Raw genomic sequence first — 107,416 nt, forward strand, 5'->3', positions numbered from 1 at the left:
TACTCCGTAAACGGAATTATTAGCGTTACCTTCATCAAGTTCACAGTCACTGCCTCCCCCCCTCCGACAGCTGCACCTCTCTTACGTGAGGTAGCATCTTCTGCTGCAGGATTTGCACCATCCTCTGCAGCGTCTTTAAGAGTCTTAAGTCTCTTACCTACTTCTTGAGTACCGGTGTTTGTATTATCATGTGCAGCATTAAAGCCGTCATTCGCGTTAGAACGACTTATTCCGCTACCTGAATTTACACCGCTACCTGTACCTGAAGAATTATCTCGGCTACTACCTATAGCAGGCATACCGCTATCGGAACTGCCTCCCCCATACCGTTACTATTATTAGCAGGAGAAACACCTGTTGCTGTAGGATTACCGCTATTACCGTATGGACTGCTTCCACCATTGGTAGCACCACCGTTAGAGCCTGTACCACCATAGCTTGAGCCACCTGTGCCTACACTACCGCCTGATGCCGGACCATTATAGCTTGTGCCGCCTGTACCGATATTGCCTTCTGTAGTGCTACCCGTGCCGGGACCGTTAGGATCAAAGCCACCTCCGCCTGTAATCGGAGTAGTCGGAGTATTATATCCTGCCGGATTGCTAGGCGTTACGTCGTAGCCGCCCGGAATGGTAGGCGGAACATATATATTGTTAACTACACTACCGCTAGTTGGTGGCAGCTGTAGAGGGCTAAAACCTCCAACACTTGGACCGACGAAGGGACCCATAGGAGTGATAAGCGGGGTAGTTATTCTATGCGTTCCAATTGAAGGACGCTCGATTATAGGTAATAAGTGTTTAATTACTTCACCCCTTTGATCTATCGGCGTATTTACTAAAACATTTGCAACTTTTGCCGCATCACTGCCCGGAGGAGCTTTTATTATCTTACCTATAATATTATCAACAACATTATCTCCGGTTAGCTCTATAGGTAGAGGTAGAAGTATAAACGAACCGTTCGTAATTTGCCATCTGACAAAACCACCTTCGTTAGCAGTAACGTTAAACGGTAAGCTTGCAGCATTACCGACTATTATACTCTCCTGCTCCGCTAATGATAGGATAAGCACTACCCTGCCCAATAGCAGACGGATTATTTTGTGCAGTTAAAAATACTTTAATTGAAGAAACATTTGATAAATCAAAGGTACTACCGCTTGCTAATACTATATACCGCTATTTGTATTACCTGTTTGATCGGCATTTATAGTATCATAGCAAACATTAATAATAAGCTCACCGGTAGGAGTAGCTGATCCCGTATAAGTAACTTTATTATGACCAAGGTCAAAAGTTATATTACTTCCTGAGATATTACCACTGACATTTACGTTAGTATTATCACCGGTAAACATCATTGTCGCCTGATCGGCAACTATGGTACTTGCTCCTAAATCCGACGCAATGAAAGCGGTTTTCTTCGGTACGAAAGTAATAGTATTAGTTCCTGTTATCGGTTTTTGTAGCCATACATCATCATCGAATTTATGGCTACCTCCGTTAATCGGTGCTTGTACTAACACGGCATTAGTGTATTCCGCTGAAGAGTTGTTACTGCTACCTTTGAAATTCTCTGAAACGATTTTTGTTTTGTAATTAAATTTTGTGGTTGCTCTTGGAACTGTAACCCCGCCGACGGTTGCTGACGGAATGTCTAAACTTCTGCTGTTATTACCGGTAAATACAGCTGATTTACCGGCATCAATAGTAATATTTTTAGCATAGGTATCCCCTTTTACCGTGCCTTTATTACTACTGAACTAGTTTAAGGTTTAAATTCTCGCACCTAAATCATCCGTAAAGCCGTTATCGGCATTAAATATTGCCGTACCTTCATTATTAGTTTTAGTTGTGACACTAGAGTAAACATCTTGGCTATCAATGGTGAATTTACCGTCATCATTAAGCTGAATGGTTTTAAGGTGATTTGAGTCTGACCCAAACGGCGAAGTACCTGTTGTCAAATCACCCGTTATTGCTAGAGTATGGATTTTATTGTCGGTAGTCGTCCCCACCAACCATACTTGTACTAGCAAAAGTTAACGTAGCAGATTTGTGTAGTGGTGAAATTAACATTCTTAACATATGCCGGGGTTGTAAGTGTTACATCTCCACCGTTTATTTGCATTATTCCTAAAGGACTAGCTGCCGTACCACGCCCATTAAGAGTATTATCTATTACAGGATCAGCATCATCAAATTTTATCCCGCCTTTTATATTAATAGGAGCAGGATTGATAGGACCGGGAGGGGTATAATTGAACACTCCCGTAAATGATATATTACTTGAATCATAATGAATTATTGCATTTGGACCTAGGTAAATGTTGCCGCCTTTAATAACACTATCAGGATTGCTATTAGGTACACCAACGCTTAAAGTTCCATCTAGAATCGTAATATCACCGGCTGCCGTATTATTACCTATGTTACCTCGGATACTACCGCCTTGATTATAAACACGTTAAATTAGCAGCTTTACCGCCTATTTGGTTAATATTACTGGTTAAATTAGTTGCTTGAGTAAACACTATATCACCCGTGCCGGTTCCTTGGATTTCAGTAATAGACATATTACCGCCGGCGTTAATCGTGACGGTGCTGTTGTTAGCTCCTGCTTGTAGCATTGCAAGGTTTGTAATTGTATTCGTTGAGTTTCCGTTACCGTCAACCGTACCTATAAGTACCGTTATCCATAAACACTACAGTACCTTTAGATCCGCCAGTGCTTGTTATGTTACCGGTAATACTTGGGACTGTATTATTTGCTGTTTTAAAAATTGCTGTACCTGCAATATTTTTGAAATCCATATTCCCATTAACTGTTGTAGTACCGAATTGAGTAGGTCCCCCAGTTCCGGTAGGAGGAGCAAATAAGACATTAGCATCAACTGTCACAATCCCAAGTACTGGAACAGATATGTTAATAGCAGCTGTAGCAATAGCCGTTACTCCTATCTCCCCGTCTCCTGAAAAAGTTATTTGTTTTAGCGGATGATTAGCAGTACCAAGTGAAAGAGTAGGATTAATTCCCTTATTTTTATCACCGTTTATTATTAATTTAGTATCGACATTTTTAGCATTTAACTCAACTATACCGAAATTTGCAGCACCGGGATCTATATTACCGGTTAGATATATGGTACTTGTTGTACCGCGGCATCTGCCACAGTAGTCATTAATTTTAAAACAGATGAATCGTTTTTAAATGTAACACCCGGTACATCTAAGTCAAAATCAATATTTATTGCATCAAGTGCATAAACGGCTGGTCAGTATACATCACCGATATTAATTTTGGCAATCTTAGTCGAGGTAAGTGATGCATCGGCAAAAACCCCCCGCCAGCAGCAATATTAAGCACTGCAGTATTACTCACATCAAGTCCATTTGTACCTAACTTAGCATTAGTACCAACAACTCCGGCAAAACCATCGACACTATTCGTAAAGATAACTTATTGATTTTTGCTAGTAGTTAAACCAAATATGGAGTCAGTATTGTTCAAATTAATAGCACTTCCTAGAGTTAAAGCCTTGTTAGATACATCTACCGTAAATATTGCAGCTGCATTTCCCTGCCCGATCTTAATTGTTTGTACCGTGCCTATACTTGAATCAGTAGCCGTTAAAGTAGTGCCAGATAGTATAAACTTTTATGTTCCTGTGTTCCCGTTTGTGATTGGGATGTTAAGTAAATAACCTGCAGAGTTTGTACTTGAAAACTCTAAAATACCTCCGCCTCCGAAATCTACATTAACGGCATTAGTGAGTGACCCAAGCGATCCTTGTAAATTCGCCGTACCACCGTTACTGAAAGTTAAACTCGTTGCTAATACATTTTGTGTGAAGTTTACCGTTTGACCTGCTGCTCCCTTAATATTTATAGCATTAATATTAGTTACGGTTGCAACGTTACCGCCTCCTAAAAATACTAAATTACCGTTAGCTGCTGCACTACTTGTCACTGCTGCTAAATTACCGCCGTCATTAACGTTAACCGTACCCCCATTACCGGCAAAATCAGTCTGTCCAGTAATAGTTGTTGTGTTAATAGTTCCGACACCGCCAAATGCTGCATTATCGGTAATATTACTGGTAAATGTTCCCGCATTTACTACAACCTTTCCTGTAACACCATTAGGTGCATTAACAATTGCTGCATTATTAACATTAAAAGTATTGGCATAAGAAGCTACGGGTAAATCACCATTCGCATTAAAAGTTACCATACTTAATGCTGCTCCCGGAGTCCCTGCAGCACCCGTTATGCTACCGCCGTTAAATATGAGTATACCGCTATTATTATTGCTTGAAGTATTTGTGATAGCCCCATTAACGTTAGTACCGTTATTAAGAGTTAGAGAAGATGCAGAATTAGTTAAAGCAACCGCACCCGCATAAATATTCCCGTCAAGGCTTGTAGACCCCGCACCTATGTTAACTGCAGCAATAGCAGCGGCATTAGTACCTATATCACCGGCAACGCTACTATTCGGAGCTAAATTTAATACACCATTATTAGGGTTAGCAGTTGTAATTGCACTTGTTAAAATAACATTGCTGCCAACAGTTAAAGAAGAGGCATTATTAGTAAGAGTCACGGTAGTTGAATTTACATTTTCACCGAAAGTAACAGGGTTAGGACCTATATTTACTAAAGCAACTCCATTGATAGTACCGGTAACATTACAGTCATTGATAGTTACCGTTCCGGTATTTACAACATCTGTAGTAATTGCTCCATCAAGACCGTTTTGTAGTACTAACGTACCTGCACCGGCAGCAAAATTTACGGCACCCGTCATTAAATTACCGGCAATCACGTTAGTATTATTACCGATACTGAAATCTGTAGCGTCAGAAGTAGAATCTAACGTAACATCCGCCGCCGGCATTAAAATTCACGAGCGTAATAGCATTATTAGCCCCAACTGCACCCGTAACCTCCCCCCCGGCGCCCCCCCGCCGTGGCCTGCACCAAAATTTATCGTACCGGAACCGTCTATAGTACCGTTAATTATTGAGTTTTTAGCAACGTTTAACTTTCCAGCATTATTCACAAAATTTATAGCTCCCGTAACATCACTTACCGTAAGATTGGTGGTGTTTGTAAAATTAATTGGTGCATTATAACGTTATTAAGTATTAGATCACCTGCTATATCGGTGAGAATAGCATTCTTCGTATTAATCGTCGGGACCACGGTAATATTCCCTGCTCCTGAAAAAGTCATACTATTTAAAGTATTACCACCTGCTATACCTAAATTAAAACCTACTCCATCTAATATTCAAAGTGTTGCCGCCGGTTGCACTTAATGCTATTATGCCGCTAGCCACTGCACCGGGATTTAAATCCCCGTTCATAGCCGCCGTTACATTTCCGTTACCGTTACTTGTAATATTTAATATTGAACCGGCATTTTTGAATTTCATATTAGCAGTACTAATATTAAAATCCGCATTAGGCGTTAAAATATACGTCCTGACTCCACTTCCATCGCCGATATTTATATTAGTAGCACTTGCTGAGGTAACGGTTTGATCGGTAAAGTTACTATTTCCTGTAACATTAAGAGTAGTAATACCACTAAGTTAATTCCTCCATTTGCCGTAACAGTCCCTATAGTACTAAACCGAAGCTAGTTTATTAACAGCACCGAATGACCCTCCCTGAATGGTTAAAGCATTAGTACCGTTTAAAGTTACATTACCGCCACACCGCCTGCAGTGCCGTCTAAATTACCGTTAAATGTTACGACTTGAGCTTGACCAGATTGTAATATTAACATAGAATTTGAATCACTAAAATTAATTTTATTCCCTCCTGCAAGTAAACCTAAAGCAGCTTGATTTACTGCTATAGTTAAATCTTGAGGAAGTTCCGAGTGTACCTATATTAATCGTTTTAATTGTACCTATAGTTTGATTGGTTACCGTCAGATCCGTATCAACATTTAAGATTGCACTGCCTGCATTAGCTACCGAACTTGCAAAAGTATAAGGTCTACCTGTACCATTAAATGTAAGCATTGATGCAAAACCGCCACAATTTACTCCTGTCGTTGCAGTTAATGTTCCCCCTACAGTGGTATAATACCGGTGCTATTATAATTAAGCTCATTAACCGTAACATTTCCCTGTAAATTAACCTGGGTAGTATTATCGCCCTGAACATTTAATATATTAACCGGATTTGTAGCTCCTACATCTCCGGTAACCGTACTATTACCGACAAAATGTAATACATTCGCACCTCCAGCTACTTTATTATCTATATTCCCGCCGGTATCTCCACCGACATTCGCACCGCTAGCTATTGTTACTTGTGCGGCAGTACCGTTAAAATCTATCTATGTTAGAAATTACGTTCTGTTGAAATCGTGTTAAAGAGTTGTGCGTAAATTGTACTAACCCCCCATTACCTGTATCAATTGCCGTTACCCAATCCACCCCATAATCCGGATCTATTCCTTTATTAACAATCTGATACTGGTTTCCTATCAAAATAGTTTGGGCATAGATATTTCCTTTAATTGTAACCGGATTTTGATTTAGAGGAGCTCCTATCCCATCTGTAGTAAATGTGTTAAGTCTTATTGTCCCTCCTGTTCCGTTACCGCTACACCTGCATTTAACGAAATAATTCGGCTACAGTAGCCACGTGTACTCCTAATTTACCATCTAAATCATTTGCCAGAACTAACTTGAAGCTAGCCGTAAATTTTGCTGGATTTGGAGATTCATTACTTACGTCATAAGTAGCATTTGGGCCGCCGAAATTGATACTATTTTCTACAGGTTGTGTATATCCATAACTTCATCAGGGTAAAGAAGTGCAGGTGGTGAAGTATCAGTAGCAAAATTAAGTAGCTGAGTATCTGCAATATTAAAAGTTTTTACCTCAGCCCAGCTTGGATGTTTAAATTGGAAGCTAGTTTTAAGCTGTAATGTAAGATTTGTCTGGCCCTGAACAGAAGTTACTATATATACCTGAGGTAAAGGCAATTCTATTATCACCAGTAGCAGGAAAAAGTGATGTAGCATCAAAAATCAAGGTACTAGCTTGGTTGTTAAAATTAAAGCTGTTAAAATAGTAAGTATTCCCCGGTGCTTCTCCTGGCCCTGGAGCAAAAGGAGGAAACGCTGCAGCTGCAGCTGCTTCTGCTGGTGTAACCGGAGTACCTGTTAAAGTGATTTGTGAAACGTTAGGAACATTCACGACTAGTCCGACATTTGCTTTAGTAAGATCAACAGGTATAACTGGTCCAAGGATTAGGTTATTTGGCACAGTCATTACCACGCCCCCAAAATTATCTAAATATATAGCAAGAACGTCTCTGTCGGCAGTAAAATTAAATGGTCCATCAAGAGTTAGAAGATCACCGGATGTAAACGGCGCACTAAGACCTGCCCCCGTGGATAAAACTGCATTATTTGCTATTACGCTTGGGTTAGCAGTACCAAGTGTGCTAGTGCTAGCAAGCATCACTGCGGCAGTTGATGCGAACATACCTTTTTTTATTAAATTTTTTAGAGTATTTTTTCGTTGACTTGACATAACATCTCCTAAATTTGGACTTAATTTTCTAAATTATAAATTCGAGACTGGTATTCATTAACAAATATAAATTTTATGTATTTTTGGAAGATTTTTAAAAATCTTTAGTAAAATGAGATTAAGATAAAAATTCTTAATATTTTCGTTATGTTGTACTTTTAAAAAAAGTTAATAATAAAATTAAATTTTTATTCAGGTCTTTAATTAATATTAAATACTAAAATATCTATAAAAATACTTATAAAATAAAGGGTTTTCTACATATAAAAAGTGATCATAAGTTACTTTTTCTTGTTTAAAATAAATTAAACTTTATGTATTTTTTATAGAAATTCGGTAAATCGTATATAAAACTTAAGGAATACAAAGGTAAAACCTATCTATTTTAGCTCCTTAATGAAAACAGCAAAACTTTATTAATTTTTGTATAGAAAGGAATACCTAAACCGTCATTGCGAGGAGGCACTGTTGCGTGGATACTGAAGGTCGTCATTGCGAGAAAATTACGAAGTAATTGACGAAGCAATCTCAGGATATTTGATGAGATTGCCACGCAGTCTACGACTGCTCGCAATGACGATATCTTTCTTTATTGAGCAAAATCTATAAATTTTTGCATAAACAAATTGATTTGCTACGAATAATAGAGTATATAGTATAGGCATAATTAATTCTCGGGGCGTAGCGCAGCCTGGTAGCGCATCTGGTTTGGGACCAGAGGGTCGGGAGTTCGAATCTCTCCGCCCCGACCATAAAAACATAAATTACAATGTCAAAAGACGACCTCATTCAGTTTACAGGTACAGTACTTGAACTTTTACCTAATGCTACTTTCAGAGTAAAGCTTGAGAATGATCATGTAATTATTGCTCATACTTCCGGTAGGATGCGTAAAAATCGTATCAGAATATTACTGGGAGATAAAGTTACGGTAGAAATGACTCCTTATGATTTAACTAAGGGGCGTGTGATTCATCGTCACTAGTCTTTAAGTATGAAGCGGAATCAAAAAACCTTACCGATTATATTAGCCTCCGGCTCCCCTGCAAGAATTGAGTTACTAAACAGAATCAAAATTATCCCTTCACAAATTATTCCAGCAGATATAGACGAAACACCTAATTTGCGTGAATTACCCGCTCCCTTAGCCATAAGACTTGCTTACGAAAAAGCTATAAGAGTTGCATCTCAAATAGAGGAATCAGCTATAATTATAGCTGCCGATACCGTAGCGGCAGTAGGTAGAAGAATATTGCCGAAAGCTACTACTTACGAAGAAGTCAAGAATTGTATTAAGATGTTATCCGGGCGTCGTCATCGTGTCTATACTGGTTTATGTATTATCAAAAAAGAGAATGACGAGCTTACAGTTAGACAAAAAATAGTTCATACTATTGTTAAGTTCAAAAAATTAAGTGATGAAGAGATTAATTTTTATTGTTCTTTGGATGAGGGAATAGATAAAGCCGGCGGATGTAAAATTTCCGGTTATGCAGAAGCTTTTATCTCATTTATTTCCGGCTCATATTCAAATGTTATGGGATTACCTTTATTTGAAACGGTAAATGCTCTAACTTCTTTAGGTTTTAAGGTACATAATACTCCTAAGTAAAACGAAGAACAGTATACGAAGATCAACTTCAAAAAGAGCAAGGAATCCACAAGGTGAGGAGCAGAGCAATAATACGTGAGCACCGCAGCTCTTGTAGGATGACGCAGCCAATTTTTGAAGTTGTGATCGAGTATACTTAGTTTCCAGGCTCATCCAAATGACTTCTCTCATAATTTTCATGACGCTCTTGAGCTTCAATACATAATGCAGCAATAGGTCGTGCTTCTAATCTTTTTATACCTATTGGGTTGCCTGTTTCTTCACAATAACCGTATTCCCCGTTTTTAATACGTGATAATGCTTCTTCTATTTTACTCATTAATTTACAATATCTACTTCTACTACGAAGCTCAAAAGCTCTTTCTGTTTCATGAGTAGCACAATCGTTAAGATCGGATTCTTGTAAATTTTCTTCTTTTAAATGATTTAAAGTCTCTTGAGACTCCTTTAATAAATCCTCTTTCCATCTTAAAAGTTTTTGTCTAAAATATTCTAGGTGATTAGGACACATATATTCTTCATCTTTAGAAGGTTTATATCCCATAGGTAATTTAGGTGTTTCTAGCATATTAATATCTCAATATTAGCTTTAATATATCATATTTATAAGGTTTTTAAAATAATATAATATATAACTTAAAATTAATGCAAGAAGATTATGAATATTAATATATTTTATTTTTTAATTGGATATGCGGTAGTATATACAGCTTCTAAATGCTTTATACTTGTTTTAGTATAGTTTTGTGTAGTAGATAGACTTTTATGACCTAATAGCTCTTGAATAGAGCGTAAATCTGCACCATGCTCAAGCAAATGTGAAGCAAAACTATGTCTAAATGAATGAGCAGTTAAATGCTGCGGTAAACCATAAAAATGCTTTAATTTAATTAATTCACGATTAAATACCGGTGGCTGCAATTGCTTACCTTGCTTTCCTCTAAATATCGGTTCATTATCATCTAACTTATACGGCAATATTTCTAAATATTGGGTAATTAAATTTTTAGCAATCGGTAACCATGGAATTATTCTTTCTTTACTACCTTTACCTATTATTCTTATAAATTCTAGATTTTGTAGATGAAGTTTCGTAATTGATAATGCTTCCGATATACGTAGACCTGAAGCATATATAAGAACAAGTAGGGCTTTATTTCTAAGTTCTATCCACTTAACATTCCCGTATTCTTCAATATGTTCAAGTGATATTACTACATCATCTTCCGATAAAGCTTTTAGTAACAATTTAGTTTTTTTAGGAGATTTTATAGAAAAAATTATATGACTATTTAATTGTGTTGTTTTCTCTAAAAACCTATAAAAATTTTTTACTGCAGATAAACCACGTGAAATTGAAGAAGTGGTAAAATTATTACAGTTACGTTTCGCAAGCCAACTTCGGATTAATCTTATATCTGCGGTTTTAATATGATTTATCGTTACAAGCTCTGAATTATAATAATTCATAAACTCAAGGAAATGCTTAAGGTCATTATTATAAGCAATTACTGTATGATTAGAGTAATTTCTTTGCAAAACGAGGTATTGTTGCCACTTATTTATTAATTCTTGAATTGATATATCTAACATTTATAAAAACTTAACTATTTTTAATATTATTCTTAATGCTAACAATTATTGACTCATAATTTTATAAATGTTAGCATGAATTGAGGATTTATGTTTATATATACGTAACCTATAAAATACAAAAGTAAAACAATTTCTTAAGTAAAAATATTTACAAAATTTAATTTATTTTAGGAGAATGAATAATGTTAAATAATACACAATTTTTAGATTTAATGAAATCCTATATGAATCCGGAATTTTATATGAGTTCTATGAAAAATATCCCTAGTGTAGATCTTTCATCTATTACAAATACAATGCAAAGAGCTATGAATATTCTTTATAATAACTAACCAAATTGCTACAGAAAGCATGCAATCTTTGCTTAAGAAAAATTCCGAGATTATACAAAATAATGTTAATACTATTTTGAATACTACTAAAGAAGCAGCAAATTCTAAAGATTTCAAACAAACTAGTGAATGCCATCAAAAATGTTTAAAATCTATTTATGAAACATCTATGGATAATGCTAAGGAATTAGCAAGTATTGCTTATGAGTCTTCAACCAAAATATTAGAAGCCGCAAATAAGCATATTGCCGAGAATGTTCATCATGCTTCTAATAATATGCAGAATATGGCAGAACAAGTACAAAAAAACTTCAATAAGAAATCTGCTTAAAAAATAACTAAAACTGTCATACCGCGACTTGATCGCGGTATCTTGTAAAGCAGTTAGTATACCTCAAAAGATATCGTGGTCAAGCCACGGGATGACATGGTAGCAATTCCCCTCAATTATTTGCTTTTCTGTTTAACCAATTTTGTAAATAAGACTCTGCTAGTTCCTGATCTTCTATAATAATTACATTTTCAGCATTACGTTTATCAGCAGCAGCTGTGAAATTAAACGAACCGGTTATTACTTTCTTTTTATCAATAATTATAACTTTATTATGAGCGATTCCAGGTACTTTATCTATGCCCACATCAATTTTTGCTCGTTGTAATTCGTGTAATTTAGAAAATTTCTGCTTTAAATTACTACGATCGAGCAATATTCTAACTTTTACTCCTCGCATCTGTGCATTAATAAGTGCAGTAGTAATTAACGCATCGCTCATACCGTATGCCTGCATATAAATAGATTCTTCAGCTTTATCTATCTGATTGGCTATAAACTTAGTACAGCCGGCAGGCGGAGTAAAACATGTACTAACTTTACTTCTTGAAAGCTCTGAAATATTGTAATGCTGTATTTGTGGAGCAGATGAAGCTAATGATTTTTGATTTATTAGATTAGTAAAATAATCCGGATTCTGTCCATAAATACCTAAAGCAACTCCCAAGATAAAGGCAATACTTATTTCTATAAATTTATTATTTTTTCTCTTCATGACTTAATTTATATTTTAGGCCCTGTCTGCATGGTTTGCATTCTGCTCTGTCATACCGTGGCTTGACCACGGTATCCATAAAAAAATAAAGAAGAAGACTGGATCCCGCGATCAAGTCGCGGGATGACAATAAAAAGATCCAACACCTATTTCCTTACATAACTTCCCGGTGCTTCTTCAAGAGCCTTTAGATTGTGATAATCTAAAGAATCTTACTAGCTTATTATCATTATTTTTTATAAGCCAATCAAGCCAATAATTCCACCATGAGCCTTCATATTCCGTAGCTTTCATAAGCCACTCATGACTACTTAAACTTAAGTCGTCATTTAAAGCTGATAATTATATTTAGCACTAGCGGGAGGGTTAACTACACCTGCTACATGCCCTGAATCCGTGAGACAAAAATCTTATGTCCGTTTAATAATTTTACTCCATCATATATTGAATGCCATGGAACTATATGATCTTCTTTTGCTGCTATGAAAAAAGAATTACAATCAACTTTTCCAAGATCTATTTTTGTTCCGAGTACCTCTAAATTATTAGACTCTTTTAGCAAATTATTGCAATATGTATTTTGCAAATATTCCTCATACATTTTTGCCGGCAAGTTAGTAGAATCCGCATTCCAATATAGCAAATCAAAAGGCATCGTTTTTTACCGAGTAAATAATTATTGACAAAAAATGTCCAAATTAAATCATTAGCCCTTAGCAAACTAAAACTATTTGATAAATATTGCCCATCAAAATAACCTTTTAGTTTTATATCTTCCTTAATGTAGTTAATCGTAGCTTCATTAAAAAATACTCCAAGCTCACCGGGATGAGTATAATCAAGCAAAGTAGTAAAGAAAGTAACACTATGAACAGAATCTATTTTTTTGCTTTGAAGTATGCGATAATTATAGCAAGGAATGTACCGCCCATGCAATATCCGACAAAATCAATTTTTTTAAAACCAAGATTTCTCACATACTCAAAAGGTGCTAAAATACCGTCTTTTAAGTAATCCTCGAAGCCTTTTTCCGATAGAGAGATGTCAGGATTAACCCATGAAATAAGAAAAACTTGAAAATTATTTTCTACTAAGAAAGATACTAAAGAATTATGCGGAGATAAATCGAGTATATAATATTTATTTATACATGGCGGAATAATAAATATCGGAATCTTATGAACTTTTTCTTTCGGTTCATAACATATTAATTGCATTAAATCATTTTGAAATATGACTTCTCCTTTTGTTGCCGCAATATTTTTACCGAGTTTAAAGGCGGATTTATCGGTAGTTTTAATATTTAATATATCACCTGAACTTTTTATATCTCTTAAGAAATTTTCTAATCCCTGTACTAGATTTTGACCGCCGCTTTCTAATGTCTCACGTAAAACTTTTGGATTACAAAAAGCAAAATTTGAAGGTGAAAAAGCATCAATAAAATGTTTAGTTACAAACTCTAAATGTTGCCTAAGATCATTTGATAGCTCATACTGTTCTATATTCTTCTTAAGCCACTCGCTAGATAGTAAATAATATTGTTCAACAAAGTCAAAATAAGCATTATCCTCCCATGAAGAATCTTTAAATCTTTTATCTCGATTATCCGGAGAAAATACAGCTTTTGCCGGACTACCGACAAATTTTGCAAAGCTATTCGCTGTAAGCTCTCTTAACTTATCAATATATTCAACATTAAGCTTACAGAACTTTTCAGGATTTGCCTAAAACTGTTCTACCATTAAGAGGCTATAATTCTGTTTTTATCACTATCAATTAGGCTCCTAGGGATCATACTCCCCCTACCTTGCATGAAATGCAAAATAAGCTCTTGATATTTATCGGCAATTTCTTTGAAATTATTAATTATAGTCTCGTGCGGTGATGTTATACATGTTTAGTTCTAATAATGTTATGCTACTGTTTTAAAGTCATTGCGAGGAGAGGCAAGGCCTCGACGTGGCAATCTTAGGAATGGTGTATTATTTTATGAGATTGCCACTCTCCTTGCAGTTGCTCGCAATGACGTCTTAAGAGTCAAAGCTTATGTCTTTAAACCATCCCACATCTTATCAACTTTGTCGATAACTTCCTGACTCATTTCTATTTTTTTACCCCATTTTCTATTTGTCTCAGGGTATATTTTATCGGTTGCATCTATTCCCATTTTACTACCAAGCCCTGAATCAGGTGATGCAAAATCCAAATAATCTATCGGGGAATTATCTATAAAGCTCGTATCACGCCTTGGATCGCTTCTTGTTGCTATTGCCCAAATTACTTCTTGCCAATTACGAACATCAATATCATCATCTACAACGATAATAAACTTACTATACATAAATTGCCGTAAGTAAGACCAAATCCCAAGCATTATTCTTTTAGCATGACCAGGATAGGATTTTTTAATCGATACTACCACAACTCTATATGAACAACCTTCAGGTGGAAGCCAAAAATCGACTATTTCCGGAAATTGCTGCTGCAAGATAGGAATAAAAATTTCATTTAATGCTTCACCTAAGATTGACGGCTCATCAGGCGGTTTTCCCGTATAGGTACTTAAATATACTGGATTTTTCTTCATCGTTATCGCAGTGACCGTAAATACAGGAAATTCCTCAACATCATTATAATATCCAGTATGATCTCCAAAAGGACCTTCAGGCAAATACTCTTCTAAACTTACATAACCTTCCAGCACTATTTCACTATGTGCAGGTACTTTGAGGTCAATAGTTTTGCATTGTACCAACTCTACTTTTTCATTACCGAGTAAACCGGCAAAATTATACTCCGAGACATTCTCAGGTATCGGCGTAACCGCTGCTAAAGTTACCGCCGGATTTGCCCCTATAACGATAGCAGCAGGAAACGGTTCTTTTTTTGCTTCTTTCCAACGTTTATGATGCTCTGCTCCGCCCCGTAACTTTAACCAACGCATCAATAGCTTATTAGGAGCTATTGTTTGCATCCTATATATACCAAGGTTGTAATTATCTATTTTATCATTACTAGGTCCTTTAGTAACTACTATCCCCCAAGTAATTAAAGGCGAAATATCATCAGGCCAACATTTTTGAATCGGTAATATATTGATATTCGGTTTGTCAACGACGACTTCATGACAAGCTGCTTTTGATACGGTTTTAGGAGACATAGCAAATATACGCTTAGCAAGCGGTAACATTGATAATGTTTCTTTAAAAGATGCGGGAGGTTGCGGCTGTTTAAGGAATGCTAGTAAAACGCCAAGCTCTCTTAATTCCCCGACATTCTGAAGCTTAAGTCCCATGCAAATACGATTTATACTAGCATAAAGGTTAGTTAGAACAGGTATAGTAGATTTACTACCGTCGGCTTTTATAACATTTTCAAAAAGTAATACAGGGCCACCTTGCTCCAATACTCTTCTACTAATCTCCGTAATTTCTAGGTCAGTTTTAACCTCAAGAGAAATACGCTTTAATTCACCGTTTTTTTCTAAAAATTTTAAAAACTCCGGTAAATCTTTAAAGCTCATATTTTTATTTTTTTGTTTATAATGCTTACTCTGTTTTCGTCATAAGCTACGGAAATTACTGTGTTGTTGCATGGATACCTAGAGTCGTCATTGCGAGGAGCCGTAGGCTGCGTGATAATCTCATGAAATAATAACAAACTCCTGAGATTGCTTCATCAATTACTTCGTAATGTCCTCACAATGACGATACGGTATGACATAGTTGGTTTCCCTACTTACTAAAATTAGCTTTTACCTGCATATCATTCTGAATAATTGTGTAGTTAATTAGCTCGTCAATTACAGAATTTTTAATATTATATATTATATTTTTTTCTGAATTGACATGAATATTTTGAGCCGTTAATTCATCTATACTTCTAGATTTAATATGTGCAAAATATACTTCATCACCTACTTGGAATACAGGCGTATTACTTCCTATTTTAGTATTAAAAATTGATAATAATATCTCAGGAGTTAATGTTAGATCATTTTCCATTTCGGATCTAATATAATTTTTTTTACTTATTTTTATTCCAGTAGCTTTAAGCTCTTTTATATTCTCTTGATCTGAATTATATTCCTTTGCTAAATCCTTGATAATCTTTAAGTTTACATCTGCGATATTCTGCTTTGTCCAAACTTTATTTACCTGCTCTTTAATAGCATCAAATTCAGGTATTTTTGCCGGCTGAATAGATTTTAATTCTACTAATATAAGATAGCTTTTATCTTCTGCTTCTATAGGATAAGATAATTCTCCTTCCGAAAACTCAAAAATACTATCGGCACTTTCGGCAATTATTTTATCTTCAATAAGATCTGCATAACTGACATAGTTAACGTTTTGTATCGGTAGCTTATATTTTTCAGCAATTTCAACTAAGCTAGACCCTGCTGCCGTCTCATCTTCCAGCTTTTTAGCAAACTCCATATTAAGTATGTCGATTTTTTGAGCCTTTAATAAATCATGTAATTGTTTTTGTACCGATTCAAAACTTTGATTCCCAAACTCATCTTTATTTTCATCATAAAATTCTAACAATTCATCTTGAGTAACTGAGACTTTTAAATCCTTAATATTAGCTTTAATATAAGAAAAGCTGCGTTTCTCAGGTACTTCAAACGAGATTTTATTATCTTGGTAAAAATCCTTTAATTGCTGATCGGTAGGAGTAGGGATTTGTAAATCTTTCGGTTTATTTTGTAAATCTATTTGTATTAATTCTACCTCTCTTTTTTCAGCCATATAATCTACTATATTGTCAGTCATAACTTTAGGAACATAGAAACTTTCTACAAAAGTACCGACAAAAATATTTTTTAGAGCTTGTTCTTTGAAGTTTAATAAATATTTTTCTTCATCCATATAAGAATTTCTAAAATAAGTTTTAAAAATTTTTATATCGAAAACGCCTTGCTCATTTTTAAAAACCGGTGATTCTTTAACTAAAATTTTAACTGTATCATCACTTAGATCTAAGTCATAATAGCTAACTAAATAATCTAAGACATTATCGTAAACAAGCCTTTTTAGGATTCGGTTATCAATATTTAACTGTGCTATTTCTTCATCGGTTAAACTTGTTCCTGTTTGCTTACTTATAGCATTAATTTCTAAAGATTTTGCTCTCAAAAAATCTTCCTGGGAGATATTTTTCACATGAGAAAAAGTAACAATATCGCCGCTTCTTCTTCCATTTAATACATCTTTAATACCAAAGCCGACAAAAGCAAAAGCGATCATTGCGAATAAAACCCGCATTATAAAACTATCGGCAGTTTTTCTAATATTATCTAACATAATTTTTTATTAAATTTTATCGTCATTGCAAACGGGCATTAGTGCGTGGATATCCAGTCGTCATTGCGAGCAGTCGTAGGCTGCGTGGCAATCTAGAAAAATAATAAAAAAAAATTTACTGGATTGCTTCGTTAATTGCTATGCAATTTCCTCGCAATGATGACTCTTAAGACTACATTATAAAGCAAAAAAACCTATATAGTCAAACTATATAGGTTTTTTCTTATATTTGTAGACATTCGATGCCATTCCGTGATTTATTCACGGAATCCAGGAACAATATCAAAAAATTGTACATTTTAAGTTATTTTCTGGATCCCGTGGCTTGACCACGGGATGACACCGAGCATATTAGAAGTTCACACGAACTTTTACACTACCTTGCTGTGCGAAATACTTAGTTCCGATATTGGTATCGTAGTTAATACCGTATTCCATCATTTTGTGCTTAGCAGTAACACCGACGCCGACATCAAAGCTTGTTTTGCTTTGCTTGAAGCTGTTGGTTGGGAAAGGAGCAGTCATACCTTGTAATCTTGCATCAATCGCCGGAACTTTATTCTTGAATGCATAATCAACCATTGCGTAAAACTCAGGTGTTAGCACTACTTCATTGACATTGATATTACTTGATACTTTAGCACCGAGTAAACCGTCGAAATTATTATAGTTCTTGCCTTTAACGATAAGATTTTGGTAAGTAGTACCGGTTTCTTTATAGCCTTTATCTTTGATAGTCGAATACCTAAGCCCGGCTAGCGGTGTTAGATTAATGTTCTCAGGCATCATATAGGTATAACCAGCCATTAACTGACCTGTATAGCTTTCGGATTTATACTTACCGTTTGCAGTTTGATAAGCAGTAGTCGCTAGTGCCGTTGCAATAACACGTCTTGATTTGCTTCTTATCTTATTATCCGAGTAAGATGTTATACCCTCAACAAAGAAATTTTCATAAGGTAAGTTATATAAACCGTATACGGAATAGATGTTACTCTGTACTTTATTCTTGTCGCCGGTTTTATTATTTTTTAGCTTAATGTCAGTATCGGCTCTTGTATATGCAAGTCCGAGTGCTAGATCATCGCTAACTAAGCCGTCAAAACCTATAGTGCCACCGGTTGTATCAGACTTATAACCGCTTATATTGTTACACATCTTCTGCGTTACATTACCGACAAATGGGCTTATCCACGCACCAAACTTAGCATCTCTGTCCTCATCACCGGCAGCTACGGCAGCCGGCTGTATTGCATTCATTCTAGCATTTAGATTAATTAAGCTACTTGAGATATTACTTAGTATAACTTGATTATTAATAGCAGCTATAGTATCGCTAGGTTTTACAACGTCTTGTATAAGGTAAGTTGTAGCATCTGCTTCCTGTAGCGGTATCATTAGACCAAAGTTATTGAAAGCTTGACGTGCATCTGAACCATTGGGAGCATCCTTCATTAACTCAAGCGATTTCTTTATATTTGCAGCATTTGGGATATTTGCAAGCGGTCCACCCGGTTCAAAATCTTCGTCTATAACATCTTCAGCTATATCCTCTGCAAATAACGTTAAAGTTGATGCATCAAAAGTAAAGTCAACAAAACGGTTGTCATTATTAACGGTTATTTTAACATTCTCTTCGGGAGTAGGCTTTAAACCGCTTGCTGTTTCTGTAGATATTACCGTATATTTTGTATCTGGACTTATATTATTAATGTCGAAATTAGTAGCAGTAACAACAAGTGCTAAAGTTGAAACCCCTGATAAATCAAGAGTACTACCTGATTTAATTAAGATATTACCGTCTGACTTAGCTGCTCCATTGAAAGTAGTATTTAAGGTTAATGTATCGGTAAAGCTACCAGTGCCGGTATATGTTACTTGATTTGCTCCTAAGTTAATAGTAGTACCGCTACCTGTTATATTACTATTAAAGGCTAGGCTATTGCCGAAATTAATAGTAGCACCATTAGTTGCAAAGCTGGTAGCCGTTACATTTTTAGCAAAATTAGTGATAGAACCTTTGGCTAAAGTAACTGCACCAGTATTAGTAAACGTATCGGCAAAACTTATAGTGCCGCCGAGCGTCACCGTACCTTTTGCATTAACACTGCTTGCAAAACTTGTAGCACCTGCTGTGGTGATATCACCAACTGAATTAGCCGCAGTCCCTACAACACCGCTAACACTACCGCCATTCGTGAAGTTTAGCTTCAAAGCCTGACCGCCAGTTTTATTTATGCTGCCTGTTAAGTTAAAGTTTGCAGGTAATGTTAAGAGTGCAGTACCGTTACCTTGGATTTCGGTGATGCTAGTATTACTGCCTTTGGTTATACTTACAGCCCCGGCACCTACTTTTAACATAGCGAGATTTGTAATAGGTCCATTAATAGTGCTAGCCCCCTTAGCGACGATTATACCGTTAACTCCGTTGCTGCTTGTAACACTACCGGTAATATTATTACCATCAGCAAGCGTTATCTCTGCTGCTTGATTATTGAAATCTACATCACCGTTAATATTACCGTTTAGATTTAATTTAGTAGCAGCACCGAATGATAAATTTGAATTGATATTTTTATTATAATCAATTGCCGCTACTGATAATTCTAAGTCATTTATAAATATATCGGTATCTATTTGGAATATTCCGTTTCCTCTAAATTCTAATTCTTTTAACTTATTTACTGCAGTACCATAAGTAGCATTTCCGACACTTGCAAGTATTATTTTTCCACCCGCAGCTCCTGAATCTACAGCAAGCTTACCTTTATTCTGACCTAATGGATCAAGTACCGCATTTAATGTGATCGTACCATTTCCTGCTGCACTATTTTGTAATACTAAAGTTGCATCTTCATGTGCAAAATTAATAGTCTGACCATTGGCTAAAATGCCTACATTACCACCATTCGCATCAATTGTATAAGAACCGGCACCGACAGGAATCGCTGTGCCTGTATGTCCTACGCCTGCAGCACCGATATTTATTACATTAATTTGGTTAGTAATACCGCCTACATCAACAAAATTTGTAGTACCTAGGATATTAAATACAAGAACATTTGCAGCATCTATATTATTCAGTGCTACACTACCTAAAACATTTAATGATGCTAATTCATTTCCTCCCATACCTATTGCTTTAGCTCCGGCGTCACCTTGTAAGGTTATAAGTTTTGTTGTACCAATAAGAGTTAACACACCGCCACCGGTTGCAAACGCAGGTAAATCATTTTTAAGAGTTATAGTTTTATTATCTGTAGTACTATCGTTAAGTAAGAAAAGACCTGAATTTGCACCTTTAAAATTAATCGCTTGAGCGTTTAATATATCAACATTAGCGTTCTTAGCATTTATTGCAAAATTCTTACCATTTTGAATGTCAATTTGTGCAACCGTGCCTATACTAGCATCATTTGCAATCACTGTATCACCAGCATTAATATTAAGTATACCGGTAGCACCGTTTGCTATAGTTCCGCTTAAGTTATAACTCTTACCAGCAGGACCGTTAAACTCTAACGTACTGCCGGCTCCAAAATCTATATTATTCGCAATCAAGTTTCCACCGACTTTTATAGTACCTGCTGCTCCACCACCGGCAACATTATCAAAATTTACGGTTTGAGCATAAATATCACTACCAAATACAAGATCCGCAGCACCATTATCAACTTTAGCATTAAGGACTTTTAGAGATGCTCCATTTGCACCTACTGCTCCGGTAACCCCTACTCCTAGTGTCGTTAATGTACCATTACCCCCTGCTGCAGTTACTGCTCCAGTAATACCGTTATTTGCTGTTAACGCACCATCAGCTGCAAAGTTCACTGCTGCTGTGATTGCTCCTGCTGCCGTTACATCCGCTGCTCCATTATTAATGGTCACGTTTGTTGCATCAATAGTTGTTACGTTACTCGCTCCATTAAAAGTGACTTGCTTTAGTATATTTGCTGTACCGTTAGCACCTATTGCTGCACCAATATCCCCCCCATTAACTATAAGTGTTCCGTTATTTCCAACAGATGTTACAGCCCCGGTAATACCGTTACCTAAAGTTAACATCCCATCTGCATTAAACACTGCTACACCTGTAACTAACCCACCGGCCATTAATTTACCAGCAGCTGTAAAATTAATCGCTCCATTTACTGTCCCTGTTGTTACCTCAGTTCCAGCATTACCAACCTTTACGTTAGTCACAAATATATTACCTGCATTACTTGCTGCTGCGTTATTAAATATTAATTGCTTTAGTGAACTACCACCGGTACCAGCATTTGCTATATCACCTGCTGTTACTATAACTGTACCGTTACCCCCAACAGATGTTATATCCCCTGTAATACCGGCTCCTAAAGTTAATTGACCATCTGTAGTTAATACTGCTGTACCAGTTACTAACCCACCGGCAATTAACTTACCGGCAGCTGCAAAATTAATCGCTCCATTTACTGTTCCTGTTGTTACCTCAGTTCCAGCATTACCAACCGTTACACCCGCTGCAAATATATTACCTGCATTACTTGCCCCAGCGTTATTAAATGTTACTGCTGCTAAGGCAGCACCATTTGCACCGGCATTTGCTATATCTCCTGCTGTTACTATAACTGTACCATCACCACCATTAGTCGTTGTTATATCCCCGGTAATACCGTTACCTAAAGTTAACGTCCCATCTGCATTAAACACTGCTGCACCTGTAACTAACCCACCGGCAGTTAATTTACCGGCAGCTGTAAAATTAATCGCTCCATTTACTGTCCCTGTTGTTACCTCAGTTCCAGCATTACCAACCTTTACGTTAGTCGCAAATATATTACCTGCATTACTTGCTACTACGTTATTAAATGTTAATTGCTTTAGTGCACTACCACCGGTACCGGCATTTGCTATATCACCTGCCGTTACAATAACCGTACCGTTATTCCCGGCAGATGTTATATCCCCGGTAATACCGTTACCTAAAGTTAATGTACCATCGGTAGTTAATACTGCCGTACCTGTAACTTTTCCGTTTGCTGTTAGCTTACCAGCATTTGCAAATTCTATTGCTCCTTCTATTTGCCCGGTAGTCACTATCGATGCGTTATTTCCGATATCTTCTCCTATTGTTATTGTTGTTGCAACTACATTACCAGCCGCTATTCCATTACCGGCATTATTATTACCGTTATTAAAAGTTACTAATTTTAGCCCTTCATTAGCTATAATACCTATATTTCCTATATTATTACCGCCTGTAATAATAAGTGTACCTTGATCATCTACAGTTGTTGTTATATTTCCCGTTATTCCATTTCCTAATGTTAATTTACCATTATCATTAAATACTGCAGTACCCGTGACTAAACCGCCTGCTACAAATTTTGCTCCAGCTCCAGCTAAATTTATAGCTCCACTGACTGTACCTGTTACATTAACTGAACCATTCGTAATAATATTTGTTGCTGCAAGCGAAATAGCATCTACGCCTACACCACCATCAACAGTTATTGAAGCTAACTTATGGGTTGTACCTATTGCAGCAGTAAAAGTGGTATCTGTACTAACTTTTAATACACCCTCATCGTCATTTGCACCGTCTAGTGCCCCATCAAGTGTTATCGGATCCATAGAAGCCGAGTTAATAGTTAAGCCTGCAGTGGCACCGCCTAAGGTAATAGCTCCTAAACCATTATAAACATCGGCACCCTGTCCTAATCCATCTGTACCGGTTAAAGTTAACGTAAAGGTATCACTAATGCTAACAGGAAATGTCGTACCGCCATTGATATTAACAGAACCTAAAGAAATATTTTTATTTACCGTAAATAAAGCAGGTGCTTTACTGTTTACATCTATTGCCGTAATATTTACTGCTTCATCAGCATCAACCGTAAAATCGTCATCTGTATATTGTAAAGTACCGCCTGCAAATTTTACAGTAGGATTTAACCCCACACCTGTACTAAATGTTGCATTTGCATCTATTGTAGCAGCACCCAACGCTCCGCTACTGGTTAGCATTAATGCTGCAGTTGAGGTGGTGAATAAAGCGGTTTTAAGACCTTTTTGAATTGCTTTTTGAAATAATTTTGGAGAAATATTCGCCATAATGTAAACCTTAATAAAAATCAAATAACTTAGAAAGTGTTGTAATTTTAATACAACTTTTTAAATATGTCTATTATAATTAATAATATAGATGATATTTTTACAAATTTAGTATGAATATGTGGCATTTGTATAGATTATATGTCATTTCGTAACGGCGTTGTTGCGTGGATACCTAAGTCGTCATTGTGAGCGGGTGTCACGTAGTTCGGTTTTCCCGTCATTGCGAGTAAACGTAGAGAGCGTGGCAATCCAGTTAAAAAATGCTAATTTATAGCATTTTTTAACTGGATTGCTTCGTCACAACTTACAGTTTTTCCTCGCAATGACGACCTAGGTATCCACGCAACAACACCTACTCGCAAAGACGACCTCGGTAATCCATACGGGCAATACCCTCTTGCAATGACGATTTAGTATCCATATTCTCCTAACACTTTAGTAACATCATCATACATATAATATTCAGAAGCATTAGCTTTGAGCAATAATTCTATAGCCGGGACACAATGATTACTCTTCGCCATGGCCAGCGGTGTTAGACCTGATTTATCACGATAATTAATATCCGTAGTGTGTTCAATTAAAAACTGTATAATTCTTCACCGCAATTAGCTTTTATAGCATGATGCAGAGCTAGACGCCTTAATTGGTCTTTGTACTGGGTATCAACACCTTTACTATATAAAGTTTCTACTAACTCTAAATCACCGGCATATATTGCTTTTTGTAAAAGCTTTTGTCCTAAAGCTTTATCAAATTCGGCGTAATCTTTAATCAAAATTTTTACTAGTTTTGAGGTGTGTATGATTTACTAGATATTCTATTAATCTCAAATCTTCAGAATCAATAGCAAGTTCAAAAATCTTATAACCGAGTTCGCTTTTAATATCAAATTTAGCACCTTTGCTAATTAATGCTTTTACTGATGAGATATTTTTCGATTCTACAGCTAACTCTAAAGGAGTTTTATTATTATTATGATTTTTATCATGAAAAAATTGTACTATTTTACCATTACCCATTGCTCTTGCCCAATCATGTAAAGTATATCCATATTTATCATACTTTTGAAATTCCATATTTTCATATAAATATTTTACCATTTCTATATTACCGATTTTTATTGCTAAGTGAATAGCAGACCAACCATACATGTTAGGAGCAATTTTTCCTCCCATATGAACTAAAAATTTTACTGTTTCTAAATCATGACCAAGTATTGCTAACTCCAAAGGAGTTCTACATTTAGCATCTGTAGCATTAATATTTTTTTCATTACATAAAGCTTTTACTAACTTTATTTCTTTAGATCCTACTGCTATATGTAAATCCGACCATTTATTATCTCTTATAGCCATCGGGTTTACTTTCGCTATCTTAGTTTTTAAAGCTTTAAGACGTGATATTATATAATCTTTAGGGGTAATGCATATGAGGTATAGTAACTTGGGTGTCTGGTTCCAGTGTTAGAGGTAGTCAATTGAATTATTTCCATTATTAATATATTGCGGCGGCAATTATTAAAATATATTAATAATTAATGTTAATGATAATATGTATTTATGTCATTCCCGCGTAGGCGGGAGAACCGACTTTGTCATCCCGCGACTTGATCGCGGGATCCAGTCTTCTTCTTTATTTTTTTATGGATACCGTGGTCAAGCCACGGTATGACAGAGGTGGAATTGGGCCATGCAACCACTCCTACCTCTCAGGCAATAATATCTCTCTCTTACCTGTATGATTCGGTGGTGAGACTATTCCCTCTTTCTCCATCTTCTCAACTAAGTTGGCAGCTTTGTTATAGCCGATTCTAAGCGACCTTTGGATATAGCTAATGGAAGATTTTCGCTCGTCACGTACTATCTGCACAGCTTTTTTGTAAAGCAATTCATCAGATGTGCCGTCGCCGATATCAATGCTACTATCGTCTTCTTCAGGTTGCTCGGTAACGGCAGAGATATATTCAGGCGTACCGGTTTCTTTTAAATATTCCGTAATTTTCTCAATTTCGGCTTCATTAACAAATGGTCCGTGTACCCTACTTATCTTTGAAGTATTCCCCATAAATAGCATATCACCCATGCCGAGTAACTGCTCGGAGCCTTGCTCTCCTAGGATCGTTCGACTATCGATTTTAGAGGTAACTTTAAAGCTAATACGACTTGGAAAATTGGCTTTAATGACGCCGGTAATAACATCTACCGATGGTCTTTGCGTTGCCATGATAATATGGATGCCAGCAGCTCTTGCCATTTGAGCAAGCCTTTGAATTAGCATTTCGATATCCTTACCGGCAACTAGCATTAAATCAGCCATCTCATCAACAATAACCACTATGTAAGGTAGTTTTTCCATATTCATCGTAACGGTTTCGTAAATAGGCTTACCGGTTTCAGGATCAAAGCCCGTTTGAATCGAACGCTCAATTACTCTATTCTCTTTAACTGCTTCTAAGATTTTTGCATTATAACCTGCGATATTCTTAACACCGATATTGCTCATCATTCTATAACGGTTTTCCATTTCCTTAACTGCCCATTTAAGTGCAACTACCGCCTTAGATGGCTCGGTTACCACGGGAGTTAGCAAATGCGGTATTCCGTCATAAGCCGATAATTCAAGCATTTTCGGGTCAATCATGATAAAGCGGCATTCTTCGGGAGTATAGCGGTATAAGAGCGACACAATCATCGCATTAATACCGACGGATTTACCTGAGCCAGTGGTTCCTGCTACTAATAAATGAGGCATTTTAGCAAGATCGGCAATCAGCGGCTTACCTGCTAAATCTTTACCCAAGACTAACGGCAATAAAGTTGATTTGTCTTGGTATTCGGGAGTTTCTATCAGTTCTTTTAAACAAAAAAATTCACGTTGCTTATTAGGAAGCTCAATACCAAGTACGTTTTTGCCAGGTATTACTGCTATCCTTGTTGATAAAGCAGATAATGAGCGTGCTATATCATCAGATAACCCTACTACCCTTGATGTTTTCGTGCCTGCTGCCGGCTCAAATTCATATTGAGTTACCACCGGTCCTTGATTGATATTAATTATCTGCCCTTTAACTCCAAAATCATTCAACACGGTTAATAACTCTTCAGCCTTTTGTTTAAGCTCTGAAGAAGAAACTCCTTTTACATGATGGTTTTCAGGATCACGTAATAAAGAAATAGGCGGCAATTCTGCTATTTCGCTTTGAGATATTTTAGGGCTAACCGGTTTGCTAAAGAATTTTATAGGATTTGCAGGTACGGGTCTCGCTTCTTCAGTGAATTTTACTTTTTCACTCACGGGCCTTTGGTAAGAAGAAGTTATATTTATCTTATCATTGTTTTTAGTAGGGAATAATCTTATCGACGACAATCGTGAAAATACATTATGTAAAAAAGATTGTATCCAATAGGTTAAAAATTTACCTAGTTTAATAATAAAATTATTTAAAGAAGTAAATTTAATTTCAAGTAAAACAACTAATATAATAAAGGTAAAAAATATTAATAATAAGTATAGTTGATTTGTAAATCGCTCAAAAAAATTAGAAGCTATTATTCCAATAGCTCCGCCTGCATTTGTCGGTATGAATTCTAGCTTAAACTTAGATAATAATGTGCTACTGCTAACAAGAGCAAGAAACATTACAAACATACGGATAAATGAGCCGCGATATCTTCCATACCAACAATTTCTCCCCCAAACAAAGCAAGCAAGCGGTATAATAAAAGCAGCCAACCCAAAACATTGATATAAACAATCCGATAAATAAGAACCAAAAATTCCGACTAAATTACTAGAGTACTCTGTTGTGACTGAGTTAAAAGAAGGATCGTCTATATTATACGATGTGAGAACAGTAACAATACCAAGCCCGATTATCCCTAAGATAACAGCTTGCACCTTATTGTTTAAAAGAATTTTGTTTATGTAATATAGCATAGTTTTAAATATTAAGCTAAATTATGAGTTTTATATCTTTTTCTATAATACTCTATAGGCTTTTCAATAAAGAAATAAATTAAAAAAGAAATAATTATTACTGTTATAAAAGTAACCAACGTATTAAGAAATTTCCCATTATCAGCCCAATATGAAATAGCAGGTAATATATTATACAAGACAATTAAATGACAACAATATATTGGGTAAGAGAGTAAAGCAATTAATTTGTCTCACTTATTATCTTTGGTTAAGTCAAATATTTTTCCTAAAGATAAAGCAAATAAACAATAAAAAAGTAATTTTTTTAATTGAAGCTCTATTGGGATAAACGGAAAAGTAATAATTATTAATATAATATATAAATAGAGTAATTGACTAAGCCAAGACTTTTTTTCGTTTATTTCTTGATTAGTATAAATATAAAATGCTTGACTACCAATTAAGAAAATTGCAAGTTCAGAAGGAAAGAATCTATAAGATCAAGGATCTCCTATAAATCCGTTAAATTGAAGAATAATTCTAGTAATTAAAGATATACAAATTATGGATAAAATATAGATATTTTTCTTTTTTAGAATCCAAGGTGCTATTAAATAAAAAGAAATTTCTAACCCAATTGACCAACCAGGAGGTATCAACAAAAATTGATAAAGAGGAGGCGTAGAGTCAATAAAGTATTTTGTAAAATGTACTGTATTATTATTAATTCCAATAAACATTGTTAGGTTTGTAAAAATTAAAAAAAACCAGCCGGAAATGGAAGATTACACAATTGCCTTAAAAAAGAAAATTTTTGCTGCAAGAAGAAAGTAGCTACAATACAAAAGATATCAAGTAGGATAAAGCCTTAAATATCTACTTTTCCAAAATTTTATTTTGCTTGTATAATTGCTCTGAATCATAGCCATATAAAAGCCGAAAATCATAAAAAAAGATTGTACTGCGATTTCTGCACCTACAAATTTAAGAAATGGATGAGAATTTGAATGTGCAGCCACAACAGAAAGAGCAAATAATAACTTAACTACACCCATTATGTTAAATAATAATTATATTAGCAATTATATAATATCCAAAACCTAAATCAAGTAACATAGTAGCACTTCTCAATAATAGGATAAGTTATTTACATTAAAAGAACCATTTTGTATTATGAAAAATATATTTTTTTACTTGAGTGAAAGGTAACCAAAATTCATGACCATAAAAATCCACATGGAAAAAGATTTCGTAAAGATGCGGGCAGCAGGAAAATTGGCTGCAGAGACGCTCGATTTTATTACTGATCACGTAAAACCAAATGTCACTACTAATAGTTTAAATGACCTTTGTCATAATTTTATTACTTCTCATAATGCCATTCCTGCACCGTTAAATTACAAAGGCTTTCCAAAATCGATTTGTACTTCTATAAATCATGTGGTTTGTCACGGCATTCCAAACGATAAACCATTAAAAAACGGTGATATAGTAAATATTGATGTTACGGTAATTTTAGACGGTTGGTACGGTGATACTAGCCGTATGTATTATGTCGGTGACATAGCAATTAAGCCAAAGCGTCTTATTCAAGTAACTTATGATGCAATGATGAAAGGGATTGAAGTAGTAAGACCCGGTGCTAAACTCGGTGATATTGGGCATGCTATTCAAAGCTATGCCGAGAAGCATAATTATTCGGTGGTCAGAGATTATACAGGTCACGGTATCGGAAGAGTTTTTCATGACGAACCGTCAATATTAAATTACGGTCGCAGCGGCACGGGTCTAACATTAGAAGAAGGGATGTTTTTCACCGTTGAACCTATGATAAATGCCGGTAATTACGACACTATATTAAGTAAACTAGATGGATGGACGGTTACTACACGTGATAAATCATTATCGGCTCAATTTGAGCATACTATAGGCGTGACTAAAGACGGTTTTGAAATATTTACGTTATCGCCTAAAAAATTAAAATACCCTCCATATTAAACTGTAGGATAAAAATTGATTTTGTTGTATGGTTTGGAACAAGTACTCGATGTCATACCGTGGCTTGACCACGGTATTCAGTTTTTATTTTATTTTTTTATGGACCCCGTGGTCAAGCCACGGGGTGACAAACATTTATAATTTGAGTAAACATAAAGAATATTAGAAAATAATTTGATAGAATTCGGTAATGATGAAATAGGTATGCCTCATTATATAGGTCACCGTAAAAGAGTAAAAGAACGCTTCGTTGCCGCTGGAGCAGAACATTTATCCGGTTATGAATTACTTGAAGTAATGTTATTTTCGGCTATCCCTAGTAAAGCCGTAAAACCTCTTGCTAAAAAATTACTTGATCATTTTGATATTACGGATTTAATTAACCTTGATAAGGAAAGGCTACTTAGTATTAAAGGCACCAATGAAAATTTATATATCAATTTTGCTCTAATACGTGAGCTGATAAATAGAGTATTGAAACAAAAAATAATAAATAAAAATATTATTCTTCTTGGAGTTCTTTGATTGATTATTTAAAAGTTAATATGGGCAATATGCGACTCGAGCAATTTCGTATATTATTTTTGAATAAGAAAAATATTTTAATTGCCGATGAGGTTTTAAGTCAAGGAACTATAGACCAAGCTGCGGTATATCCACGTGAATAATTAAACGAGCTTTATTTAATATGAAGTAAGCAGCCTTATACTTGTGCATAATCCAAGCGGGGGAGTCCTGAACCTTCAAAAGCCGATATTCATATGAGACAAATAAGATAGTAGAGACATGCCAAACCGTAAATATTATAGTTTTAAATCTAATATGTTACTATGAACGATGTAATAATCTTTATAAATGTTGTTTTATTTATATTTTCTTTTATAGCTACAACACTATTAACACGTATATTAATTACGTGTCTTTCCTACTTAGGAGTAGTTGATATACCAGATAAAAGGCGTTCTCATAACAAAATAGTACCGCGCGGTGGAGGGCTTGCTATTGTACTCGTTGCAATAATTTCCCTTTATATTTTTGAATTATGGACTACTGGAACAACATTTATTTCTGAAAAACTTGTTCCTTTATTGTTTGCAATTTCTGCAATTTCTTTTTTAGATGATTTAAGATCGTTACCGATCGTAATTAGATTACTCGTACATTTAATTTGCTCTAGTTTAGCCGTATATTTCTTCTTACCGTTTACTTCATTTGGTGATCACGGTTTGAGCTTATACCTTATTTTTGCTTTATTTACTGTAGCTTTAACTGGATTTATCAATATATATAATTTTATGGACGGTATAGACGGCATGAGTTGTATAGAATCTATTCATCTTGCTAGCACTATGCTTATATTATGTTTTTTACAATTTTCGGCTATTAATAACCCATATTTTATAGCTAGTGTAAATGTTATTATTCTTGGTTGTTCTTGTGGTTTTTTAATATTTAATTGGCATCCGGCAAAAATATTTTTAGGAGATGTGGGAAGTATTAGTCTTGGATTCTTAACGGGTCTTTGCTTACTCTTACTTGCTCTTACAAGCACTAACTTATTTATAGCTTGTGCTATTGCTAGCTTATATTACATTACCGATGCCGTGCTAACCATATTAATTCGGCTGCTCAATAAAGAAAAAATTTGGCAACCCCATCTAAAGCATTTTTTTCAAAAAGCAGTACAAAAAGGTAAGTCTCATAAACAAGTAGTATCGATTATAGCAGTTTGTAATATATTTTTAATGATCATTTCGGTTACATCTTTACATTTTCCCGTAATATCTATAATGCTTGCAATAGCCGTGATAACTTTAACCGTGCAGAGTTTATTAAAATGAAGCTAATTAAAGAGGATATTGATAAAATAGTTAGACGTATATTTGCCAAACAACATCCGTTGCTGCCTGAAATCATGATTAACTGGAATAAAATAGTCGGGTTTAACTTCAGCACTAAAGCATTACCTTTAAAAATCACCACCTATACTTATAAAAAACAAAAGATTAATACACTGTTTATACAAGCAGAAGATAATGCTACTGCAGCAGAATTACCTTATTATCAAGATATTATTCTAGAACGTATTAAAATTTATTTAGGCTTTGAAGCAATACATCAAATGAACGTAACGTTTTATAAAGGAAAACCTAAGATATGACGACTCTTTATGTCATTCCTGCAAGGCTTTTGCCTGCGTGGATCGAAAAGCGCGTCTTACGTCATCCTGCGGCTCGACCGCGGTATCCAAAAAACAATTAAAAAAGACTGGATCCCGCGATCAAGTCGCGGGATGACAGGGGGGGTGGAATCAATCCATGCAGACAATACACAAACGAAAAAGGAGCCTTTATTAAAGACTCCTTTTTCGTGTTAATAGCTTGTAAAAAGATTTGAGAAATTACATATTAAATCTTAATCCTGCCATTAAGTTATTACCTTTATAACGGGTTCCGCCAAATTTAACTTTATTTCCTGCAACATTTTTAGTATTAGTTTTGGATTTACCGTAATCTGTCCAGCTATAAACGAGTTCTGCTTTCACACCTTGTGCTACTTCAAATGAAGTTCCTAAAGATAATTGATAAGCAAAGTTGGTTTTGTTTTTAGTAGTTCCTGAAAAATTAGAACTACTAATAACATTATTATTAGCAACAGTCTTAGTTAAAATATTTACTTTTTCCTTTACTAACACAGCACCGACACCTGCTCCTGCAAAAACTTTAAACATACTTAAATCAATAAAATCTACATAACCATTAAGTAATGCACTTACAATAGTAGGTTTATGTTTGACTGATACTGTAGTAGCAGTGCCGCCAGGACCACTTGTAAGCACATCTCCTGGAATCACAACACCATTAATAATAAGTTGTCCACCTGCTGAAATAACCGATGGTACAGTAGTAACAGTAGAACTAGAGATTAAAACATTTGTAGACTTTTTCATGTGGTTATTTGTTACCATTCCAATTGTAAAATCAGTTCTTAAATTATCCATGATATAATAACCTGCTCCAATATTACCGGTAAAACCTGTATTGGATTTTAACTTAACACTGCTATTTGAAGGTTTTGCTTTATCAAAAATCACACCGCCGGCATTAAGTTTTAAATACCATTGATTTTCCATAGATGACGACATCGATGAATTAGTAGATGAATCTACAGAAGAATTCATATCGCAATCAGCGAATGAAAGACCGGAAGTTAAAAGTGCTGTGCTTGCAGCTGCTATTAAAAGTAATTTTTTCATATTGTTAAATTTTTCCTTTAAATTTTATTAGTTGTTAGTAAAAACGATATTAGATAATAATTTTTACCTAAATTCGATAAAAAATAGTTTTAAGTGACATCCTGACTAAATATATAATCTACATCATTGCGAGGAAATTACGTATGTAACTGACTAGGCAATACAGTAAATTTTTTCTAGATTGCTACACTCCTTACAGTCGCTCGCAATGACGACTACCTAAAACTATTAATATATTCTTGTAATTATATATCAAATCTTATACCAGCTGTTAGGTTATGGCTTTGATAACGCATGCCACCGGTTGGTACACTTGTTCCTTGGTAAATTATATTCTTACTTTTCATTCTACCTTCGTCTATCCAGCTATAAGCTAGTTCTGCTTTAACACCGTCAGCAATTTGTGCAGAAGTACCTAAAGTTAGCTTGTAAGAGATATTAGTTCTGTTTTTAGTGTTAGATGAAAGACCGGTTATCCCATTATATGTAATTTTCTCTTTAACTAATGCAGGACCAATACCGGCACCAGCAAAAACATCGAACATATCAAAATTAGTTAAATCTACATAACCGTTAATAAGTAAACGTGTAATAGTAGGTTTATGGCTTGCTGAAATGTTAGTACCAGTAAAAGGTGCATTAGTTGCAGTTCTGGATTTCTCTAGCTTTCCGCCGATTATAGTACCTAAAGTTAAATCGGCTCTAAAATTTTTGGAAATATAATAACCGATACCTAAATCAACTGGAACAGTCATATTAGATTTTAATTTAACACCGGTTGCCTTATCTTTTTCTTTATTAAACATTGCTGCACCGGCATCTATTCTTAAATACCAGTCATTATCCATGCCCTCGGCAAATGATACGCTAGAAGATAAAATTGTTGCACTTGTAGCAGCTATTAAAAGTAACTTTTGCATGATTAGCACCTCAAATCAAATAATTAAACATTATCTCAATAGCATAATAACATATTATATTTTTTAGTTCTATATTTAATCGGTAATTAGATTCATATAATAAAGCTTTTATGAAGTTTTGTGACAAAATAAACACATCTATACTCGTTGAACTTAAAAAATTGGCTACGTCATCCTACAAGAGCTGCGGTACTCACGTATTAAGTATATGCTCTGCTCCTCGCCTTGTGGATTCTTTGCTCTTTTTCAAGTTGAACTTTGTATAATTACTTTCATTTTTCTTCAGAATATACTTCAGCAAACATATATTTATTAAACTTATCTTTCTCATCTTTAAATTTATCGGCATCAGGCAAAGCAGGTTTTTTTTTTGTAATATTTTTCCATCCTTTATTTTCTATAAAATCTTTTGCACGTTCTACCCATTCTATTAACTCCGGTGATTCGGGTTTGATGGCATCTATAGGACAATCAGGAACACATACGCCACAATCTATACATTCATCAGGATTGATAACTAGCATAAATTCACCTTCATAGAAACAATCTACGGGACATACTTCAACGCAATCGGTATATTTACATTTTACGCATTCATCGGTTATAACATAGGTCATTTGGTTATCGGTTTTTGATTTTGTCGATTAATATAGAAGTTCGTATAGTCAGTATTAAGAGAAAGTATAAAATAAAACTAATAAACATAATAATTAAAGGCTTTAGCATTGAAGAGTGAATAGTTGGACTCCCTAGCCTTAAAACACTAGCAGGCTGATGCAGGCTATACCAAATATTTACTGAGAATTTTACTATCGGTATATTAATCAGTCCGATAATAGCAATAATCGAAGCAGGATTTTGTGCCTTTCTTATATTATCCGCACTATTTACTATGATAATATAGCTTAAATATAATAAAAATAATATGAGCATAGAGGTAAGTCTTGCATCCCAAACCCACCATGTTCCCCATATAGGCTTCCCCCATAAAGAGCCTGTTACTAAGCTAATCAAAGTAAAAGTAGTTCCAACGTAACTAGAAGCTACAGCTAGCAAATACGACATAGTAGTTTTCCATACTAAATAGCTAAAGCTGCATGCTGCCATGAAAACATAAATACCAAGGGCCATCCAAGAAGCAGGAACATGAACATACATAATGCGTACAAACTCACCTTGTTGATAATCTATCGGCGAAACTATGAGGGCTAAATAAAGACCTATAATCATCATTACAAAAGTAGCTATAGCTAATATAGGTATTATAACTTTTGATAATTTATTAAAATAATAGGGGGTTAATAGTTTTAACATATTTTTTTGTTCCCAATGTCATTCTTGCACAAGTATTGTTGCGTGGGTCGATTCCACTCCTGTCATCCCGCGCTCAAGTCGCGGGATCCAAATTAAAAATACTAAAATTTGTTAGTATTATAAGTTATTTTTTATGGATACCGTGGTCAAGCCACGGTATGACACCGAGCATACTTTATGATCCACGCAACAATGCTCTACCATGATTATCGTATCCTTTTAAAAAACTCTTTCATTAATAGCCCCGAATCTTCAGCAAGAATTCCGCTATATATTTCCGGTCTATGAAAACAAGCACTACTGTTAAAATATCGCAAATTACTTTCAACTGCTCCATGTTTAGGATCAGAAGCCCCGTAAAATAAACGTTTTAATCTGCTATGAGCTATAGCTGCCGCACACATAGCACAAGGTTCTAAAGTAACGTAAATATCATAATCATTTAAATTTTTAGAAGATATAAGATTACATGCTTCATTAATAGCAATAATTTCAGCATGATAAAGAGCATTGTTTTTTTCTTCCGTATTGTTATGGGTACTAACAATGATTTTTTGATTTAACCTATCTACAATCACCGCTCCGACCGGAACTTCATTTTTATCAAAAGCGAGCCGTGCTTGTTTTAAAGCTTGCTCCATGAAAAAATTATTAAAATTAGTTTCTTTATCTAATAATATATTCACGGTAATTTACGTGTTCTTCGACTCCAAAAGGATCTTGGTGGATAATGATTTCAGCCTCCGGAAATTCCTGCAATATTTCAAAAGCAATCTCATCGCTAATTTTATGAGCATTATAAAGCGACATATTGCCGTCCATTTCCAAATGGCACTGGATAAAAGCTTTTTGACCGGCATATCTAGTTTTCATTTCGTGCATACCTTTTACGCCTAAATGGTTATTAACTATCGAGATAATTTTTTGTCTATCTTGTTCAGGTAATTCATGATCAACTAAATTTTTAAATGCCTTTTTAAATAAAGAATAAGAAGAGTGGAATATATATAACGAAATAACTACACCAAATAATGGGTCAACAAACCAAAAATGATCACTTAAATTTATAGAGATAATTACTATAACATTAGTTAGTAAGTCCGTGAAATAATGAAGCTTATCGGCTTTTACTATTTCCGATCCCGTTTTCTTAATTACATAAGTTTGATAAAATACTAAAATAATTGTTAAGAATATACATACATACATTACAGTAGTACCGTCGCTAATATTCTCTGGTTTTGTTTTTTCAAATAAAGATTTAACCGAAGAAAAGCCTATAAAAAAAGCCGAAGCAAAGAAAAATATCGATTGAGAAAAAATTGTTAAATCCTGCATTTTTTCATACCCGAACCTGTGATGATGATCAGGTGGTTGCAAGGCAAACCTTAAAGCTATTAAATTAATAAAGGAAGAAGTTATATCAAGCATTGAATCAATTAAAGAAGCAAGGATTGATTGCGAATCAGTAACAACCCAAGCGTATAATTTTATACTTAAAATAATTAATGCCATAGTAATAGATAAATAAGACGCCGATTTTATTAACCGATTACGGCTATTAGTATCCATGACAAATCTTTCCAATTTATTTTTTGTAGTTTAACAAAGAAAATATAAAATTCAATTATAATTAGGTTCTGTGAACAAAATTAAAAATAATATTTTAAAATACAAATAATTTTAATTTTGTTTACAGAATCTAGTTTTAACTTTACAAAATTCTAAAAACCATATACTTATTAAATAATATATTATATTTAGAGAGAATTTATATGAAACTATTATCTAAAATTATGATTATAGCTCTTGCAGCTTCTATGTTACAAGCCTGTAACGGTCCGGGTAGTATGAATAAACAAGGTACAGGAACACTTCTTGGCGGTGCCGGCGGTGCATTACTTGGTTCTCAATTTGGTAAAGGTAAGGGGCAACTTGTCGGAGTAGGTGTAGGTGCATTACTTGGAGCAGTTCTTGGTGGGCAAATCGGTGCAGGTATGGATGAGCAGGATAGAAGACTTGCAGAGCTTACCTCACAGAGAGCTTTAGAAGCAGCTCCTAGCGGTAGTAACGTAGAATGGCGTAATCCGGATAACGGCAATTACGGTTACGTAACACCTAATAAAACTTATAGAAATAGCACTGGTCAATATTGCCGTGAGTACACTCAAACAGTTGTAATAGGTGGAAAACAACAAAAAGCATATGGTAATGCATGCCGCCAACCTGACGGACAATGGCAAGTTGTGAATTGATGTATGTATCAAACGTCATTGCGAGCGACTGATAAGGAGCGTGGCAATCTCATGAAACAGTGCAAAATGCCTTAGATTATCACGTCGAGGCTTTGCCTCTCCTCGCAATGACGAATAAAAGGAGCAACCTATGACTTTCATAATAACAAGTACGGCGTTTAAACATAATGACCGCATTCCTGATAAATTTACTTGTAAAGGACAAAATGTTTCACCGCATCTAGAATGGAATAATGCTCCTGCAGATACTAAATCTTTTGCACTTATCATGGATGATCCGGATGCACCGGTAGAAATAGCACCGCCGCACGGTATATGGGATCATTGGATAATCTATAATATTCCTGCTTCTGTTACTAAGCTTTCAGAAGGGCAAATAGATAGCAATATTAAAATTTTAAATAATAGCTGGAAAGAAAAAAAGTACAGTGGTCCTTGTCCACCTGCCGGCAAACCTCATCGTTATTTTTTTAAACTATATGCTCTAAATGATTATCTTGAGCTTGATGAGAATGCTAATAAACAAGATTTAGTATTGGCTTTACAAAAACATTTACTTGCCGAGGCAGAACTAATAGGCATTTATTCTACATAATACAGCCCCGATGTCATACCATGGCTCCGCCCCACGGTATCTAAAAAAATACACAAAGACTGGATCCCGCTACAAGAGCTCGCGGGATGACAATAAAGCCGTAAATATAAAGTATCGCTTTGGAAAAACCTATCATCGAGTTTCGTAACGTATCTAAAAAATTTGGTAATAAATTGCCGATAAATAACGTTAGTTTCACTGTCAAAAAAAATAATATAACTACTTTAATTGGACCTAACGGTGCAGGCAAAACCACCATAGTGCGATTAATGCTTGGGCTTGAACAACCAACAAGCGGCAAGATTATAATTGATCCCAAATTAAAAATTGGATATGTACCGCAGAAGTTCGGATTAACCCCTGACCTACCTATTACAGTAAAAAAATTTTTAGATTTGTTAGCACCGAGTAATTTTAATAACAATATTAAAGAGATTAACTCATTTATTGATTTGGAACATATAAAAGATCAAGAAATTTCTAAGCTCTCAGGAGGGCAGTTTCAAAAGGTAGTTCTTGCATGTTCAATAGTTAATAATCCCGACTTAATTATTTTAGATGAACCGTTACAGTCTTTAGACGTAACAAGCCAACAAGAATTTTATCAGCTTATTAATTTGATTCGTAAAAAGCTAAATATTACGGTTTTTATGATCTCTCACGATTTATTTACCGTAATAAAAAACTCCGATCAAGTGATATGCTTAAACGGTCATATATGTTGTAGCGGAATACCAAATGAAATAACTCCTAACTCCGAATTTTCCAATGCCCTTTCTTCTCTAGGCTTCTATACCCACCACCATGATCATAAGCATTAATAAAAATCTCTTTAGGTTTTTCAACTTATAATAAAAAACTTGTTTATATAAAAAATAAATATATTTACTTTAATAGTAATAATCAATAACTTATGAGAAATAAAAAGTTTTTACAAAAGGTCGAGGATATTTTTAATTTAATGTATTGTACACCAAAAAAACTTTACGAATTAAAGAATCTGATTAATGAGACTACTCAAAATATGTTTACTGATGTTTTTAAACGATTAGAAGAAGAAAAATCTGAAATCACAAATTGTCTCAATAATCAGCGTAAGTTATTGTTAGATAATCGTATAGACTCCTCTGAATATCAAAAAGAGCATATAAAACTTTTAAGAGAGCACAAAATAGAATAAATGAGGAGTTAGAAGAATATAATGCAAAATGCAATATTATAATTGAATTTATGCCTACTTTAAATTTAGTACTATCTGATCCTTGTAAATACAAAGAATTAAACTTAAAACAACAAAACCTCATTATAGATCTACTATTTCTAAAATTAGGGTTTAAAGATCAAAAGATACAATATCAATTTAAAAGCCCTTTTGATGAATTTTTACAATTACCTTCCAATAAATTATTTATATAATAATTTTATTAGACCATTTTAATAAGATAATTACCTTAAAATGTAAATATAATTAATGGGGCATGGCGTTAAGGTATCTCTTGAGTTAGGTTTTTTATTATTATTTTAGATAAGGATTTTAAGTAGCTACTTCAAATATTGCTTTAAATATCTACCGGTATGGCTTTCCTCACAGGCAGCGATATCGGCAGGAGTACCACATATAACTATCTTACCGCCTTTGTCACCGCCTTCAGGACCGATATCAATAATATAATCTGCTGTTTTTATAACATCTAGATTATGCTCAATAACTAAAACGGTATTGCCCATATCAACAAGTTTATGTAAAACTTGCAGCAATTTATTAATATCGTCGATATGTAGTCCCGTAGTCGGTTCATCAAGTATATAAAGCGTTTTACCGGTTGAACGTCTTGATAATTCTTTAGCAAGCTTAACGCGTTGTGCTTCACCGCCTGAAAGAGTAGTAGCAGACTGACCGATTTTAATATAGCCTAGGCCCACCGCATTTAAGGTAATTAGTTTTTCATAGATTAACGGGATTTTCTCAAAAAATTGCATCGCATCTTCTACCGTCATCATTAAAATATCAGCAATAGATTTACCTTTATATTTTATTTCAAGAGTTTCTCTATTATATCTGTGACCGTTACAAATATCACATTTTACATATACGTCAGGTAGGAAATGCATCTCTATTTTAATCAGCCCATCACCTTGGCATGCTTCACATCTCCCGCCTTTAACGTTAAACGAAAATCTGCCTACTTTATACCCTCTAGCTTTTGATTCAGGTAATTCCACAAACCAATCCCTAATATGGGTAAATGCACCTGTATAAGTTGCAGGGTTTGAACGAGGAGTTCTACCTATCGGAGATTGATTAATATCGATAATTTTATCAATATATTCAAGTCCTTTTAACTCTCTATATTTTCCCGGGAATACTTTGCTAGTCGGCTCTAAATGCTTTAGAGCCGCTTTATATAGAGTATGAATCATCAAGCTTGATTTACCGCTTCCTGATACTCCCGTTATAGCAGTAAACGTACCAAGTGGAATTTTGATATCAATATTATCTAAATTGTTGGAAACCGCCCCAAGTAATTCAATTGCCTTATTATCATGTCCTACTCTTGTTTCAGAAGGTACTTTAATTGTTTGACGACCGCTTAGATACCTACCTGTAATACTTTCTTCAAAATTCTTTATTTCTTCAGTATTTCCTTCCGCAATAACACGACCGCCGTGAATACCGGCTCCCGGTCCTATATCAATAATATGATCTGCTTCATACATTGTTTCTTCATCATGCTCGACTACCAAAACGGTATTACCTAGATCTCTAAGCCTTTTTAGTGTCTCAATTAATCTTGTATTATCTCGTTGATGAAGACCGATAGACGGCTCATCAAGTACATATAAAACACCGCTAAGCCCTGAACCTATTTGAGATGCAAGACGAATACGCTGACTTTCCCCTCCCGATAAAGTACCTGCTTCTCGTGATAACGTTAGATAATCAAGCCCGACATTCATAAGAAATTTTAATCTCTCGGTAATTTCTTTGAGTATACGCTCGGCAATAAATAATTGCTTTTTATTTAATTTTTCTTCTAAGTGACTAAACCATTTTTGCAAGGCTGCAATACTCATACCCGCTACTGCGCCTATATGAAGATTCGCTATTTTAACGCATAACGCTTCGTCTTTTAATCTAAACCCTGAACAAGCAGTACATTTATGCTCTGACTTAAATTTAGCTAGTTCTTCTTTAATTAAAACTGATTCTATAGTACGGTCCTTTTCTTGCAAACTTGGTATTATACCGGCAAAAGGTTGTTCTATTATTTGCGTTTTAGAACCGTCGTGAAATTCAAACTTTATTGCCTCTTCTCCTGAACCTTCAAATAAAATATCCTTAACATTTTGTGATAAACTTATAAAAGGTACTTCAATAGAAAATTTATAATGATCGGCAAGAGCCTTTAATGTCTCTAGGATAAATTTAGAAGATGTACTACCCCAAGGCACTATTGCACCGTCTTTAATAGAAATTCTTTGATCCGGAACTATTAAATCTCTATCAAAGAAAAATTCCTTACCTATTCCTTCACATTTAGGACATGCTCCAAAAGGGCTATTAAAAGAAAAGATTCGAGACTCTATTTCAGTAAGCTGAAAACCCGATACCGGACAAGAATATTTCTCGGAAAAAGTAATACGCTGATTTTTTTCAAACTCGGTCTTAACTGCCGGCGGCAATTCTACAATTTCCAAATAAGTAATACCCTCGGCAAGATTTAACGAACTCTCTAAGCTATCTGCAAGTCTATTACCTAAACTTTCGTCTAGAACTATTCTATCAACGATCACTTCTATATTATGCTTCTTATTTTTATCAAGCTTCGGTAAATCATCAATTTCGCAAACTTCCCCGTTAACTATTAATTTCTGAAAGCCTTGCTTTTTCAGATTCATAATTTCACGTTTGAACTCCCCCTTATGTCCTCTAACAATAGGAGCGAGTAAATATACTTTCGTACCTTTAGGTAGTTTGTTAATTATATCTACCATCTCGGAAACCGTTTGGCTATGTATCGGAAGACCGGTTGCCGGAGAGTAAGGAATACCCACCCTTGCATATAATAACCTAAGATAATCGTAAATTTCCGTTATAGTTCCAACCGTAGAACGTGGATTTTTGGAAGTAGTTTTTTGGTCAATTGCAATAGCAGGCGATAATCCGGAAATAGATTCCACATTCGGTTTATTTTGTAAATGTAAGAATTGCCTTGCATATGAAGATAAACTTTCAACATATCGCCTTTGGCCTTCTGCATAAATAGTATCAAATGCTAAAGAAGACTTGCCCGAACCGCTAAGACCGGTGATAACAACAAATTTATTCCTTGGAATATCAACATTTATATTTTTTAGATTATGCTCTTTAGCACCGCGCACCTTAATATATTCTTGGTTCATAATCACTTCACTACAAAATTTTTGAGATATTTTTTAAAAAACCTGTAGTATTATAGGCTCTTTTATTTTATTATTGCAATAATAATATTTTAAAATAGGTAGTAATCTATGGCAGGTAGTTTAAATAAAGTAATATTAATAGGTAATGTAGGGCGTGATCCGGAAATTAGAACTACGGGCGAAGGGAAAAAAATCATTAATCTTTCCTTAGCAACAACCGAAACTTGGAAAGATCGCATCACCAGCGAACGAAAAGAACGAACCGAATGGCATAGAGTAGTGATATTTAGTGAGGGGTTAGTATCTGTTGTAGAACGCTATGTCACAAAAGGTAGTAAATTATATATTGAAGGTTCATTGCAAACCCGTAAGTGGAATGATAATTCAGGTCAAGAAAAATATACCACGGAAGTTGTGTTACAAAACTTTAATTCACAATTAATATTATTAGATAGTAAAAACTCTAATAATCATACTCAAGATTCAGGGCATAGCGAATATAAACATTCTGAAACTAAAAATCATTCCTTTGATCATAGCGACTTAGACGACGAAATACCGTTTTAATTATTTTCTGTCGTCATTGCGAGCAGCCGTAGGCTGTGTGGCAATCCATAAAAAATAATAATAAAATTCTGATTTACAGGATTTTTTACTGGATTGCTTCGTCAAGACTTACAGTTTTTCCGTAACTCAGATGAAAAACTGATCCACGCAGGAATGTCATTAAAGCCATGTAAGTAACTCCTACCAAATATTACCTTAAATATTATGAAAAAACTTCTTTGTATAATATTCCTTACATCAATATTTCTTTCAGGGTGTTCTACTACTCATGATGTGGCTAGTAGGGTAAAGCATTCGCAAGATATAGCAGCTCAAAATAACTTTCAGATGCAGCTAGTAAACGGAGGTGATTTTACTCTTACGACTTATCAGCGTATTACCGACCGTAACCTACCTTTTGTATTCTATATTGAGGGAGATGGACATCTTGCGGATGGATCTGCTAATTCCGACAACCCTACTCCCGTTAATCCGATGCTCTTAAAGCTTGCTACAATGGATAAAAGACCGAATATTGTTTATATAGCAAGACCTTGCCAATATACTCCTTTAGAAATGAACTCAAAATGCATTAGCGATTATTGGTTAGATAAAAGAATGGGGCAGGAAGTCGTAGATTCAATTAACAATGTCATAAATATTATCAATAACGGACAAAAATTTAGCTTAGTCGGCTTCTCCGGTGGCGGCGGGCTTACAATATTAATTGCCGCTCAAAATAGTAATGTTAAAGATATTATAACGATTGCCGGTAATTTAGATATTAAAAAGTTCGATAAATATCATAATTATCGTGGTTACTTAGTTAAATCGTTAAACCCGATAAATTATGCAAAGCAGGTTAATAATATCCCTCAATTACATCTCTCCGGCATGGATGACAAAAGAGTCCCGCCTTTCATAGCAGAACTTTACGTAAAAACAAGTAACGCACCGTGTGTAAAAAAGCAAACTTTTCCTAATATTTCTCATGCAAAAGGTTGGGATAAAGTTTGGTCTAATATATTAGATATTCCTCTGATTTGTAATTAGGCCTTGGGAAATATTAAATTAATCTATTTAAATATATAAGACAAAATCCTTTATTGACTTTTATACAAAACAGTATAAGTTTTTTTACAATTTAATTTTTATATAAAAATTATGCTAGGCTACGAAAAAGAACAAAGAAGTTTGACAAAAGAACAGAAACAAGCTGTAGGATTGTTATCTGTAGGAACCTTATTGGAATATTTTGATCTTATGCTTTATGTCCGTACTTCTTAATGAGCTTTTTTTTCCAAAAGCTGATGCTTATGCTGCTTCGCTTTACTCTATAGCAGCTTTATGTGCTACTTTTATCTTTAGACCACTCGGGGCTCTTGTTTTTGGATATTTGGGTGATACATATGGGCGAAAAACTACAGTAGTTATAACAACTATGATTGATGGCTACTTCGTGCATAGTAATGGCATTACTTCCTACTTATAATGAAATTGGCATAACAGCTTCTATTATAATAATATTATGTAGAATTGTTCAAGGTATGTCCTCAATGGGAGAGGTAATAGGAACAGAAGTTTATTTAACCGAGTTTACTCTAAGCCTCCAATACAATATCCTATTGTAGCCTTAGCTACGGTTTTCGCTACTGTAGGAACTTTCGCAGCTTTAGGAGTTTGCTACTATTGTTACTTCTTATGGCTTTAATTGGCGTTATGCATTTGGTATCGGTACAATTATTGCCGTTGTAGGAACATTAGCAAGAACCGCATTATGAGAAACTCCTGAATTTGCTAATGCAAAGCTTAAATTACTTAAAACTTTTGAAAAAGCTAATAGAGATATAAAAGTATTAGAAAATAATCCTATTTGGAAAGAAAAAATTAATAAAAAGACAGCAATAGCTCTATTTATAATGGATTGTGCATGGCCTGTATGTTTTTATTTTACATATATTTATTGTGGCGATATTCTTGTAACCAAATTTAACTGTACTCCTGAACAAGTTATAAAACAAAATTTCAAATTATCTATAATAGAACTTATAAGTATAATAAATAGTAGCAGCATTAAGTTATAAGATATATCCTTTAAAAATTCTAAAAGCATTATTAGGTATGTTTACTATTATAATATTACTATGTCCATATTTATTAAATAAAGCTTCTAATCCAAATCAAATATTTATTATTCAATCACTTATCATGGCTTTTGCCCTTAATGTTATGCCAGCTGTACCAAATTGTTTTAGACATTTTCCAATCTTTAAACGCTTTATTTCCGTAACATTTACATATGCTTTATCAACTGCTTGTATGTATGTTATTAGCTCTTTTGGTTTTCCTCATTTAATAAAAACCTTTGGAAACTGGGGAGTATTAATTATTATGATTCCAACAAGTATTGGATTTGGTATATTTCATTTTGAAAAATTGGAGAAAGAAAGTGGAAATTATCCGACAAAATCTTTTGCACCTTCTTCGGTGATGTCTGCTTAATTGATAAATATTTATAGCAGGTTTCCTGTAATATCTCTTAGTTTAAGATACTCAGCAAAAATTATAAGATGCGTGTTATTATTGTCTGCTTAGCAAATTATAATTTAAAACCTTGAATTACTAATCGCAACAAGCTATAGAACACAAATAAGCGATACTTTTAATATGCAACAAAATTTACAAGCAGCGTAAGAATTTAAAGGGTGGAGGCAAGTTGCCCCTGTCTTTTTTTATAGTGTAAATCAATATTTTTTATATTTTATTGTTAACCGGCAGCAGATACAATAAGTATTATCACCACCTAACAAGCTAATATTATCGTTTATATTTTGATCATCAATTATTTCGTTAAGCTGGTTTTCTATAGTCATAATTTTAAATTTTGTAGATTTATTAACTATAAGTTTTTGCATATTAGCAGTTATTTTGTCTATATCGGTTATATTATTAAGGGCTTTAATGTTTATTTACTATATTTTCTATAGTGTCTTTATATTATAGCTTTATCTTTAGCATTTATTGTAGTGTTATTAGCTACTTTGTCGTTTATTCCATCAGCCAACTTTTGAAAACCATCTTATTTTATGCAATAAGTCACATACATTTTTTAAACCTTTATTTGTGGCTATATTTAAAGCCGTTTCACCATTATTAGTAACCTGATTAATAGCCTCATTAGACATTTTAAGTATAAGTATTTCGCAAACTTCTTCATAACCATTAGCAGCAGCCCAAGTTAAAGCCGTATAGCCGTTATTATTAACATGATTAATAGCTGTATGGACATTCTATTAATAAGTAATTCACAAAGTTTGTCTAAGTCTTCCCAAGCAGCATAAGCTAAAGCTGTTTCACCGTTGTTAGCCACTTTGCTTAATTCAGTAATATCCATTCTAGCAATTAATTTTTAGGCTTCTTCTATATTTTTTGCTTGTATTGCGTTTATCAATCTTTCAAATGAAGTTGGAAACAATCTTTTAAAATCAAACATAATTATATCCTTATTAAATTCTATAAATCTTAATATTTTGTTAAAGATGAGCTATAGACAGAATCATAATAAGGAGTTTTAAGAATGCAATAGAAATTTAATTATAAGTATGCATAAGTGAGTTGGAGTTGATTTAAGAGATTTGTGAATATATAGGGGATTAAAGGAAATAATAAGAAGTTTTAATAATTGGTAATAATTATAATATATAATGTTGCCGGCGTATCACTAAGCCTTGCAGCTTAACACCGCCTTTAGCACGCATCCATCTTGGTAGCTCATTGGCGCAGCCACTAAATATTCACCTCGGTTAAGCTTCTGCCGCAATTTTGATGCTTGAAACTTCCCGCTACCAAAATTAAAGATAAATGAGATTAAGGCAGCTTGTTGTTTTTCGGTTAATGGCATACCCTAGTGGACGATTATCGACACATTTACCAGCTTCAAGTAGTTATTACTTACCTTCCTACAGGTCCTCGCCCGCTTTTTTGCGATATATTCTTGGGAGTAGTAATAAAATGAGGAAGGGGAGATTTATGTTTGTTAATAGTAGCCCTTATGTGTTCTAGTGTTTGTTTAGTATTTTTATTAGCATGTGTTATAGCATCCATATAAATACCTACTTCTTTCTGTTCTTTTTTGAATTCTTGAGAAATTTTTTCTTTGTTTTCAGGATTTTCCTTCCCTTTTTCATGAATCTTAATAATATCTTTTAATTTTTTTCAAACTCTTTTTCATTGTTACTCGGCTTTAAGTTAAGCATTACATCAGAGTGGTCTGATGATAGTTCTTTGAGGTTATTAATAAGCATTTCTTCTTTTAATCCATTATTAACTCCATTAAGCCAATTTTCATGTTTATGATTTGGTACTATATTTTTGTTACATAATCTAGGAATTCTGTTTTGTGGTAAGGCTTCGGTATTGAGTTTAGCAAATTCTCCATTGTATCTACATATGGAGCTATACTTTTGATATCAGGGTTATTAGATGAATCAGCTATAAGATCGCTAAAGTCTTTTAGCATATTTGAGTTCTCTAATTCTAATTTACGTTCTTTAAAAAACTTTTCTAGTTTATCGTTAATTTCACGTTGTTCAAATTTACCTTGAGCTGAAGAATCTGGCATTTTGATAATCCTATATTAGTTAAAACAAAAGAAATTAAAGCTTTAATTATTATTAAAACTTATATTAATAAACTTGAGAAATATTTTTAATTAAATTATCAATATTTCTTTTTATAAGGTGATAAATTTACTATTTAGAAGAAAGAGAACAGCTGCTTAGTTTAGAGACTTGGTGGCAGAAAATAGTTTAAGAGTGATAGACCTAATACAAATAGCTGCAAATGCACACCAAACTTTCAAAAGTTCGACAATTACAGAAAAACACAATTTAGTAAATTTAGTATTTACTAACCAAACATTAAAACCTGAAAAGCTTGACTTTATGCTGCGTCCGCCGTTTGACAGCTGCATAAAAACATGAGAAATCGAAGAATGGCGCACCCTAAAGGATTCGAACCTCTGACCCACAGATTAGAAATCTGTTGCTCTATCCAGCTGAGCTAAGGGTGCTAAACATTTACGGTAAACTTTATATCAGTTTAAGCAAAGTTTTTCAAGGATTCTTTTTTTATTAAAAATAATAAGCAAATGTGATAAAAGATATTCATGGATAAATTCTACAATTACAATTCTTCTTCACATCAGACTTTACTTAGTCTTAAAGTAAAGCCTAATTCTAACCGGAATCTAATTAGCGATTTTGTAATTATCAATAATATCCCATATCTAAAATTATCTATAAAAGCAATACCGGAACAAGGTAAAGCTAATGAAGAAATCATAAATTATTTAGCAAAAGAATGGAAATTATCACGTAGTAATATCGAAATTATTAAAGGTCATACTCATAGCTTAAAAACGATATTGATAAAAAATATTAATGAAGACTATTTAAATTTGATTATTAATTCCTATATTAAATAAGGTGCTGTTATTGCTAGGCTGCCGATGTCATTCTCGCATAGGCGGGAATCCAGACTTTTTTGATGTCATCCCGTGGCTTGACCACGGGATCTTGTATCACATAATGTGTCCTGAGATCCCGCAATCAAGTTGCGGGATGACATTAATTTTTTACTAGATTCCTGCGATCAATGGAATGACATAGACAATCATATGACGAAAAAATAATTTATTAACTGGAATAATTATGATACAAGAAAAGAAAAAGTTTGATGCCGAGGTTGGCAAGATTTTAAATTTAATGATTCACTCTCTTTATAGTAATAAAGAGATTTTTATGAGGGAGTTAATTTCCAATGCTTCCGATGCTTGCGATAAATTACGTTATTTATCTCAAAGTAATAGTGAATTAGTAGCTGGCGATAGCAATTTTAAAATTACGGTTAAAGTCGATAAAGATAACGGACAGATCATTATCCGTGATAACGGCATAGGCATGAATAAAGAGGATTTAATCGAAAACCTTGGTACTATTGCAAGATCAGGTACGGCAAATTTTCTTAAAAACCTCTCCGGTGATTCTAAAAAAGACAATATGCTAATCGGTCAATTTGGTGTTGGATTTTATTCAAGCTTTATGGTAGCCGATAAAGTGACTGTAACCTCAAGAAAAGCTGGTGAGGATAAAGTCCATGTTTGGGAATCGGACGGACTTGGCGAGTATATTGTTTCAGATTCGGATAAAGAATTCACAAGAGGCACGGAAATCGTTTTACATATCAAAAAGGAAGAAGATACATTCCTTGATCATTTTAGATTAAAACACATCGTTAAAAGCTATTCCGATCACATAGCAGTACCGATATATTTCTTTGATGAAAACGGTAATAATGAAATCCAGCTTAATTCAGCTTCTGCATTATGGACAAGACTGAAATCAGAAATTACGGAAGAACAATACAAAGAATTTTATAAAAGTTTATCTTACGCCATAGATGATCCGTGGATTACTCTGCATAATAAAAACGAAGGAGCTATAGAATTTACTAACCTGCTTTTCATTCCCTCAAGCAAAACATTTGACTTATTTCACCCTGATCGCAAAAGGCGAGTAAAATTATATATAAAAAGAGTATTTATTTCTGATGAGAATATTGATTTAATTCCGTCATATTTAAGATTTTTACGAGGCGTGGTTGATTCAGAAGATTTACCGTTGAATATTAGCCGTGAATCACTGCAGCATAATAGCGTGCTTGAGAAAATCAAAAATGCTATTACAAAAAGAGTGCTTGGCGAGCTTAGAAAAAAGAAAGAGGAATCACCTGAAGAATATAATAAGTTTTGGGCTAATTTCGGTGGTGCTTTAAAAGAAGGACTATGTGAGGCTACTACCGATCATGAAAAATTATTAGAAGTATGTATATTCAGAAGTGCCCTGCATAATAAAATGATCAGCTTTGACGAGTATATAGCAAATTTTAAAGAAGGGCAGAATACTATATATTATTTAAGCGGGGATAATCCCGATAAATTACTTTCAAGCCCGCAAATCGAAGGACTACTTAGTAAAAATATCGATGTATTACTTTTTACCGATACAGTGGATGATTTTTGGGTAAATATTAATAGCGAATATAAAGGACGTGCTATTAAATCTGCTACTAGAAGCGATATCGATGTAGAGCAAACTACTTCACAATCTGAGGAGAAAAATACAAATAGTAAAAAATCCGATGATGAATATAAATTGCTAACAGATTATTTTAAAGAGACACTCGGGGAGTTAGTAAAAGAAGTTAAGATCTCTAAAAAACTTACTTCAAGCCCTGCTTGTCTTGCCGTTAGCGATGCTGCTATGGATATTCGTATGGAAAGGTTTTTGATTGAGCAGAAACAAATAGCTAATGCCTCAGCTAAAAATTTAGAGCTAAATCCTAAAAATAAAATCATAGAGAAAATCTTTAATGACCTAAAAGCAAATAATAAAAATAATGAAGAATTGGTTAATCTAATATTTGATCAAGCCTGTATTTTAGAGGGTGAACCGGTTGCTGATACAGGTGCATTTTCAAAGAGATTAAACGATATTGTACAAAAAGCCATATTATAACTTTAAACTTTTTTAATTTTAATGTAGAATGGTCGTAATCCGTTGTCATCCCGCGACTTGATCGCGGGATCCAGTAGAAATACTAGTATTTTTTATTGTTTTTATGGATCCCGTGGCTTGACCACGGGATGACACAGTATGTTTTACAATTCACGTAAAAAATTTCTAACAAACCAATAGTTCTAATGTTTTATTACGATACTATATTTAGCAAACATATAGATAAGATCAAAAGCGAAGGAAGATATCGAGAATTTAAGGCCTTAACAAGACAAGCCGATAATTTTCCTTTTGTAGAACACGCTAATAAACAAATAGTTATGTGGTGCATTAATGACTATTTGGGTATGAGTAAACATGCAAAAGTAATGCAAGCTTCTATAGATGCCTTGCTAAAATACGGTGTTGGATCAGGCGGAACTCGCAATATCGGCGGTAATAATATCGCCATTCTTGAGCTTGAAAAAGAACTTGCAAATTTACATAAAAAGCAAGCAGCTTTAGTTTTTACCTCCGGTTTTGTTGCAAATGATACAACGCTTGCAAGTCTTGCTAAAATCATGCCGGATATAGTATTTTTCTCCGATGAGCTAAATCATGCATCAATAATTGTAGGGATTACAAGTTCAAGAGCCGAGAAATATATATATAGACATTTAGATGTTAAGCATCTAGAAGAGCTTTTGCAATCAGTCGATATTAATAGACCGAAAATTATTGTTTTTGAATCGGCTTATTCTATGGACGGTTTCTTCTCACCTATCAAAGATATAATCAACTTAGCCAAAAAATATAATGCTTTAACCTTTATCGATGAAGTTCATACGGTCGGTTTATATGGTAAACAGGGTGGCGGTATTGCCGAGCTTCTTAATTGTAGTGATCAAATCGATATTATTCAAGGAACGCTTGCCAAAGCATATGGTACTATCGGCGGCTATATTACGGCTAACCATAGTTTAGTCGACGTTATAAGACTAACCGCCCCAGGATTTATTTTTACCACTTCACTTCCACCGGTAATTTCTACCGCTGCAACACACAGTATTAGACATCTTAAAGAATCGAATGAAGAACGAATAAAACATCAAGAAGTAGTTATAAAGCTTAAAAACTCTTTTGAACGTTTTAATATACCTTATTTGAAAAATGAAAGTCATATAGTGCCGATAATTATCGGCGATCCAATCAAAGCAGCTAAAGCCTCAAATATGCTACTTAATGAATACGGCATTTACGTTCAACATATCAATTTTCCAACCGTACCTCGCGGTACGGAACGCCTCCGAATCATCCCAACCCCTGCCCATACCGATAAAATGATCAATGATTTATCTATAGCCTTAGTACAGATATTTGTCGAACTTGATATAGAATTATCTTCTGCTAAAGAACTGAACGAAGAAGTATGTTTGAATCTTATTGCTTAACGTCATAAGCTATGGAAATTTATGCCTTATTGCATAATTTCTATGTCATTCTAGCTAAAATCGGGAATCCAGAAAAAAGCGAGCTAAATCGAGCTTTTAATTTTATTACTGGATTCCCGATTTTAGTTAGAATGACATAGAAATTTTAGATCAACTCTTTTTAGGCAATGCCCAACGAGTATATAAAAACTATTGCATATTTCGGCTCTTTAGTTTATTTTGATTAGCAAACTATGTACAGAATTAATGGATTATTAAAATGGGAATTACCGTATTAAAAAACGAAGGATTGGATTTTTATGCAAGAATCTCTACTCCTTTAAGTGAGATAGATGACGATATTCAAAAAGAATTGCTTGATTTAACCAAAAAAGTTAAAATAGCAGGTTTTAGAGCTGGTAAAGTACCGGTTTCAATTGTTAAGAAAAAATACGGTACTTCCGTCAGGAATGATATAATAGAAAGAAGAATTAACCATTCGGTAAATCACGTTATTAAAGAGCATAATCTAAATATAATCGGTAGACCCAAAATTGAAGAATTACAAAACGAACCCGATAAAGCTTTAGAATTTACCGTAAAAATAGAGCTATTACCTAAAATTACTATTCCGGATTTAAAGAAAATCTCACTAGATCGTCCAAAATTAGAAGTAAATTCTAAAGATGTTGAGGAACAACTAGAAAAACTTGCCACATTAACAAAAAGCTATACCAAAGAAAGTAAAGCAAAAATAAAAGACGGAGATCAGGTTACTATTGATGCAATCGGGTACATCAAGGATGAAGCTTTTGAGGGCGGTAAATTAAATGATTTTAAGGTAGTAATAGGTAGTAATGCACTTATTCCCGGTTTTGAGAAACAATTAATAGGTTCTAAAACAGGTAGTGAAGTAGATGTTAATGTTACTTTTCCTGAAAATTACCATGCTAAAGATTTAGCAGGTAAGGATGCTCGTTTTGTAGTACAAATTAAAGCAATACATACTGCAGAACCTACCGTTATCGATGACGAATTTGCTAAAAAATTCCAAAGTAATAACCTTGAAGAATTGCGTACACATTTTGCTAAACAAATAGAAAATGAGTCGGAAGAAACTATTAATACTATAATGAAAATGAACTTATTTGATAAGTTAGAAAAATTATTAGATTTTGATGTACCGGAATCTTTATTAGAGCAAGAAAAAAATATTCTAAAGTCCGAAACCGATAAAAATGAACAAGATGAATCATTATTGAAAGATAAATCCTCTAAAGAAATAACAGAATATTATAATAAATTAGCACTACGCCGTGTGCGAATAGGCTTATTACTTGCTGAATATGCAAAATCTAAAAATTTGCAATTAGAGCCTGATGATTTAAGAAAAGTTATTATGCAACAAGCACGTAATTTTCCTGGGCAGGAAAATATGATATTTGATTTTTATAAAAATAATCCTAGAGCAATTGAAGGACTTAAAGGTCCTGCCTTAGAAGATAAAGCTGTACAATATATATTTAATAATGAAATAAAGCTTAAAGAAAAGAAATATACTAAGGAAGAGCTAGAGAAATATCTAGAGGCAGAAGAGCAACGTATTACTTTAATTTAAAGTTTACCGTTTTTTCTCATTCTTGCAAAAACAGGAATACAGTGCTTTTTTGTGTCATACCGTGGCTTGACCATGGGATCTTATGTCACAGGCTATATCCTGAGATCCCACAATCAAGTTGTGGGATGACATTAAAGATTACTAGATTCCCGCTTTCGCGGGAATGACATAAGAGCCATGTGACAAAGCCAATTTTTCTTAGCTCCGGTAATATATTACTCCTGATTTTTGATAGTCTCTAAAGCAAGTTTAACTATTTTATTTACTCCGGTATTAGTGTAGGTAGAGATAGAGTAAACTTCTTTATTAGTAACTTGCTGCAACTTATTTATTTTTTCTTGTATTTCCTCATCGGTAAGAACATCACATTTATTAAGACATATGATTTCGATTTTATTTTTTAGATAATCGGAATATGATTCAAGCTCAAGACGTACCGTATTATAATCTGCAACTACATCATTACTAGAGCCGTCTATTAAATGTATTAATACATTACATCTTTCTATATGCTTTAAGAATTTATCGCCAAGTCCGTGTCCTTGATGAGCTCCTTCGATCAAGCCAGGAATATCGGCTATAACAAACTCTTCATCATCAACATATACCACTCCAAGATTCGGCACTAAAGTAGTAAAGGGATAATCGGCAATTTTAGGCTTGGCTGCCGTTACAACTGATAAAAAAGTAGATTTACCGGCATTTGGAAGACCCACAAGCCCAATGTCAGAGAGAAGCTTTAAACTTAAATGAATCCACATTTCTTCAGCAATTTCTCCTTCCGTACGCTTTCTTGGAGCTTGATTAACCGATGATTTGAAATGACTATTACCAAGACCGCCGCTTCCTCCTTTAATTATTTCAAAGCTTTGGTTACCTTCAATGAAGTCATGCAATAATATATTACCGTCCTCGGAAAAGATTTGAGTACCGATCGGAACATCAAGAACTAACGATTTTCCTGATTTACCGCTTCTATTTGAACCTTTACCGTTTTCGCCGTTTTCTGCGGTAAAATGCTGTTTATATCGATAATTTACTAACGTATTAAGATGGTGATTACTCCTGAAAATAACGCTACCGCCACGCCCACCGTCGCCACCGTCCGGCCCTCCTCTGTCAATAAATTTCTCACGATGGAAACTAACGCAACCATTGCCGCCATTCCCACCTTTTATATATATCTTAACTTCATCAATAAAATTCATTATGTACCTCGGTGTCATACCGTGGTCAAGCCACGGTATCCAGTAAAAATATCAAAAAATGTACACCTTGAACTACTTTTCTAGATACCGTGGTCAAGCCACGGTATGACAAAATCACAACTACTACTCACAAATTACTCTACCTCTCCTCAATTACCTTATACTCTCTATGTACATAACCGGTGTAAAGCTGTCTCGGTCTGCTGATTTTTTGTTCAGGGTCTTCGTGCATTTCTTTCCATTGTGCCATCCAGCCTATGGTTCGTGCTATTGCAAAAAGTACCGTGAACATTTGCGACGGTATACCCATAGCTTTATAGATAATACCCGAATAAAAATCAACATTTGGATATAATTTTCTCTCAATAAAATATTCATCTTTAAGAGCGATAGCTTCAAGTTCTATTGCTATTTGTAAGAGCGGATTGTTTTCTAGCTGTCCGAGTTCCTTTAATACTTCCTTACAAGTTTCTTTAAGTACTGCGGCACGTGGATCGTAGTTTTTATATACACGATGACCGAAGCCTATTAACCTAAATGGATCATTTTTATCCTTAGCTTTAGCTATATATTTAGGGATATTCTCAGAACTACCGATTTCTTTAAGCATATTTATTACCGCTTCATTAGCCCCGCCGTGAGCAGGTCCCCAAAGTGATGCAATACCCGTACTAATACAAGCAAAAGGGTTAGCTCCGGATGAGCCGGCAATTCGGACTGTTGAAGTAGAAGCATTCTGCTCATGATCGGCATGTAGGATAAATATCTTATTAAGAGCATTTTTTATTATTGGATTTACTTTATATTTCGTACAAGGCATTGCAAACATCATATGCAGAAAATTTTCGGTAAAATCTAACGAATTATCAGGATAAATAAACGGTTGTCCTATAGAATATTTATAAGACATTGCGGCGATGGTAGGTATCTTAGCAATCATTCTAATAGCAGTAAGTTTGTAGTCTGCTTCCTTACAATTCAATAAATCAGGATAAAATGCCGAAAGAGAACCGACAGCCGCAAGCATAATAGCCATAGGATGAGAAGAGCTACAAAAGGTTTGAAATAAATAGTGTAATCTTTCATTCACTAATGAATGATGAGCAACCTGTTTAGTGAAATTATTATACTGCTCACTACTTGGTAGTTCCCCATAAATCAGTAAATATGCCACTTCTAAAAAATCACTTTTCTCAGCTAAATCTTTAATATCATATCCTCGATGCCGCAAGATTCCTTTATCACCGTCTATATAGGTGATAGTAGACTGACAAGAAGCAGTAGACATAAAGCCCGGGTCGTAAGTAAAGCAATCGGCTTCCGCAGATACCCTACTTATATCGATTACATCCTCACCGATACTTGCTTTAAGTATAGGTAATTTAAATATTTTTCCTCTGATTTTTAATTCAGCAAATTTTGAATCATTATTATTTTCATTGGTCATATGGATATACCTTATTTTTATACATCAGTAAGTATAACCCTAATTTAATGAAATTAGAAATGAATTATGATTTATGAGGATTTAAAAATTTTCTTTGATATCTTGCTCAGCTTGCAAGGTTAATGAAAATTTAAAACGCACATACTTCTACTTTCAACTGTAAGCCTAAAGCATTTAATAAAGATCCTATATTGTCGAAACTTGGATTACCTTTGCTAGATAACATTTTATATATATGTTGTCTATTTATATGAGCTTCTTTAGAGATTTTTGCTATACCTCCTCTTGCTATAATGGCTTCTTTTAAAGTAGCCAAAAATAGCTCCTTATTATGATCCATGAAATATTGCTCTAACGCTTCATTAATATACCCTGCTAATATTTCCTCATTTTGCAATTTTTCTTTTAAATAATCTGTAAACTTTTCCATATAACACCCTCAATTTCGTTTATAAACTTCTTCTATTATTTCCAAGGCTTTTTTAATATCTTTGCCTTGCATATCTTTATTACCTGCATTTAATAGCAGAATAATTTTATTATCTTTTTCAGTAAAATATATTCTATAACCTTTGCCAAAGAAAAACCTAAGCTCATATAGTCTTCCTTTTATCTGTTTATAATCACCATAAAAATTCCATATTCTAGTTGAACTAATCTATTAAGAATTCTACTATGCGTCTTGATATCTAATTTTTCTAACCAATCTTTAATATAAGATTTACCATTTTCTGTTATAAAAAATTGTATTTGTTTAGTTTTTTGCATATTAATCTTAACCAGAGATCATTATGTTGTCGCATAAATACGACTAATTGTCCAGTAGAAAATTATTTTGAAAAGTACGTGAAGCTGCAAGTACTAGATTAATGTACAAGTTATGCAAGAAGTCTATTATTCATAAGATACTCCTTAATCTTGAGTAAATCATACCAAGAGGTACGTTTTTGCATAGGTTGGCGTAGTAGATAAGCAGGGTGGAAGATTGCCGTAGTTTGAATAGAGGCAGATAGATATTTATTGGTATAAAAATAATATTCTTGTCTAATTTTAGTAATACCCGAATTTTTTCCAAGTAAGCTAGTTGCAGCCGTGCTACCGACTAGAATAATTAGCTTGGGATTAATAAGAGCAATATGCTTCTCAACGAAAGGTCTACAAATATCGACCTCTTCGAGCGTCGGCTGTCTATTAGCAGGAGGACGCCAAAATACCGTATTCGTAATATAAGCATTATTTTTTCGTGAAATTCCGATAGCATGCAACATATTATCAAGTAAATTGCCGCTTTCACCGCAAAAAGGTATTCCTTTCAAATCTTCAGTACTTCCGGGAGCTTCACCTATTAACATAATTTTAGCTTCCAGATTACCGTCACCGAAAACCGTATTAGTAGCAAATTTCTTAAGTTCACAACCATTAAAATTTAGTAGAGATTCTTTTAGTTCTTCGATATTATTAGCTTTATCGGCAAGAGATCTTGCTAAGGTTATATTATCATGAACTTTATCATTCATATTGAATGCAGCTTCTTTTGTAGGCATAAGTTTTACTTGTGGTTTTTCAGTTAGTTCAGTATTATTATATACCTTTAATTTCGGTGGATGTTCGCAGCAATAATATTCAACACCGATTGCACTTAACCATTTAAGCGTATTATTCATTATCTTAAAATAACATATGTTAACATATCATGTACCAAACGAACTAAATAACATAAGGCTTGATAAAGCTTTATCACCGCTTCTTGAAAATGTCTCTAGAAATCAAATCCAAAAAGCTATTAAAAGTTCTTGCGTACAAGTTAATGATGTAATTATTTCTGATCCTGATGTTTTGGTCAAGGAGAATGATATTATATTATTTTCTTTTAAAGAACCTAAAGAGCTAAAAATTGCAGCAGCAAATATAGCACTTGATATAATTTACGAAGATGAGGATTTGATAGTAATTAACAAAGCTACAGGTATGACGGTACATCCAGGGGCAGGGCATCATGATGATACGCTTGTTAATGCTTTACTTTATCATACGAAGAATTTATCGGATATCGGCTCATCAGAAAGACCCGGGATAGTGCATCGTTTAGATAAAGATACTACGGGTTTGATGGTGGTTGCTAAAAATAATAAAGCCCATATGTTGCTTGCAAATCAGATAGAGCAAAGGCAGGTAATACGAAAATATAAAGCGTTAGTCTGGGGAGTAATTAACCCGCTAGAAGGAATAATTAAAAATAATATAGGTCGCAGCCGAAGCGATCGTCAAAAAATGACCGTATTAAAATATGGCGGCAAAGAAGCCGTGACACATTATAAAACTCTAGAATTGTTTTACGGTGGTACTATTAGTATGGTAGAATGCAAGCTTAGTACAGGTAGAACCCATCAAATCAGGGTACAACTAAGCCATTTAAAGCATTCGGTAGTCGGCGATCAAACTTATGGCAATAACGACCGAAAAATTGCTCATTCCTCCCCTGAACTAAAAGCAAAATTAATTGATTTTAAACGCCAAGCCCTGCATTCTTGGTATTTAAGTTTTACTCATCCGACTAGTAATGAGATTATGGAATTTTCTTGTGAGCTGCCAAAGGATATACAAAAAATTATAGAAATATAATTTGATTTTATTTTTAAAAGTATTATACTAGTTTAATAAACTAGTATAATGAGCTATTTATGAAAACAATAGGAATGTTTAAAACAAAAACTCACCTACCGGAATTAATAAAAGAGGTAGAAGCAGGAGAAGAATTATGTATTACTAATAGAGGTAGAAAAGTAGCGGTTATAATCCCTATAAATAAATATTATCAAAATAAATTTTCTAATGTATTTCAAGAATTTGCCGAACTTAAAAAACGTGCACCATTGGGTACGGTAGATGATATTTTAGAAATGAAAAACTTGGGTAGAAGATGAATTTAGTTGTAGATTGTTCTTTTATTATGTCATCTATTTTACCTGATGAATCAACACAAAAAAATAATAAAATTTATAACCAAATAGTAGAAAATATATATACGGCATATGTACCTGCTATATTTTATTTAGAATGTAGTAATACTCTTAATATTGCTTTAAAAAGAAACAGAATAAACAAAAATGATTATAATGATTATATAAGATTACTTAATATATTACCTATTAATGTTGATAAATTTTGTTCTACTCCGGAGTCATTATATATTATAACTAACCTAACTACTGAATATAATCTAACTTCTTATGATGCTTGTTATCTTGAATTAGCAACGCGTTTAGAAGCAGATATTGCAACATTAGACAGAAATTTAGCAGCAAGCTATTCAAAATCAGGTATTAAATCAATAATTTAATATTTAACTTTCCATGCAATGTTCCATAAAGCAAATTCTTAGTAATGCTACAGATAAATTAAATAAAATAGGCATCAATTCACCGCAATTAGAAGCACGAATTTTACTACAGCATGTTATAAATAAACCTATTGAGTATTTGCTCATTAATCTTGATGAACAGTTAAATGAAGCCGAGATAGAAGCTTTTGAAAAACTGTTAGAAAGAAGATTAAAGCATGAACCTATAGCGTATATTACAGGTGTTAAAGAATTTTACTCACGTGAATTTATCGTTAATAAACATGTATTAATTCCAAGAAGCGATACTGAAGTTTTGGTGGAGATAGTTCTAGGGTTACTCAAACCGTCATTGCGAGCGACTAAAAGGAGCGTGGCAATCTCAGGAATTTTGCCTGAGATTGCTTCGTCGACGCCTATGGCGTCTTCTCACAATGACAAATTCTTAAGTATCCTAGAACTCGGTACAGGTAGCGGTTGCATTGCTATCAGCTTATTATGTGAACTACCAAACGCTAAGGCAGTAGCAACCGATATAAGTCTTGATGCAATAGAAGTTGCTAAAAGTAATGCCGTAAAACATCACGTAACGGATCGAATTCAGATTATTCACAGTGATTGGTTTGAGAATAGACATCTTTCCAAACCAGCTTATAGAGAGGAATTTAAAGGAGACACTTCACCTCGAACCACAGCGTATATAGACATACGTGAGGATTCGAGTACCGGATCGACATATAAATTACCTCTAGAAGCGAAGTTTGGAAAGATGTCTAATATTGAGAATCAGAAGTTTGATTTTATCGTTAGCAACCCACCCTATATATCTCACAGCGAAAAATCAGAGATGGCAATTGAAACAATCAATTATGAACCGTCTATTGCTTTATTTGCTGAAGAAGACGGGCTGCAAGCTTACTTTCTCATCGCTGAAAATGCCAAACAATTCTTAAAACCAAACGGTAAGTTGGTATTAGAAATAGGCTTTAATCAAGCAGAAAAAGTTAGCAAGCTTTTTTTAGATTATGGCTATGATATTGACAATATTTATCAAGATTTGCAGTCGCACAACAGAGTAATAGAAATATCGCCTATTAATTTAAATCGTTCATACGCAAGACGTATCGGTAAAAGTTTGTCAGGAGTGCAACAAAATTTATTAGATAACGAACTACCGAAATATTTATTTTCAAAGGAAAAGCTTGAAAGCGAAAAACATAAAGTATTTCTTGAGATAGGCTTTGGTATGGGTGAGCATTTCATTAATAAAGCAAGATTAAATCCTGATGCACTTTTTATCGGCGTAGAGGTATATTTAAACGGCGTTGCAAATGTTTTAAAACTTGCGAGCGAGCAGAATATCACGAATTTTTTATTATTTCCTAATAATTTAGATTTAATATTAAACGATTTACCAAATAATAGTTTAGATGGAATTTATATTTTATTTCCTGATCCATGGATAAAAAATAAGCAAAAAAAGAAACGCATTTTCAATAAGGAACGTCTTAAGATTTTGCAAGATAAGCTAAAAGATAACGGTAATTTAGTATTTACTTCTGATATCGAAAATTATTTTTATGAAGCAATAGAGCTAATAAAGCAAAACGGTAGTTTTGAAATTATGAATAAAGATGATTATTTAAAGCCACATGATAATTATGTAATGACCAAATATCATCAAAAAGCTATTAAGGCAAATAGAACGCCGAAATTTATGATTTTGCGGCACGTTTTAGGCGATCATTAATTGCAGCCCCTATATTCACTTGAGGTATAGGAGCAACTGCTATACCTCTTACATCATGAGCGGCAGCATAATCGTCAAGTATTCTTAAATATGCATAAAGATTTGCAGCAGCTTCTATAAGATCACCTTTGGCACTTAAATTTAATGAAAATCTTCCCGTAAGATTGCTATTGCCAAAATTTAAACCGACTTCTTTATCCTCTAAATTTGTAGCATTTAATCTAACTGGCGTATTCGGCGAATAGTGTTTTGCAAGCATGCCTGGAGCTTTTATATCATTCGTCTCTGATGCTTTTAAAATTTTTACCCCCAGTACTTCTTCTAAAATTTCAGCGGTTATAAACCCTTCTCTAAGAATAGTAGGGTTAGTCGTTGTAGTATCAATTATCATTGACTCTAAACCATATTCAGACTGATAGATTTCAGGTGCTAAAATAAAGATTTCTTCATTATCCTTAAAATGTTTCGTGACATGCTGGACGTTAGTCGGACTAATATAGTTTGAGGGGTTAGCACTTGGGGCAGCAATAGGTACGCCTGATTGGTTGATAAGCTCTAATGCTAGCGGATAAGATGGCATCCGAATTGCTATTGTATTAAGCCCTGCAGTCACTGCCGAGGCAATATTTGTATTCTCTTTTAAAGGTACAACTATAGATAATGGTCCTGACCAAAATTTTTCTGCTATTTTTGTAGCTAAATCGTTAAACTTCCCTATTTCTTTTGCTTGCTCTATGGAGGAGACATGCACGATAAGCGGATTAATAGCAGGACGATTTTTAAACTGAAAAATCTTTAAACAAGCTTCATTATTAGTAGCATCGGCTCCAATTCCATAGACTGTTTCAGTTGGGAAAATAACTACCTTGCCGGATTTTATAAATTGAACTGCTTTACTTATCATTAGTTTAGTTATTTTTGTTTTGTTATATATCTGCTTTCCTATGTCATTCCCGCTTTCACGGGAATGACATAGGAAAGTTTGATCATAAGCGGTTAAACTTAGCTACTTTATCAAATAACTCGCAAATATTCTGTAATAACGATAAACGATTTCCTGCGATTTTTGGATCAGGATCATTAACAAGTACATTATCAAAAAAGCTAGTAATCGGAGTTAATAGAGATGATAATAAATTTAAAGCTTTATCATAATCTTTATCAGCTATACTATCTATAATTTGCGGAGAAATTTTTTGGATTACTTCAAATAATTCTTTTTCAGGCTGTATGCTAAAGAGACTCACATCAACTAAGCCGGTAATTTTCTGATCACTGATTATATTGCTAGCTCGTTTGTAAGCATTTAATAATTGCTTGCCTGCGTCTTCTATTAAAAATTCTTTTAACGCATCAAGCTTAAATTTTGTATCTACTAAATTTAAGTCAAGAACTGCATTAATTAACGCAATATCATAGTCATTTTTAAAGTAAAATTTTGCTCTTTCTTCAAAAAAAGATATTATTAAATTCTTATTTTCATCAGATGAATCTTTATATAAGTTTATAGAAAAATTAATTAAATCATTTAAATTTATCTCTAATTTATTTTCAATTATTATTCTTATTATACCAAGAGCTTGACGTCTTAAGGCATATGGATCACCTGAACCTGTTGGGGCTTCTCCTGCTATCATCAAACCTACTAAACTATCTAGCTTATCGGCTAAAGCAAGCAAAGCAGCATTTCCGCTTGGTACATTGTCGCTCAAACCTTGCGGTTTATAATGGTCTCTAATTGCAGTGGCTATTTCTTCATTTAGCCCTTCATGCTTTGCATAATAATAACCCATAATTCCCTGCAGATCAGGAAACTCCCCGACCATCTCAGAAACAAGATCGCTTTTGCAAAGCTTCGCTGCTACTTTTAAAGGCTTATTTTCAGGAGAAATATAATTACAAATTTTTATTATACGCTCAACTTTTTCTCTTAAGTTACCAAGTTCTGCATGAAATGTTACAGCTTCTAATTTGCCTAATCTTGATTCTAAAGTTTTAGCTATATCCTGCTTATAAAAATATAAAGCATCCGAAAGACGTGCCGATAGTACTTTTTCGTTACCTTGAATAACTAGTTCAGTATTTGCAAATCTACCATTACTGACAAAGAGAAAATACGATGCGAAATTTTCTGTTTTATCAAATAAACAAAAATATTTCTGATGTGTACGCATCGAAGAAATAAGTACTTCTTTAGGTAACTCTAAAAATTTTTGCGGGATTTTTCCAAGTAGCACAACAGGAAATTCATTAAGCCCTGCTACTTCTTCAATTAAACGATTATCTTCTTTTATAATTAAATCATGAGAACTTGCTAGTTCCAGTAAACCGGTTTTAATTATTTCTTCTCTCTTTGTTCTTTCTAAAATAACATGATTTTCTGAAAGCTTACTTTTATAATCTTCAAAATCTATTACTTCTAATTTTTTATTATCAGTTAGGCGATGCCCGTACGTAATATTATCAGCGGTTAAATGCCCAAATTGCAGTGGTAGTACTGTGCCGTCAAATATACATAAAATATTTCGTAGCGGTCTGATCCATTTTATTTTGTAATTGCCCCAAAACATCGATTTTGCCCAGCTATATTTATTAATAGCCTCTATAATAATCTCCAGCAAAATCTCTTTTATTTCTCTTTCTTCTGTTTTTTTGACAAAGAAATAATATAACTGATTATTAATTAATTTAGTAGAAAGCTCTAATTTACTAACATTATGAGCTTTACAAAAGCCGTTAATAGCAGCTTCCGGAGCATCTAAGCTAGGTCCTTTAATTTCCGTTTTTTTCGGCAGCGTTACTTTCGGCAAGTGGGCAGCATGTAGCGTTATTCTACGAGGTCCTACAAATACTTGTACTTTTGCAAATATTTCGTTTTCTTCAAAAATTTTCGTGAATATGTCTAAATAACCCTCTTCAGCATTTTTTTGCATTAATGCAGGTATTTCTTCACTAAACAATTCTAATAATAATTCACTCACCCGTTCATCTCCAACCATTTTGTGCAGCAAATTTTTGCTAAATGACGCACCCTTAAAACATAAGAAGCACGCTCAGTTACACTAATCACGCCTAACGCATTTAATTGATTAAATGCATGACTTGCCTTAAGGCATTCATCATAAGCCGGCATAGGTAAATTAGCTTTGATTAATCTCTCACACTGTTCTTCGCTATCCTTGAAATGCCGCAGTAACATCGCACTATCGGCAAGCTCTAAATTATATTTTGAAAATTGCCGTTCAGCTTCAAAATCCACTTCACCGTATTTTAAAGCTTTTTCTCCTACTTGCCCGTTCCAATCAAGCTCTTTTACTTCATCGACACCTTGAATATATAATGCAAGCCGCTCTAACCCATAAGTAATTTCACCAGCAACGGGTCTACATTCAATACCGCCGATTTGCTGCATATAAGTAAACTGCGATACCTCCATGCCATTACACCATACTTCCCAACCAAGCCCTGCAGCACCTAAGGTTGGCGACTCCCAATCATCTTCAACAAATCTGATATCATGAATTTTTAAATCTATGCCTAAACATTCTAAACTTTTAAGATATAAATCTTGAATATTATCCGGCGACGGTTTTAAGATAACCTGGAATTGATAATAATGTTGCATTCTGTTAGGATGCATGCCGTACCTGCTATCCCCTGGTCTTCTTGATGGCTGAACATATGCAACAGACCAAGGTTTGGTACCAAGGCAGCGAAGCACAGTTGCAGGGTGAAACGTACCTGCTCCAACATGTGCATCGTAAGGCTGCAAAATTGCACAACCGTAATCCTGCCAGTAATTTTGTAAGGTTAGTATAATTTGTTGAAATGATAGTTTTTTCATAAAAAAATAGATTATTACAGATCAATAAAAGGATTAAATATCTTTATATTAAACATATCATAATGCTTAGTATTTCTAGTAACGAGTATCATATTTTTTTGTTTTGCTTGTGCAGCTATTAAGGTATCAATCCCATGCGTACTATCTATGCTCATTAATTCGCCCCATTCTTCACAAGTTTCTTTGTCAATATTAAGAATTCTTTCATTGTAATTTACTATTATCCCTTCTAGCCATTTTTCTAATTTTAGACTTGCTATTTTATCTTTCTTGGCTAACTTTAATATCCCTTTTTTTATTTCACCTATAGTTATACAACTTAAATATAGCTGACTAAAACCAATACTTAAAAACCATTGTATTACTCTACTATCAGGGCTTTTTTTATATAATTCTGATATAGAATTAGTATCTACTAAATATTTCATAACTCAAATTCTCTAGCTTTGCCTTTTGTTCTTTGAATATCCAACTTATTAAAATCAGGAGCACTTAATAAATACTCACTAAAACTGAGCTTTTGTTTAGTAAATTGCTTATAGTTTTTTATACTAATAATTACAACTGCTTCTTCACCTCTTTTTGTAATACATTGAGGGGTACCATGCATTGCAATATCAATAATATTACTTAACTTATTCTTTGCTTCGTGTAACTGCCATTTATTCATATAAAATCCTCATATAGCTAGATTGTCTAGATTATTATAATATAAAGATTCAAAAAAATAAAATGTTTTTTTATTAATTTGAGATCCTAATAATACTCCTTGCCGATCTCGATCTTAGGGCGATCGTTTGCTACTCGCCAATCGTTAGTATCACGGAAAGAATAATAAACACAACTGCAAAATTCTTGCTTATAAAAATGCTCTTCTTTAGCGATTTCGTACATCCTACTAGCACCGCCGTCTTTACGCCAATTATAAGTCCAATAAGTTACCTCCTCATAATGAGATGCAGCTCTAATCCCTGATTCATTAATTTGGTTCATATCTTTCCATCTAGAAATACCAAGCGAACTAGTTATAACCTTAAAGCCGTTTTCATAAGCATATAAAGCCGTACGCTCGAAACGCATATCAAAACACATTGTGCAGTATTTACCTCTCTCAGGCTCAAACTCCATCCCTTTAGCTCTTCTAAACCAATTTTGCGGATCGTAATCCACATCGATAAATTCTATATTATGCTTCTCGGCAAACTTAATATTTTCGTTTTTACGAAGCTCATATTCTTTTTTAGGATGAATATTAGGATTGTAGAAAAAAAGCGTAAACTTAATACTGGTATCGATCATTTTTTCCATTAAAGGACCAACGCAAGGAGCACAACAACAATGGGGTAAAACCTTGCTTTCACCGTTTGGTATTTCAAAAACTTCACTTATATTAATTTACTAGATTCTTTTTATATGTCTCTTTATAGAATTTTAGGATTATAGAAGATAACAAGGCAAGTGCAATTAAATAATATGCAATAGCATAATTGTCTCCGGTAACTTTCGTTAATATCATTGCTAACATTGGAGCAGTACCGCCAAATATAGCAGCAGCAAGGTTGTATGAAAGTGCAACACCGGTAAATCTTATGCTAGTCGGAAATATCTCTACTAAAACCGTTGGAATAGGTCCCATATAAATGCTAATAACTCCGGTAAATATTACTTGAGATATTTTATAGCTAAAGTAAAATTCATCGATCCTAAGGCTACAAAAATAGGATAGACTGATAAAATTAACAAGATAATCCCCCATATTAGTACAGGACGCCGCCCCACCTTATCCGAAACATACGCAGATATAGGAAATACTATCATCATTACGATTAATATTATACTACTAACAATTGTGCTTTGCTGATTAGTATAACCAAGTGTTTGCATAAAATTACCGATAAAAACCGTAGAAGTATAAAAAGGAGCAGTTACGGTAATATAAAGACCAAGTGCGATAATTAGTTCTTTTGGGTATTTTGTTAATGTTTCGCGTAAAGGAAAATGTGCTAAACGCCCTGTTTCCTTAGCTTTTTTATAAATAGGACTTTCTGCTAGGTTTTTTCTAATATACAAACCTACGGAGCTAATAAATAAACCGGCAATAAAAGGTATTCTCCAACCCCATTCAAATAGCATATCGGCAGGCATAAAATAAGAAAAACCGGCTGCTGTACCAAGTCCAAGCAGCATACCGCCGCACATACTAACGAATTAGCTACTCCCCACAAGTCCTCGCTGTTCGAGCGAAGCATGTTCTACAATATACGAAATACAACCGCTAAATTCCCCTCCTAAAGAAAAACCTTGTATGAGTCTGATAATAGTTAAAATAATAGGAGCGGCAATTCCAATAGTTTTTATAACTTGGTAAGAGACCTATCCCAGCAGTCGGTATTGCTATAGTTATAATACCCATTACCAAAGCAGTACGTCTACCGAATCTATCACCGATATTACCGAAAATAATACCGCCGAGCGTTCGTACTACAAAGCCTGCAGCAAATACCGCAAAAGTTAAAGTCTCCTGCATTTCTGAATCCGGAAAAAAAATGCTGCCCTATAATATAAGCAAATTGAGCATATAATGCATAATCCTATTCTAAAGCGTTGCCGATCATGCCGGATATTACTACTTTTCTCATTAAGTTATTTTATTGATTTTAAAAAAGATAATAAGAGTAATATTTTATATTCTCAAGTAAAAATAGCTTTATGGCTTTGTTGCATGGCTCGGAAAATGCTCTTAGTGTCTCCCCATTCCCGCGGAAAAGCGGGAATGACACAAAACGGGCCATGCAACAACGCCTACAGTCGCTTGCAATGACGATGCCCTATCTATGTTTTTCATTAACCACTTTCTTAGTTAATTTAGCATTTATTTGAGAAGGAGAAACTTTAATATTTTGTTTGATGTTTTTTGTTTTTTCCTGAGATAGAAGACTTTCTTTATCATTTTGTAATGTTTTCATAAACTTATCTATATTGCTTTGTTCTAGTTTTATTGCATTATCATTATTCAAAATTAATCCTCCAATTTTTTCACCAAGTTCAGGTGCATATCTGACGGCAAAAATTGATGCCGGTACAACTATGATAGAAAAAGCTGCTCCCGCAGTCGCAACACTAATTGCTCCGACCAATAAAGCACAAACAGCACCGGCGATTTTTCCAGTTGCTTGTTTAAATATATTACTTTTTTGTGTAAATGTTAAAGACCTCTCTAATATTTTATTAAATTCTTTCTTTATATAGATGGTTGCTTCATCAATATTATTATATTTCTTCATTGCATACATTACAGAAGCCTTAAATAATTTTTTGTGAGACTCCGCATAATTTATTATTTTGTCAAAATTCTTCTCTTTTAAAAGAGTTTTAAATATATTTTTAATTTTTTCTTTTTCGGTACTATTTATTTTTTCATCTCCAAAATAAACTTCTACAAGATTTTCTGCTATTATATCTTGTGATTGCTCTAAAATATTATTCTTATTTTGCTCATTTTCGTCTTCAGAAGTAATCATTATTGCAAATAACTCTAATGCTACGGAAAAATTATCATCGTTAATAACCCGCATACCTAAATAATTTTTGAGTCTAGAAATACATTTATTAATATATTTTTCAGCGTCCGGTTTAGAATTAAGCCTTAGCGTATAATCTATAGCAAGCATATTTGCAATAGTAGAGCAAGTAGATTTCATAAGATTATTGACAAAATTATTAACAATATCTTTTTTAAATAAATTAGTATTTACGTTATTAAGTATTATCGCATTATTCATTTTAGTAATTTATTTTGAGGCTAATTCTCTGATATATAATATTAATTTAGCATAAATAAGATTAGGAGCATGATTTACTGAAAGTTTATAGATATTCTTAGGCGTTAACACTTCTTCATTACGTACTCGTACAAAAGATATAAGAGTATTAGGAGGCATATAAGAATAAATTTCAGAGAATATTTTTAGAAAAGTCAAAAAATCTGCACATGCATATTTTATATTTATGCTATAATTATTTACATGAATCGATTCACCTTCTCCTTCAACCACCTGAACATTATTTTTAAAAAATACTGAATTTATAGATACATCTATAGGTTCTACTAAATCATATTTATTGCTTAAGCTTTTTATTTTAGGAATTAGTTCTTGATAATTTAAGCAACTCACACTACTTGGCATGCTTAAATCTACATATTTTTTGTAAGATTCTAATATTTCTTCTTTAGAGTTAATGACAGAATAAAGCTTTAAAACTTCTTCTGTTAGATTTTCTTGTGAAACTTGTTTATCAAGAATAGATTTACTGTATTCTTGCTGGAAATTTTTTATTATCCAAATAGTTAAGGAAATAAAGAAGAAATATATAATAAATTGAAAGAATATAAGATTCTTTAAATACATAATATATTTTTCAAACATTATTTTTACCTTGGGTTATTAGTGCCGGTTTAGGATCGATATACTCCGAAGTAAAATGAAGAGTATATACGAAGATCAACTTCAAAAAGAACTAGGAGTTCACAAGGCGAGGATCTTAATACGTGAGAACCGAAGCTCTTGTAGAACGACGACGCCAATTTTTGAAGTTGATCGAGTATATTAAGTTTTATCGTCAACTATATTAACCGATAAAGGAATTACTACCTTACCGAATCTATCAAGTATTTTATCCTTATATATAACATAATCTATCTGCAAATTAGATAATTTATTTTTTACGTTTTGCATATGATCATCTAGCATCTTTAGAGATTCATCTACCGATAGATTATTAGTATGATATTTAAGTATTAATTTGATTATTAATTGTCTCTTAGAAACTAACAAAATATTATCTATATTTGTTAATTCCCATTTAATTTCTTCTAATTTAAAAGCCGGATTTAAAGTAATTATTAGCCTTTTAAGTAAATCAAACGGCAGTGGTACCGGTGCTTCTAGTAATTTTTCTATTACATATAAATCAGCTAGGCTAGTAGTATTTTTAATATAAGGATATTTATATTTGATACTATCATATTCTTGATTTGTTGCATAATATTTTTCATTAATAGAGTTTATGTCTTTGTAATTCTGTTGTGTATTATATTTGATAATACCGACCACTAATATTAATATTATAAGTAATGCACTATATAATTTAAATGTCAGATCCTTTATAGTAACTAGTTTTTTTATTGATTTTAAATTATTATTATAAGCGGGAAAACTCTTATATTCTAGAAACAGCCTACTAATATTCGTATCTATAAATCTTTCTTTTTCTAGAGTTTGCTTATTTAGTATATTATCAACCGGTATAAAGATTACAGGGCGATCTTCAAAATTTGTTGATTCTAATAAAGATTTTAACTCTTCATCTACTATAAGAATTATACAGGCTCTTTGATCAAGATTACTTATATAGTTTTTAAATAATATAAAGCAATCATTAATTTCTTGTTCTATAATACCTTGAACATAGCCGGTTGTTTTATCAAATGGATACTCAAGGTTTCTAATTGTTATTATATTATTTTTATGTTTGATAATAAATTTTATACCGCTAGCTTGTGATGCATATACACAAATTTGAAAATAATCGTTATATTTATCATTTTCTATATTCTGCACTATTTTATTTATAATAACTTTTAGCTCTAACGTTAAAAAGTAAATTCCTTTTAAATCAAGCGATCTTTTATTTATAATGCATGAAATTATATCGCTTAAAGGTGTTTCAAATGGACACGACATAATTAAAGTCGACCAAATTTCACTTGGTGTAGTAGTAATTTCGTAAACACAATGTGCTATAATGTCTTCTTTATTAAAATAACCTTCGATAAATTGTTCAATAGGATCAAGTTTAACTATTAACTGTAATATAGGTATTTGATCGTGCCGTGTTTTACATTCGCTGCCATCAAGTAAAAAATAAATATCGCTTTTTGGAAATTTACTAAAAAAGTTTTTATAAGGGTTTAAGTCTATCTGTTCTTGAGTAGGAATAAATAATTTATCTAATAATTTATTATCGAGAAAAGTACTAAGAAATACACCTTTATTACCTAGTAACACCACGATTTTTTTTCTTTTGAAAGAAAATAAATTTATTTTAATCATAATTCAGTGTATTTTACTATACGCGATGTCATCCCCGCGTGGCATTGCCTGCGTGGATACCCAAGTCGTCATTGCGAGCAACCGTAGGCTGCGTGGCAATCCATAAAAAATAATAAAAATCCTGTAAATCAGGATTTTTAACTGGATTGCTTCGTCAATTATTTTATAATTTCCTCGCAATGACGAAAAATGATCTACACGGGAATGACATAACATTAAATAATATATCTTACCATGACTAAATTTACCACTGAAGAAGTTAGAAGTAAATTTATAACTTACTTTAAAGCAAATAATCATACACATATACCGGCTAGCTCGTTAATTCCACACAATGACCCTAGCTTAATGTTTGTTAATTCCGGAATGGTACAATTTAAAAATGTTTTTACCGGACAAGAAAAAAGACCTTATAACAAAGCGGTAACTAGTCAAAAATCTCTTAGAGCCGGCGGCAAGCATAACGACCTTGAGAATGTGGGTTATACGGCAAGACATCATACCTTTTTTGAAATGCTAGGTAATTTTTCATTCGGTGACTATTTTAAAGGACAAGCCATATATTACGCTTGGAATTTATTGACTAAAGAATTTGAACTCCCAAAAGACAAACTTTATGCAACAATTTATCATACCGATGACGAAGCAGCTTCTTATTGGAAAAAAATAGCAGGTTTTGGGGATGATCGCATAATAAAAATCAAAACAAACGATAATTTTTGGTCAATGGGTGATACTGGTCCTTGCGGTCCTTGCTCTGAAATTTTTTACGATCACGGAGAACAAATATACGGCGGGCTACCTGGCACTAAGGACGAAGACGGTGACAGATTTATCGAGATTTGGAATATGGTATTTATGCAATATGAACAAATCGATAAAGATACTAGAGTAGAGTTACCGCAAAAATCAATCGATACCGGTATGGGTCTTGAGCGTATGACGGCAGTATTACAGCATGTTAACAACAATTATGATATAGATTTATTTCAGGAAATAATTAATTTTACCGAAAATATAGTAAAAGTGAAAGTAGAGGGAGAAGCTAAATTTTCTTACCGAGTTATTGCCGACCACTTACGAGCAAGTAGCTTTTTAATAGCTGACGGCGTTATCCCTTCAAATGAGGGGCGTGGTTACGTACTTCGCCGCATTATGCGAAGATCCATGAGGCATGCTCATATGCTAGGTAGCAAAGAGCCGTTAATGTATAAATTACTGCCAAAACTTGTTGATTTAATGGGGAATGTTTATCCTGAACTTAAAAGAGCAGAAAGCTTTATAAGCAGTATCTTAGAACAAGAAGAAATTAGATTTAAAGCCACATTAGAACGTGGTCTAAAGCTTCTTACCGAAGAAACAGAAATGCTAACAAAAGGTAATGAATTATCAGGAGAAGTAGCGTTTAAACTATACGATACTTACGGATTTCCGCTTGATTTAACCGAAGATATTCTAAAAAACCGTGATATTTCCATTGATCACAAAGGGTTTGAAGAGCAAATGCTTGCACAAAAAAAACGTGCTAGAAAATCTTGGCTTGGCTCCGGTGAGTTAAAAACAGATCAACTATGGTTTGATATCAAAGAGCAGCATGGTAGTACGGAGTTTTTAGGATATACGCTTAATGAAGCAGAATGTAAAATAATTGCATTAATTAAAGATAATAATTTAGTTAATAATATTCAGGAAACAGATACACAATTCTTGTTGATCAGCAACCAAACACCTTTTTACGGTGAGTCCGGCGGTCAGATGGGTGACATTGGGACGATATTTGCAAAAGATTCTAAAGTAGAAGTAATAGATACTTTAAAATATTTAGGCTCTATTATAGTCCACAAATGTATTTTGAAAAAGGGGCAGATTAACGTAGGCGAGAATGCTAATTTTAGTATAGACATCAAATATAGACAAAATTTAAGAATTCACCACTCGGCAACGCATATATTACATGCAGTACTGCACGAGGTACTTGGTAAACATGTTACACAAAAAGGTTCGTTAGTCGCTCCGACTTATTTACGCTTTGATATTAGCCATTCTAAAGCTGTGACTAATGAAGAAATCACTTTAATCGAAGATAAGGTAAATGAGATTATTAGAGATAATCATGAGGTAAATACTACATTAATGGCAACTGAAGATGCAGTTAAACATGGAGCTATGGCACTATTCGGCGAGAAATACGACTCTGAGGTAAGAGTAGTTAAGATGGGTGAGACTTCTTTAGAATTATGTGGTGGTACGCATGTCAGACATACCGGCGATATAGGCTCTTTTAAAATTACAAGTGAAAGTGCTATAGCAGCAGGGGTTCGCAGAATTGAAGCAGTTTGCGGGGAATTCATAATTAAATTAATGAGAGAAAAAGATAATTTACTTAAATTGGTAGAAAGCAGTTTAAAGACTAACAAAAACGAGCTTATTACTAAGGTTAATAATATTTTAGAGCGTAACAAGGAACTTGAGAAAGAGTTAGAAAAAACTCATTTAGCTAGTTTAGATTTAAGTATAGAGCAAATTGAAAAGCAAGCTGAACAAATAACAGGAATAAAACTATTATACAAAAAAGTAGGAAATATAGACAATAAAATATTACGCCAGGCTGCCGAAAATTTAACAAAAAAAGTAGAAGATTTAATAGTGGTATATATTGCCGAGGGGATTGGTAAATTATCTATTACGGTTGCGGTGAGTAAAGCTATAACAGACAAATACAATGCAGGTATAATTGCAAAAGAACTCTCTTTATTCTTAGGTGGCAGTGGCGGAGGCGGGCAAGTAAGCCTTGCTCAAGCCGGAGGAAATGATATAGGTAAGCTAACTAACATCCATGAAAAATTATATAGTTTATTAACAGTGTCGTAGTGTACTAATTTAGGACGTCATTACGAGCGGGCATTGTAATAACGAAATTTATGGTTGTTAATACTCTGCTTTCACAAAATAAAGTCCGGATGCGGGAGCAGTAGGACCGGCAGCTTTTCTATCTTTTGCCTCTAAAACCTCTTTAATATATTCTGCTTGCCAAACATTCTTCCTGACAAGCACTAAACTACCGACAATATTACGTACCATATGATGTAAAAACGAGGGTGCTGAAAGATATAATTTTATTTCTTCGTTTTCTTTAATAATATTAAGTTCAGTTAAAGTTTTAATCGGTGATTTTGATTGACATGAGCTAGCCCTAAATGAAGTAAAATCATGTTTGCCTAATAGATAAGTGGCAGCTTTTTGCATAGCTAGAACATCTAAAGGTGAACTAATCCACCATGCTCTATTTAAATCAATTACGGATGGATAAGGTCTATTAATAATTCTATATATATAATGACGGGAGGTAGCTGAAAATCTTGCATGAAAATTATTTAGAACCATTTCACAGTTCCATACCCCTACTGCATAAGGTCTTGCAAAATAGTTAATTGCTGTAATAATTTTGTGAGGTTCTAAATATTTTGAAAGATCAAAATGTGCTACTTGACCTATAGCATGAACACCGGCATCTGTTCTTCCTGACCCAAATAATATTACCTGTTCACCGGAAAATTTATAAATCGCTTCTTCTAATATCTGCTGTACCGATATTACTCCTGCTTGTCTTTGCCAACCTGCAAGATCTGTACCTAAATATTCAATGGTGATCTTATATCGATACATAAAGGGATTGGATTTTACAATTGTCATCCCGTGGCTTGACCACGGGATCTTATATAACAGACCGTATCCTGAGATACCGCGATCAAATCACAGTATGACAATATAAGTGTTATCACGCTTCTAGTAAATCCGATGGATTACCGTCACCGTGCTTTCCTCCGCTTCTAAAGCTATTAAGTTTTTTGGATCTAATAGGATGTTGTAACTTTCTTAAAGCTTTTGACTCGATTTGTCTTATACGTTCTCTAGTTACTTTAAATTGCTGCCCTACTTCTTCTAATGTATGGTCAGTATTCATACCTATACCGAAACGCATTCTAAGCACTCTCTCTTCACGAGGCGTAAGGGTTGCAAGTACTCTAGTGGTAACTTCTCGTAAATTTGACTGAATTGCCGCATCAATCGGTGCTACTGCATTCTTATCTTCGATAAAATCGCCTAATTGACCGCCGTCACTATCATCACCTACGGGATTCTCAAGACTTATAGGTTCTTTAGCTATTTTCATGACTTTACGCACTTTATCAAGCGGCATTGAAAGACGGTTAGCGATTTCCGTTGCTGTCGGTTCATAGCCGAGTTCATTAAGCATTTGTCTTGAAGTACGCAGTATCTTATTAATTGTTTCAATCATATGCACAGGAATACGTATAGTCCTTGCTTGATCTGCAATAGCTCTTGTTATAGCTTGTCTAATCCACCAAGTAGCATAGGTAGAGAATTTATAGCCACGGCGATATTCAAATTTATCCACCGCTTTCATAAGTCCTATATTACCTTCTTGAATTAAATCTAAAAACTGCAATCCCCTATTAGCGTATTTTTTAGCGATAGATATAACTAAACGTAAATTCGCTTCTATCATATCTTTTTTTGCTTGCAGTGTTTGTCTCTCACTTTTTTGTATAGTATTCACTAGTTTTTTAAAATCATTAACTAAAAGACCGGTATTAGATTCTATAACTGATAACTCGGCAATCATTTGATCTATATAATCCGATTCTTTAGTAATTAATTCTTTCCAAGCGACTTTTTTATTTTTCAGCATTTTTTCTTTCCATGCTGCATTGATAACCGATCCTATATATTCATCAAGGAAATTTTGGCGAGTTACTCCGTACTTTTCGGCAAGTTTTAAAAAAGCTGTTTCTTTATTAATTAAATCACGATTTATTCCATACATCTTACCTAAAATTTCTTCTGTTCTTTTAGAATTAAAATGTATTTCCGAAACTTCATTTATTAATAATTCCAAATTATTATTATATTTTTTGCTATTTTGTAAAACCTTCGGCTCAAAAGATTTCTCATAACATTTTTTAGCTTCAATGAGTAGCTCTTCGCAGATAAAAGAAATCTTTTTCATACGCTCTATAATATTAGGTAATATCTGCGTTTCTACTCTAGACATAGATAAGTGATTATCCTCATGCTCTTCTCCTTCGGTATCACTACTATGTTCTTCATCATTTTCGGGTGTTTCGTCATGTAACATGTTAGCTTCTAAATCTATCAGATCACGTAGTAACATTTTTTCATTAACTAAATCTTCATACCATACTATAAAACAACGCATAGCAATAGGGCTTCTGCATAAGGAAGCAGTCATTGTTTTACGTCCTTCCTCAATCCTTTTTGCTATTTCTACTTCGTTTTCACGAGTTAAAAGATCGACTCCCCCCATATCCTTAAGATATAATCTTACAGGATCATCGGTAGTACCTATATTTTCTTCTTCTACCTCATCCTCAGATTCATTATCAACATTAGTAGATAGCTTAAATTCTTCATCCATTCCGATATCAAGCTTAATTTCATCATCTTCGTTAGATTCTAAAATATCTACTCCCGCATCGGAAAATTTTAATATAGCTTCCTCTAATTGTCTTATTGAAGGATTTTTATTAAGAGGAAGAGCTTTGTTTATATCATCATAAGTGACCGGTATCTTTTTAGATTTAGCTTTTTTAAGTAAACTATCTATTTTATCTAGATCATTGTCTATATTGCTATTGCTCATTAAATACCTATATGCTTTTTTCTTTTAAAAGAAGTTTGAAATAATTAAGTTATCGTGTGATTAATAAAAGATTCGTTTAAAATTTGAAGTTCATTTGCAATCTTCAGAATTTCTTTTTTATATAGTAAAACTTTTTCAAAGTCGTGATTATCAGTACTGTTTATGGTACATGCGTATTCTTGTTGTAAATTTATTAGATAATATTTCTTATGTAACCACTGCCATAATAAATCCAGTCTGATATTATTTTTATTAAATGAGATATCTAAAAACAAATTATCCGTTTTTGATAATAATAAAAAAATATCTAAAAAGCTAGTTTTTTCCACAATTGCAGTAATTTCACTTGCTTCTACGTTATTATCTATAATCTCGTTTAAATACCAATTACGGAATTCTTCAAGCGATTTATTATTAAAATTTAAATTTAGGATGAAATCTTTAATATCTTTTTCTTCAAGTATTGTAGGAAATTTAACCAACAAAGCACAAAAAGCGTGTTCTAGTATTTCAAGCTCTGAATAGCCGTGACTTGAAACTATAGGAGTTAAATTTGAGCTTTTAGTTGTAGCTTTCTTCTGCTTTATGACTAAATTTTGCCATATTTGATCTTTAAAAAACCTGTAATAACTTGCTCTTAAATCACTATCCGATATTTTGCTGCAATAATTTTTTAAATTTTTTTCTAAATTAGCTTTTTCTTCCGCAGTTTTAAAACTCTTGCCGCTATACTCAATATGCCAAATCATTTCTGATAGGCTTATTCTTTTATCTATAAGCTTTGCAAAAAAATCAGCACCGTTTTTATTTACTGCATCGTCGGGATCAAGTCCGCTTGGTAACCTAATAAAAGAAATTTTCTTTTCACTATTAATAAGCGGTAATGCTAGATTAATAGTTCTTATGCTAGCTTTTATGCCTGCATTATCTCCGTCAAGACATAATATAATTTCATCGCCGGCACGCCATAATTTATGTAAGTGATTCTCGGTAACGCTAGTACCAAGGCTTGCAACTGCTTCACTAAAACCTGCTTGATGTAGTGCTATAACATCAAAATAACCTTCTACTAAAATCGAGTGATTTTTTTTATAGCTACTGCTTATCGCTTTATGCTCACCGTATAGAGTTTCACTTTTTTGAAATACTGTAGTTTCAGGTGAATTTAAGTATTTAGGCAGCCCTGCCCCTAGTACTCTACCGCCAAAGCCTACAATTTTATTGTAAATATTTCTAATTGGAATGGTAATACGGTTAGAAAATAAATTATATATTTCACCGTTTTCTCGCCTGCCGATTAAGCCAGCTTTACCGAGTTTTGTAATATCTATATTCTTATCATGACAAAACTTTTCAAATTTATTATTCTTCGGTGCAAAGCCTATGGAAAATTCTTTTATTGTTGTCTCGGTAATATTTCTTCGGTGTAGATAATTTAATATTTCAGGTGTTAATTGTGTCCTGAAAAATTTATTGGCGAGTTCTAAAATATTTAGAATTTCATCGGATTCTTCATAAAATTCTTTCTGTTTCACAGTTAATTTCAGTATCTCTATACCGTAATCGGTTGCAAGCTTTATAGCAGACTCATTATAGGATAGACCGCTAATATTAGAAGTAAATTTTATAACGTCACCGGCTGCTTTACAGCCAAAACAATAGAAAAATCTCTTACTATCACTAACTGTAAAAGATGGGGTCTTTTCTTGATGGAAAGGACATAAACCTACATAGTTACCGGATTTTCTAGTTAAAGCTACTTTTTGCCGTATTACATCAGATATGTTAATACGGTTTCTTAAGAACTCATAAAATTCCGGTGTAACTCTCATATTTTATAGTATATAAGAAAGAATAGCTGTAGCAAGACAATAAGAAAGCGGTATAGACAAATTATCATTAATTCTTAAATCTTTTGAATAAAATTCAGCTACCGTAGCCCCTATGCAACTTATAATGATAATAATAAAACTCGTATTGTACCCTAAATAGAAATACACTAATATACTTATAAAAATTGCAGAAGCTAAAAAGGTAATAGAACCTGCTATAGATTTACCGTTACTTAAACTATTTCCTATTTTAACGCCGACAAAAGCTGCTAAACAATCTGAAATAATTAAAATCAACCACGAACAAATCACTAAATTTTTAGGAAAAAGAAGAGCAGTTAAGAAAAAACCGAGCATCATAAAGCTAATACCGCTTAAAGCAAAAGAGCCGTTATTTTCTTCGAGCCTTATAACTTTTGAAAAAAATCTAGTTACAAATTTGCTAATTTTTGCATTATTATGACGTGATACATCTAAATATAATGTAATAGCTGTTATTATAAATAATAATAAAGTAATAGCAGTTCTTGGAATAAATAAATAAAGCAGCGGAAATATTATAGCTGATAGGTGGAAAATTTTACGCTTTTTCTCAAAGTCAAAATCTTTAATTTTCATAGAATCATTAATATGTCTTTAGATATGTGAAAAATAATGCCTACGTCATTGCGAGCGACTAAAAGGAGCGTGGCAATCCAGAAAAAATAATAATAAAATTCTGTAAATCAGAATTTTTACTGGATTGCTTTGTCAATTACTAACATAATTTCCTCGCAATGACGATATTTAGGCAATGCCAAATAATTAAAAAGGCTTATTTGACAAATTTAACTATTACAAATATACTTGCTGAAATCTATATTATTGAAAATAGTATACTAAAATTACTAAATCTATACAATATAATTATGAATACAAAATTTCCTATCACCACTAAAGGTTTTGAAAAATTAGAACACGAGCTTAAACATTTAAAACATGTAGAGCGTAAAAAAATTAGTGAAGATATAGCAGAGGCACGAGAACACGGCGATTTATCCGAGAATGCGGAATATGAAGCAGCACGTGAGAAACAAGCATTTATAGAAGGGCGTATTAAAGAGCTTGAAGATATGACGGCAAGAGCGGAAATTATTGATATTGGTAAATTATCGGGAGATAACATAAAATTCGGGGCTACGGTTACTTTGATCGACGACGATACTGAAGAAGAAGTAACATATATTATTGTAGGAGAATATGAAGCCGATATAACTAGAAAAAGAGTTTCAATCGCTTCTCCTATAGCAAAAGCTTTGATTGGAAAATCTGTAGGTGATTTTGCAGAAGTTACAACACCGAAAGGATCAAAATCATACGAAGTAGTTACCGTTGAATATAAAGAACTAGAGCTTTAGCTTAACTTTTTCTTATTACTATAAAGAAAGCTAAGCTAATACCATAGCAATGTTGTATGCATAAGTGATATAGTAGGATAGATGGAAGAGTAGCAGCTTATTATATTATTTATACAAGTCAAGCCAACAGATTCTATTATACTGTATTTATTTTTTCTTAAACATCTCAAGCATTCTTTTTGTTACTATAAATCCGCCGAAGATATTTATAGAAGCAAGCAGCGTTGCAAAATACCCTAGTAGACCGGAAAATCCAAAAGCAGAGCTGCTTGCAGCAATTATAGAACTAAGGACTATAATGCCTGAAATAGCGTTAGTGATTGACATAAGCGGAGTATGGAGTGCGGGCGTTACTTTCCACACAACATAATAGCCAACAAAAGAAGCTAATACGAAGATTGTTATAGCAAATACTAGCTGGTCTATAGTACTTGTGTTCGTTTGCCAACTAGTATCTATTACCAAATCTTTTAACTTGTCTGATAATTCTTGGGTATTATGGGCAATTTCAGCAGCCTGCTTCGCTATTATCGGTAATTGATTCATATTTCTTCTCTTAGTTATTATTTTCTTTGTCATTGCGAGAAAATTACGTAAGTAATTAACGTAGCAATCCAGTAAAAAATTCTGTAAATCAGAATTTTTTTATTATTTTTTCTGGATTGCTACGCTCCTTACAGTCGCTCGCAATGACGATAGACACATAGTCACTTGATTTTCTCGCTCACAATTTTTCCGTCTTTAGTAATCAACATATCACGTACTAATTCATCATCCATATTAAACTTACCGTCTTGCAAAGCATAGCTTAGAAAATTATACAAATTTTTAGCATATAATTTTGAGCTGTCGGTAGCAATTTTAGTAGCAAGATTTGAGAAGCCTATTATGGTAACTCCGTGCTTAGTAACGATCTTATCCGGTTCTGAACCCTCAACATTCCCCCCTGTAGAGGTCGCTATATCAACAATCACTGAGCCGTGCTTCATAGATTCTAGCATTTTTTCCGTAACAAGCAGAGGTGCTTTTTTTCCCGGAATTTGTGCAGTAGTAATAACTATATCATATCCTTTAATAATTTTTGCTAAAAACTCTTCTTGTTTAGTTTTGTAATCTTCTGAACTCTCGTGAGCATAGACTGATTTATCTTGTAGATCTTCTTGTAGTTCCAGTGAGACAAATTTAGCTCCTAAGCTTTCCACCTGCTCTTTAGTAGCAGCTCTTACATCATATCCTGCAACAATGCTACCAAGCCTTTTTGCCGTTGCAATAGCTTGAAGACCCGCAACGCCGATACCAAGCACCAAAGTTTTACATGGTGAAATCGTCCCTGCTGCCGTCATCATCATAGGAAAAGCTCTTGTGTAATGATAGCTTGCTTCAATTACCGCTCTATAACCAACTAAGTTACTTTGAGAAGATAAAGCGTCCATATTTTGAGCTTTAGTAATTCTCGGCACAAACTCCATAGCAAAAGTCGTAAGGTTTTTTTTAGCTGCCGCTTTTATATATTCATGATTTAAATAAGGCGATAATAATCCTACAATAATTGCTCCTTTTTTTGCAAATTCAAGCTCACTATATTTATCCGTAACGGATGAAGGTTGCACCTTTAATATAATATCGGCATCGGAAATGATTTCGAGCGGTACTGAAGATATCTTAGCCCCTAGAGCAACATATTCTTCATCAAGAAAACCGGCATGAAGCCCTATATCTTTTTCTACCGTAACCGCATAGCCTTTTTTGACTAACAATCCTGCTACTTCAGGCGTTATAGCAGCTCGTGTTTCATGTTTGGCTTTTTCTTTTAAAGCAACGATTTTCATAAATACTAATTATATTTTGCATTAACTGAATATATAAGGTATTTTAAACATAATTTAAAATATAAAACAACGAAAATGAAAAAAATATTTTTTCTAATCATTATTTATCTTTTTGTGAATTCAAGCTTAGCATTTGGGGCAGGTGATAAAACAGCTATTTCAGAGCTAAAAACTTATTTACGTACGATAAAATCGGTTGCGATAGATTTTACTCAAGAAGATTCATACGGTAAAATAGTTAAAGGAAAATTACTGATCCACAAACCTTATAATTTTAGATGTAATTATTATCCACCTTTCCCTTTAGTCATAATAGGTACTAAAAATTTCGTATCGATGTATGATTATGATATGGAACAAGTAAGCCGTATTAATAGAAGTGAAAATACATTTAATTTTTTATTAGAAGATAATGAGCATTTTGACAAGGATTTTGTTTTTGAATCGGTAATTAATGAAAGAAATATTTTTAAAATTACTATCTATCATACTCTAACGGAAAAACGTAGCGAAATTACTTTTAATAAAGCTACTAAACAAATTGAAACATTAAAAATATTTGAAGATAATAATATAGTCACTATTACTTTTGATAAAATAGCTAAAGTACAAAAATTTTCCGATGATTTGTTTAAATTAAAAAATCCTGAAATATTCGGTCCGCCTGAAAGGTTAACAAAATCGGAAATAGAAAAAAAATATATTGTTTCTTGAAAATAAACAGGTTATGTTAATTATGCTAGTAGTGGGCATTGTACCTGTTTAGTCGGTCAGGTCTGAAAGGAAGCAGCCGGAGTAGGATTCGGTGGGTCATTACTAGCATTTACTTCTCGTCTTTTTAAAAAATTTCTAAAATTTAAATCGTGACCGATATAAATTCATCTAATCAGTATATTCCTTTTGCAAGGAAATATCGTCCTAGTAACTTTGCCGAGCTTCAGGGGCAAGAGGTATTAGTCAAAGTTTTAAGCTATACTATTTTAAACGATAGGCTCGCCGGAGGCTATCTTTTAACAGGTATTAGAGGAGTCGGTAAAACTACCTCGGCCCGAATTATTGCCAAAGCCGTAAATTGTTCTGCTTTAATTACTGAAAATACGACTATTAAAACATGTGAAGAATGTACAAATTGTATCAGCTTTAATAATCATAATCACCCCGATATAATCGAAATTGACGCGGCAAGTAAAACTAGCGTAGATGATATACGTAGAATTATAGAATCCGCCGAGTATAAACCTCTACAAGGCAAACATAAAATCTTCATCATTGATGAAGTGCATATGCTCTCTAAAGGAGCATTTAACGCACTTCTTAAGACACTGGAAGAACCACCGCCTCACATAATATTTATTTTTGCAACAACGGAAGTACAAAAGATACCTGCAACTATTATCTCAAGATGTCAACGTTATGATTTAAGGCGGTTGAGTTTTGAAGAGATTTTTAAGCTACTTGAATATATAACCAAGCAAGAAAATTTAAAAACCGATATAGAAGCACTAAGAATTATAGCTTACAAATCGGAAGGGTCAGCACGTGATGCAGTATCTATTTTAGATCAAGCAGCTAGTATGTCGGCAAAATCCGATAATATAATTAATCCTCAAGTAATTAATCAAATGCTTGGGCTTGTCGATAGTTCGGTTATAATAGAATTTGTCGAATGTATTATCCATAGAGGGACGGAAAAAGCTATAAATTTAATAAATAAACTTTACGGTTTTTCGGTTAATCTTGAGATTTTTATAGAATCGGTAGCAGATTTTATTGCTTATCTTAATAAAGTAAAAATGTTACCTAATTATAGTTTGCCTATATATGAATCATTTAATGATAGAACTAAAAGCATATTAGATAAAATCAGCTTGCCGCACTTATCAATCTTATGGCAAATATATAATAAGGGAGTAGGGGAAATAAAAATTTCCTATAACCAACTAATAGAAACGGAAATGTTAGTTATAAAATCTATATATTCGACGTCGCTACCCTTGCTTGCAGATTTTGACGGTAATAATCAAAATTTAAATCAATCAATTGATCCGGAAAAAAAAAATTTGAAATTGTAGATTTTCTTGAATATCTATATAAAAATAATGAGATATATATATATTACTTCCTGCTCAATCATACGGAACTTAAAAATTTTACCGATAATAAATTAGAGTTCCTCAGTCTTGAAGTTACAAGCAAAATAAAAAAACAAATAGAAGATTTGTTAGCTGCTTTTACTAAAGAAAAGTTTGAGATAGTAATAATAAAAGAACAGAACAAGCAAACCTTAAAGAATCAGTTAATCGGTAAAATTGAAGCAAGTAACGATTTTGGTTTAATTAAAAAACATTTCCCAAATATAACAATTTCGGATATTTTACTTAAAAGCTAAAAAATATATAGGATCAAATTATGGTAAATTTTAATCAGTTTTTAAAGCAAGCCCAATCAATGCAAAAGAAAATGCAAGAAGCCCAAGAGCAAATGGCAAATGCAAGATATATCGGTAAAACCGGCGGTGGGCTTGTTGAAATTATTATCACTGGTAAAGGCGAAATTGAAAAGATTTCAATTGATGAATCTTTATTAAAAGCAGAGGAAAAAGAAATGCTTGAAGATTTAATTAAAGTTGCCTTTAACGATGCTAAACAAAAATGCGAAGAAGATTCTCAAAATTCTTTATCAGGAGCTTTAAACGGTATGAGCTTACCGCCGGGTTTCAAAATGCCATTCTAACACGACTCTTATGTCATTCCCGCCTACGCGGGAATGACATCGAGCCATGCAATAATGCTTCGCTTCCGCAAGAATGACATAAGAGTCATCCAACAAAACCTTTTAAGTTCTGTAAACTTCTTTGAAAAATATTATCTAATAATTCAAGATCAATAAATCCTTATCAATCCTGAAACCTTTGAAACGCTCAAGTAGCGACATACCAAGCAGTGAAATATCAAGGTCACCAAGACCTACATGTCCTTTGATGTTCTTAAATTCCGTACCGATTACTACACTATTTAAGGTTATAGGGGCGGCTTTATTTTCGCCGTTAGCTGTTAGATAAGTTCTAGTATATTTTAATTTAGTTAAGTCAAAGCCTAATTTTTGGGCATCCTCTTTAGTCAAAGCTATATCACTTGCACCGGTATCTACCATAAATTTTATTTTAACGTTATTTACAAAAGCATTGATATAAAAATGCCCGTCTCCGCTACGGGCTATAATAATTTCTCCAACTTCAGTAGACCATTTATATGATGGAATTAAAGCAGACATTACTCTATGATAAGCGTAGTTCAGCTCAAACCTAAAAGCATAACCGGTTATTATAACTAAGAAAATTGCTGCCCAACTTGCTAATTGCAACCAAAATTTGCGTATTTCATTTTGGCTAATAGTACTGTAAATTATACTAAATAATATTAATAACGATGCACAAAAACTCCCTATATTTTGTGGTTCTTTAAAAAATTTTGGATAATGTTGATTGATATATTTGTATAATAAACCGGTTACAATTACGGTGCTGCAAACGATAAAAATAAGTTTTATGAGTTTTTTATTCATATAATATACTACAAGTAAATAAAGAATAGGTATACGAAGTTCTATCTGAGTATATAATTTTAATCTATATAATCAAACCAAAGTCCCAGCCCATTTTTAAGTGGAAAACTACCTTCTTGGTTCACTAGAATAATAATTCCAAGTTCTTCTGACGGTATAAAGCCAATAAAAGCATTAATACCGTTAATATATCCTGAGTGAAAAATTAAATCCTTATTTGAGCATCCTTTTACTTTAAGAATACGCCATCCAAGAGCATAATATGACTGATCATTTTTTGATCAATAGGCCAAACCGGTTGCCATTTAAATCCAAAAACATCTTTGTTTGATTTTACTATTTTATACATACGATCTAAAGCACTTTTAGAAATAAGATTCGGTTTATAACCAAAACTAAGTTTGAATATTTCAATCATTCCATCTATCGATGCAAAAATACCTGCATCTGCCGGTACCGTCTTTGGGTAGTAAGGCGGAAACGGCAGCAATGTTATTACCTCTTGTCCGTCTATTATTGCTTTAGAATGCGGATAAGCAAGTTGTACATTCAGCCCTAGCAGTAATATTTGTATATCTTGCGTTTTAAGCGTTGTACGCAAATTATCTATGCAACATTTAAGCTTGATTTTTTACAATTTAAAGCTTCTTCAAGCAAACTAAAAACAGTATTACTATACTTATAACATTGCCCGGGTTTACAACTAGCTTGTTGTTTTTTTAGCAGCGTTAAAAGCTTTGAGCGACTCATTCCTTGCTCAATTTCAATATTTCCTGAGAATTGATAACCTGTTGTATGGCTTAAAATATTATTAAGACTAATAGCATTTTTTAAGTATGGTAATTTGAATTTTTCGTCAAAATCTAAACTTCCTTGATCTACCATTAATGCAATTGCCGTTGCTGAAACAGCTTTTGAAACCGATGCTAACGGAAATAAAGTTTTATCCGTAATAACTCCACTATTACCTTTCTGATTTCCAAACGTTGTTTTATAAATAACTTCACCTTTGTATAAAATTGCAATTGCTCCTCCTTGTAATTCGTCTTTTTGCAATTCAAGCTTTTTAATAAAACTTTTTAGTTTTTGCGGTCATTCTACTCGTGTCTATGCCAAAACTGTACGATGTGACAATAGTAACATTATACTAAAAAATAGGATAAGTTTTTTATTCATATGGTGATATTATTTTCATTTACAGGTATGATACTAAGAAGTTAAATAAGCAGTCGGTTTATTATGATTTAATAAAGCAATAGGTTCACCGCTTGCTTTATCTAATAATGCAGTAGGGCTTTTTTTAAATTCTGAGATACTAACTGTTAGATTTGCATAAATATGTTCCATTATTAGACTCCAAGTAAACGAAGAAAGTTATACGAAGATCAACTTGGAAAAGAGCAAGGAGTCTGTAAGGCGAGGAGCGGAGTGACTTAATACGTATGTACCGCAGAACTTATTAGACGACGTAGCCAATTTTTCAAGTTCATCGAGTATGCCTATAATTAATACTAATTATAGGCTATAATTTTATCTTTATCAAGAAAATCACATTAAATCGCCGATATTCTCTAAAAACAACCTAGCTCGATGCGATGCCGGTTTATTAAAAAAATCCTCGGCAGGCTGATTTGCTAAAATCTGCCCTTGATCCATAAAAATAATACGATCTGCTATTAATTTTGCAAATTTCAAATGATGCGTGACTACTACCATGCTCATTTGATCTTTTAATAAATTTATATTCTCTATAACATCTTTAATATTTTCAGGATCGAGTGCCGAAGTCGGTTCATCGAATAACAAAATTTCCGGCTTCATCATTAAAGCCCTTGCTATTGCTATACGCTGCTTTTGCCCTCCTGATAGGCTCGCCGGATATGAGTCAAATTTTTGCGTTAGCTTAAATTTTGCAAGTAATTCCTTTGCCATAGAAATTGCTTGTTCTTTTGGCAAATTTAAAACATTTACCGGCGTATAGATTAGGTTTTCTCCTACTGTTAAATGCGGAAAGAGATTAAAATTTTGAAAAACCATACCGACTTTTAAACGAAGCTTTCTCCTATCTTTAGGTAATAGCTTCTTCCCGTCTACCAAAAAAGTACCACTACTTGGTTCTTCTAAATTATTTAAAATTCTAAGCAGAGTAGTTTTACCACTTCCCGAAGGACCGATTATTACAGTAATTTCCTTGGTAGTAAAACTTAAATCAATATTCTTAATTGCGTAATTCTTGCCGTAACGCTTACAAACTTTTTCTAAAATAATCATAAACTAAACCGTAAATTTATAACCGTCATAAAGCGGCTTAACGTTACTTGGAAGTATTTTCGTAATCTCATGATAATCTATTGTGTGTCTCATATTGGTTAATAATATCTGCTCAGGTTTATATTTTTCACGCCATTCTAGAACTTTATTAAGCCCTGCATGATTCGGATTTGATTTATAATCCATACAATCTAATATCCATATTTTTATATCTTTTAAAAATTTTTCTGATTCAGGCGGAAAATCGATTACATCGGGCGAATAAACAAAATCACCTATACGTAAGCCCAAGCTATCTATAGGACCGTGATGCTGTCTAAAAAATTGGATTTCGATAGTATTAATGTTAATCTTATCAAAAAAACTAACAGATTGAGTTGTGAGCAGTCGCCCAAGCTTAAATAATTTATTATTAAATAGATAATCAAATTTTGTATGGAGCTTTGCCGTACTATCGTGATCCGTATAGATTTCGAATGGCTTATCTTGCATAAAAGTAAATACCCGTAAATCATCGATGCCGTTAACGTGATCGGAATGATAATGTGTTAATATAGCACAATCGAGCTTATTTATCTTTTCTCGTAATAGTTGATTTCTAATATCAAAACCGAAATCAACTAATATTTGACTATTTTCATCGTTAATATATATTGCTGATCTAGTCCTTTTATTGTACTTTGAAGGAGATGTGCAAGTACTGCAATCGCACCCGATCACCGGTACGCCTATAGATGCTCCACACCCAAGTATTGTTACTTGTAACATAAATATTTACAATGATGTTTGAAGTTTTTTATAATTTTTGCGGCTTAAATCAAGAAATATTCTTATTTTTGAATAAAATTACTAATATCGGCTTTATACCTTATTTTTTAAAAATAATTTCGTTTTGTTTTAATATCGCTAATTTCGCCTTAATATATATTTTATACTGTATATATTTTTATATTCAATTAAAGAAAACCAAAAATGATAAGAAGCGGCAAAATAAATTTTGGCACGGTTATAATAAGTTAGTTGAAATCGGTATAATATACGGGGTATTCGGTTTAATTTTTACCGCTCTTAAATTTTCAGTTAATTTCCCTCGCCCTTATTGCAATCTTCCTGTGGATAGTTTCATGACCGTAATAAATACTGCAAACGAAAGATGCTTTTCAAGCTTTCCAAGCAGCCATGCGGCTCTTAGCGTTTTGGTAACGTATTTTGCCTGGAATTATATAAAATTACCATTAAAAATCTTAATGATTTGTGTTATTATGCTCGTGTCTTTATCTCGCATAAGCCTTGCCATGCATTACCCAAGTGATATAATCTACGGCATTGCTATTGCATTTATAACAATAATGATAGGTAAATTAATTTATCGAATCTTTGCAAATAATATAATAAGAAAGGTTGGGGATTTAATTCTTACTATTGTCATCCCACGGCTTGACCGCGGGATCCATAAAAACAATAAAAAACACTAGTGTTTTTTACTGGATCCCGCGGTCAAGCCGTGGGATGACAAATTTAGAACAGACATATGCTACTATACAGAAAATACTTTATAAAAAATATTCTTCCGCTGCTTATAGTCGTTACTTTTTCAGTGACTAGTATAGTATGGATAACGCAAATATTAAAACTTTTATATTTATTTGATAAAGGTATAAAAGTTATGGACTTCTTCAGTTTAATAGTTTTAGTACTGCCTACTTTATTATTTATTCTGTTACCGGTAATAACGGTTATTGCCGTGATCTATATATATAATAATTTAAAAGTCGAGCGACAATTAATTATATTACAAGCTTCGGGAGTTAATAATTTGCAGCTGGCATTGCCTGCTTTATATGTCGCATTAATAGTTATGCTACTTGCTTATTATATATCTTCTACTATCCTACCATTATCTCATATAAACTTAAAATCACGTTTAAGCTTTATAAAGAATAATTATATATCAAGTATGATTGAAGAGAAAACTTTTAATAAAGTAATGAAAGATATCACTGTTTTTATAGATAAAAAATCAGCAGGAAATATTATGAACGGCGTAATAATATTTGATAATCGCAACGCTGATAACCCATCAGTAGTATTTGCAGGTTCAGGTACTCTTAATATATATGATAATAGCCCGATTTTTGAACTTAATAAAGGCATAAGACAAGAATATGACGTAAACGGTAATTTAACTCAGTTAACTTTCGATTCTTTAATGATAAAACTGCAAAATGATAACCCTTTAGTATCGCAAAGAACTAAACATAATAAAGAAGCAAACGAATATTATATAAACGAATTACTTGCTCCTCCTCATGATTTAGCTATTACTAAAAAAATTAAATTAATTGCTGAAGCACATCAAAGAATAATTTGGCCTTTATATAATTTTATATTACCTTTTTTAGCACTTGCAGTTTTTTTGAGATATCCTTATAGCAAAAAAACAATTTTTATGCCGGTATTATTTTCTGCCTTAACAGTATTGCTAGTTACTTCAATTCATTTTATATTGCAAAATTTTGCTTCAAAAAATCTAGATTTTATTTTTGCTTGTTATTCCAATTTGGTTATTGCTTTAACAATCGGATTATATTTATTTGTACGTAAAAGAATATAAATTTATTAGACTACTTTATTCCAAGTTCCACGAGGATTTTGAGTAAAACAATCGATTTTGTTTTCCTGCCCGGTAAATTTATTTATTTTAACTGTTAATTCTTTTAAATCTTCCGGTAAATCGGTTATTATAATTATTCTTTTGAAAACTCTTATATACTCTTTTGCTTGTAAAATTTTTCCTATATCTGTAGGCGAAATAATAACAAGCACACTAGCATTATTAGGATTTTGTAACTCATCGGTAATATAAATCGGCTGTTTTTCAGGCTGCGGATCAAGTTTACTACCATGAGGTATAAATTGCTTACGTGAATAAGTCCAAAGATTTTTATTGAGCATTTCTTGTTGATCTGCATCTGCAGTTAATATCACGTTTTTAAGATCAGAGTGATAGCATTTTTCTATCAGAAGCAATATCGATTTTAGAAGTAATTCATCGCTTGTTTGATAAATACTAAATTGCTGCATAAAAATTTTATGTTATTTTTTATGAGAAAATTTAAGTGGTACGGATGAAGGGACTTGAACCCCCACGCCTCGCGGCACAAGAACCTAAATCTTGCATGTCTACCAGTTTCATCACATCCGCGTATGGTAATGTCATTCCTGCAAAAGAATTGTTGTATGGATTGATAAATCGGTTGTCATCCCGCGATCAAGTCGCGGGATCCAGTCTTTTTTAATTTTTTTCTAGATACCGTGGTCAAGCCACGGTATGACAGCTAAAAAACCGATCCACACAACACCCTATAGCAGGAATAACTATTTATTAGTCAGTATTTCCATCAAAAAATTATAATACACATCGTATAATTTTTGTAAATCGCTAATTTTGGTGTATTCGTTTATTTTATGTGCTGTTTCGGATAATAAACCGAACTCTACCAAGGAGCAATAATTTTTAACGAATCTTGCATCCGACGTACCTCCACTTGTAGAGAATTCAGGCTTTATTTTAAGCGTCTGCTCTACTACTTTGGCAAATTGTTTTATTTTATCGTTAGGGTTTTGAATAAAACTTTCAGCAGAACTATTATATTCTATCTTATAGTCTACTTTATATTCTTTGCAATATCGTTTAACAATTTGCTCTATTAATTGTCTTAAAGTTTCTGCATTATGTAAATTATTAAAACGTATATTGAAAAATGCTTCCGTACTTGCCGGAATTACATTTAAAGTATTATTACTGACATCGATATTCGTCACTTCAAGATTTGAACTTTGAAAAAATTCAGTACCTTCATCAAGTTTTATATTTGTTAACTCGTTCAATATTCTTATTAAGCAAGGCAACGGATTATTTGCTTTATGAGGATAAGCTACATGCCCTGCTAAACCTTCTATATTTAATTTAAAGTTAATACTTCCTCTTCTGCCGATCTTAATTATATCGCCTATTTCTTTTTCACAAGTGGGTTCACCGACAATAGCAAAATCCATCTTATACCCTTGATCATAAATATATTGCAGCATTTCTTTAGTACCATGCTTTGCTTTTCCCTCTTCATCACTAGTAAGCAAGAAACTAACGGAACCTTTAAAATCGGTATTATTTTTTATAAAATCTAAACCGGCAGCTAGAAAGCATGCTATATCCCCTTTCATATCAACTATGCCCCTGCCGTATATCTTACCGTCTTGCTCGTTAGCCTTAAAAGGATTTGAATTATGCCAAAGCTCATGATTGCCTGCCGGCACTACATCTACATGCCCAACAAAGCAAATATTAGGCTCATTGCTACCGAAAACAGCATAAAGGTTAGTGACTTGCTCGCTTTTAGAATCGCCAAATATTTTTATTTCGGTCTTAAAGCCGTGTTGTTTAAGTAAATCATCAATATACTCAATAGCCCCATCGCTCTCAGGAGTTACAGACTTAAAACCAATTAAATCTTTTAAGTAGTTAATGTACATAATATATTATTTTTATATCTTCTTACACTTATTATACAAGCTTATAAAAGTACAAAAAACAACTTTTTATCTCACTAAAAAATAAATTATTGCTATGGATTTATATAGATTTTTGACTTTCTTAATGAATTTAAATAACTTATTATTATGAGCTTGTTATAACTAATATTAAAATCATGGGTATAAATAATCAGTTAAGAGAATTAATTAAATCAGGTACTTTTGCCGGTATATTATTAATTATTGCTTTTACTTTAGCAATAGTTGTCAGCAATAATATTTTCCTAGCAAAATATTATTCTTCTTTTATCTACAGTAAATTTTCTTTAACAATAGGAAATGTAAGTTTACAAACAACTTTTATAGAGTTAGTTAATGACGGTCTCATGACTTTCTTCTTTTTATTAATAGGTTTAGAGATGAAATTTCACCTAGTAGAAGGTGAATATAAAAATAAAAAACTAATATTACCTGCTGCGGCAGCCCTTGGAGGTGTGGTAGTTCCTGCCTTAGTATACATGTTTTTTAATTATGATAAACCCGAATTAATAAAAGGATAGGCTATTCCTATAGCAACTGATACTGCTTTTGTCCTTGGTATTTTATCTTTTTTCAGCCGACATATATCTTTAGAATTACGAGCTTTTATTATAGGTTTTTCATTAGTTGACGATGCTTTTGCGTTAATTATACTAGCCTTATTTTATACTAAAATAATCAATACTCCGGCATTACTAATTTCCTCTGTAATTATATTCATCTTGTTTATATTGAATTATCGACAAGTTAAACAATTATTTTATTATATAATTGTAGGTTTATTATTATGGATTAGTATGGTGGGGTCAGGTATTCACGGTACTTTATGCGGAGCCATTATAGCACTTTTTATACCTGTTAATATAGAAGGAGAATTTAACACTTCTTTTAAAAAACTTGAAAACTTAACTCGTCCTTTTGTAAATTACTTTATTTTACCGCTTTTTGTATTTATGAATCCGGTATCCTTTTAGAATATTTTGTATTTAAAGGCACTTGTTCCAACTCAATACTTGCTTTAATTTATGGGATAATATTTGGTTTATTTGTAGGTAAGCAATTAGGTATTATGCTATTTTCATATCCATTTGTAAAATTTAAACTCTGTAATTTACCAAGTGATACTTCATGGTTAAAATTTTATTCTATAGCTATACTTGGAGGAATTGGATTTACCCTAAGTTTATTTATAGGTAGTATTACGTTTGAGAGTAGTTGTCCTTCAAACTCTATGAGAGCTGCAATAATAGCTCTTTAATTTCTGCATTATTTGGCGCATAGTCGTTCTAAAATATTGTACTAGAAAAGAGTAAAGGATCTAAGTACTTCAGTAAATGAAGAGTCGGTAGACGAAGTTTAATTTGGAAAAGAGCAAGGAATCCACAAGGCGAGGAGCAGAGCGTATATTAATACGTGAGTATAAGCGAATTTTGCAAAATTTGGTGTCACGATATTAATGGTTGAAGCTGTAACCAATTTTTCAAATTAAACGAGTATACTCATTAAATAACGATGATAGGATTTTAATAATACATCATATTTTTGTTTGGAAAAAACAGGATATGGTACTATATAGATATTATTAGAAGAAGGAATCGCTTTTTCAAGCTTATTTAGCATAAAAGGCATATTATAATTATGCTCTACTAAAATTATTGAAGTAAGATTGTAAGTTACAATAAAATCGACCGCTTTCTTAATATTATCTTCTTCAGACATTATTTTATTCGGAGCAAGTATTACTTGCTGTTCTATTACGCTATGTTCTTTTAGCAAATTTTTTAATTGCCCTGCAGATTCTATACCGGTAATAAATAATATAGGGGCATAGCCTACCTTAAGCATTGCAATACCGATTTCAATTTTATGTCCTCCTCCTGCAAATACTATTATTGCATTAGTGGTATTACTATTAAGCTTATAAGAATTTATTAAATATAAATAATAACCAAAACCACCGATCCAAAGAGCAAAAATTGCTAAAATTGTGAGTAAAAATTTTCTGATCATTTAAATATTTTATTAAATTCAGTTTGAATAATTTTATCAAATTCAGACATTTCAATATGAATTCCTAACTGATTTAAAGATGTTACTAAAGAATTTTCAAGTCCACAAGGAATAATCCCACTAAACTTACTTAAATCTGTTGAAATATTTATAGCTACACCGTGATATGTAACCCATTTTCTTACTCTAACACCTATTGCAGCAATTTTAGCAAATTCATCTTTCCTTACTTTTACCCAAATTCCTACTTTATCTTTAATAATATATGCTTTAATTCCAAAATAATTTAAGCTATTTATAATCCATTCTTCAAGCATTTTTATATATAGCTTTAAATCTTTGTGACGATTTGGTAAGGCTAAATTAAGAATTGGATAAATAACACGCTGACCCGGTCCATGAAAAGTAAATTTACCGCCACGTCCTGTGTAAATTACCGGAATATCACCGTAATTTAATAATTCTTCTTGTTTATAATTAGTACCGGCAGTGTATACTTCAGAATGTTCGACTAAATAAACAATTTCCGGCTCATTATCACTAATTACTTTGTTAACGTAATCTTCCATTAATTTCAAAGTAACCCGATAATCTATAAGATTCGATATAGTTATAAATTGTAGCATATTAGCTGCTTAACTCGGATTTATATTTCAATATTAATGCATCTAAAATTGCTATTGTTTCAATATCCAAATCACCGGAAAAATTACTAGGACGAAAATGCATTTGAAATGAAATTATAACATCTTTCATTTTAGAGTTTAAAATTCCGGTAGCCTCAAGTTTATAACCGTATGTAATAAATTTTTGTTGAATTGCTTTAATATCGGTTATATCGACTTGTGACAATAGATCGTTAAAACTCCGGTAATCATACCATGCTCCTATACCGTTATCATATAATAGTTTCCAAGGAAATAGCGGACCCGGGTCCTGTTTTCTACCTGGAGCAATATCAGAATGCCCAACCACTCTAGTAGGTTTAATATCATATCTAGCAATAATCTGTTTACACAGACTTATAACACTATTAATTTGCGGCTTTGAATAAGGCAGCCAAATTATATCGTTATTTTTTGCATTTACTTCAAAAGCAGGATTTACGATTTCAATACCGATTGATGTATCATTAATACGCTCATGACCTTGCCAGTAACTTACTCCGGCATGCCATGCTCTATCATACTCTGCTACTAATTGAAATATATGTTCAGGGTTTTCATCGTTTATTAAATAATGGCTACTTAACTTTTCACCGGTTAGAAAATCTAAAGACTGTTTAAAATCACACTGTGTATAATGTAGCACTAGGAATTTAATACGTTTATCAAATCCCATAGCTCTATAAGATGTTTTATCGATTACTATCATAGATAAAAATTTTAAAGGATGTCACTATTGTATGTTTTTTTCTATATCATTCTTGCTTTCGCAGGGTTGTTGTTGTATGGCTTCTATGTCATTCCCGCTTCCGCGGGAATGACATAGAGCAGGCTTTCCGAACCATGCAATAAAGTCGCTTTTAGCTAAGAATAACATACTAAGCGTCTGTATAACACAAGGATAGCCCCCCAGTATGATAAGAAAAATTTTGATGGTGCCGGATATCGGATTTGAACTGATGACCTACCGCTTACAAGGCGGTTGCTCTACCACTGAGCTAATCCGGCATATTAAATATGATTATAGAGAAGAGATATGTATGTTGTCATACCGTGGCTTGACCACGGTATCTAGAAAAATAACTTGTAATAGTCAAATTTACTAGATCCCACGATCAAGTCGCGGGATGACAGGGGTGGAATTGATCCACACAGTCAATGCCTGCTCGCAATGACGAAAGTACACTATAAACTAAGCTTCTTTAGCTTCCTTTTTACTTGGTCTAGCTTTGCGGTTTTTTGCTTTAACTTCCATTTCCTTTTTAACTTTCTCAGGAAGAGTAACACCCGCTTGCTCAATAAATTTTGCGACTCGCTCAGTTGGTTTAGCACCGGTGCCAAGCCAATATTCTATACGATCTTTTTTTAAAACCACACGCTCACTATTATCTGAAGCAAGCATTGGATTATAAGTTCCAACTTTTTCTAAAAAGTCACCGTCACGAGGTGCTGTTGCGTTAGCTACTACTACACGGTAAAAAGGACGCTTTTTAGCACCGCCTCTAGCTAAACGAATTTTTACTGCCATATATTTTACAATTATTTTATTTTTTCTTCTTTAAAAAGAACATGTTTTCTAACTACCTTATCATACTTACGAAAAGAAAGCTTCTCAGTTTGGGTCTTCGGATTACGTTTTTTTACCCAAAAAACACCTGTGCCGGCAGTACTTACTAGCCTTACCAAAACATTTTTATTTTTCTTTGCCATTAGCTGACACCTTAAATCAAGATATTATTTTATTATTCTAAGAAAAACAGAATAAAATGAAATTGAAAAATAGTCAAGTAAAATACTCTACATACTTATTATATGGATCGATTTTACTTTTGTCATCCCACGACTTGATCGCAGGATCCAGTAAAAATACTAAATTATTTAGTATTTTAAATTGTTTTTCTGGATACCGTGGCAAGCCACGGTATGACACCGAACGCTTGAACGAGTTACCGTCCAAATAAGCGTTCGATATCCTTAAGCTTCAACTCAATATAAGTAGGTCTGCCGTGATTACATTGACCTGAAAACGGCGTATTTTCCATTTGACGCAGTAAGGCATTCATTTCATCTGCCGATAATTTTCGTCCCGCTCTAATAGAGTAATGACAAGCATAAGTTTCCGTCACATGCTCTATTAACTCTGTCAAAGCTATATTCTCACCAAAATCCGATAAATGATCAGCGAGATCCTGAATTAACTTTTGTACGTTTACGTCTCCAAGGATATTTGGAATTTCAGTTACTATAATAGATTTCTCGCCGAATTTTTCTAGAGTTAAACCAAGTTTATATAGTTTTTCTCTATGTTCATATAAACAATCTGCTTTTCTTTCATTTGGCAGTTCTACTATCTCAGGGATAAGTAAACGCTGTTTGATTAACTCTTCCGTTTTAATGTAATCCTTTATTTTTTCATATCCTAAACGTTCATGTGCTGCATGTTGGTCGGTAATCACTATACTATCTTCGGTTTGTGAAATAATATAAGTCGTATGAAGTTGTGCTTTAGCTGCCCCAAGTTTATATTGTTTATGGGTTTGCTGTTCATGTTCTATACGGTTTTCTACTTCTTGTTCTATTTTAGCATGCGGTAATGTATCGATTAACTTCTGACAAGCAGTATTTGGTGTAGTCTTAAAGCTAGACGGCATAGCAGGTCTATAATCCGCCGATTTACTATTAACATTTATAGCTTTGTTTATCGGTGGTTGTTTGTTAACTAAAGGATTTTTAAATAGTTCAAGAGCATCAGAGGCGATAGTAGTAGAAGTAACATGGCTTTTATTTGTTAAAGCATTTTTAATCGCTTCTATTAATAAGTTTCGTACATAATTTGGGTCATGAAATCTTACCTCTGCTTTTGCCGGATGTACGTTAACGTCAACAAGCTGCGGATCGATTTGTAAAAATATAGCACATAGCGGATAACGATCACGAGCTAAATAATCTTGATATGCTACCCTTAAAGCTACCTGTAATAATTTATCTTTTACCGGTCTATTATTAATAAATAAAAACTGATCTTCACTTGAAGCTCTATTATATGTCGGGATACTAGTATAGCCGCAAATAGAGAAATCAGGAGTTTTGAAATCTATATAAGCGGCGTTTTTTATAAAATCATCACCTATTACATCAATTATACGCTGTTTTAGGTTAGTTTCTGCATCTTTATTTTGTCCCTTTAGTTTTAATAAATTCTTGCCGTCATGTGTTAAACTAAAAGAAATTTTAGGATGTGCTAGAGCGATTTTATTAACCACATCTACAGTTGCTGCAAGCTCTGTTTTATCGGCTCTAAGAAATTTTAAACGTGCAGGTGTTGCAAAAAATAAATCACGTATCTCTATTTTAGTACCTTCATTATGGACAGAAACAGTAACTTGTTTTTCATTGCCACCGATTAATTTAATCTGAAATGCTTTGTCAGCCTCTCGCTTCTTAGAAGTAATTAGCATTTTACTAATAGCAGCAATCGAAGGTAATGCTTCACCACGAAAACCAAAAGTATGAATGTTTAGAAAGTCACTTTCATCAAGCTTAGAAGTTGTATGACGTTCAACGGCAATTTCTAACTCCTTATCAGTCATACCGATACCGTCATCGGAAATAATGATTAGATTTTTACCGGCACGTTCTAAAATAATATCTATTTTAGTACTACCGGCATCTACGGCGTTTTCAACTAGCTCTTTTACCACCGATGCAGGTCTTTCTATAACCTCACCGGCAGCAATTCGGTTGATAGTACTTTCTGAAAGAAACTTGATAGTCATTTTGTTACTAATTTAAATTTCTTACTACAATATGGGCAGATAACTTCCTTTTTTTCTTTATCTATCTCTAAATAAACCTTTGGATGATCATATGGAGGTTCTTTGCCCTGGCAAGATACAGATGCATCAACGCTATTAACAATTTCCATAGATTTATACATTATTTCTTTAAGTGAAATCTAATATAAGTTACTTTTAAATAAAAGACAAATAATACTTGATTAACTATGTCATCCCGTGGTCAAGCTACGGTATGACAGTGCATATTTTATAAGGAGGTAAATAATGAAAGACAAAGTAGCAGTTATTACCGGTTCTACTAGCGGTATCGGGCTTGAGATAGCAAAACATTTTGCAAAACTTGAGTCTAAAATAGGTTATTAACGGTTTTGCAAAAGAAGATGAAGTAGCCAAAATTTCAGCAGAATTGAAAGAACTTGGTGCAAGTAGCGTATTTTATCAAGGAATAAATTTGGCAAAACCTGAAGAAATTCATTCTATGTTTGAGAGCATAATAAAAGAATTCGGTAAAATAGATATTATTAGTAAATAACGCAGGTATTCAGCATGTTGCTCCTATCGATGAATTTCTTGAAGATAAATGGGAGCAAATTTTGTATATAGATCTAATAACCTCTTTCTACACTACAAAATACACAATACCGATTATGAAAAAAACGGCTTTGGGCGGATTGTTAACATCGCTTCCGCTCATGCATATGTCGCATCACCTTTTAAGTCGGCATATGTAGCAGCGAAGCATGGCATCCTTGGGCTTACCAAAACAGTTGCTTTAGAAGTGGCTGAGAATAATATTACAGTTAATGCTATTTGCCCTGGTTACGTCAACACACCATTAGTAAGGAATCAAAATAGCAGATACTGCTAAAGCTAGACATATCAGTGAAGAATCAGCGTTAAGGGATGTAATCCTTAAATCTTAAGCTACGAAAAAATTTGTAGAAGCTGACGAAATAGCAAACTTAGTAATATTTTTATGTGACGAAAAAGCATCATCAATAACAGGTAGTGGACTCTTGATAGATGGCGGCTGAACGGCACAGTAGTTTTTAATTCTTAATATTTGTTAGTTTATTGAGAAATAACTAACAATAAAAACTTCTTGCAAAAATTTAATTTACTCCTTTACACTTGAAATAAACTAAAATTTATCCAAGGAGGAATTTATGCTAGAAAAAAACATGTACATTTTCAAACTGAAGCAACTGAATTAAATAGAGTAAAAAATGCCACATTAATTCATTTTAAAGATGAACTAGGCAGACCCATAGATGGGCAATTAGTTATAGGAGAAGTTGAAGAAGTAAAAGAAAAAGAATTTTCTAGACCCGTAGAAGTTGAGGTAAAGCGTAATTTGGGTAAGTTTAAAAAAGCTCTAGCCTATCTTGGAATTATTAAAAGTACCAAAAAAGTTATTAAAGAAGAAAAATATATGGAAAAAGTAGTAAGTAAAGAAGAGAAAATTATAGGCACCTATGAATTAGGCAATTTTACTAATGATAAGAATTCCATAGAGAACTTTTAAACAACTTAGATTTCCATGAAGAAAAACTTTACGCATATGATCTTAGTGGTACAAAAGTTGGGGAAGTAGGTGATTTTGGAAAAGTAGTATTAGATGAGAATATTAAGCTTGATGAAACTATTCTTCAAAAAGATGGAAAAGTATTTGCTATTGAAAAAAATGGTAAATTCTTAGATTTAGAAGGTAAAGCTTTACAAAATCAGTTTATACAAAAAGGTAGCGGGGTTTACCATTTAAGCGGTGCTACAGACATAAAATATTTTGATAAAGATGAAGATATTAAGACTTCAAAAGGTATTATGAATCTTAACACAAAGCCCGCAAGAAGTGCTCTTAAAGGTAGCAGAGAAGCTGCAAAAATAGGAGAAAAACTATGAAAATAACAAGAAGAAAAGAAATTTGCAGGAATTAAAAATCCAAAAGGTGGTGCTAAACTTACAAAAGTAGGAATTCCGGTAGTTCCCACTAGATAGATAACTAGGTTATAAGTACTTGACCATTATAACGTGTATATTATAATAGTTATGACCAAATTAATATGCACGTTATAATGGTCATAATAAATATATGAAAAGGATTTATGAATTAGTAATAAAAAATCACTTGCAAGAAAATAGGCAAATAATTTTTATAGAAGGAGCCCGTCAAATCGGTAAAACTACTTTAGCTAAAATAAGTAATAGATAAAAACTACTACTTAAATTGGGATGAAGAAAAAGCACATTTGCTAATTTTAAAAGGGTTTTATGATGTTTATAGAAAACAAGCTCACATTATAGTTACAGATAGCTTAAAACTAAGAGTTTATAAAAAAGGTGGGGACATAGTATGATGGGTAGATATTTCCCATATCGTATGCATCCTTTATCAGTTTCTGAAGTAATAGAAAACTTTAGTAGTCTAACCAAAGAAATAAATCTACCAAAAAAAATATCTGAAGAACAATTTGAATCCTTGTTTAAGTTTGGTGGTTTTCCTGATCCTTATATTAAGGGATCTTCCACATTTTGGCATAGATGGAAGAAAACTAAAAATACTCAGCTTTTTAAGGAAGATATTAGAGAGTTAACACAAATCCAAGAATTATCTCAAATGGAAGTCTTAGGAAGTTTTTTGACTTCCTCTATAGGAGGGCAAGATATGAAAATTTTATTGCAAATCATTTATTAAAGTTCTGTCATTTTTGGAGTGATTTAGGATTTGGTGAATATGAATTATATTTTATTAGAGATAAACAAAAGAAAGAAGTAGATTTTTTAGTAACAAAAAATAACAAACCATGGATGTTAGTTGAAGCTAAAACTTCTTCAAATCAAGAATTAAACTCAAATTTAAAATATTTTTAAGAACTTTTAAATTGCCCTTTTGCCTTTCAAGTAGTATTTAATATGGAATATAAAGAGATTGATTGCTTCAGTTATAATTATCCTGTAATCGTTCCTGCTAAGACTTTCTTATCTCAATTAGTTTAAATAAATTATATTTAAGAGGCTATCTGTAAATAAATTTTAATTAGTAATTAAAATTTATTTACAGATAGCCTCTAACACTTTACACTTTAATAAATGATGTAACTTGTCTATAATAACTAATTAGTAATTAAGTTATTTTAAGCTCGATGAATAGGTCTAAGTTCATTTTTTTATCTGCTATTTCAGGTAATGTACTCGAATATTATGATTTTACTGTATATTCAGTTTTTTCACTGATTATCGGACAAGTTTTTTTTCCAGGCGAATCAGAATTCATTAGAATTCTTCTAAGCCTTGGAGTATTTGCGGTCGGCTTTCTGACAAGACCGATAGGAGGCATATTATTCGGTTATATCGGTGATAGATACGGTAGACGTATCGCTTTAATAATCTCGATGCTAGGTATGACTATTCCGACCTTTATTATGGGTCTCATACCCTCATATGCAAGTATTGGGATTTATGCCCCTATAACTCTAGTTATAATGCGGCTTATTCAAGGTTTATGTATTAGCGGTGAAGGAACGGGAGCGGCTATTTTTATTCTTGAACATCGTCAAAATTTAAGACCCGGTTTTACGGCAGGTTTGGTTCACGGCTCAAATATTGCCGGTACGTTAATCGCAACATTTATCGGTATTATAATCGAACGTTATTTTTCTCATATAGATTTTGCTTGGCGTTTTGCTTTTCTGCTTGGCGGATTTATGGGTCTTGCCGGATTTTACTTGCGATTGCGTGTATCGGAAACACCGATTTTTAAAATGCTTGAGAAAAAGAAACAAGTTCTTAAAGCACCTTTTTCCAATGTAATTAGAACTGCTTGGAGATCGATGTTTTTAACTATGTGTATAGGTGCTATCGCTAGCAGCGTTATGTATTTAGTAAAAACATATATAAATGTTTTCTATTATAATGTAATGCATCTTAGTAATACTATTGCTTTATCATATTTAGCGTATAGTTCGTTTATTGCGATGATAGCGATGCCGCTTGCCGGCGGTACTGCCGATATTATCGGAAAATTTAAAATGGCAATGCTTGTTGGTGTTACTATCTTAATATTGATTTTACCGACCATGTTACTTATGTCGGCAGAAGAGATGTGGCAACAAATTATAGCTCTTACAATGCTTGGTATGCTTGCAGGAAGTATAGCAGGTACGGCTTATATATTCGTTATATCCTTATTTACGGTAGAACAAAGATTTACTGGTGTTGCTTTCAGCTACAATTTTGCAATAGCGATATTCGGTGGAACTTCACCTATTATTTCACGTTGGCTTGTAGAGCATACAGGCTTATTTTATGCTCCGGCTTTTTATATCATGATCATTGCTGCCGTATTTTTAGTGATTATGTATATGATGAGGAAAGTAATTAAATCGTTGCTTAATAATTATGAACATAGAAAATAAAGAAATAACAAGTAGTTGGTTTACTAATTTACGTGATTTATTGTGCAAAGAATTTGAAAAAATCGAAGAAGAATATGCACAGACAAAAGGTTTAAAATCGGCTAAGTTTGTACGCTTAAGCTGGCAACGTAACGGCGGTGGTGGCGGTGTTATGTCTCTCATGAAAGGAGAAGTATTTGAAAAAGTCGGGGTTAATATATCTACCGTATTTGGTGAATTTTCTCCCGAATTCCGCTGCGGAATTCCAGGAGCAGAGCTAGACGGGAAATTCTTTGCAACAGGCATTTCATTAGTCGCACATCTTAAATCACCGCTAATTCCCGCTATGCATTTTAATACTCGTTATATAGAAACTTCTAAAAGTTGGTTTGGCGGCGGTGGCGATTTAACACCTTTTTATCCGGAAGAAAACGAAACTGTAAAGTTTCATGCAGCTTTTAAAGAAGTGTGCGATAAGTATGATTCTAGCTATTATCCTAAATTCAAAAAGCAATGTGATGAATATTTTTATCTAAAGCATAGAAAAGAGCCGAGAGGAGTAGGCGGAATATTCTATGATTACTTAAATAGCGGTAATTTTGAACAGGATTTTGCCTTTACACAGGACGTAGGTAAGGCTTTGTTGTCAGTATATCCTGAAATCGTTAGAAGTAAGTTATTTTTACCTTGGACAGCTGAGCAGAAAGAATACCAACTTATAAGGCGAGGTAGATATGTAGAATTTAATTTGCTATATGACCGCGGTACTAAATTCGGCTTAATGACTGACGGGAATGTTGAAGCAATATTAATGTCACTGCCACCTGAAGTAAAGTTTAATTGACTTTTTTATTGCTATTTGTTACTGCAAATTATAAGTTTTTTTTGGAAATAGGGACAACATTATTTTTCATAAATAGATACTTTAAATAAATTTTATACCTAAAAGCTATTATAAACTGTCGTTTACGGTTTCTTTGAATGCCCCCAACCACCAAAGATTTACCTCTCTTCAGTGGTTAAAACTTGAGCAACTTAAGTTTAATTAATCGGGAGCAACTGCATGTCCAACCAAATTAACAAGAGCCTACCTGAACTCGTAGCAGAGTTTACTTCAAAAGAAAATTTAGAAATCCTAAAAGTTGAGATAGCAGAGTTGCTAGAAAGACCTTTGAAAAAGAGAGATATCAATGCAATAGAGAAACGCTTAGCAGAACTAGAAGCAATATTTGGTATTGCTAAAGTATAGATGAGCAGGCATTGCTTTATTTATGTCATTCCCGCTTTTCTCTCACAGGAAGGTATTGCCCGCATGGATCGGTTTTTTCGGTATCATCCCGCGAGCTTGTAGCGGGATCTAATTTAAAATACTAAAATTTAATATTTTAAGTTGTATTTATGGATACCGTGGTCAAGCCACGGTATGACAGAATAAATACTAGTCAAACGGTTTCACTATAACCATAATCACTGTAACAATCATGCAAATAGCCGGAATCTCATTAACTATGCGATAAAATTTTTCTGAATGGACATTTTTACCGTTTGTAAAATCTTTTCGCCATCTTGCAAGTAAACCGTGAAATATCACTAAAACTAACACTGCAAACATTTTAACGTGAAACCAAGTATTAAGAGCAACAAACCCGTAAATATGAGCATTTATTAAACCAAAAATAAATGTGCTAATCATTGCCGGATTCATAATGAATCTGAGTAATTTTAGCTCCATTACTTGTAAAATACTATCTAGCTTACTACCTATTTTAGCTTTGGTATGGTAAACATATATTCTAGGTAAGTAAAGAAGTCCTGCCATCCAACATATAGCAGATATCAGATGGATCGACTTAAACCATAGATAGTAACTTGCCATTTTTTTCCTTATTAATTCTTTAATTTACACAAACATTTAGTAAATTCGTTTGGACATATTCTTGTACTAGAGCTACTTATAACTAAATTAGTATCAACCTTATTAATAAATCGTAGCAATATATTTGTCAAACTATTAATAAAAATTTTATTTGTTCCAAGTGTCGGAATTCGGGTATATTGAATTTCATATTTATCTGTGATTAATTTATATTCAATATCAAGTTCTACTAGTGTCTCAACATGCTCGGATACAAAGGATATAGGTACGATAATTATGTCTTTTTTTAACTTTCCTGCTAGCTCTATTTCGTCTTCTGTATTCGGTTTTAACCATTCTATAGGTCCTACTCTACTTTGATAAGTTATTTTATAATCTAGATCTTTTATATTTAATTCTTTGACTATTGCTTTTACTGTTTCTTTTATCTGAAAACTATAAGGATCGCCTGCTTTTATTATTTTTTTTGGTAACCCATGAGCAGAAAATAATGTACGAAAATTTTTATCGTATAGTTTTTCCTTAATTAATGAAACATGGGCTTTTATAAAATCTTCTTCTAGAGGATAACAGCAAATTGTTTTAATTGGAATATCAATATCAAGATTTTGTAAAAAATTTTTAACCGATGATCCTGTCGTAGTACTTGAAAATTGAGGATATAGAGGCAATAATATTATTTCGCTTGGATTATATTTTTTTATTTGACCTATTACTTCTTTAGCAAACGGTGCTGAATATCTCATATTTATAAAAATAGCAAAATCTTCTTTTATGAGTTGCTTTAGCTTTTCGGTTAGTGCTAATTTCTGCTCCTCTGTTTCCTGAAGTAAAGAAGATTTACCACCGATTAAGGAATAAATTTTTTGAGATTTTCTCTCTCTAGTAATAGAAATTATTTTAGCGATAATATAACGTAAAGGATTTGGTAGATTAATTATAGCTCTGTCATAGAATAGATTAAATAAAAAAGGTTTTACGGATTCAAGGCTATCAGGCCCCCCTAGGTTAAAAAGTACTATTGCTATTCTTTTCTTCATATAACCTAACATATTCTGTCAAAAATTCTACATTTTCCGGAGGTGTTTCAGGCAAAATACCATGTCCTAAATTAAAGATGAAATTCTTTCCTTTCATTTCCTGAAGAATTTTGTAAGCTTTTTCTTTAATAATTTCTTTATTAGTTAATAATACAACCGGATCTAAATTACCTTGTACTATTACTTTATCACTCCACTCTTTCATTTTTTCAAGAGGGATCATTTGATCTGCGGCTAAAATATCTATCGGTACTTCTTTTATAAATTTTTCGTATAATAATCCCGCTCCTTTAGGAAAAGCAATTATAGGAGTTTTTGGAAAAACTTCTTTTACTTTTAGTATGATCTTTTTTGTCGGCTCTATTACAAATTCAGTAAACTCCTCTTCTGCAAGTACTCCTGACCATGAATCAAAAAGCTTTAAAACATCTGCTCCCGATTTTGCTTGATTTATAAGATGACCAGCTGTTTTTTCCATAAAAAAATTTAATAATTCTTTAGCAAGTATTTTATTTTCATATATAAATTTTTTGCTCGTTTTAAAATCCTGTTTTCCTTTTCCTTCTAGCATGTAACTCATCACTGTCCAAGGACTACCTGCAAATCCTATTAAAGAAGTGGTGGATGGCAATTCTTTTTTTACTTTTTTTATTATTTCATAAACCTTTTCTAATTTATTATTCGGATTGCTTTGCAGATATTTAAAATCTTCTTGTGATTTGAATTGCTTTAATATAGGTCCTATATTTTCTTTAAAATCCACTTCCCATCCGAGAGCATGAGGTAAAACTAATATATCGGAAAAAATAATAGCTGCATCAAATCCATAACGTTTTATCGGTTGTAAGGTTACTTCCGTTGCTTTGTTAACATCATAACAAAAATCTAGAAAATTTTTTGTTGTTTCTCTTACTTTTTTATATTCCGGCAAATATCTACCTGCTTGACGCATAAACCAAATAGGTATTTTATTACTATTTCCTTTTAACGGATTTAAAGGTTGCTTCATGCAGTTACTAAAAATATTAAATTGATAAATATATTTATTATTTGTTGTTTATGTAAATAGAATTATGTAGATTAAATGTTTTGAACAGAGTTATCAACAAAATTTTCATTAAAATTTTCTTAAAAATATAGGTATTTTTAATTATAATTCACATAAGTTTGTAATGAATTTATACAAGTGGATAATTAAGTGTAAAATTCATTTATAGCTTAGAAAAGACTATTTTTTCAAAGAAAAATGATATTTATTCACAATTTTATCCACAAACTATTTATTTAAAAGAAAATACACTAGATTTACTTGATTTAATAAGGATTTGAGGAAATTTTTAATAGATTTTAATAGGAAAAATAACAAGTTATTAAAAAATTTATCCACAATTACATGTGTAAAGT

Annotated in this window: 118 protein-coding genes, 4 tRNA genes, 1 other RNA gene and 7 pseudogenes (1 of these 130 running past the window's edge); 46 read left to right on the plus strand and 84 right to left on the minus strand. The window is 33.2% G+C overall.

Annotation, left to right across the window (positions count from 1 at the left end):
• The 5 genes from RAS_RS10235 to RAS_RS07295 form a co-directional block, all read right to left on the minus strand.
• A protein-coding gene (locus RAS_RS10235; RefSeq protein ID WP_232049223.1) for a hypothetical protein crosses the window boundary here: on the minus strand, window positions 1-299 show its 5' portion. The gene continues 106 nt to the left of window position 1, outside the view; the window shows 299 of its 405 coding nt (coding positions 1-299); its start codon is at window positions 297-299; its stop codon lies off the left edge, out of view.
• Entirely contained in the window at window positions 287-1,075 is a 789-nt protein-coding gene (locus tag RAS_RS10240) for a hypothetical protein (RefSeq protein ID WP_232049224.1), read from the minus strand. Before RAS_RS10240 ends, RAS_RS10235 begins: the two co-directional genes overlap by 13 nt.
• A gap of 96 nt (window positions 1,076-1,171) precedes the next feature.
• Window positions 1,172-1,528 (minus strand): hypothetical protein, encoded by a 357-nt coding sequence (locus tag RAS_RS10245; protein WP_232049225.1) that lies wholly within the window; start codon window positions 1,526-1,528, stop codon window positions 1,172-1,174.
• A 249-nt stretch (window positions 1,529-1,777) separates the two neighbouring features.
• On the minus strand, window positions 1,778-2,041 hold the full coding sequence (locus RAS_RS07290; RefSeq protein WP_232049226.1) for a hypothetical protein: 264 nt from the start codon (window positions 2,039-2,041) through the stop codon (window positions 1,778-1,780).
• A complete protein-coding gene (locus RAS_RS07295; protein ID WP_147143605.1) occupies window positions 2,035-2,271 on the minus strand; it encodes a hypothetical protein in 237 nt (78 codons plus the stop codon). Before RAS_RS07295 ends, RAS_RS07290 begins: the two co-directional genes overlap by 7 nt.
• 58 nt (window positions 2,272-2,329) lie before the next feature.
• Here RAS_RS07295 and RAS_RS10540 point away from each other — a divergent pair, with 58 nt between their 5' ends.
• Entirely contained in the window at window positions 2,330-2,458 is a 129-nt protein-coding gene (locus tag RAS_RS10540; RefSeq protein WP_269472990.1) for a hypothetical protein, read from the plus strand.
• Here the strand turns inward: RAS_RS10540 and RAS_RS10250 are convergent, their stop codons facing one another.
• The 9 genes from RAS_RS10250 to RAS_RS10270 form a co-directional block, all read right to left on the minus strand.
• Window positions 2,459-2,632: a hypothetical protein gene (locus RAS_RS10250; protein WP_232049227.1), complete on the minus strand. Its 174-nt coding sequence runs from the start codon at window positions 2,630-2,632 to the stop codon at window positions 2,459-2,461.
• Between the two features lie 40 nt (window positions 2,633-2,672).
• On the minus strand, window positions 2,673-2,903 hold the full coding sequence (locus RAS_RS10255) for a hypothetical protein (protein ID WP_147143608.1): 231 nt from the start codon (window positions 2,901-2,903) through the stop codon (window positions 2,673-2,675).
• A gap of 346 nt (window positions 2,904-3,249) precedes the next feature.
• Entirely contained in the window at window positions 3,250-3,384 is a 135-nt protein-coding gene (locus tag RAS_RS10545; RefSeq protein WP_269472991.1) for a hypothetical protein, read from the minus strand.
• A gap of 276 nt (window positions 3,385-3,660) precedes the next feature.
• Entirely contained in the window at window positions 3,661-4,902 is a 1,242-nt protein-coding gene (locus RAS_RS10260; protein ID WP_232049228.1) for a beta strand repeat-containing protein, read from the minus strand.
• A gap of 191 nt (window positions 4,903-5,093) precedes the next feature.
• Complete coding sequence (locus RAS_RS08850; protein ID WP_172616094.1) at window positions 5,094-5,240, minus strand: hypothetical protein; 147 nt, start codon at window positions 5,238-5,240, stop codon at window positions 5,094-5,096.
• A 34-nt stretch (window positions 5,241-5,274) separates the two neighbouring features.
• The gene (locus tag RAS_RS08855; RefSeq protein ID WP_172616161.1) at window positions 5,275-5,442 is read right to left on the minus strand and encodes a hypothetical protein; all 168 of its coding nucleotides are present in this window, start codon (window positions 5,440-5,442) and stop codon (window positions 5,275-5,277) included.
• Window positions 5,443-5,823: 381 nt separating this feature from the next.
• The gene (locus RAS_RS07325) at window positions 5,824-6,039 is read right to left on the minus strand and encodes a hypothetical protein (RefSeq protein WP_147143611.1); all 216 of its coding nucleotides are present in this window, start codon (window positions 6,037-6,039) and stop codon (window positions 5,824-5,826) included.
• 309 nt (window positions 6,040-6,348) lie between these two features.
• Window positions 6,349-6,513 carry a hypothetical protein gene (locus tag RAS_RS10265; protein WP_232049229.1) on the minus strand — a complete coding sequence of 55 codons (165 nt, stop codon included), beginning with the start codon at window positions 6,511-6,513 and terminating at the stop codon, window positions 6,349-6,351.
• Between the two features lie 433 nt (window positions 6,514-6,946).
• On the minus strand, window positions 6,947-7,567 hold the full coding sequence (locus RAS_RS10270) for a cell surface protein (RefSeq protein WP_232049230.1): 621 nt from the start codon (window positions 7,565-7,567) through the stop codon (window positions 6,947-6,949).
• 675 nt (window positions 7,568-8,242) lie between these two features.
• Between RAS_RS10270 and RAS_RS07345 the strand changes: the two genes are divergently transcribed.
• The 3 genes from RAS_RS07345 to RAS_RS07355 all read left to right on the plus strand — a co-directional run bounded on the left by RAS_RS07345 (window position 8,243) and on the right by RAS_RS07355 (window position 9,179).
• Window positions 8,243-8,319: transfer RNA gene (locus tag RAS_RS07345), tRNA-Pro, on the plus strand.
• A 17-nt stretch (window positions 8,320-8,336) separates the two neighbouring features.
• Window positions 8,337-8,552 (plus strand): translation initiation factor IF-1, encoded by a 216-nt coding sequence (infA, locus tag RAS_RS07350; RefSeq protein WP_008579354.1) that lies wholly within the window; start codon window positions 8,337-8,339, stop codon window positions 8,550-8,552.
• A gap of 9 nt (window positions 8,553-8,561) precedes the next feature.
• A complete protein-coding gene (locus tag RAS_RS07355; protein WP_147143614.1) occupies window positions 8,562-9,179 on the plus strand; it encodes a Maf family protein in 618 nt (205 codons plus the stop codon).
• 136 nt (window positions 9,180-9,315) lie between these two features.
• On the opposite strand, the gene dksA is transcribed toward RAS_RS07355, so the two are convergent.
• Window positions 9,316-9,747, minus strand: coding sequence for an RNA polymerase-binding protein DksA (gene dksA / locus RAS_RS07365; RefSeq protein WP_010421046.1), 432 nt, complete (start codon window positions 9,745-9,747; stop codon window positions 9,316-9,318).
• 107 nt (window positions 9,748-9,854) lie between these two features.
• Window positions 9,855-10,772, minus strand: coding sequence for a tyrosine recombinase XerC (locus RAS_RS07370; protein WP_010421043.1), 918 nt, complete (start codon window positions 10,770-10,772; stop codon window positions 9,855-9,857).
• 185 nt (window positions 10,773-10,957) lie between these two features.
• On the opposite strand from RAS_RS07370, the pseudogene RAS_RS07375 reads away from it, so the two are divergent.
• Window positions 10,958-11,438, plus strand: a pseudogene (locus RAS_RS07375) (phasin family protein).
• Between the two features lie 112 nt (window positions 11,439-11,550).
• On the opposite strand, the gene pld reads toward RAS_RS07375, so the two are convergent.
• From pld to RAS_RS10295, 10 genes are all read right to left on the minus strand, one after another.
• Complete coding sequence (pld, locus tag RAS_RS07380) at window positions 11,551-12,153, minus strand: phospholipase D (protein ID WP_147143617.1); 603 nt, start codon at window positions 12,151-12,153, stop codon at window positions 11,551-11,553.
• A 379-nt stretch (window positions 12,154-12,532) separates the two neighbouring features.
• On the minus strand, window positions 12,533-12,739 hold the full coding sequence (locus tag RAS_RS10275) for a hypothetical protein (protein ID WP_232049231.1): 207 nt from the start codon (window positions 12,737-12,739) through the stop codon (window positions 12,533-12,535).
• A gap of 292 nt (window positions 12,740-13,031) precedes the next feature.
• Window positions 13,032-13,841, minus strand: a complete 810-nt coding sequence (locus tag RAS_RS10280) for a class I poly(R)-hydroxyalkanoic acid synthase (RefSeq protein WP_232049373.1) — start codon at window positions 13,839-13,841, stop codon at window positions 13,032-13,034.
• Window positions 13,842-14,200: 359 nt separating this feature from the next.
• Complete coding sequence (locus RAS_RS07395) at window positions 14,201-15,679, minus strand: UbiD family decarboxylase (protein ID WP_147143620.1); 1,479 nt, start codon at window positions 15,677-15,679, stop codon at window positions 14,201-14,203.
• 211 nt (window positions 15,680-15,890) lie between these two features.
• Window positions 15,891-17,465 (minus strand): SurA N-terminal domain-containing protein, encoded by a 1,575-nt coding sequence (locus RAS_RS07405; protein ID WP_147143623.1) that lies wholly within the window; start codon window positions 17,463-17,465, stop codon window positions 15,891-15,893.
• A 351-nt stretch (window positions 17,466-17,816) separates the two neighbouring features.
• Complete coding sequence (locus tag RAS_RS07410) at window positions 17,817-23,561, minus strand: autotransporter outer membrane beta-barrel domain-containing protein (protein WP_147143626.1); 5,745 nt, start codon at window positions 23,559-23,561, stop codon at window positions 17,817-17,819.
• Between the two features lie 583 nt (window positions 23,562-24,144).
• A complete protein-coding gene (locus RAS_RS10285) occupies window positions 24,145-24,342 on the minus strand; it encodes an ankyrin repeat domain-containing protein (protein WP_232049232.1) in 198 nt (65 codons plus the stop codon).
• On the minus strand, window positions 24,335-24,997 hold the full coding sequence (locus RAS_RS10855; RefSeq protein ID WP_408634831.1) for an ankyrin repeat domain-containing protein: 663 nt from the start codon (window positions 24,995-24,997) through the stop codon (window positions 24,335-24,337). The genes RAS_RS10285 and RAS_RS10855 overlap by 8 nt, the downstream gene beginning before the upstream one ends.
• 271 nt (window positions 24,998-25,268) lie before the next feature.
• A complete protein-coding gene (locus tag RAS_RS07425) occupies window positions 25,269-27,503 on the minus strand; it encodes a DNA translocase FtsK (RefSeq protein ID WP_147143632.1) in 2,235 nt (744 codons plus the stop codon).
• An 833-nt stretch (window positions 27,504-28,336) separates the two neighbouring features.
• Window positions 28,337-28,540 (minus strand): hypothetical protein, encoded by a 204-nt coding sequence (locus RAS_RS10295; RefSeq protein WP_232049233.1) that lies wholly within the window; start codon window positions 28,538-28,540, stop codon window positions 28,337-28,339.
• Between the two features lie 163 nt (window positions 28,541-28,703).
• Here RAS_RS10295 and map point away from each other — a divergent pair, with 163 nt between their 5' ends.
• The 6 genes and pseudogenes from map to RAS_RS07460 all read left to right on the plus strand — a co-directional run bounded on the left by map (window position 28,704) and on the right by RAS_RS07460 (window position 31,644).
• Entirely contained in the window at window positions 28,704-29,483 is a 780-nt protein-coding gene (gene map, locus RAS_RS07435) for a type I methionyl aminopeptidase (RefSeq protein WP_147143635.1), read from the plus strand.
• A gap of 36 nt (window positions 29,484-29,519) precedes the next feature.
• Window positions 29,520-29,612: pseudogene (locus RAS_RS11215) on the plus strand (palindromic element RPE4 domain-containing protein); the annotation flags it as partial.
• Between the two features lie 30 nt (window positions 29,613-29,642).
• Window positions 29,643-30,008 carry a UPF0758 domain-containing protein gene (locus RAS_RS07445; RefSeq protein WP_147143640.1) on the plus strand — a complete coding sequence of 122 codons (366 nt, stop codon included), beginning with the start codon at window positions 29,643-29,645 and terminating at the stop codon, window positions 30,006-30,008.
• Entirely contained in the window at window positions 30,005-30,151 is a 147-nt protein-coding gene (locus RAS_RS10300; RefSeq protein ID WP_147143643.1) for a JAB domain-containing protein, read from the plus strand. Before RAS_RS07445 ends, RAS_RS10300 begins: the two co-directional genes overlap by 4 nt.
• 162 nt (window positions 30,152-30,313) lie before the next feature.
• Entirely contained in the window at window positions 30,314-31,324 is a 1,011-nt protein-coding gene (locus RAS_RS07455) for an MraY family glycosyltransferase (RefSeq protein ID WP_147143645.1), read from the plus strand.
• A complete protein-coding gene (locus tag RAS_RS07460) occupies window positions 31,321-31,644 on the plus strand; it encodes a DUF721 domain-containing protein (RefSeq protein WP_010421012.1) in 324 nt (107 codons plus the stop codon). Before RAS_RS07455 ends, RAS_RS07460 begins: the two co-directional genes overlap by 4 nt.
• 240 nt (window positions 31,645-31,884) lie before the next feature.
• Here RAS_RS07460 and RAS_RS07470 read toward each other — a convergent pair whose 3' ends face one another.
• From RAS_RS07470 to RAS_RS07500, 6 genes are all read right to left on the minus strand, one after another.
• Entirely contained in the window at window positions 31,885-32,739 is an 855-nt protein-coding gene (locus tag RAS_RS07470) for an outer membrane protein (RefSeq protein WP_147143651.1), read from the minus strand.
• 245 nt (window positions 32,740-32,984) lie between these two features.
• Window positions 32,985-33,659, minus strand: a complete 675-nt coding sequence (locus RAS_RS07475) for an outer membrane beta-barrel protein (RefSeq protein ID WP_147143654.1) — start codon at window positions 33,657-33,659, stop codon at window positions 32,985-32,987.
• A gap of 272 nt (window positions 33,660-33,931) precedes the next feature.
• On the minus strand, window positions 33,932-34,276 hold the full coding sequence (gene fdxA / locus RAS_RS07480; RefSeq protein ID WP_147143656.1) for a ferredoxin FdxA: 345 nt from the start codon (window positions 34,274-34,276) through the stop codon (window positions 33,932-33,934).
• Between the two features lie 4 nt (window positions 34,277-34,280).
• Window positions 34,281-34,973 carry a heme ABC transporter permease gene (locus tag RAS_RS07485; RefSeq protein ID WP_147143659.1) on the minus strand — a complete coding sequence of 231 codons (693 nt, stop codon included), beginning with the start codon at window positions 34,971-34,973 and terminating at the stop codon, window positions 34,281-34,283.
• Between the two features lie 206 nt (window positions 34,974-35,179).
• Window positions 35,180-35,659, minus strand: coding sequence for a nucleoside deaminase (locus RAS_RS07495; RefSeq protein ID WP_147143661.1), 480 nt, complete (start codon window positions 35,657-35,659; stop codon window positions 35,180-35,182).
• Window positions 35,640-36,545 (minus strand): cation diffusion facilitator family transporter, encoded by a 906-nt coding sequence (locus RAS_RS07500; protein ID WP_147143664.1) that lies wholly within the window; start codon window positions 36,543-36,545, stop codon window positions 35,640-35,642. The genes RAS_RS07495 and RAS_RS07500 overlap by 20 nt, the downstream gene beginning before the upstream one ends.
• A gap of 203 nt (window positions 36,546-36,748) precedes the next feature.
• On the opposite strand from RAS_RS07500, the gene RAS_RS07505 reads away from it, so the two are divergent.
• The 5 genes from RAS_RS07505 to RAS_RS07525 all read left to right on the plus strand — a co-directional run bounded on the left by RAS_RS07505 (window position 36,749) and on the right by RAS_RS07525 (window position 39,239).
• Window positions 36,749-37,228 (plus strand): RT0821/Lpp0805 family surface protein, encoded by a 480-nt coding sequence (locus RAS_RS07505; RefSeq protein ID WP_147143667.1) that lies wholly within the window; start codon window positions 36,749-36,751, stop codon window positions 37,226-37,228.
• Between the two features lie 130 nt (window positions 37,229-37,358).
• Window positions 37,359-37,823 (plus strand): YbhB/YbcL family Raf kinase inhibitor-like protein, encoded by a 465-nt coding sequence (locus RAS_RS07510; RefSeq protein WP_147143670.1) that lies wholly within the window; start codon window positions 37,359-37,361, stop codon window positions 37,821-37,823.
• A gap of 119 nt (window positions 37,824-37,942) precedes the next feature.
• Complete coding sequence (locus tag RAS_RS07515; protein ID WP_147143673.1) at window positions 37,943-38,644, plus strand: ATP-binding cassette domain-containing protein; 702 nt, start codon at window positions 37,943-37,945, stop codon at window positions 38,642-38,644.
• Between the two features lie 140 nt (window positions 38,645-38,784).
• Window positions 38,785-39,003 (plus strand): hypothetical protein, encoded by a 219-nt coding sequence (locus RAS_RS07520; protein ID WP_147143675.1) that lies wholly within the window; start codon window positions 38,785-38,787, stop codon window positions 39,001-39,003.
• Between the two features lie 50 nt (window positions 39,004-39,053).
• A complete protein-coding gene (locus tag RAS_RS07525) occupies window positions 39,054-39,239 on the plus strand; it encodes a hypothetical protein (RefSeq protein ID WP_147143678.1) in 186 nt (61 codons plus the stop codon).
• A 126-nt stretch (window positions 39,240-39,365) separates the two neighbouring features.
• Here RAS_RS07525 and uvrA read toward each other — a convergent pair whose 3' ends face one another.
• Window positions 39,366-42,227, minus strand: a complete 2,862-nt coding sequence (uvrA, locus tag RAS_RS07530; protein ID WP_147143681.1) for an excinuclease ABC subunit UvrA — start codon at window positions 42,225-42,227, stop codon at window positions 39,366-39,368.
• Window positions 42,228-42,335: 108 nt separating this feature from the next.
• Here uvrA and RAS_RS07535 point away from each other — a divergent pair, with 108 nt between their 5' ends.
• The 4 genes from RAS_RS07535 (at window position 42,336) to RAS_RS10310 (ending at window position 45,275) form a co-directional block, all read left to right on the plus strand.
• Window positions 42,336-42,794 carry a single-stranded DNA-binding protein gene (locus RAS_RS07535; RefSeq protein WP_010420988.1) on the plus strand — a complete coding sequence of 153 codons (459 nt, stop codon included), beginning with the start codon at window positions 42,336-42,338 and terminating at the stop codon, window positions 42,792-42,794.
• Window positions 42,795-42,998: 204 nt separating this feature from the next.
• Window positions 42,999-43,826: an alpha/beta hydrolase family protein gene (locus tag RAS_RS07540; RefSeq protein ID WP_147143684.1), complete on the plus strand. Its 828-nt coding sequence runs from the start codon at window positions 42,999-43,001 to the stop codon at window positions 43,824-43,826.
• A gap of 217 nt (window positions 43,827-44,043) precedes the next feature.
• The gene (locus RAS_RS10305; protein WP_232049234.1) at window positions 44,044-44,265 is read left to right on the plus strand and encodes a hypothetical protein; all 222 of its coding nucleotides are present in this window, start codon (window positions 44,044-44,046) and stop codon (window positions 44,263-44,265) included.
• A gap of 716 nt (window positions 44,266-44,981) precedes the next feature.
• Entirely contained in the window at window positions 44,982-45,275 is a 294-nt protein-coding gene (locus RAS_RS10310; RefSeq protein ID WP_232049374.1) for a hypothetical protein, read from the plus strand.
• Window positions 45,276-45,517: 242 nt separating this feature from the next.
• Here the strand turns inward: RAS_RS10310 and RAS_RS08865 are convergent, their stop codons facing one another.
• The 8 genes from RAS_RS08865 to RAS_RS07565 all read right to left on the minus strand — a co-directional run bounded on the left by RAS_RS08865 (window position 45,518) and on the right by RAS_RS07565 (window position 47,844).
• On the minus strand, window positions 45,518-45,688 hold the full coding sequence (locus RAS_RS08865) for a hypothetical protein (RefSeq protein ID WP_172616163.1): 171 nt from the start codon (window positions 45,686-45,688) through the stop codon (window positions 45,518-45,520).
• A 141-nt stretch (window positions 45,689-45,829) separates the two neighbouring features.
• Complete coding sequence (locus RAS_RS11225; RefSeq protein ID WP_147144149.1) at window positions 45,830-46,048, minus strand: ankyrin repeat domain-containing protein; 219 nt, start codon at window positions 46,046-46,048, stop codon at window positions 45,830-45,832.
• Window positions 46,012-46,167: a hypothetical protein gene (locus RAS_RS08870; protein ID WP_172616164.1), complete on the minus strand. Its 156-nt coding sequence runs from the start codon at window positions 46,165-46,167 to the stop codon at window positions 46,012-46,014. Before RAS_RS08870 ends, RAS_RS11225 begins: the two co-directional genes overlap by 37 nt.
• A gap of 327 nt (window positions 46,168-46,494) precedes the next feature.
• Complete coding sequence (locus tag RAS_RS11230; protein ID WP_408634807.1) at window positions 46,495-46,674, minus strand: glycoside hydrolase family protein; 180 nt, start codon at window positions 46,672-46,674, stop codon at window positions 46,495-46,497.
• A gap of 50 nt (window positions 46,675-46,724) precedes the next feature.
• Window positions 46,725-46,877 (minus strand): hypothetical protein, encoded by a 153-nt coding sequence (locus RAS_RS08875; protein ID WP_172616095.1) that lies wholly within the window; start codon window positions 46,875-46,877, stop codon window positions 46,725-46,727.
• A gap of 259 nt (window positions 46,878-47,136) precedes the next feature.
• The gene (locus RAS_RS07555; RefSeq protein WP_172616096.1) at window positions 47,137-47,394 is read right to left on the minus strand and encodes a hypothetical protein; all 258 of its coding nucleotides are present in this window, start codon (window positions 47,392-47,394) and stop codon (window positions 47,137-47,139) included.
• Between the two features lie 156 nt (window positions 47,395-47,550).
• Window positions 47,551-47,745 (minus strand): hypothetical protein, encoded by a 195-nt coding sequence (locus RAS_RS10315; RefSeq protein WP_232049235.1) that lies wholly within the window; start codon window positions 47,743-47,745, stop codon window positions 47,551-47,553.
• A 22-nt stretch (window positions 47,746-47,767) separates the two neighbouring features.
• Window positions 47,768-47,844 (minus strand) — tRNA-Arg (locus RAS_RS07565).
• A 96-nt stretch (window positions 47,845-47,940) separates the two neighbouring features.
• On the opposite strand from RAS_RS07565, the gene RAS_RS07570 reads away from it, so the two are divergent.
• From RAS_RS07570 to tig, 4 genes are all read left to right on the plus strand, one after another.
• On the plus strand, window positions 47,941-48,258 hold the full coding sequence (locus tag RAS_RS07570; RefSeq protein ID WP_147143690.1) for an A1G_07140 family DUF167 domain protein: 318 nt from the start codon (window positions 47,941-47,943) through the stop codon (window positions 48,256-48,258).
• Between the two features lie 226 nt (window positions 48,259-48,484).
• Window positions 48,485-50,350, plus strand: a complete 1,866-nt coding sequence (gene htpG / locus RAS_RS07575) for a molecular chaperone HtpG (RefSeq protein ID WP_010420962.1) — start codon at window positions 48,485-48,487, stop codon at window positions 50,348-50,350.
• Between the two features lie 185 nt (window positions 50,351-50,535).
• Entirely contained in the window at window positions 50,536-51,780 is a 1,245-nt protein-coding gene (gene hemA, locus RAS_RS07580; RefSeq protein ID WP_147143693.1) for a 5-aminolevulinate synthase, read from the plus strand.
• Between the two features lie 259 nt (window positions 51,781-52,039).
• Complete coding sequence (gene tig / locus RAS_RS07585; RefSeq protein WP_147143696.1) at window positions 52,040-53,377, plus strand: trigger factor; 1,338 nt, start codon at window positions 52,040-52,042, stop codon at window positions 53,375-53,377.
• A gap of 215 nt (window positions 53,378-53,592) precedes the next feature.
• Here the strand turns inward: tig and obgE are convergent, their stop codons facing one another.
• The 5 genes from obgE to RAS_RS07615 all read right to left on the minus strand — a co-directional run bounded on the left by obgE (window position 53,593) and on the right by RAS_RS07615 (window position 57,696).
• The gene (gene obgE / locus RAS_RS07590) at window positions 53,593-54,585 is read right to left on the minus strand and encodes a GTPase ObgE (protein WP_147143700.1); all 993 of its coding nucleotides are present in this window, start codon (window positions 54,583-54,585) and stop codon (window positions 53,593-53,595) included.
• Window positions 54,586-54,724: 139 nt separating this feature from the next.
• A complete protein-coding gene (locus tag RAS_RS07600; protein WP_147143704.1) occupies window positions 54,725-56,032 on the minus strand; it encodes a citrate synthase in 1,308 nt (435 codons plus the stop codon).
• A 130-nt stretch (window positions 56,033-56,162) separates the two neighbouring features.
• Window positions 56,163-56,462: a helix-turn-helix domain-containing transcriptional regulator gene (locus tag RAS_RS09135; protein WP_147143707.1), complete on the minus strand. Its 300-nt coding sequence runs from the start codon at window positions 56,460-56,462 to the stop codon at window positions 56,163-56,165.
• Between the two features lie 9 nt (window positions 56,463-56,471).
• Window positions 56,472-56,690 (minus strand): type II toxin-antitoxin system RelE/ParE family toxin, encoded by a 219-nt coding sequence (locus RAS_RS10320; RefSeq protein ID WP_332094823.1) that lies wholly within the window; start codon window positions 56,688-56,690, stop codon window positions 56,472-56,474.
• Between the two features lie 220 nt (window positions 56,691-56,910).
• Complete coding sequence (locus RAS_RS07615) at window positions 56,911-57,696, minus strand: uracil-DNA glycosylase family protein (RefSeq protein WP_147143710.1); 786 nt, start codon at window positions 57,694-57,696, stop codon at window positions 56,911-56,913.
• A gap of 16 nt (window positions 57,697-57,712) precedes the next feature.
• On the opposite strand from RAS_RS07615, the gene RAS_RS07620 reads away from it, so the two are divergent.
• Genes RAS_RS07620 through trmB form a run of 4 tightly spaced genes read left to right on the plus strand, consistent with a single transcriptional unit; the run spans window position 57,713 to window position 61,122 of the window.
• Window positions 57,713-58,654: an RluA family pseudouridine synthase gene (locus RAS_RS07620; protein WP_147143713.1), complete on the plus strand. Its 942-nt coding sequence runs from the start codon at window positions 57,713-57,715 to the stop codon at window positions 58,652-58,654.
• 59 nt (window positions 58,655-58,713) lie between these two features.
• On the plus strand, window positions 58,714-58,956 hold the full coding sequence (locus RAS_RS07625) for a type II toxin-antitoxin system Phd/YefM family antitoxin (protein WP_010420935.1): 243 nt from the start codon (window positions 58,714-58,716) through the stop codon (window positions 58,954-58,956).
• Window positions 58,953-59,372 (plus strand): type II toxin-antitoxin system VapC family toxin, encoded by a 420-nt coding sequence (locus tag RAS_RS07630; RefSeq protein ID WP_147143716.1) that lies wholly within the window; start codon window positions 58,953-58,955, stop codon window positions 59,370-59,372. Before RAS_RS07625 ends, RAS_RS07630 begins: the two co-directional genes overlap by 4 nt.
• Before the next feature lie 13 nt (window positions 59,373-59,385).
• Complete coding sequence (gene trmB, locus RAS_RS07635; protein ID WP_147143719.1) at window positions 59,386-61,122, plus strand: bifunctional peptide chain release factor N(5)-glutamine methyltransferase PrmC/tRNA (guanosine(46)-N7)-methyltransferase TrmB; 1,737 nt, start codon at window positions 59,386-59,388, stop codon at window positions 61,120-61,122.
• Here the strand turns inward: trmB and RAS_RS07640 are convergent.
• The 10 genes and pseudogenes from RAS_RS07640 to RAS_RS07685 all read right to left on the minus strand — a co-directional run bounded on the left by RAS_RS07640 (window position 61,088) and on the right by RAS_RS07685 (window position 71,079).
• Window positions 61,088-62,038 carry an L-threonylcarbamoyladenylate synthase gene (locus RAS_RS07640; protein WP_269473028.1) on the minus strand — a complete coding sequence of 317 codons (951 nt, stop codon included), beginning with the start codon at window positions 62,036-62,038 and terminating at the stop codon, window positions 61,088-61,090. The two genes, trmB and RAS_RS07640, sit on opposite strands and share 35 nt — an antisense overlap.
• Window positions 62,039-62,108: 70 nt before the next feature.
• A complete protein-coding gene (gene glyS / locus RAS_RS07645; protein ID WP_147143725.1) occupies window positions 62,109-64,103 on the minus strand; it encodes a glycine--tRNA ligase subunit beta in 1,995 nt (664 codons plus the stop codon).
• Window positions 64,100-64,966 (minus strand): glycine--tRNA ligase subunit alpha, encoded by an 867-nt coding sequence (locus RAS_RS07650; protein WP_147143728.1) that lies wholly within the window; start codon window positions 64,964-64,966, stop codon window positions 64,100-64,102. Before RAS_RS07650 ends, glyS begins: the two co-directional genes overlap by 4 nt.
• 14 nt (window positions 64,967-64,980) lie before the next feature.
• Complete coding sequence (locus RAS_RS07655) at window positions 64,981-65,394, minus strand: type II toxin-antitoxin system VapC family toxin (RefSeq protein ID WP_010420923.1); 414 nt, start codon at window positions 65,392-65,394, stop codon at window positions 64,981-64,983.
• A complete protein-coding gene (locus RAS_RS07660) occupies window positions 65,391-65,636 on the minus strand; it encodes a type II toxin-antitoxin system Phd/YefM family antitoxin (RefSeq protein WP_147143732.1) in 246 nt (81 codons plus the stop codon). Before RAS_RS07660 ends, RAS_RS07655 begins: the two co-directional genes overlap by 4 nt.
• 86 nt (window positions 65,637-65,722) lie before the next feature.
• Window positions 65,723-66,355, minus strand: a complete 633-nt coding sequence (locus RAS_RS07665) for an epoxyqueuosine reductase QueH (RefSeq protein ID WP_147143736.1) — start codon at window positions 66,353-66,355, stop codon at window positions 65,723-65,725.
• 1 nt (window position 66,356) lies between these two features.
• A pseudogene (locus RAS_RS07670) lies at window positions 66,357-67,527 on the minus strand (MFS transporter).
• 267 nt (window positions 67,528-67,794) lie between these two features.
• Window positions 67,795-68,748 (minus strand): RP853 family protein, encoded by a 954-nt coding sequence (locus tag RAS_RS07675; RefSeq protein ID WP_147143739.1) that lies wholly within the window; start codon window positions 68,746-68,748, stop codon window positions 67,795-67,797.
• 9 nt (window positions 68,749-68,757) lie between these two features.
• On the minus strand, window positions 68,758-69,393 hold the full coding sequence (locus tag RAS_RS07680; protein ID WP_147143742.1) for a hypothetical protein: 636 nt from the start codon (window positions 69,391-69,393) through the stop codon (window positions 68,758-68,760).
• A 180-nt stretch (window positions 69,394-69,573) separates the two neighbouring features.
• The gene (locus tag RAS_RS07685) at window positions 69,574-71,079 is read right to left on the minus strand and encodes a hypothetical protein (RefSeq protein WP_147143745.1); all 1,506 of its coding nucleotides are present in this window, start codon (window positions 71,077-71,079) and stop codon (window positions 69,574-69,576) included.
• Between the two features lie 234 nt (window positions 71,080-71,313).
• Here RAS_RS07685 and alaS point away from each other — a divergent pair, with 234 nt between their 5' ends.
• On the plus strand, window positions 71,314-73,950 hold the full coding sequence (alaS, locus tag RAS_RS07690) for an alanine--tRNA ligase (RefSeq protein ID WP_147143748.1): 2,637 nt from the start codon (window positions 71,314-71,316) through the stop codon (window positions 73,948-73,950).
• A gap of 57 nt (window positions 73,951-74,007) precedes the next feature.
• Here the strand turns inward: alaS and truA are convergent, their stop codons facing one another.
• The 4 genes from truA to RAS_RS07710 form a co-directional block, all read right to left on the minus strand.
• Window positions 74,008-74,745, minus strand: coding sequence for a tRNA pseudouridine(38-40) synthase TruA (gene truA, locus RAS_RS07695; protein WP_147143750.1), 738 nt, complete (start codon window positions 74,743-74,745; stop codon window positions 74,008-74,010).
• A 112-nt stretch (window positions 74,746-74,857) separates the two neighbouring features.
• Window positions 74,858-76,765, minus strand: a complete 1,908-nt coding sequence (rpoD, locus tag RAS_RS07700) for an RNA polymerase sigma factor RpoD (protein WP_147143753.1) — start codon at window positions 76,763-76,765, stop codon at window positions 74,858-74,860.
• 44 nt (window positions 76,766-76,809) lie between these two features.
• Window positions 76,810-78,597: a DNA primase gene (gene dnaG / locus RAS_RS07705; protein ID WP_147143756.1), complete on the minus strand. Its 1,788-nt coding sequence runs from the start codon at window positions 78,595-78,597 to the stop codon at window positions 76,810-76,812.
• A gap of 3 nt (window positions 78,598-78,600) precedes the next feature.
• A complete protein-coding gene (locus RAS_RS07710; RefSeq protein WP_147143759.1) occupies window positions 78,601-79,215 on the minus strand; it encodes a diacylglycerol/polyprenol kinase family protein in 615 nt (204 codons plus the stop codon).
• A gap of 290 nt (window positions 79,216-79,505) precedes the next feature.
• Between RAS_RS07710 and greA the strand changes: the two genes are divergently transcribed.
• Complete coding sequence (greA, locus tag RAS_RS07715) at window positions 79,506-79,994, plus strand: transcription elongation factor GreA (RefSeq protein WP_029374728.1); 489 nt, start codon at window positions 79,506-79,508, stop codon at window positions 79,992-79,994.
• Window positions 79,995-80,141: 147 nt separating this feature from the next.
• Here greA and RAS_RS07720 read toward each other — a convergent pair whose 3' ends face one another.
• Both RAS_RS07720 and RAS_RS07725 read right to left on the minus strand, forming a co-directional pair.
• A complete protein-coding gene (locus tag RAS_RS07720) occupies window positions 80,142-80,540 on the minus strand; it encodes an NAD(P) transhydrogenase subunit alpha part 2 (protein WP_010420895.1) in 399 nt (132 codons plus the stop codon).
• 161 nt (window positions 80,541-80,701) lie between these two features.
• The gene (locus tag RAS_RS07725) at window positions 80,702-81,823 is read right to left on the minus strand and encodes a Re/Si-specific NAD(P)(+) transhydrogenase subunit alpha (RefSeq protein ID WP_147143762.1); all 1,122 of its coding nucleotides are present in this window, start codon (window positions 81,821-81,823) and stop codon (window positions 80,702-80,704) included.
• Window positions 81,824-81,898: 75 nt separating this feature from the next.
• On the opposite strand from RAS_RS07725, the gene RAS_RS07730 reads away from it, so the two are divergent.
• The 4 genes and pseudogenes from RAS_RS07730 (at window position 81,899) to RAS_RS07745 (ending at window position 84,556) form a co-directional block, all read left to right on the plus strand.
• Entirely contained in the window at window positions 81,899-82,537 is a 639-nt protein-coding gene (locus tag RAS_RS07730) for an outer-membrane lipoprotein carrier protein LolA (protein WP_147143765.1), read from the plus strand.
• A 20-nt stretch (window positions 82,538-82,557) separates the two neighbouring features.
• Window positions 82,558-82,651, plus strand: an RNA gene (gene ffs / locus RAS_RS07735) — signal recognition particle sRNA small type.
• Between the two features lie 35 nt (window positions 82,652-82,686).
• A pseudogene (dnaX, locus tag RAS_RS07740) lies at window positions 82,687-84,212 on the plus strand (DNA polymerase III subunit gamma/tau).
• A 20-nt stretch (window positions 84,213-84,232) separates the two neighbouring features.
• Window positions 84,233-84,556, plus strand: coding sequence for a YbaB/EbfC family nucleoid-associated protein (locus tag RAS_RS07745; protein ID WP_147143768.1), 324 nt, complete (start codon window positions 84,233-84,235; stop codon window positions 84,554-84,556).
• 135 nt (window positions 84,557-84,691) lie between these two features.
• On the opposite strand, the gene RAS_RS07750 is transcribed toward RAS_RS07745, so the two are convergent.
• From RAS_RS07750 to RAS_RS07775, 6 genes and pseudogenes are all read right to left on the minus strand, one after another.
• Window positions 84,692-85,387 carry a TIGR02281 family clan AA aspartic protease gene (locus RAS_RS07750; RefSeq protein WP_147143771.1) on the minus strand — a complete coding sequence of 232 codons (696 nt, stop codon included), beginning with the start codon at window positions 85,385-85,387 and terminating at the stop codon, window positions 84,692-84,694.
• A 229-nt stretch (window positions 85,388-85,616) separates the two neighbouring features.
• Complete coding sequence (locus tag RAS_RS07755; RefSeq protein ID WP_232049236.1) at window positions 85,617-85,988, minus strand: hypothetical protein; 372 nt, start codon at window positions 85,986-85,988, stop codon at window positions 85,617-85,619.
• A gap of 5 nt (window positions 85,989-85,993) precedes the next feature.
• Window positions 85,994-86,443, minus strand: a complete 450-nt coding sequence (locus RAS_RS07760) for a serine hydrolase domain-containing protein (protein WP_172616165.1) — start codon at window positions 86,441-86,443, stop codon at window positions 85,994-85,996.
• Window positions 86,444-86,605: 162 nt separating this feature from the next.
• Window positions 86,606-86,734: pseudogene (locus RAS_RS07765) on the minus strand (type II toxin-antitoxin system Phd/YefM family antitoxin); the annotation flags it as partial.
• 201 nt (window positions 86,735-86,935) lie between these two features.
• The gene (locus tag RAS_RS07770; protein ID WP_147143774.1) at window positions 86,936-87,658 is read right to left on the minus strand and encodes an amino acid ABC transporter ATP-binding protein; all 723 of its coding nucleotides are present in this window, start codon (window positions 87,656-87,658) and stop codon (window positions 86,936-86,938) included.
• 3 nt (window positions 87,659-87,661) lie between these two features.
• On the minus strand, window positions 87,662-88,426 hold the full coding sequence (locus RAS_RS07775) for an MBL fold metallo-hydrolase (RefSeq protein ID WP_147143777.1): 765 nt from the start codon (window positions 88,424-88,426) through the stop codon (window positions 87,662-87,664).
• 14 nt (window positions 88,427-88,440) lie between these two features.
• Here RAS_RS07775 and RAS_RS07780 point away from each other — a divergent pair, with 14 nt between their 5' ends.
• Together RAS_RS07780 and RAS_RS07790 are read left to right on the plus strand one after the other, a co-directional pair.
• A complete protein-coding gene (locus RAS_RS07780) occupies window positions 88,441-89,133 on the plus strand; it encodes a phosphatase PAP2 family protein (protein ID WP_147144151.1) in 693 nt (230 codons plus the stop codon).
• Between the two features lie 56 nt (window positions 89,134-89,189).
• A complete protein-coding gene (locus RAS_RS07790) occupies window positions 89,190-90,272 on the plus strand; it encodes an LptF/LptG family permease (protein WP_147143780.1) in 1,083 nt (360 codons plus the stop codon).
• 5 nt (window positions 90,273-90,277) lie between these two features.
• Here the strand turns inward: RAS_RS07790 and RAS_RS07795 are convergent, their stop codons facing one another.
• From RAS_RS07795 to dapE, 3 genes are all read right to left on the minus strand, one after another.
• Window positions 90,278-90,742 carry a DNA polymerase III subunit chi gene (locus RAS_RS07795; protein ID WP_147143783.1) on the minus strand — a complete coding sequence of 155 codons (465 nt, stop codon included), beginning with the start codon at window positions 90,740-90,742 and terminating at the stop codon, window positions 90,278-90,280.
• 36 nt (window positions 90,743-90,778) lie between these two features.
• Window positions 90,779-90,863: transfer RNA gene (locus tag RAS_RS07800), tRNA-Leu, on the minus strand.
• A 173-nt stretch (window positions 90,864-91,036) separates the two neighbouring features.
• Window positions 91,037-92,191 carry a succinyl-diaminopimelate desuccinylase gene (dapE, locus tag RAS_RS07810; RefSeq protein WP_147143786.1) on the minus strand — a complete coding sequence of 385 codons (1,155 nt, stop codon included), beginning with the start codon at window positions 92,189-92,191 and terminating at the stop codon, window positions 91,037-91,039.
• A gap of 176 nt (window positions 92,192-92,367) precedes the next feature.
• Between dapE and nhaA the strand changes: the two are divergent.
• Window positions 92,368-93,488 (plus strand): annotated as a pseudogene (nhaA, locus tag RAS_RS07815) (Na+/H+ antiporter NhaA).
• Between the two features lie 103 nt (window positions 93,489-93,591).
• The gene (locus tag RAS_RS11340) at window positions 93,592-93,687 is read left to right on the plus strand and encodes a hypothetical protein (RefSeq protein WP_147143788.1); all 96 of its coding nucleotides are present in this window, start codon (window positions 93,592-93,594) and stop codon (window positions 93,685-93,687) included.
• 28 nt (window positions 93,688-93,715) lie between these two features.
• On the opposite strand, the gene RAS_RS07825 is transcribed toward RAS_RS11340, so the two are convergent.
• The 9 genes from RAS_RS07825 to RAS_RS07865 all read right to left on the minus strand — a co-directional run bounded on the left by RAS_RS07825 (window position 93,716) and on the right by RAS_RS07865 (window position 98,830).
• On the minus strand, window positions 93,716-94,240 hold the full coding sequence (locus tag RAS_RS07825) for a YdcF family protein (protein ID WP_147143791.1): 525 nt from the start codon (window positions 94,238-94,240) through the stop codon (window positions 93,716-93,718).
• Window positions 94,237-94,866, minus strand: coding sequence for a lipoyl(octanoyl) transferase LipB (gene lipB, locus RAS_RS07830; RefSeq protein ID WP_147143795.1), 630 nt, complete (start codon window positions 94,864-94,866; stop codon window positions 94,237-94,239). Before lipB ends, RAS_RS07825 begins: the two co-directional genes overlap by 4 nt.
• A gap of 1 nt (window position 94,867) precedes the next feature.
• Window positions 94,868-95,614 (minus strand): N-acetylmuramoyl-L-alanine amidase, encoded by a 747-nt coding sequence (locus RAS_RS07835; RefSeq protein WP_147143798.1) that lies wholly within the window; start codon window positions 95,612-95,614, stop codon window positions 94,868-94,870.
• Between the two features lie 24 nt (window positions 95,615-95,638).
• Window positions 95,639-95,782: a hypothetical protein gene (locus tag RAS_RS08890; protein ID WP_156790164.1), complete on the minus strand. Its 144-nt coding sequence runs from the start codon at window positions 95,780-95,782 to the stop codon at window positions 95,639-95,641.
• Window positions 95,783-95,838: 56 nt separating this feature from the next.
• Window positions 95,839-95,913: transfer RNA gene (locus RAS_RS07840), tRNA-Thr, on the minus strand.
• A gap of 184 nt (window positions 95,914-96,097) precedes the next feature.
• A complete protein-coding gene (rpsP, locus tag RAS_RS07850; RefSeq protein ID WP_040256643.1) occupies window positions 96,098-96,433 on the minus strand; it encodes a 30S ribosomal protein S16 in 336 nt (111 codons plus the stop codon).
• An 11-nt stretch (window positions 96,434-96,444) separates the two neighbouring features.
• On the minus strand, window positions 96,445-96,615 hold the full coding sequence (rpmG, locus tag RAS_RS07855) for a 50S ribosomal protein L33 (RefSeq protein ID WP_004997072.1): 171 nt from the start codon (window positions 96,613-96,615) through the stop codon (window positions 96,445-96,447).
• A gap of 236 nt (window positions 96,616-96,851) precedes the next feature.
• Window positions 96,852-98,681, minus strand: a complete 1,830-nt coding sequence (gene mutL / locus RAS_RS07860) for a DNA mismatch repair endonuclease MutL (RefSeq protein ID WP_147143801.1) — start codon at window positions 98,679-98,681, stop codon at window positions 96,852-96,854.
• Window positions 98,678-98,830, minus strand: a complete 153-nt coding sequence (locus tag RAS_RS07865; protein ID WP_231839099.1) for a zinc-finger domain-containing protein — start codon at window positions 98,828-98,830, stop codon at window positions 98,678-98,680. The genes mutL and RAS_RS07865 overlap by 4 nt, the downstream gene beginning before the upstream one ends.
• Before the next feature lie 278 nt (window positions 98,831-99,108).
• Between RAS_RS07865 and RAS_RS10550 the strand changes: the two genes are divergently transcribed.
• From RAS_RS10550 to RAS_RS10335, 3 genes and pseudogenes are all read left to right on the plus strand, one after another.
• On the plus strand, window positions 99,109-99,234 hold the full coding sequence (locus RAS_RS10550) for a hypothetical protein (RefSeq protein WP_269472995.1): 126 nt from the start codon (window positions 99,109-99,111) through the stop codon (window positions 99,232-99,234).
• A 25-nt stretch (window positions 99,235-99,259) separates the two neighbouring features.
• Window positions 99,260-99,736 (plus strand): annotated as a pseudogene (locus RAS_RS10330) (SDR family oxidoreductase).
• A gap of 320 nt (window positions 99,737-100,056) precedes the next feature.
• Complete coding sequence (locus RAS_RS10335; protein WP_232049237.1) at window positions 100,057-100,227, plus strand: hypothetical protein; 171 nt, start codon at window positions 100,057-100,059, stop codon at window positions 100,225-100,227.
• Window positions 100,228-100,453: 226 nt separating this feature from the next.
• On the opposite strand, the gene RAS_RS10340 is transcribed toward RAS_RS10335, so the two are convergent.
• Window positions 100,454-100,693 carry a hypothetical protein gene (locus tag RAS_RS10340; RefSeq protein ID WP_232049238.1) on the minus strand — a complete coding sequence of 80 codons (240 nt, stop codon included), beginning with the start codon at window positions 100,691-100,693 and terminating at the stop codon, window positions 100,454-100,456.
• Window positions 100,694-101,082: 389 nt separating this feature from the next.
• Here RAS_RS10340 and RAS_RS09140 point away from each other — a divergent pair, with 389 nt between their 5' ends.
• The 5 genes from RAS_RS09140 to RAS_RS07905 all read left to right on the plus strand — a co-directional run bounded on the left by RAS_RS09140 (window position 101,083) and on the right by RAS_RS07905 (window position 104,345).
• Window positions 101,083-101,397, plus strand: coding sequence for an ATP-binding protein (locus RAS_RS09140; protein WP_232049239.1), 315 nt, complete (start codon window positions 101,083-101,085; stop codon window positions 101,395-101,397).
• Complete coding sequence (locus RAS_RS11255) at window positions 101,379-101,573, plus strand: hypothetical protein (protein WP_408634834.1); 195 nt, start codon at window positions 101,379-101,381, stop codon at window positions 101,571-101,573. Before RAS_RS09140 ends, RAS_RS11255 begins: the two co-directional genes overlap by 19 nt.
• Window positions 101,574-101,845: 272 nt before the next feature.
• Window positions 101,846-103,117 (plus strand): MFS transporter, encoded by a 1,272-nt coding sequence (locus RAS_RS07895; RefSeq protein ID WP_147143807.1) that lies wholly within the window; start codon window positions 101,846-101,848, stop codon window positions 103,115-103,117.
• Window positions 103,101-103,940 carry an oxygen-dependent coproporphyrinogen oxidase gene (hemF, locus tag RAS_RS07900; RefSeq protein ID WP_147143810.1) on the plus strand — a complete coding sequence of 280 codons (840 nt, stop codon included), beginning with the start codon at window positions 103,101-103,103 and terminating at the stop codon, window positions 103,938-103,940. The genes RAS_RS07895 and hemF overlap by 17 nt, the downstream gene beginning before the upstream one ends.
• Before the next feature lie 219 nt (window positions 103,941-104,159).
• Window positions 104,160-104,345, plus strand: coding sequence for a DUF5320 domain-containing protein (locus RAS_RS07905; protein WP_147143813.1), 186 nt, complete (start codon window positions 104,160-104,162; stop codon window positions 104,343-104,345).
• A gap of 189 nt (window positions 104,346-104,534) precedes the next feature.
• Here RAS_RS07905 and hemJ read toward each other — a convergent pair whose 3' ends face one another.
• Genes hemJ through hemE form a run of 3 tightly spaced genes read right to left on the minus strand, consistent with a single transcriptional unit; the run spans window position 104,535 to window position 107,021 of the window.
• A complete protein-coding gene (hemJ, locus tag RAS_RS07915) occupies window positions 104,535-104,972 on the minus strand; it encodes a protoporphyrinogen oxidase HemJ (protein WP_147143816.1) in 438 nt (145 codons plus the stop codon).
• A gap of 11 nt (window positions 104,973-104,983) precedes the next feature.
• On the minus strand, window positions 104,984-106,024 hold the full coding sequence (gene hemH / locus RAS_RS07920) for a ferrochelatase (RefSeq protein ID WP_147143820.1): 1,041 nt from the start codon (window positions 106,022-106,024) through the stop codon (window positions 104,984-104,986).
• Window positions 105,981-107,021 (minus strand): uroporphyrinogen decarboxylase, encoded by a 1,041-nt coding sequence (hemE, locus tag RAS_RS07925; protein ID WP_147143823.1) that lies wholly within the window; start codon window positions 107,019-107,021, stop codon window positions 105,981-105,983. Before hemE ends, hemH begins: the two co-directional genes overlap by 44 nt.
• Window positions 107,022-107,416 lie beyond the last annotated feature (395 nt).

Origin of the sequence: Rickettsia asiatica (genome assembly GCF_007989425.1) — a bacterium.
Taxonomy (GTDB): domain Bacteria; phylum Pseudomonadota; class Alphaproteobacteria; order Rickettsiales; family Rickettsiaceae; genus Rickettsia; species Rickettsia helvetica.

Excerpts from the sequence above, each read along its gene's own strand:
- RAS_RS07535 (WP_010420988.1), top strand. The coding sequence starts at position 42,336 with ATGGCAGGTAGTTTAAATAAAGTAATATTAATAGGTAATGTAGGGCGT.
- truA (WP_147143750.1), bottom strand. The coding sequence starts at position 74,745 with ATGTATCGATATAAGATCACCATTGAATATTTAGGTACAGATCTTGCA.
- lipB (WP_147143795.1), bottom strand. The coding sequence starts at position 94,866 with ATGCTACAATTTATAACTATATCGAATCTTATAGATTATCGGGTTACT.
- dnaG (WP_147143756.1), bottom strand. The coding sequence starts at position 78,597 with ATGAGAGTTACACCGGAATTTTATGAGTTCTTAAGAAACCGTATTAAC.
- uvrA (WP_147143681.1), bottom strand. The coding sequence starts at position 42,227 with ATGAACCAAGAATATATTAAGGTGCGCGGTGCTAAAGAGCATAATCTA.
- RAS_RS07520 (WP_147143675.1), top strand. The coding sequence starts at position 38,785 with ATGTATTGTACACCAAAAAAACTTTACGAATTAAAGAATCTGATTAAT.
- RAS_RS08855 (WP_172616161.1), bottom strand. The coding sequence starts at position 5,442 with ATGAAATTCAAAAATGCCGGTTCAATATTAAATATTACAAGTAACGGT.
- map (WP_147143635.1), top strand. The coding sequence starts at position 28,704 with ATGACCATAAAAATCCACATGGAAAAAGATTTCGTAAAGATGCGGGCA.
- RAS_RS07485 (WP_147143659.1), bottom strand. The coding sequence starts at position 34,973 with ATGTTAAAACTATTAACCCCCTATTATTTTAATAAATTATCAAAAGTT.
- RAS_RS07620 (WP_147143713.1), top strand. The coding sequence starts at position 57,713 with ATGTTAACATATCATGTACCAAACGAACTAAATAACATAAGGCTTGAT.
- dapE (WP_147143786.1), bottom strand. The coding sequence starts at position 92,191 with ATGTACATTAACTACTTAAAAGATTTAATTGGTTTTAAGTCTGTAACT.
- RAS_RS07475 (WP_147143654.1), bottom strand. The coding sequence starts at position 33,659 with ATGCAAAAGTTACTTTTAATAGCTGCTACAAGTGCAACAATTTTATCT.
- RAS_RS08850 (WP_172616094.1), bottom strand. The coding sequence starts at position 5,240 with ATGACTTTTTCAGGAGCAGGGAATATTACCGTGGTCCCGACGATTAAT.
- RAS_RS07555 (WP_172616096.1), bottom strand. The coding sequence starts at position 47,394 with ATGCCAGATTCTTCAGCTCAAGGTAAATTTGAACAACGTGAAATTAAC.
- RAS_RS07650 (WP_147143728.1), bottom strand. The coding sequence starts at position 64,966 with ATGAAAAAACTATCATTTCAACAAATTATACTAACCTTACAAAATTAC.
- RAS_RS07790 (WP_147143780.1), top strand. The coding sequence starts at position 89,190 with ATGCTACTATACAGAAAATACTTTATAAAAAATATTCTTCCGCTGCTT.
- greA (WP_029374728.1), top strand. The coding sequence starts at position 79,506 with ATGAATACAAAATTTCCTATCACCACTAAAGGTTTTGAAAAATTAGAA.
- RAS_RS09135 (WP_147143707.1), bottom strand. The coding sequence starts at position 56,462 with ATGGAAAAGTTTACAGATTATTTAAAAGAAAAATTGCAAAATGAGGAA.
- RAS_RS07835 (WP_147143798.1), bottom strand. The coding sequence starts at position 95,614 with ATGATAGTAATCGATAAAACATCTTATAGAGCTATGGGATTTGATAAA.
- htpG (WP_010420962.1), top strand. The coding sequence starts at position 48,485 with ATGATACAAGAAAAGAAAAAGTTTGATGCCGAGGTTGGCAAGATTTTA.
- RAS_RS07775 (WP_147143777.1), bottom strand. The coding sequence starts at position 88,426 with ATGTTACAAGTAACAATACTTGGGTGTGGAGCATCTATAGGCGTACCG.
- RAS_RS08875 (WP_172616095.1), bottom strand. The coding sequence starts at position 46,877 with ATGGATGCTATAACACATGCTAATAAAAATACTAAACAAACACTAGAA.
- RAS_RS07370 (WP_010421043.1), bottom strand. The coding sequence starts at position 10,772 with ATGTTAGATATATCAATTCAAGAATTAATAAATAAGTGGCAACAATAC.
- hemH (WP_147143820.1), bottom strand. The coding sequence starts at position 106,024 with ATGTTAGGTTATATGAAGAAAAGAATAGCAATAGTACTTTTTAACCTA.
- RAS_RS07710 (WP_147143759.1), bottom strand. The coding sequence starts at position 79,215 with ATGAAAATTAAAGATTTTGACTTTGAGAAAAAGCGTAAAATTTTCCAC.
- RAS_RS10260 (WP_232049228.1), bottom strand. The coding sequence starts at position 4,902 with ATGCCGGCGGCGGATGTTACGTTAGATTCTACTTCTGACGCTACAGAT.
- RAS_RS07895 (WP_147143807.1), top strand. The coding sequence starts at position 101,846 with ATGAATAGGTCTAAGTTCATTTTTTTATCTGCTATTTCAGGTAATGTA.
- hemF (WP_147143810.1), top strand. The coding sequence starts at position 103,101 with ATGAACATAGAAAATAAAGAAATAACAAGTAGTTGGTTTACTAATTTA.
- RAS_RS07795 (WP_147143783.1), bottom strand. The coding sequence starts at position 90,742 with ATGCAGCAATTTAGTATTTATCAAACAAGCGATGAATTACTTCTAAAA.
- RAS_RS07410 (WP_147143626.1), bottom strand. The coding sequence starts at position 23,561 with ATGGCGAATATTTCTCCAAAATTATTTCAAAAAGCAATTCAAAAAGGT.
- rpoD (WP_147143753.1), bottom strand. The coding sequence starts at position 76,765 with ATGAGCAATAGCAATATAGACAATGATCTAGATAAAATAGATAGTTTA.
- RAS_RS08865 (WP_172616163.1), bottom strand. The coding sequence starts at position 45,688 with ATGCAAAAACTTATAGTTAATAAATCTACAAAATTTAAAATTATGACT.
- RAS_RS07570 (WP_147143690.1), top strand. The coding sequence starts at position 47,941 with ATGGATAAATTCTACAATTACAATTCTTCTTCACATCAGACTTTACTT.
- RAS_RS07395 (WP_147143620.1), bottom strand. The coding sequence starts at position 15,679 with ATGAGCTTTAAAGATTTACCGGAGTTTTTAAAATTTTTAGAAAAAAAC.
- trmB (WP_147143719.1), top strand. The coding sequence starts at position 59,386 with ATGCAATGTTCCATAAAGCAAATTCTTAGTAATGCTACAGATAAATTA.
- RAS_RS07660 (WP_147143732.1), bottom strand. The coding sequence starts at position 65,636 with ATGAATAAATGGCAGTTACACGAAGCAAAGAATAAGTTAAGTAATATT.
- RAS_RS07600 (WP_147143704.1), bottom strand. The coding sequence starts at position 56,032 with ATGACCAATGAAAATAATAATGATTCAAAATTTGCTGAATTAAAAATC.
- RAS_RS10295 (WP_232049233.1), bottom strand. The coding sequence starts at position 28,540 with ATGGGTGTAGTTAAGTTATTATTTGCTCTTTCTGTTGTGGCTGCACAT.
- RAS_RS07505 (WP_147143667.1), top strand. The coding sequence starts at position 36,749 with ATGAAACTATTATCTAAAATTATGATTATAGCTCTTGCAGCTTCTATG.
- RAS_RS07460 (WP_010421012.1), top strand. The coding sequence starts at position 31,321 with ATGAAGCTAATTAAAGAGGATATTGATAAAATAGTTAGACGTATATTT.
- rpsP (WP_040256643.1), bottom strand. The coding sequence starts at position 96,433 with ATGGCAGTAAAAATTCGTTTAGCTAGAGGCGGTGCTAAAAAGCGTCCT.
- RAS_RS07905 (WP_147143813.1), top strand. The coding sequence starts at position 104,160 with ATGTCCAACCAAATTAACAAGAGCCTACCTGAACTCGTAGCAGAGTTT.
- RAS_RS08890 (WP_156790164.1), bottom strand. The coding sequence starts at position 95,782 with ATGTTATTCTTAGCTAAAAGCGACTTTATTGCATGGTTCGGAAAGCCT.
- RAS_RS10250 (WP_232049227.1), bottom strand. The coding sequence starts at position 2,632 with ATGCTACAAGCAGGAGCTAACAACAGCACCGTCACGATTAACGCCGGC.
- mutL (WP_147143801.1), bottom strand. The coding sequence starts at position 98,681 with ATGACTATCAAGTTTCTTTCAGAAAGTACTATCAACCGAATTGCTGCC.
- RAS_RS07455 (WP_147143645.1), top strand. The coding sequence starts at position 30,314 with ATGAACGATGTAATAATCTTTATAAATGTTGTTTTATTTATATTTTCT.
- RAS_RS10540 (WP_269472990.1), top strand. The coding sequence starts at position 2,330 with ATGTTGCCGCCTTTAATAACACTATCAGGATTGCTATTAGGTACACCA.
- RAS_RS10315 (WP_232049235.1), bottom strand. The coding sequence starts at position 47,745 with ATGCAGCTGTCAAACGGCGGACGCAGCATAAAGTCAAGCTTTTCAGGT.
- RAS_RS09140 (WP_232049239.1), top strand. The coding sequence starts at position 101,083 with ATGCATCCTTTATCAGTTTCTGAAGTAATAGAAAACTTTAGTAGTCTA.
- alaS (WP_147143748.1), top strand. The coding sequence starts at position 71,314 with ATGACTAAATTTACCACTGAAGAAGTTAGAAGTAAATTTATAACTTAC.
- RAS_RS07730 (WP_147143765.1), top strand. The coding sequence starts at position 81,899 with ATGAAAAAAATATTTTTTCTAATCATTATTTATCTTTTTGTGAATTCA.
- RAS_RS07405 (WP_147143623.1), bottom strand. The coding sequence starts at position 17,465 with ATGTTAGATAATATTAGAAAAACTGCCGATAGTTTTATAATGCGGGTT.
- RAS_RS07745 (WP_147143768.1), top strand. The coding sequence starts at position 84,233 with ATGGTAAATTTTAATCAGTTTTTAAAGCAAGCCCAATCAATGCAAAAG.
- RAS_RS10270 (WP_232049230.1), bottom strand. The coding sequence starts at position 7,567 with ATGTCAAGTCAACGAAAAAATACTCTAAAAAATTTAATAAAAAAAGGT.
- pld (WP_147143617.1), bottom strand. The coding sequence starts at position 12,153 with ATGAAGAGAAAAAATAATAAATTTATAGAAATAAGTATTGCCTTTATC.
- RAS_RS08870 (WP_172616164.1), bottom strand. The coding sequence starts at position 46,167 with ATGGATATTACTGAATTAAGCAAAGTGGCTAACAACGGTGAAACAGCT.
- RAS_RS07720 (WP_010420895.1), bottom strand. The coding sequence starts at position 80,540 with ATGAATCAATTACCGATAATAGCGAAGCAGGCTGCTGAAATTGCCCAT.
- RAS_RS07770 (WP_147143774.1), bottom strand. The coding sequence starts at position 87,658 with ATGATTATTTTAGAAAAAGTTTGTAAGCGTTACGGCAAGAATTACGCA.
- hemJ (WP_147143816.1), bottom strand. The coding sequence starts at position 104,972 with ATGGCAAGTTACTATCTATGGTTTAAGTCGATCCATCTGATATCTGCT.
- RAS_RS07355 (WP_147143614.1), top strand. The coding sequence starts at position 8,562 with ATGAAGCGGAATCAAAAAACCTTACCGATTATATTAGCCTCCGGCTCC.
- tig (WP_147143696.1), top strand. The coding sequence starts at position 52,040 with ATGGGAATTACCGTATTAAAAAACGAAGGATTGGATTTTTATGCAAGA.
- RAS_RS07825 (WP_147143791.1), bottom strand. The coding sequence starts at position 94,240 with ATGATCAGAAAATTTTTACTCACAATTTTAGCAATTTTTGCTCTTTGG.
- rpmG (WP_004997072.1), bottom strand. The coding sequence starts at position 96,615 with ATGGCAAAGAAAAATAAAAATGTTTTGGTAAGGCTAGTAAGTACTGCC.
- RAS_RS10305 (WP_232049234.1), top strand. The coding sequence starts at position 44,044 with ATGTCCGTACTTCTTAATGAGCTTTTTTTTCCAAAAGCTGATGCTTAT.
- RAS_RS07655 (WP_010420923.1), bottom strand. The coding sequence starts at position 65,394 with ATGAAATATTTAGTAGATACTAATTCTATATCAGAATTATATAAAAAA.
- hemA (WP_147143693.1), top strand. The coding sequence starts at position 50,536 with ATGTTTTATTACGATACTATATTTAGCAAACATATAGATAAGATCAAA.
- RAS_RS07625 (WP_010420935.1), top strand. The coding sequence starts at position 58,714 with ATGAAAACAATAGGAATGTTTAAAACAAAAACTCACCTACCGGAATTA.
- RAS_RS07750 (WP_147143771.1), bottom strand. The coding sequence starts at position 85,387 with ATGAATAAAAAACTCATAAAACTTATTTTTATCGTTTGCAGCACCGTA.
- RAS_RS10310 (WP_232049374.1), top strand. The coding sequence starts at position 44,982 with ATGGCTTTTGCCCTTAATGTTATGCCAGCTGTACCAAATTGTTTTAGA.
- RAS_RS07470 (WP_147143651.1), bottom strand. The coding sequence starts at position 32,739 with ATGAAAAAATTACTTTTAATAGCAGCTGCAAGCACAGCACTTTTAACT.
- RAS_RS07510 (WP_147143670.1), top strand. The coding sequence starts at position 37,359 with ATGACTTTCATAATAACAAGTACGGCGTTTAAACATAATGACCGCATT.
- dksA (WP_010421046.1), bottom strand. The coding sequence starts at position 9,747 with ATGCTAGAAACACCTAAATTACCTATGGGATATAAACCTTCTAAAGAT.
- RAS_RS07325 (WP_147143611.1), bottom strand. The coding sequence starts at position 6,039 with ATGCTTACATTTAATGGTACAGGTAGACCTTATACTTTTGCAAGTTCG.
- RAS_RS07865 (WP_231839099.1), bottom strand. The coding sequence starts at position 98,830 with ATGGAAATTGTTAATAGCGTTGATGCATCTGTATCTTGCCAGGGCAAA.
- RAS_RS07425 (WP_147143632.1), bottom strand. The coding sequence starts at position 27,503 with ATGCTATATTACATAAACAAAATTCTTTTAAACAATAAGGTGCAAGCT.
- RAS_RS07780 (WP_147144151.1), top strand. The coding sequence starts at position 88,441 with ATGTTTGAAGTTTTTTATAATTTTTGCGGCTTAAATCAAGAAATATTC.
- RAS_RS07615 (WP_147143710.1), bottom strand. The coding sequence starts at position 57,696 with ATGAATAATACGCTTAAATGGTTAAGTGCAATCGGTGTTGAATATTAT.
- RAS_RS07525 (WP_147143678.1), top strand. The coding sequence starts at position 39,054 with ATGCCTACTTTAAATTTAGTACTATCTGATCCTTGTAAATACAAAGAA.
- RAS_RS07500 (WP_147143664.1), bottom strand. The coding sequence starts at position 36,545 with ATGGATACTAATAGCCGTAATCGGTTAATAAAATCGGCGTCTTATTTA.
- hemE (WP_147143823.1), bottom strand. The coding sequence starts at position 107,021 with ATGAAGCAACCTTTAAATCCGTTAAAAGGAAATAGTAATAAAATACCT.
- RAS_RS11230 (WP_408634807.1), bottom strand. The coding sequence starts at position 46,674 with ATGCCATTAACCGAAAAACAACAAGCTGCCTTAATCTCATTTATCTTT.
- RAS_RS07540 (WP_147143684.1), top strand. The coding sequence starts at position 42,999 with ATGAAAAAACTTCTTTGTATAATATTCCTTACATCAATATTTCTTTCA.
- RAS_RS07725 (WP_147143762.1), bottom strand. The coding sequence starts at position 81,823 with ATGAAAATCGTTGCTTTAAAAGAAAAAGCCAAACATGAAACACGAGCT.
- RAS_RS07685 (WP_147143745.1), bottom strand. The coding sequence starts at position 71,079 with ATGATTAAAATAAATTTATTTTCTTTCAAAAGAAAAAAAATCGTGGTG.
- RAS_RS07680 (WP_147143742.1), bottom strand. The coding sequence starts at position 69,393 with ATGTTTGAAAAATATATTATGTATTTAAAGAATCTTATATTCTTTCAA.
- RAS_RS07630 (WP_147143716.1), top strand. The coding sequence starts at position 58,953 with ATGAATTTAGTTGTAGATTGTTCTTTTATTATGTCATCTATTTTACCT.
- fdxA (WP_147143656.1), bottom strand. The coding sequence starts at position 34,276 with ATGACCTATGTTATAACCGATGAATGCGTAAAATGTAAATATACCGAT.
- obgE (WP_147143700.1), bottom strand. The coding sequence starts at position 54,585 with ATGAATTTTATTGATGAAGTTAAGATATATATAAAAGGTGGGAATGGC.
- RAS_RS07675 (WP_147143739.1), bottom strand. The coding sequence starts at position 68,748 with ATGAATAATGCGATAATACTTAATAACGTAAATACTAATTTATTTAAA.
- infA (WP_008579354.1), top strand. The coding sequence starts at position 8,337 with ATGTCAAAAGACGACCTCATTCAGTTTACAGGTACAGTACTTGAACTT.